Below are 111,475 nucleotides of genomic sequence, written 5' to 3' on the forward strand. Positions count from 1 at the left end.
GCAGCATCTTGACGAAGTTGGAGGCAAGAGGCGAGGCGTTCGGCTTGGTGATCGGACACGCGGTCGTCAGCAGCGTGGCCGCGCCTTCCTTCGGATAGACGAAGTCGACGGGGAAGCCGGTGTTGGCGAAGCTCTGCACGCGGCCGGTGCCCCACACCGCGATCACGGCCTGACCGGATTGGAACAGCTCGGTCATCTTGCCCGGCGACGGCTCGTAGGCGAGCACGTTCGGATTGATCTGCTCCTTGAAGATCTTGAAGCCGGAATCGACGTTGGTCTCGCCGCCGCCGTTCATCTTCGACAGCATCACCAGCGCTTCGAGACCGTAGGTGTTGTTGATCGGCGGGATCACGAGCTGCTTGGCGTATTTCGTATCCTTCAAATCGTTCCAGGAGGTCGGCGGCGCCCAGCCTTTCTCGGCGAACACCTTGGTGTTGTACATCAGGCCGGTCGCGACGATTCCGATCGCAACAGCGCGATCGTCCTTGAAGCGCGCGGTGTCGTAGAGATCAGCGGCCGGCAGGCCGTCGAGCTTGCCGCAGAAGCCGAGCTGAATCGCCTGGTACATCGGGCCGTCGTCGACGATGGCGACGTCGATCTGCTGGTTGCCCTTCTGCGCCTGGAGCTTGGCCAGCGTGTCGGTGGAGTTGCCGGCGACGTATTCGACCTTGACGCCGTTCTCCTTCTCGAAGGCCGGGATCACCTCATCACGGATGGTCTTCTCGAACGAGCCGCCGTAACCGGCGACATAGAGCGTTTTCTGCTGGGCCGAGGCGGCCGACGGGACGGCGATGAGCGCTGCGATGCTGACCGCGGTGAGAAGGCTGAGAGTCTTCATATGGACCGATCTCCAATACCGGGATGAGGTGACGTGCCGAAAAATCTCTGACTGAGGCGCCTTCCGCATTTCCTTCCGCGCCAACCCTCTCCGGACAGGGCTCCGGCCCCTGTTCGCCAGGTTTTGGCGCGATTCGGAGGTTTGAACACCTCCAATCTGCCGAAAAAGCGGGCTGTCTCCAGTCCTGATGAAAAAGATCGCAAACCCTGGCTTCCATCGTCCAATGAATAATGGCACCCTCTGCATGCCTAGATGTTATGAATGGAATTGAGGATGGCCCGGATCAATTCGCGCCAGGTGGAGGCCTTCCGCGCGACGATGCTGACCGGCAGCGTGACTGAGGCGGCAGCGCTGATGACCGTGACGCAGCCGGCCGTGAGCCGGCTGCTGCGCGACCTCCAGGCGCTGCTGAAAATGGAGCTGTTCGAGCGGCGCGGTACCGGGCTGGTGCCAACCGCCGCCGCGATGGCGCTTTATACCGAAGTGGAGCGCTCCTTCGTCGGCCTCGAACGCATCACAGCGGCCGCCGAGGAAATCCGTGGCCGCCGCACCGGCTCGCTGCGGATCGCGGCACTGCCGGCGCTGTCGAACGGTTATCTGCCACGGCTCGCCGGACATTTCCTGAAAGAACGGCCCAACCTCAACCTCGCCTTCTTCGGCGTGATCTCGCCGATCGTGGTCGATTGGGTGCTCAACAATCAATGCGACATCGGCTTTGCCGAGGTGCCGATCGCCCATTCCGGCCTGCCGAGCCAGCGGCTGCCCGCGCTGGCGCGCGTCGCGGTGCTGCCGACCGGTCATCGCCTCGCGGAGAAGCAAGTGCTGGAGCCGCGCGATTTCGAGGGCGAGACATTCGTCTCGCTGTCGGCGGGATCATCGAGCCGGCACCTCGTCGACCAGGTCTTCCATCGCCACGATGTCCGCCGCGTGCTCAGGGTCGAGACCACGCTGTCGGAGATCATGTGCGGCATGGTGTCATCCGGGCTGGGCGTCGCAATCTGCGATCCCTTCACCGCGCAGGAATTTTCCACCCGCGGCGTCGTCGTGCGCCGCTTCGTTCCGCGCATCGACTTCGAATTCTCCGCGGTCTTTCCGGCGCAGCGCAGCCCTTCGCCGGTTGCGCTCGATCTGGTCGAGACCATGCGCAAGGCGCTGGTTGAATTCGAGGACGACGCAACGCTCAGCCGTTGAACGCGGCCTGCGCCTCCGGCAGGTCCCATATCTTGCCGATCGCGGCCGCACCCGCTGCCGTGATCGCCGCTTCGTCCGCGCCGAGATAGCATCCCTCATCGACCAGCATGCGGCCGTCGACCATGACCTGATCGATGTTGGCGCGGTTGGCGAGCGCGATCAGCGCGCGGCGCGGATCGAACAGCGGCTGAAGATGCGGATGGGTGAGATCGACGACGGTGAGATCGGCCGTCGCGCCCGGCTCGATCCGGCCGAGATCAGGCCGCTTGATGACGTCGGCGGCCACGGCCGTGTTCGCCTCGATCAGCTCCGGCGAATTGGCGACATCGGCGCGCGCCGAGGTGACCTTGGAGATCAGCGACGCCGCATTGAGCTCGCCCAGCAGGTCCATGTTGTAGCCGTCGGTGCCGACCACGGTGCGGACGCCGTGCTCGGCGAAGCGGCTGAACGCCGCGGTGACGCCGGCGCGCGCGAATACGCGCGGGCAATTCAGTACGGTCATGCCGCGCGCGGCCATCAGCTTGAGATCGTCGTCGGTGCTGAACATGCAGTGCGCGGCCATCAGGTCCGGCGCCAGCAGGCCGAGCCAGTCCAGATATTGCGCCGGCGTTCGGCCGCCATAGCGCTTGCCGATGGTCTCGACCTCGGCACGGCTCTGCGCCATGTGCGTCGTGATGGGCACGCCAAGCTCGCGCGCCCACGCCGCGCAGGCTTTCAGCAGATCGGGGCCGCAGGTGTCCGTGGCGTGCGGGCTCATCGCAAGACCGATGCGCCCGTCGCCGCGATTGTTCCAGCGCTGATAGAGCGCGTCCCACGTTGCCATGTCGGCGGTGCCGTCGTCGCCGGAATAGCGCACGACGCCGTCAGGACCCGCCTTGGCGTCGGACGTCGAGAACAGATAGGGCGCGCCGTAGAAGCGGATGCCCATCTCCTCGGCCGCATCGAACATCTCCGGAATTGAATTGCGGAACGGCTCCATCACGGTGGTGGCGCCGCCCTTGAGGAGCTGGAGGATGCCGAGCCGCGCGACCGCAAGGCGCTCTTGCACCGACAGGATATCGGCGCCGCGCTTGGTCAGCGGCAAGAGCACCGTATAGACGATGCTCTGGTTGTTCTTGCGGCCGTTGCCATCCTCGGTGTGGCTGCGCGCCACCGCTTCGGAGAAGCAGTGATTGTGCAGGTTCAAGAGACCGGGCAGCACGAAGCGGCCGGGGCGGTCGTAAGTTTGATCCGCACTCGGCTTGCTGCGCGTGATTGCCGCAATCTTCTTGCCTTCGACCAGGACCCAATGGTCGCGCAGCACGTCCTGCGCGCCGTCCTTGCGTGACAGCACATAGCTGCCGAAAATTGCTGTGGTGCTCATGCGGGGCGTACGTTCCAGAAGACGGCGGTACCGTCGAGAATGCCGGTGATGGTTTTGCGATAGGCGGTCGGCTGCTTGTACAGGCCGATCGGAATATAGGGGATTTCGTCGAAGGCGACCGCCTGGATTTCGCGGCAGATGCGCTGCTGCTCGGCGAGCTCGGAGGCCGCCAGCCACTGGCTGCGCAAGGGCCCCATCTTCTCGCTCGCGTACCAGCCGGCGACCTTGCCCTCGCCGCGGATGTTGGTGTTGCCAGCCGGATTGAGCCAGTCGATGCCCTGCCAGTTGCCGACCGCCGCGCTCCAGCCGCCCTGCCCGATCGGGTCCTTCTTGAGCTGGCGCTGCAACACCACGGCGAAATCGAGCCCGGCATATTCGACGTTCATGCCGACTTTGCGCAGGCTGTCGACCGCGATCTCGCCGAGCGGTTTTTGCGCCAGCGAGTTGGTGGGGACCAGCACCACGATCTTCTCGCCGTTGTAGCCGGCGGCCTTCAGCTCGGCCTTGACCTTGGCGTAGTCGCGCGGCCCGCGGAACACATCGAGGCCGACGTCGCTCGCCATCGGCGTACCCGGGGCGAAGTATCCGATCGGCGAGACCTGGAAAGCCGGATCGGTACCGGCCACGGCCGTCATGAACGCGGATTGATCGATCGCGCCCAGCAGCGCGCGGCGCACGGCAGGATTGTCGAACGGCGGCTGCAGATGATTGAGGCGCAGCATGCAGGCGTAGCCTCTGGGGTCAAGGATGCGCGTCTCGATATCGCCGGCCGCCTTGATGATCGGCAGCAGATCGTGCGGCGTGGTCTCCTGCCAGTCCTGCTCGCCGGTCTGGAGCGCGGCGACGCCGGTGCCGGCATCGGGCGTTGTGGTCCAGACCACGCGATCGTAGTGCACGATCTTCGGTCCCGCGGTCCAATCCGGCTTGCCGTCGGTGCGCGGCTGGTAGCGCTCGAACTTGGCATAGGCGTTGCGCGCGCCCTGCACGCGCTCGTCGGCAAGGTAGCGGAACGGGCCGCTGCCGATGACTTCGGTCAGCGGCTTGAACGGGTCCTGGCTCGCCAGCCGCTCCGGCATCATGAAGCAGGGATTGATCGCGGCCTTGCCGAGCGCCTGCGGCAGCAGCGGGAACGGACGCTTGAGGCTGAAGCGGATGGTGCGGTCGTCGGCAGCCGAGAGCTCGGCGGTCGCCTCCAGCAGCTCGCCGCCAAAGCCGTCGCGCGCCGCCCAGCGGCGGATGCTGGCGACGCAGTCGCGGGCCAGCACACGTTCGCCATCGTGCCAGAACAGGCCGTCACGCAAGCTGAGGTCCCATTGCAGCAAGTCAGCGGAGATGGCGTGGCCCGACAACATCTGCGGCGAGACCTGGAGCGAGGAGCTCATGCCATAGAGCGTGTCGTAGACCATGAAGCCGTGGTTTCGCGACACCTGCGCGGTCGAATAGATGGGATCGACGAAGGCGAGGTCGATGACGGGAATGAAACGCAAGGTGCTCTGCGCTTCGGCGCGGACGATGCCCGGCAGCGACAGCGCCGGCACTGTTGCAGCAGCCTTGAGGAGCGAGCGGCGGGAGATCGGCATGACAAAAGGCTCCTGACGGATCTTACGTGTTCAACAAGACCGCGCCGATTGCAGCGGCGACCGCCTGCTGCGCCGGCTCGATCACGGGCACGCCGATCGCATCCGCGATCGCCGCGCGGTGCGAGGCCATGCCGGCGCACCCCATCACCACGACATCGGCGCGGCATTGGGTGACCAGCGCGCGGCCGGCATCGACCAAGCGGCCGCGGATATCGGCGCCTGCCGTTTCCGCCGCACTCGCGCCGACCGACCAGCTTCCGGCGTAACGGCTATCGACGCCCATCACCCGCGCCATGCGCTGCTGGCGGCGGATGCTCGACGGCGACAGCGCGATGATGCCGAAGCGTTCGCCCAGCATCAGCGCGCGAAAGATGCCGCATTCGGCGATGCCAAGCACCGGACGGCGGCCCGCCGCCTCACGCACCGCATGCAGGCCGGGATCGCTGAAGCAGGCGAGCACGAAGGCATCCGCATCATCGCGCGACACACGGTTGACCAGTGGCATGACCACGCTGTCGGCATCGCGCTGCGAGCTGATGCCCGGCGGTCCCTCGGCAAGGCCGACCACCTCGATGTCAGGCCCGCCGGCAATGCGCAGCGGCGCGACCGCCTCGTCGATCGCCGCCGTCACCGACGCCGAGGAGTTGGGGTTGATGACGAGGATGCGACGACGGGTCATGGGACTGCTCAGCGGTTACCGGCTTCGTGGCGCAGGAAGTTCTCCGCGATCTTCTCGCCGGTCGCGATCCAGACGTCCGGGCATGACTTTGCGTAGGTCAGGAACTCGCGCAGCAGGCGCAGCCGCATCGGACGGCCGCTGCACTGGGGATGCAGCACGGTCGTCACCATCGCGCCCCAATCCCTGGTTTCGTCGAGCTCGTCCTTCCAGATCGAGAGCACATGCTCCTTGGGGAAGATCGAGCGCGGGCTGAAGCGGGCGGAGAGGCCGTGCATCCAGTCGTCATAGCTGGCGGTCACCGGTAGCTCGATCGTGCCGGGCTTGCCGTCGGCGAGACGATGGCGGTAGGGCCGCACGTCGTCGCGGAACGAGGACGTGTAGACGATGCCGTGGCGTACGAGTGCTGCGCGCAGCTCCTCGGTGAACTCGCCATAGGGCGCGCGGTAGCCGGTCGGCCTGACCCCGAGCCGGCGCTTCAGCGCCTCGAAGCCGCGCTCCAGCTCCTCCTCGATCCAGGGGTCGCCGGGATCTGGCAACAGGTGGTGATAACCGTGATGCCCGATCTCGTGGCCGGCCTTGAGGATGGATTCCGCCATCACCGGATGTGCATCGACCGACCATCCCGTGACGAAGAAGGTCGCCTTGAGATCGAGCTGGTCGAGCAGCTCCAAGAGTTTGGGCGTGCCGACGCGCGCCTCATAGCCGCCATAGCTCATGGTGATGAGCCGCTGCGCGTGCACCGCGTCCTTGCTGGTCCACGCACTCTCCGCGTCCACGTCGAAGGAGAGGAACATCGCCGAAGTGTACGGCTTCGGCCAGGGATATTCCGGCGCGGGATCGGCGGTGTTGGCCGGAACGAGCGGGATGCTCTTGAGTGCCTTACTGTCCAGCATTGATGGTCGCCTTCTCTAATCCGTTGTCGTTCAGTTTCCACTTGGCAAGCAGGGTCTTGTAGGTGCCGTCGGCGATCAGCGCATCGACCGCTTCGAGAATGGCCTGCTGAAGTGCCTTTTCCTTGACCGGCAGGGCAATGCCGGTGAATTGCTGCGCGATGGGCTCGCCCACGGGCGCATAGGCGCCGGGCTCGAGGTCCATGATGTAGGGCAGCGTCTCGTTGCCCTGGGCGGCGGCATCGATGCGGCCCTGCCTGAGCTGGGTGCGCGCGTCGGCCGAGCCGTCGGTGCCGACGAACTGGATCGCATTGCCGCCGCAATTCTTCTCGCTCCACGCCGCGATCTGCGCCGGGAACATGGTGCGGCGGCTGGCGCCGACCTTCTTGCCGCAGAGCGATGCCGCGTCCTTGAACTCCGCCTTGCGCGACTTCTGCACGAAGAACTGCGGGCCACTCCTGAGATAATCGATGAAGGACGCGATGTCGTGACGGCTCGCGTAGTCCGTGAAACCGGACAGGATGGCGTCCACGCGCCCGGTCGAGATCGACGGCATGAACTCGGCAAAGCTCGTCTCCTGCCATTCGATTTTGACGCCAAGCTTACGGCCGATGGCTTCGCCGAGATCGATGTCGAATCCGGACAGCGCGTTGGTGGCGGGATCGCGGAATTCCATCGGCGGATAGTTCGGCACCAGCGCCACCTTGAGGCTGCCGCGCTTGGCGATCTCCGCCGGCAGCTCGATGGACAAGGCCGAAACGGTCATGGCGCCGAAAAGCGCCGCCGCAACCCAAAGTCTCTTCATCAACACGCCCCCATTTCAGATCACTGCCGAAAGAAATGCCTTGGTGCGCTCCTCGCGCGGCGCACCCAATACGTCCGAGGCGCGCCCCTGCTCGACGATCGCACCCTGATCCATGTAGACGACGCGGTCGGCGACCTCGCGCGCGAAGCCGAGCTCGTGCGTCACCACCATCATGGTCATGCCGCTCCGCGCCAGCTCCTTCATGACCGCGAGCACCTCGCCGACGAGTTCCGGATCGAGCGCGCTGGTCGGCTCGTCGAACAGCATCAGCATCGGCTTCATGGCGAGCGCACGCGCAATCGCCACGCGCTGCTGCTGACCGCCGGAGAGCTGCGCGGGATACCAGTCCGCCTTGGCGGACAATCCGACGCGCCGGAGCAGTTCGAGCGCCTCCGCGCGCACCTCGTCGGATTTTCGCCCCTGCACCTGAAGTGGACCTTCGGTGATATTCTCCAGCGCGGTCTTGTGCGGAAACAGGTTGAAGCGCTGGAACACCATGCCGGTCTTCAGCCGCTGCCGCCCGATCTCCCGCTCGCTGAGGCGATAGAGTCGCCCGCTTTGCTCGCGCACGCCAAGCAGCTCGCCGTCGAGCCAGATGCCGCCGGCATCGATCGCGGCAAGCTGATTGATGCAGCGGAGCAGCGTGGTCTTGCCGGAGCCGGAGGCGCCGATCAAACACATCACCTCGCCGGGCCAGACGTCGAGCGAGACGCTTCTGAGAGCCTGGAACTCGCCAAAGCTCTTGCTGACGGAGCGGATCGCGACGAGGGGTTTTGTCATCGCGCCAGCCGCAATGTGCCGCGGGCAAAACGGCGTTCGAGCAGCATCTGAAGCGGCGTCAGGATCGAGACCACGAGCAGGTACCAGAGCCCGGCGACGATCAGCAGCTCGATCACGCGGGAATTGGCGTAGTAGATGTTTTCGGCGTTGTGCAGCAGTTCCGGATACTGGATGACGCTCGCGAGCGAGGTCGCCTTCACCATGCCGATGAACTCGTTGCCGAGCGGCGGGATCACGACGCGCATCGCCTGCGGCAGGATGATCCGGCGCAGCGCGCGCAGCCGCCCCATGCCGATCGCCTGCGCCGCCTCGTATTGCCCGATGTCGACCGACAGCATGCCGGCGCGCATCACCTCGGACGTATAGGCGCCCTGGTTGATGCCGAGCCCGAGCAGCGCGGCGAGGAACGGCGTCATGACGTCGACCGCGCGCGCAGACCACAGGCCGGGAATGCCGATGGTCGGGAACACCAGCGCGAGGTTGAACCACAACAGCAGCTGCAGGATCAGCGGCGTGCCACGGAACAGCCAGGTGTAGCCGGCCGCAACCGTCTTCAGCACCGGATTGGGCGACAGCCGCATAACCGCGACGACGACGCCGAGGACAATGCCGAGCGCCATCGCCAGCACCGCCATCACCATCGTGTTGACGATGCCTTCGAGAATGACTTTTCCGGTCAGGAAGCGGCTGACATAGGACCATTCGATCTGACCGCCGGCGAAGGCGCGCACGATCGCCGCCAGCACGAGGACGATCACGGCCGCGCTGAGCCAGCGAAACCAGTGCGGCTCGCGCGCGATCCGCATCCCCGAGAAGTCAGGGAAACCCTCCGCGAGTGCCGGCACCGGCTTCATTGTGATGCCGCATTCAACATGGGCTGGGCCACCGCGTTGGCCCCCAAGCCCCATTTGTCGAGAACGGCCTTGTAGGCGCCGTCGGCGATCATCGCCGTGAGCTTCTCCGTCACCACCTCGCGCAAGGCCGCATCGTCCTTGCGGAACATGATGCCCTGATAGCCTTTGGCGAAGGGCTCGCCGACGACGCGATATTTGCCGGGTTCCTGCGTCTGCGCGTAGGGCAGCGTCTCGCTGCCCTGCACGGCGGCGTCGATACGGCCCTGCTTGAGCTGGTTGCGGACGTCGATCGAGTTTTCGCCGGGGACGTACTGAATCGCCGGCTTGCCGGCCGGCTCGCAGTTCTGCTTGCTCCACTTCTCGATCTCGACCGGGAAGCTGGTGCTGCGGGTGGTGCCGACCTTCTTGCCGCAGAGATCCGTCGCGTCCTTGGCCGCATTGTCCGCCATCACGAAGAACTGCGGGCCAGTCGCGAGGTAGTCGACGAAATCGGCGGTCTCGCGCCGCGAGGCGCGATCCGAGATGCCGGAGATGATGAAGTCCGCGCGCCTGGTCTGGAGCGACGGGATCAGCTCGGCGAACGGCGTCTCGCTCCAGACGATCTTTACGCCAAGCCGCTTCGCAAGTTCGTTTGCCAGATCGACGTCGAGCCCGACGAGTTCGTTGGTGGCCGGATCGCGGTACTCCATCGGCGCGTAGGTGGAGTTGACCGTGAGCTTCAACGTGCCCGCCTGCTTGATCTCCGCCGGAAGCTCGGCCGCCTGTGCGGACATCACGGCAGCCAACGCTGCTAGGCTGAGGAAATGCGAGAGGCGTGTCATGTCAGCTCCTTTGCCAGCGCCGTGCCAGTCAGTCCGCGTCGAGAACGGCCGGCTCGATGACGCCGGCACGTTCGGTGATCACCCTGTATTGCTCCGGCCGCCGATGGGCGGCGAAGTTGAACATCTTGTCCTTGCCCTGGCGGCAGAGATCGAGATCGATGTCGGCGACAATGACTTCGTCCGCGAGAGTCTGGGCTTGCGCGACGATGCGGCCATTGGGATCGACGATGCAGGAGCCGCCGATCAACCCGGAGCCGTCCTCCTCGCCCGCCTTCGCCACCGAGATCGCCCAGGTCGCGTTCATGTAGGCATTGGCCTGCGTCACCAGCGTCGAGTGGAAGGTGCGGAGCGCTCCGTCTTCCGTCATGCCGCCATTGGGATCGTAGGCCGCCGAATTGTAGCCAATGCAGACGAGTTCAACGCCTTGCAGGCCGAGCACGCGCCAGGATTCCGGCCAGCGGCGGTCGTTGCAGATCATCATGCCCATGATGGCGTGGGCCCAGGCCGATCCGGCGCGGAAAGCGGGAAAGCCGAGGTCGCCGTATTCGAAATAGCGCTTCTCGAGCTGCTGGTAGCGTGCGCCTTCGCGCGGCTCGACCGAGCCCGGCAGATGCACCTTGCGATAGCGGCCGAGGATCTCGCCGTCGCGGTCGACCAGGATGGCGCAATTATAGCGTCGACCGTCCGGCGTCAGCTCGGCATAGCCGACATAGAAGCCGACGCGCAGCGCGCGCGCACGGTCGAACAGCTTTGCCACCGCCGGGTTCGGCATGCCGCGCTCGAAGTAATGGTCGAGCGCGGCGCCTTCGAGCAGCCAGCGCGGGAAGAAAGTGGTGAAGGCAAGCTCGGGAAACACCACGAGGCTGGCGCCGCGGCCGGCGGCCTCCTCCAGCATGTCGAGCATTCGCGCCAGCGTATGCTCGCGCGTATCGGCTTTTTGCGTCGGCCCCATCTGTGCGGCGGCGGCGCGAAGGACACGAACCAAGATTGCCTCCAATATGTGCGCAGTGCTGCCTCAATGGGCGAATGAACCCTTTGATGCGACGTGCAAATCCGCGACCATTACGCGGAAGCGGGGCTGCAAAATCAATTCGTTCTGCTATGATGTTTTGGCCCAGAGTATAATCGGCAGTGATATGAACCTGCGTCAGCTCGAGATCCTGCGTGCCGTCATCCGCCATCGCACCACGGTGGCGGCGGCGGACGAACTGGCGCTGTCGCAGCCCGCGGTCAGCAACGCGTTGAAGACGATGGAGGCGCAGGCGGGCTTTGCGCTGTTCGAGCGCGTCAACAACCGGCTGTTTCCGACCGCGGAGGCGATGGCGCTCTACAAGGAGAGCGAAGCGATCTTTGCACTGCACGCCAAGCTCGAGAACCGCGTCCGCGATCTACGCGAGAACCGCTCCGGGCATCTCGCGCTCGTCGCGACGCCGCCGCTGGCCTATAGCATCATCCCGTCGGCGCTATCGAGCTTCCTTCGCCGTCGCCCGGAGACGCGCGTGTTCTTCGACGTGCGGCGCTATGAGGGCATCATCGAGGGGGTGCTCAGTCGCGTTGCCGAGCTCGGCTTCGCGCTGGGGCTGACGCATCACCCTGGTATCGCGCATGAGGTGGTGCATACCGGCGAGATGGTCTGCGTGCTGCCGCCGCAGCATCCTCTCGCCGACAGGCCCGTGATCTCGGCCGCGGATCTGTCCGGCATGCCCTTCATCGGGCTCGAGCGCGGCACGCGCCTCGGTGAAGCCGTGCGCGACAGCTTTGCCCGCGCCGGCGCGCCGTTCCAGCCGACCGTCGAGGTGCGCTACTGCAACACGGCCTGCGTGCTCGCCGCAGCCGGCGTCGGCGCCGCCGTGGTCGATCCGTTCTCGCCGCGACAGAACGGCGGCAGCGGCCTCGTCGTGCGGCCGTTCACGCCCACGACGCACGCCGTCGCCTATATGCTATGGTCGGAAGCCGAGCCGCTGTCGCGCCTGGCCAAGGCGTTTCTCAACGAGGTCCGGAAAGAGAGCGCACTGCTGGAGCGCCCAGCGCCACACCAGCAACATGGGGCAGAAAGCGACTGAGCTTCGCAATCTTTTGACCTGGGGGGCACATGGCACGCATCACCATCATCGAGACCGGACAAGTCCCGCAAAAATATCGCGAGCAGCACGGCTCGTTTCCCGACATGTTCGAACGCATGGTCCGCGCCGAGGACCCGACCGCCACGGTGGACGTCGTCAGCATCCCCAATGGCGACGCACTCCCCGACCCGAGCAAGCTCGAAGCCGTGCTGATCACCGGCGCTGCCGCCGGCGTCTATGACGGGCCCGACTGGATCGTGCCGCTGGAAGATTTCGTGCGCACGGCTTACGCCAACAAGACGCCGATGGTCGGTGTCTGCTTCGGCCATCAGCTGATCGCGCAGGCACTCGGCGGCACCGTGCAGAAGTCGGAGAAGGGCTGGGGCATCGGCCGCCACGTCTATCAGGTGCTGCCGGAGAACGGTGTCGTCGACGGCGAAGCGGTTGCGATCGCCGCCTCGCATCAGGACCAGGTGGTCGAGCCGCCCATCGATGCGCTGACGATCCTCTCGTCCGAATTCACCCCGCATGCCGGCCTGCTCTACGCCAACGGCACCACGCTGACCGTGCAGCCGCATCCGGAATTCGACGCGGAGTTCGCGCAAGTGTGCTGCGAGCTCCGCGACGGCAAGGCGCCGGGCGATGTCGTTGCGACGGCGCGGGAGTCGCTAGCGGAGCCGATGGACAACGCGAAGCTGGGTGGGGCGATCACGCGGTTTCTCGCTCGCAAATCTATCTCGTCATCCTGAGGAGCGCGCTCTCGCGCGCGTCTCGAAGGATAGAGGCCCGGATGCAACAACGGCGGGGCCTGCATGGTTCGAGACGCCGCTTCGCGGCTCCTCACCATGAGGGGCGAGAGTTGTTTACGCGTCTCAGAACGGATCCGTCCCCAGCCCCGGCACATCCGCCGGCCGCGGTCCCGGCGCCGGCCAGTGAAACCGGCGGTCTTTCTCCGCAATCGCGATATCGTTGATCGACGCCTCGCGGCGCCGCATCAGCCCGTGCTCGTCGAACTCCCACTGCTCGTTGCCGTAGGAGCGATACCACTGGCCGCCCGCATCGTGCCATTCGTATTGGAAGCGCACCGCGATGTGGTTGCCGTCGAAGGCCCAGAGATCCTTGATCAGGCGATACTCGTGCTCCTTCTCCCATTTGCGGGTGAGGAACGCGACGATGGCCTCCCGGCCCTGGAACACCTCCGAGCGGTTGCGCCAGCGGCTGTCCTCGGTATAGGCAAGCGAGACTTTTACCGGATCGCGCGAATTCCACGCGTCCTCGGCCATGCGGGCCTTTTGCGCGGCGGTCTCACGGGTGAAGGGTGGAAGCGGCGGGCGCGACATGGTGGCCTCATCGGTTGGTCCGGGCCGCAATTTATCGCTGCAATTGGCGGAGTCGATAGGCCATCACCTATCGGCCGATCACTTATCGGGCGATCAGGAAATCAGATCGGCCTTCATCAGGGCGCGGATCGATTTCGGGATCGGCTGGGCGCGGCCGCCGCTGATGAAGGCGACGCGCACCTCGGCTTTCACCAGCACGTCCTCAGCCCGCCGCACCTCCTGCGCCAGCATAATGGAGGCGCCCTTCACCGCAACCGGCCACGTCACGACGTCGAGGACGTCGTCCATCCGCGCGGGCTTCAGAAAGTCCAGATGCATCGAGCGCACGACGAAGGCAAAGCCCGCGCCCTCCGTTTCGACCTGGTCGAACAGCGCCTGCTGCTCGGCCCCCATCAGCCGCAGATGATTGGTGCGCCCGCGCTCCATGTAGCGGAGATAATTGGCGTGATAGACGATGCCGGAAAAGTCCGTATCCTCGTAGTAGACGCGGACCTGCATGTGATGGCGGCCGTCGCGGATCTCGCCGTCGAGATGGGCTGTCACGTCGCGAGCCTCTTCGCTTTTTGCAACCGGCCCGTTTTGCGCAAAAACAGCCGGCCGCGCAAGCGCAGGTTATGCCACGGCCGGCGTCCTTCCCAGCGTCACCTCGACGATTTCCGGCGGCACGCCGACGCGGACCGGCATGATGCTGCAACCGAGGCCGCCGGAGACGATGACGTCGCATTTCAGCCGGAAGTGACCATAGGCGAGCCGCACGCCGTGCTGAGGCGAAACAGCCGGCGACCAGCCGAACAGGCGGACCTGGCCGCCATGGGTATGGCCGGACAGTTGCAACGCGACGCGCGCGGGTACGAGCGGCGCGATATTGGGCTCATGCGCAAGCAGGATGACCGGCGCATCGTCGGTGACCTTCGCCAGCGTGCCCGCGAGATCGTCGGCGCCAAGCCGATGCACGCGGCCATAGCGCTTCGCGGGATAGTAGGCGAGCTGATCGCCGAGGCCCGCGAGCCAGAAGGAGCGTCCGTCCTTGGTGAGACGCACGACGTCGTTCTCGTAGACGGGAATGCCGGCCGCCTCCAGCGCGCGATGGGCGGCTGTCGGCCCGTGACCGGCCTGCTGCACGGCCCTGTCCACCCAATAGTCGTGATTGCCCATGACGGCATGCACGCCGAGCGGCGCCTTGAGGCCCGCGAGCACCTTGGCCCATTCGCTTGACGGAATGATGCGCGTGACCTGGTGAACACCCGCGACATAGTCGCCGAGCAGCACGATGACATCGGCGTTGAGCGCATTGGTGCGATCGACGATGCCCTCGATCCGCTCCAGCGACATCCAGGGATCGCAGGCATGAATGTCGGTGACGATGGCGATCTTGAGCGGAAAATCCGCCGGCCATTGCCGCGGGGTCGGGTGATAGCGGGTGATGCGGAGCCGCAGCGGCTCGATGCCGACGCCATAGGCCGCGGTCGAGACGCCGAGCGCGGACAGGCCGCCGATGGAACGGATGAGATGACGACGCGTGATCATGGAAGCCCGATGGTGATGCAGCTTTGTGATGCGGTCCGATTGGAGCGGAATTGGGGTCCGCTCGTGCAGACGGCCTGCATTTGCGTGCAGACTGTCTGCACAAAGGTTACCGGGAGTTCATGACAATAGCTGCGCCCGGCGCGAGATCAGTCGTCGCTCTCGTCCGAGCCGAACAGGCCGAACTGTGCCGCGGCATCGCGCGAGGGCTCGGCGATGCCGAGATGGCGGAAGGCGTGCGACGTGAGCAGGCGGCCGCGCGGAGTGCGCTGGAGATAGCCGCACTGAATGAGATAAGGCTCGATGATGTCCTCGATCGCATCGCGCGGCTCGGACAGCGCGGCAGCCATCGTCTCGACGCCGACCGGGCCGCCACCATAGTTCTGCGCGATGGTCGTGAGGTAGCGGCGGTCCATGGCATCGAGGCCGGCGGCGTCGACCTCGAGCGCGCTCAGCGCGTGGTCGGCGATCTTGCGATCGATCGAGGCGGCATCGGCGGCGGAGGCGAAATCGCGCACGCGCCGCAGCAGGCGGCCGGCGATGCGCGGCGTGCCGCGGGCGCGGCGCGCGATCTCGTTGGCGCCGTCGGCGCTCATGCCGACATTGAGCACGCGCGCGCCGCGGGTGACGATGCTTTCCAGCTCCTCGATCGTATAGAAGTTGAGCCGGACCGGAATGCCGAAGCGGTCGCGCAAGGGATTGGTGAGGAGGCCGGCGCGCGTGGTGGCGCCGACGAGCGTGAATTTCGACAGCTCGATCTTCACCGACCGCGCCGCCGGCCCCTCGCCGATGATCAAGTCGAGCTGAAAGTCCTCCATCGCGGGATAGAGCACCTCTTCTACCGCCGGGCTGAGCCGATGGATTTCATCGATGAAGAGCACGTCGCGCTCTTCGAGGTTGGTGAGGAGTGCGGCGAGATCGCCGGCCTTGGCGATCACGGGACCCGAGGTGGCGCGAAAGCCGACGCCGAGCTCCTTGGCGACGATCTGCGCCAGCGTGGTCTTGCCGAGGCCGGGGGGACCTACGAACAGCACGTGATCGAGCGCCTCGCCGCGCTTGCGTGCCGCCTCGATGAAGATCGAGAGGTTCTTGCGCGCCTGCTGCTGGCCGACGAAGTCGGACAGCGATTGCGGACGTAGCGCAGTATCGCCGACATCGTCGCTGCGGCGCTCGGGCGAGACCATGCGATTGGCCTTGGGATCGCTCACTTCGCGAGCTCCTTGAGGCCGAGGCGAATGAGCTGCGCCGTTTCGGCGCCCTCACCCGCGCTGCGCGAGGCCGAGGCGATGGCCGCGGCGGCCTGCGGCTGGCCGTAACCGAGATTGACGAGCGCCGAGATCGCATCTGCCACCGGGCGCGGCGCGCGCTGGTCGTCGACGGCGCCAGCGAGATGCACGACGGCGGGATCGACATTGGCGAAGGCCGGCGCCTTGTCCTTCAATTCGGTGACGATGCGCTCGGCGACCTTGGGGCCGACGCCGGGCGTGCGTACCACCGCGGCCTTGTCGCGCAGCGCAATCGCGTTGGCGAGGTCGGAAGGCGCCAGCGTGCCGAGCACGGCGAGCGCGACCTTGGCGCCGACGCCCTGCACGGTCTGGAGCAGGCGAAACCATTCGCGCTCCTGATCGGTGCGGAAGCCGAACAGTTTGATCTGGTCCTCACGGACGTAAGTCTCGATCGACAGCACGGCGGCCTCGCCCGGCGACGGCAGATGCTGCAACGTGCGCGTCGAGCAGTGCACCTGATAGCCGACGCCGCCGACGTCGAGGATCACGAAATCCTCACCGTAGGTATCGATCAGACCCTTGAGCTTGCCGATCATAGTCCGGCACCCACGACTTGAAGGACACGCGGCAATGTCTGTCCGTTCCCTCCCCCCTTGCGGGGGAGGGGCAGGGAGAGGGGTGCCACACGGGGACTTTCTCGAAGGCGCGAGGATGGCGTGCCGAACTTGCTGACGACGGTAACACCGTCGCCGCGGCTACCCCTCTCCCCCACCCTCCCCCGCAAGGGGGGAGGGAGCGCACCGCATGTGCGGCTCATATTTGGCTCACGCATTAGAGTCCCGCCACCTTCAGCCTGAGTGCCGTGCTCTGGCGGTAATGGGCGTGGGTGATGGCGATGGCGAGCGCGTCGGCGGCGTCCGCTGACGGCGGCTCGGCTTTCGGCAGCAAAATCTTCAGCATCATCGCGATCTGGTGCTTGTCGGCGTGGCCAGCGCCGACCACCGTCTTCTTGACCTGGTTCGGCGCGTATTCGGCGACAGTAATGCCGAACATCGCGGGCGCCAGCATGGCGACGCCGCGGGCCTGGCCGAGCTTCAGCGTCGCGACGCCGTCCTTGTTCACAAAGGTCTGCTCGACCGCGGCTTCCATCGGCTTGTGACCGGACAGGACGGCGGCAAGCCCCTCATGGATCGCGAGCAGCCGGCTCGCCAGCGGCAAATCGTCCGGCGGTTCCACCGAGCCGCAGGCGACGTAGATCAAACGATTGCCCTCGGCCTCGATCACGCCCCAGCCGGTGCGGCGCAGGCCGGGGTCGATGCCGATGATGCGAACGGGGCCACGAATCGGGAGCGCAGTCATGGGCCAGTGATAGCGGCTGGCTGCGGTGGGGGAAACAGAAACAGAACGGAAGTAACAGGGGAAGTGGGGCGTTGTGCCCCGGGCGCAGCGCATTGGGAAGCAGTGCGCTGCTGAACCGGGGCCCATGTCGCCGCCAGCGCTTGATGCACCGTGGGTCCCGGCTCTGCGCAGCAGCGTTTCACGCTGCGGCGCGTCCGGGACACGAGAGCAGCCCCTACCCGCCCATCTTCGCCATCAGTGCGTCCGACACCTCGAAATTGGCGTAGACGTGCTGGACGTCGTCGTGCTCGTTGAGCAGGTCCATCAGCTTCAAAAGCTTCTCGCCGGTCTCGTCGTCGACCGCGACCGTATTCTGCGGCTTCCAGATCAGGGCGGCCTTGCGCGGCTCGCCGAACTTGGCTTCCAGCGCCTTGGCGACGTCGCGATAGCTTTCGGTCGAGGCGTAGATCTCGTGTCCGCCTTCGCCCGAGACCACGTCATCGGCGCCGGCCTCGATCGCGGCATCCAGCACCGCGTCGTCGGAGGCGACGCTGCGGTCGTATTCGATGATGCCGGTGCGGTCGAACATGAAGGAGACCGAGCCGGTTTCGCCGAGATTGCCGCCCGACTTGGTGAAGAAGGAGCGGATGTCGGAAGCGGCGCGGTTGCGGTTGTCGGTCAGCGCCTCGACGATGACGGCGACGCCGCCGGGGCCGTAACCCTCGTAGCGGATCTCGTCATAGTTCTCGCCCTCGTTGCCGAGCGCCTTCTTGACGGCGCGCTCGATATTGTCCTTCGGCATGTTCTCCTGGCGCGCCGCGATGATGGCGGCGCGCAGGCGCGGGTTCATGTTGGGGTCGGGCGTGCCCAGCTTGGCCGCGACGGTGATTTCCCGCGCCAGCTTGCCGAACAGCTTCGACTTCTGGGCATCCTGCCGCCCCTTGCGGTGCATGATGTTCTTGAATTGGGAATGTCCGGCCATGCGTGTCTCGTCAGGAATCGTGCGCCAAAGGTGAGCGTGGGAAGCGCGGCCTTATAGGCCGCCAACCCACCGGAATGAAAGAGGCTCTACGACTTTAAGGTAATACCGTAGTGCCCCGTGCCTAGGAGTCAGGCACCGTTAACCATGATTTCATTCCGGCCTGCGAAAATAGCAACCGCCCGTTCCCCGACAAGAGTGACCTGATGGCCTTCGCATTATTTCGGAAGCGTCTGCCCGACTTGTCCGCGCCCGTGGCAGCCCCACAGGCCGCGCCGTCGCCGGTCGATCCCGCGCCAGCCCCGTCGGCCGAGGGCGATTCCGCCAGGGAAATCCTGGAGCTGCTGGAACTCGAGCTCGGCGCCATGATCCGCCAGCTCGAGCGGGCCGCCAATTCGGTGGCCGGCGGCGCGGAGGCGACCGCGGCAACGCTCGCGGATATTCGCGAGCGCACCGACGCCCTCACCGGCCGCACCAATGCAGCGCAATCGACCGCCTCCACCTTTGCCCATGCCGCCGACAAGTTCACCCAGTCCGCGCAAGGCATCGGCGCGCAGGTGCGCGAGGCCGGCAAGCTCGCCGACGAAGCCAGCGCCGCGGCGCAGGAAGCCCGCGCCAATGTCGACCGCCTGCGCGAATCCTCTGCCGCCATCGGCAATGTCGTCAATCTGATCGCGCAGATCGCCCGGCAGACGACGCTGCTCGCACTCAACTCGACCATCGAGGCCGCGCGTGCGGGTGCGGCCGGCAAGGGCTTTGCGGTCGTCGCCACCGAAGTGAAGGCGCTCGCGGTGCAGACCCAGGGTGCGACGGAGGAGATCACCAGGAAGATCGACGCGCTCCAGCGCGACGCCGCCGGCTCGGCCGACGCCGTGCATCGCATCGCGCAGGCGATCGAGGCGATCCGCCCGGTGTTCGACACCGTCAACGGCGCGGTCGCCGAACAGAATGCCACCACCAGCGAGGTCTCCGGCAACGCGGCAAGCGCGTCGCAGTTCATCATCTCGGTCGGCGAGAGCGCCGCCGAGATCGATGCCGCGACCAAGGCGGCCGAGACCCACGGCGAGAACGTCGCCAGCGCCGGCAAGGCCGTCACCACCTTCGCGCGGAAGCTGAAATCGCGCTGTGCGGTGCTGCTGCGCCAGAGCGAGCACGACGACCGTCGCAAGACCGAGCGGCTGCCCTGCCATCTCAAGTTCGAAACCGCGCGGGGCGTGTTGCAGGTCTACGAGATCGCGATGGACGGCGTGCTGATCGGCGGCGCGGAGGCGGCGAAGCTTGCCACGCAGGCCGTCGTCGATGGCACGCTCGAAGGCGTCGGCGCCTGCCGCCTGCGCGTCATCGAGCAGACCAAGGCCGGCGCCCGCGCGCAATTCGTCAGCCCCAACGCCGATCTCAGCGAGAAGATCGAAGACAGGCTCTGGTCGATCCACGAGGAGAACACCGAGTTCGTCACCCGCGCCATGGAAGCCGGCACGGCGCTGACCCGGATTTTCGAGCAGGCGGTCGCGCGCGGCGAGGTCAAGATCGACGACCTCTTCGACACCGAATATGCGGAGATCGCCGGCACCAATCCGCAGCAATACCGCACGAAATATCTGGACTGGGCCGACCGCGCGCTGCCGCCGTTCCAGGAGGCCTTTCTCGCCAAGGAACCGCGCATGGCGTTCTGCGCCATGGTCGACCGCAACGGCTTCCTGCCGGTGCACAACAAGATCTATTCGCATCCGCAGCGGCCGGGCGATGTCGCCTGGAACACGGCCAACAGCCGCAACCGGCGGATCTTCAACGATCCGGCGGGGCTGGCCGCCGCACGCAACCTGCGCTCGTACCTGGTCCAGAGCTATGCCCGCGACATGGGCAACGGCAACACCGTGATGATGCGCGAGATCGACGTTCCGATCCGCGTGCAGGGCCGGCACTGGGGCGGATTCCGCACGGCTTACAAGCTGTAGTGCACGCTCAGGCAAGACGCCGGCCGCGAATCATCCTTTAAGGCTGGAATTGGAATGGGAATGCCGCGGAGAGCCGGCGAACGGCTCTGACTGGAGGACTCTCAAAACATGTCCGTCGCACAACTTGCAGTCCTGGACACCGGCTCCAACCGGACACTTGCCGAACGCCTGATCGACCAGCTCGCCGACCGCATCGGCGGTCTCGGCGTGGAGCTCGCCGACATCGCCGGCAACGTCCAGGAAGTCGCAAACCGCGTCGCGAACCAGTCCGAACGGTTCCATCACCTCCAGGAGACGGCCGAGACGATGGTCTCGGCCAATCACGATATCGCCAATGCCTCACAAGCGGTGCAATCGACCGCATCGGCGGCGGTCGGCGAGATCGCGCAGTCGCGCGGCGCGGTCGACACCGCGGTCAGCCACATCTCCGAGCTCGTCGCAGCCGTTGAGCGGATCGAGGCCCGCTTGAGCGCCGTCGGCTCGGCGCTGGCGCAGGTGGCAAAAGTGTCCGGTTCGATCGAGGCGATCGCCAAGCAGACCAATTTGCTCGCGCTCAATGCCACCATCGAAGCGGCCCGCGCCGGCAACGCCGGCCGCGGTTTTGCCGTGGTCGCAAGCGAGGTGAAGAACCTTGCGGAGGCCACCCGTGCGGCCACGCATCAGATCTCCGACACCGTGCGCGATCTCGACGGCCAGATCGAAGGCCTGATCGGCGAGAGCAGCGACGCCTCGCAACGCGCCAAGACCGCCGGCGAAGGCGCCCAGCAGATCTCCGGCATCATCTCGCGGGTCCAGCAGGGTTTTGCCTCGGTGGAAGCGGAGATCGACAGCGTCACGCGCGCCGCGACCTCCAATCTCGGCCATTGCGACACGGTCATCAGCGAGCTCAACGAGCTCGCCAAGGGCGTCGACCTGTCCTCGCGCGATCTCAGGAACGCCGATCAGCGCGTGACAAAGCTGCTCGACACGTCCGAAGCGCTGATCGCAATGATCGCCGACAGCGGCGTGGAGACATCGGATGCGCCGCTGATCCGAATCGTCGTCGAGACCGCAAAGCGGATCTCGGACGAGTTCGAGGCCGCAATCGACCGCGGCGAGATCACGCTCGACCAGCTCATGGACGAGAATTACCGGGAAATCCCCGGCACCGATCCCAAGCAATACAAGACCAACTACGTCGACCTCACCGACCGCGTGCTGCCCGCCATCCAGGACCCGATCCAGAAGTCAGACCCCCGCATCGTGTTCTGCGTCGCCTGGGCCAAGGGCGGCTATCTGCCGACCCACAACCCGAACTACCGCCTGCCGCAGGGCAAGGACCCGGTCTGGAACAACGCCAATTGCCGCAACCGCCGCCTGTTCAGCGACCGCGCGGTGAAGAAGGTCGCGGCCAACACAAAACCGTTCCTGCTCCAGACCTATCGCCGCGACATGGGCGGCGGACAGTTCGTGCTGATGAAGGACCTATCCTCGCCGATCGTGATCCGCGGCAAGCACTGGGGCGCCTTCCGGATGGGTTTTCGGCAGAGCTGACGACCGCTCCTGCGGCCCTTGAATGAAAACCTGAAAAACAACCCCATGCACAGTAGCCGGGGCGTGGGGAATCAACGGCTTACGTCGGCAGGCCACGACGCAGTTTGACCCGTCGGGCAAAACAGGCGTATAATTCTATTATTCCGAAGTTGTGCAAGCATTCCTTCTTCCCTTGCGGGAAAGTCCATAGCGGAAATAGCGCAATACTATCAACGCGCAAGACGACCAATGTCTAGCGGGTGTAAAAAATCGAATTCCGCTGACACTGGCGGAAGATGTGCGTTTCGATCCGGTTTTCGTTACGGCATTTCAGATCGCGTTGGCGAGGACCAAGGTATTCTGTGGGTAGCGAATAGCCATCTGCTCGCGTTAATTGACACCTCCCGCCGGCTCGCGGCTTAGTGCGGTTTTTGCGGGGTTGGGGGAGTCATGCAGCTTAAGTGGTTTCATGTTCGGGATTTCCAAAGCGTTCGTGATTCAGGCCGCGTTACGGTCTCTGAGATCACTGCCTTGGTCGGCAAGAACGAAGCCGGCAAGAGCACGCTGCTGAAGGCGCTCTACAAGCTGAACCCCGTAGTTCCTGCTGATGCAAACTTCGACGTCACAACCGACTATCCGCGAATGGATGTCGAGGACTATCGGCATGCAGTCGAAGCAGGAAAGCGAAAGACGGCTGTGCCAATTCAGGCGTGCTATTCGCTCGATGCGGAGGAGATCGCTGCCATCAGCGAAATGTTCGGCGATGAATGCGTCACGAATCTCGAAATCTCGTTTTCGAAGGACTACGACAACAACAGGACCTACTCGTTCGCTGCGGACTCGGCGAAAGGCTTAGAACATCTCATTCGCGAAGCCGACCTGTCGGATCAAATCAAGGAGGCGCTAAAGGGTGCCGCGATGACGGCGGACGGATTGACGGCGATCCTACAAGCGCAAGAGCAAACCGCAGAAGTCACCAGACTGCTCAACCTGCTCGCTGAAGTGAAAAAACTCAACTTGAGCGGCTATATCTACAGTAAGATTCTCAAGCCACGCAGGCCGCAATTCCTTTACTTCGACGAATACTACCAGATGACAGGGCACGAGAACATTGAAGCCCTGATGCAGCGCGAAGCTGCCAACCCAAGCCAGCTTAAGCCCTCCGACCATCCGCTACTCGGCCTGATCAGATTGGCGCGGCTCAAACTTCCAGAACTCATCAATCCAGCGAGCACTATCGAACTGAAGAGCAAGCTGGAGGGCGCAAGCAACCATCTCACACGGCAGGTGCTGAAATATTGGTCTCAGAACAGACATCTGCGGATGACGTTTGACGTTCGGCCCGGGCGGCCGGGCGACCCTGCTAACATGCGACAGGGCACGAATATCTGGGGCGGTGTTTACGACACCCGTCATCAAGTGACCACCGAACTGGGGAGTCGGTCGCGCGGTTTCGTTTGGTTCTTCTCTTTCTTGGCTTGGTATTCGGACGTAAAGCGTGGTGACGAGCCAATGATTCTGCTCCTTGATGAGCCGGGCCTTACTCTGCACGCAAAGGCGCAGCATGATCTGCTTCGCTATTTTGAAACTGAGTTAAAGGGCGCGCATCAGCTCATCTATACGACGCACTCCCCTTTCATGATTGATCCGGAGCATTTTGACCGAGTTCGCATCGTCCAAGACAAGAGCATCGATCCAGAATTGGATGCGGACGGCATCACGGAAGGTACGCAGGTTCTTGAGGATATTTTCGCTGCAAGTGCTGATAGCCTTTTCCCACTTCAGGGTGCTCTCGGGTACGAGTTGCATCAGACGCTGTTCGTGGGTCCGTACACTCTAGTCGTCGAGGGCGCGGCTGACTTACTTTTCTTGCAAGCGATGTCCGCTATTTTACAAGAAGACAAGAGGACGGGCCTCGACTCACGATGGACCATCACGCCGGTAGGAGGGGCCGCCAAGGTCCCAACATTCGTCGCACTGCTTGGCGCTCAGAAGAGCATGACCATTGCTACGTTGATCGACAGCCAATCGACCGATCAACAAAAGATCGAAGGTCTGTACCGCGAGAAGCTGCTGAAGAAGGCGAACGTCCTGACGTTCGCAGATTTCACAAAGACGTCGGAAGCTGACATTGAGGATATGTTTGGGGCAGAGTTCTACGTCGGATTGGTCAACGCCGAATTTGGTTCTCATCTTCAGGCTGAGATTGAGGTCAAAGCTCTCAAGTCGAAGGAGCCACGTGTCCTGCAGCGATTAGAGAAACATTTTGCCGAGACGCCCATGAAGGAAGGCAGTTTTAGTCACTATCGCCCAGCTCGCTATTTCAGCGAGAACTCAAAGAAGTTGGGATCGAAGGTGCCGAAAGAGGCAAAGGATCGGTTTGAAGCAGCCTTCAGGGCGCTAAATGCTTTGATCAAATAGCAGGATGGCCGGACGAAGGGCGTCGTCGCTCACGCCTGTGTGGCGGCCACAAGCTAGCGGGCCATGACGGTGCACCAGAGCCGCGAAACGGCAGAAGCCAGCTCCGAGGGCGGTTCTGGGATGGTTGCAAACCGAAAAACGACGATTTCAGGCGCTTTGACCATGGTTGGGGCTACCAGTGGCCGCAGCGGACCGCTGATCGGAGTTTCGCTTGCCCGGTGTCCAAGGTAACTTTTGCTGCAGCTTTCGCTGCGTTGGAAGGGTATCACCATGAGCAAGATGGCTCTCGCTTTCGTCGCTACTTTGGTCGTTTCAGCAGCCTCGCCCGTTTATGCTGGTCCGCGCTATGATTACGGCCCCGGCGGCAATCCGTATCCGCGCACTTATCCCGGACCCGGCGGCTATCCGTACTGGTCGGGCTATGTCGATGCCCCGGTTGGAGAGCCGATCCCGCCCTGCAACTGGATAACCCAGCGCTTCTGGGACGGGTATGGCTGGCGCGAGCGCCGCGTGCGCGTCTGCGGTGGCACCACGGGTAGGTTTTGACATCATCGGAAGTGTTGTCAAAGTTCTCACCGTCCGCGCCTTTCCTCCTCGATCCGTTACCTCAACAGCTCGACCGCGAAGTAGCTGCACGCGATCTCGGCCGTCGCGCCGTCCGACGAGCCCTTGCCATCGGCGTCGCCCCACGTCTTACCATTGCCCTGCAGCAGCAGCGGCGCATCGGCGGGGCGGCCCTTGGCGACACGCTTCAGTTTCTCGGCCAACGCTAACGTGATCGGCACGCCGATGCGCTCGTTCACGCGAGTTGCTCTGTTTGCGCTGCGACCTTTGCCGCTGCGCGGCATTGACAGCCTCGGCATCGCACCGCCGTGCAGGTCCTCGATCAAAAGCCGTGAAACCTGACTCGGCCGGCTTCCTGTCCCCAACACATCGACGTACAGGCCGAGCGCAGCGTCGTGACCATAGCTCGCGGCGACGAACCGGCTGACCGTGCGGTCGTCAAGGATGACGTCTCTGGCGACCGTCGCGTCGAGCAACGACTCCAGTCCGGTCGTCCAAGCATCGGCGTTCTGGATACGCTTGTCGTGCTCAGCGGCGAGGTTGAGCGCCGCGCGCAGGCTCCGACTTTCCCAATCGCACGAATTTCGTCATCGCATGAATTTCCGCATTCGCACGATCATCTGCGGCGATCAACGATGCGTGCGACGAAAATGCGTTAAAACATGACGATTATCATATCACTTAGCCCAATTTCGTTGCAGCGGTCGCCGCACAAATTCGTGAACGTCATGGCCTGACGCGTCGGCAGCGCAAATATGCATCGCCGGAAATTCTGGCGCTTCATCGCTTCGCATCAGTATGATTATTGTCGCGCACGAATTCGCCGACTAGATCGCCGCAAGCGATCAAGCGAGCAAGGGGATGCTTATGGCAACAACTCTCACCATCAACGGCGAAGCCAAATCGTTCGACGCGCCGCCGGAAATGCCGCTGCTGTGGGTGCTGCGCGACATCCTCGGCATGACCGGCACCAAATTCGGCTGCGGCATCGCGCAATGCGGTGCCTGCACGGTGCATGTCGACGGCAAGGCGGTGCGGTCCTGCGTGCTGCCGGTCAGCGCGGTCGCGAACCGCGCCATCACCACCATCGAACATGTCGGCAACACTCCCGCAGGCGCGAAGGTACAGAAGGCTTGGCTCGATCTCGAGGTGATCCAGTGCGGCTATTGCCAGTCCGGCCAGATCATGGCGGCCGCCGCGTTGCTGGCAACCACCTCGCATCCGGATGATTCCGACATCGACGCCGCGATGGCCGGCAACATCTGCCGCTGCGGCACCTATGTGCGCATCCGCGAGGCCATCAAGCAGGCCGCCAACGGCCGTCAGTCCTGAGGTCCGCCATGAATGCACACAACAGCCTCTCCCGCCGCACGCTGCTGACCGGCGGTCTCGCCACCGGCTTCGTGCTCGCCTTCCACCTGCCGCTGCGCGCCGCCGCCAACGAGCCGGTGCAGCGCGATGTGACCGAGGGCAAGTTCGCACCGAACGCCTTCATCCGGATCGACGAGACCGGCCGCACGATCCTGATGATGCCGCAGGTCGAGATGGGCCAGGGCACCTACACCTCGATCTCGGCCGTGCTCGCTGAAGAGTTGGATGCCGACTGGAGCAAGGTCGAGGTTCAGCACGCCCCGCCCAACGACAAGCTCTACGGCAATCCGACCTTCGGTCTCCAGGTCACCGGCAATTCCAACTCGATCCGCGCCTGGTGGCTGCCGCTGCGCAAGGCCGGCGCCACCGCACGCGCGATGCTGGTGCAGGCCGCAGCCAGCCAGTGGGGCGTCGATCCCGCAAGCTGCACGGCGTCGAAGGGCGAGGTCGCGCATGCCGCGAGCGGCCGCAAGCTCGGCTATGGCGCGCTGGCGCTTGCAGCCCAAGGCCAGACGCCGCCGAAGGACGTTGCCATCAAGGATCCCAAGGATTTCGTTCTCATCGGCCAGCCCTTGAAGCGGCTCGACACGCCGGACAAGGTCAACGGCAAGGCGCTCTACGGCATCGACGCCATCCTGCCCGGCATGAAGATCGCCGCGATCGCCAATTGCCCGGTGTTCGGCGGCAAGGTCGGCAAGGTCGACGACAGCGCCGCGACGAAAGTCGCCGGCGTGCGCAAGGTCGTCGTGCTCGACGACGCCGTCGCCGTGATCGGCGATCACATGTGGGCGGCCAAGAAGGGTCTCGAAGCGCTCAAGATCGAGTGGAACGAGGGGCCGAACGCCAAAATCTCCACCAAGGACATCTGGGACGACCTGCGCAAGGCCAGCGAGAAGGACGGCGCGGTCGCAAAATCCGACGGCGACATCGCCAAGGCTCTCGCCAGCGGCGACAGGTTCGAGGCGGCCTACGAGCTGCCGTTCCTCGCGCACGCCTCGATGGAGCCGATCAACGCCACCGTCCATGTCAGGCCGGATGCTTGCGAGATCTGGACCGGCACACAGATCATGACCCGCGTGCAGTCGGAGGCCGCGAAAGCCGCCGGCCTTCCCGTCGACAAGGTGATCGTCAACCAGCATTTGCTCGGCGGCGGCTTCGGCCGCAAGCTCGAGCCGGACATGGTGGTCGCGGCGGTCAAGATCGCCAAGCAGGTCGATTACCCCGTGAAGGTGGTGTGGACCCGCGAGGAGGACATTCAGCACGACGTCTACCGTCCGGTCTATCGCGACCAGATCACGGCATCGCTGGTCGACGGCAAGATCGCGGGCTGGAAGTACAAGGTCGCAGGCTCCGCCGTGCTGGCGCGCTGGCTGCCGCCGGCATTCCAGAAGGGGATCGACATCGACGCGATCGACGCCGCGGTGGATGCGCCCTACGACTTCTCCAACTTCCATGTCGAATATGTCCGTGCCGAGCCGCCGGCGGTGCCGACCGGCTTCTGGCGCGGCGTCGGCCCGAACAACAACGTATTCGCGGTCGAATGCGCGATGGACGAGCTCGCGCGCAAGGCCGGCAAGGATCCGATCGAATTCCGGAAGTCCATGCTGACCAAGAACCCGCGCATGCTCGCGGTGCTCAGCCAGGTCGCCGAAAAGTCCGGCTGGGGCCAGAAGCTGCCGCCGCGCGTCGGCCGCGGCATCTGCGTGCAGCCGTCCTTCGCAAGCTTCATCGCAACCGTGGTGGAAGCCGAGATCGACGACATCGGCGAGATCACGCTGCGCCGCATCACCTCGGTGGTCGACACCGGCATTGCGGTCAACCCCGACACGGTGAAGGCGCAGATCGAGGGCGGGCTGATCTTCGGCCTGACCGCCGCGCTCTATGGCGAGATCACCATCGACAAGGGCCGCGTGCAGCAGTCGAACTTCCACGACTACCGCATGATGCGCATCAACGAGACGCCGAAGATCGAGGTCATCGTGGTCAAGAGCGGCGAGGCGCCGGGCGGCATCGGCGAAGCCGGCGTCAATGCCGGACCACCTGCGCTGCGCAACGCGATCTACGCCGCAACCGGCGTGGCGCTGCGGCGCCTGCCGATCGACCGGAAACTTCTGGCTGCGGGGAAGAAGGCATGAGCGGCAAGATGCGTATCCTCACAAGCCTGGTCGTGATCGCCATCGTGGTGGCGGCGCTCGGCGTCTGGATCATCCGCGGGCCCGGCCCGCTCGACTTCGCCGGCGGCACCAAAGTGGCGCTGGCGGATTATCGCGCAGGCAAGCCGACCGGCGTACCGGCCAAGCTGGAGAAAGCGAGTCTGGTCGAGCGCGGCGAGTATCTCGCAAAGGCGGCCGACTGCATGGTCTGCCACACCAAGCCCGGCGAGAAGGAATATTCCGGCGGGCTCGGCTTCAAGCTGCCGTTCGGCACGCTCTATTCGACCAACATCACGCCGGACAAGGACACCGGCATCGGCAATTACAGCGACCAGGATTTCCTCAACGCGGTCCAGCGCGGCACGCGTCATGACGGAGCGCGGCTGTATCCGGCCATGCCCTACACGTCCTACACCTACATGACCGACGAGGACGTGCTGGCGGTGAAGGCGTATCTGTTCAGCCTGCCGGCAGTGCGCGCGAAAGCGCCCGACAACACGCTGTCGTTCCCGTTCAACCAGCGCTGGGCGATGATCTTCTGGTCGGCCGTATTCAATCCGGACACGCGCTTCACGCCGGATACCTCGAAGAGCCCGGAGTGGAACAGAGGCGCGTATCTCGCCGAAGCGCTGGCGCATTGCGGCGAGTGCCACACGCCGCGCAATCTCGGCTTTGCGCTCGACAACCGCAAGAAGTTCGGCGGCGCAATCACGGCGGGCTGGCGCGCTTTCAACATCTCCTCCGACAAGGCCACCGGCCTCGGCAATTGGCGCGACGAGGACCTGATCTCGTATCTCTCGCTCGGCCACGCACCGGGCCACGGCTCGGCCTCGGGTCCGATGGGCGAAGCGGTCGATCACAGCTTCAGCCAGTTCGCTCCCGAAGACATCCGCGCGGTCGTCACCTATCTGCGCAGCGTGCCGCCGGTGGCCTCGCCCGACCTGCCTGCGACCACGGCGCCGGTCGCGCCCGCCTCGCACAAGGACGGCGTCACGGCAGACGCACGCGGCAAGATGGTGTTCGCCAGCGCCTGCGCCAGCTGCCACGGCTGGAGCGGCGAGAGCCCTGTCTCGCCGATGGCGACGCTGACCGGTACCTGGGCCGTAAACGACCCCGCCGCCACCAACGTCGCGCAGATCGTGCTGTCGGGCACCAAGCGGCATACGCCCGACGGCGCGCTCTCGATGCCGGCGTTCGGCGATGCGTATAGCGACGACGAGATCGCGGCGGTGGCGAACTACGTCACGGCGCGGTTCGGCACCAAGGGCTCGAAGCTGACGGCGAAGGACGTCGCGGAGCTGCGGGAGCAGACGGCGGAGTAACGCGGTCCTCTTACCCTCCCCTGGAGGGGGAGGGTCGCTGTGCATGCAGCGAAGCGGAATGCACAGCGGGGTGGGGTGATCTCTCCACACGGGCACCGCTTCAATGGAGGGACCGTCACCCCACCCCGCTCGCGCTGCGCACGATCGACCCTCCCCCTCCAGGGGAGGGTGGCAGCGTGAATGCCCTACAGGTCTGTCAAGTAATCGCAATCGGGCAGCCGTTACTTCCCGTGGCGCCCTTGATGGGCGCTGGGGTGAAGGAATAGACGAACTGATACTTCTTCTCGGCGATCAGCTCGTCGAAGATCAGGTTCTCGTGGTTGTGGATGCCATTCTTGGTCTGCAGCTCGGCATGGACCACGAAGGCGAGCGTCTTGTCGGGATTGGGCACCACCTCGACCGCCCAGGTGTCTGCGCCGGTCAGCGCAAGATCCTTTTCGACCACCCACTTCGCAGCGTCGAGGCCGATGCCCGGCTCGCCGCTGTTGAAGCGATCGTTGTTCTTCATCCACAACGAGCCCCAGCCGGTGTGGAACATGATCGCGTCGCCGGGCTTGATGTCGCTCTCGGGGATGTTCTGCTTCGCCAGCGCCGCCTTGATGTCAGCCGAAGTGATCTCCTGCCCCGCATCCATCATGCCACCCTTGAGAGCGACCATGTCGATCAGATGCGCGCGGGTGAAGATCGGCTTGAGCTTCTCGATGCCGAGCTTCTTCAGGCCGTAGGCGTCGCTGATCTCGGCGGCGGTGAAGCCGTTGTAGAATCGCATCTCGCTCTTGTCGCCCTCCTTGCCCATCTGGATGCCGATGTGGCCGAGGCCGTCGAACTGCGTGCCGGTCTGGCCGATCTCGGTGGCGAGAAACTCGTCGTGATAGACCATCTTGTTGTCACCGAACGGCCCGCCGGTCGGGCTGCCGGGAATGCGCAGTGCGAATACACGCGCACCAAACAGCGGCATGGCGGCTTCGTACACGCGGCCGATCTTGTAGATCTTGCCGTCCTTGATCCATTTCGCCGCGTCGAGGACCTTCGCCGGGGTCATGTGGTTGGATGCGCCGGACTCGTCGTCCTTGCCCCATTTCGATGGCCACCAGGGCTTGTCGGTGCCCTTGGGCATGGAGGTTGCAGTCTGCGCCTGGGCCTCGCTGATCGGTGCAAGCGAGAACTTGCCATGCATCGAGCCGGCGAGTGCGGCTCCAGCAACTCCGGCGATGCCCGCGGTGCGGAGCAAGGTCCGGCGATCCGTCGTGGCGCCGCCGCCGTCTTGATCTACGTCATTGATCTCATTAGACATTGCACCCTCCCAGGTTGTGGTCCGGATAAGTCCGGACTCTAAAATTGTTTCCGCTAACCTCCTCCTCCGCTACGCTGTTGTCCAGCGACAAAAATAAGACGGTCGACGCGAGAGCTTCCCATGGGCCTGTTCGAAAGCGATAAATCCGCGCAGCGACTTCCGGTCTCGCTGATCACCGGCTTTCTCGGCAGCGGCAAGACCACGCTGCTCAATCGCCTGCTGCGCCACGACGGCATGAAGGACAGCGCCGTCATCATCAACGAGTATGGCGAAGTCAGCCTCGACCATCTCCTGGTCGAGCGCGTCGATGGCGAAGTCGCCGTGCTTGCGAGCGGATGCATCTGCTGCACCATCCGCAGCGACCTGGAGCAGACGCTGCGAGACCTTCTGGTGAAGCGGGACCGTGGCGAGATTCCGCCGTTCCGCCGTGTCCTTGTCGAGACCACCGGGCTCGCTGATCCCGCACCGATCGTGCAGCTCCTGCTCAACAATCCTCTCGTCTCACACTTCCTGCGGCTCGACACGGTCGTGACCACGGTCGATGCGGTCAACGCGCCGCATCAGCTGGATCGGCAGTATGAGGCGGTGAAACAGGTGGCGCTGGCCGACCGGCTGTTGATCACCAAGAGCGACCTGATCGCGGACATCGCGGCGCTTGAGCTGCGCCTGCGGCGGCTCAATCCCGGCGCCAGAATCGAAAGCGTCAGTCACGGCGAGATCGATCCCGCGCAGCTATTCGGCGCCGGCCTGATCGATCCCGAGCTGAAAAGGATAGACGTTGAGCGCTGGCTCAACGAGCGGGCCTTCGCGGAACCACATGCGCACGCCGGCCATGCGCATCACGATCATCACGCGCACCATGATCATGGCCATCATGATCACGATGCGTCGATCGCGAGCTTCATGCTGGCGTTCGACGAGCCGCTCGACTGGATGGCCGTGACGCGCTGGCTTGCGCATTTACGCAACGCGCGCGGCCAGGATCTGCTGCGGGTGAAGGGGATCCTCAATCTCCGTGACGAACCGGCGCCGATCGTGATCCATGGTGTGCATCACGTCTTCCATCCGCCGGTCGCCCTTAGCCGCTGGCCCGACAGCGATCGCCGCTCGCGCATCGTCTTCATCACGCGCGGGATCGCGCGCGCGGACGTGTTGGACCTCTGGCAGGCGGTTCGCGCGACAGCGTGAGACTCGTTTGAAATGAGCGACGCTGCTCTTACCCTCCCCTGGAGGGGGAGGGTCGATCGCGCGCAGCGCGAGCGGGGTGGGGTGATCTCTCCACGCAGGCACTGTTCGTCGCGGAGGGACCGTCACCCCACCCCGCTACGCATTCCGCTTCGCTTCATGCGAAGCGACCCTCCCCCTCCAGGGGAGGGTGGCCAATACCGCGAAGACTTCAGCTCAACCAGAATTTCGGCGTCGCCGGCTCCAGCCGGCCGCCGACGCGCACCGGCGCAATCTTTAGCGCGAGTCCCGTCGCATCGTCCGTCTCGACCGCCACGCCGCTGAGCGTCGCCACGCCCGCGGCCGGCTCGAACCGGCCGGAGGGAATGCCCGACGTGAAGCGCCGCAGCGGTTCTTCCTTCTGCATGCCGATGATGGAATCGTAGTCACCGGTCATGCCGGCGTCGGTCATGTAGGCGGTGCCGCCCGACAGGATCTGGTGGTCGGCGGTCGGCACATGGGTGTGGGTGCCGACGACGAGGCTGGCGCGGCCGTCGCAAAAGAAGCCGATGCCCTGCTTCTCGCTGGTCGCCTCGCAATGGAAGTCGACGACGATGGCGTCGGCTGCAACGCCGAGCGGACAGGCACCAAGCTCGCGCTCGAGCGCGGCAAAGGGATCGTCGAACGGGGTCATGAAGACGCGGCCGAGCGCGTTGACGACGAGCGCATGCTTGCCGTTCTTGGTCTCCACCAGCGCGGCGCCGCGGCCGGGCGTGCCGCGCGGGTAGTTCGCCGGCCGTACCAGACGCTCGGCGCGCTCGATGAACACCAGGGCTTCACGCTGGTCCCAGGAGTGATTGCCGAGCGTCACCGCGTCGGCCCCGGCATCGAGAAACTCCTGATAGATCGCTTCCGTGATGCCGAAGCCGCCGGCGGAATTCTCACCGTTGACGACGACGAAATCGAGCGACCAGTCCTTGACCATGCCGGGCAGATATTCGGCGATGGCGTTGCGGCCGCTACGGCCGACGACATCACCCACGAAGAGAATGCGCAACTTCAGAACTCCGGAAATCGAACACGTCCGATTCCGTTAGCACATAATCCAGCGCGACGTCGTGCGATAGTGCCGGAACCGCCTTGATCTCCTGGGCTGCAAAAGCGAGCCCGATGCCGACGATCTGCTTGGCCTTGCGCAGATGCGCGAAGGTGTGGTCGTAGTGCCCCGCGCCATAGCCGATGCGATGGCCGAGACGGTCGAAGGCCGCGAGCGGCGTCAGCATGATGTCGGGAATGACTTCGCTTGCTGCCGGCGACGGCTCGGGAATGCCGAGCGGGCCGAGCATCAGGCGGTCGTTCGGATGGAAGATGCGGAAGATCAGCGACTGGCCGCGGGCGGTGACGCAGGGCAGCGCGAGCTTTGCGCCCGCCTCGGCGAGTGCCTTCATCAGCGGCAGCGGATCGATCTCGCTGCGGATCGCGGAATAGCCGGAGACGATGCTGCCGGGCAGGAGCGGGAACGGCAGCCCGCGCTTGGCGAGCTTTGCGGCGGCGGCGGCGCGCTTCTTCTCGCTCAGCGCATCGCGCGCCGCGAGGGCTTTGGCACGGAGTTCGGCTTTCGAATTGGGCATGCGCTTGGGTCCCCCACGTCATCACCCGCCTTGTGCGCCCTTGTGCACTGGGGCGGGTGATCCAGAATTCCAGAGGCGGTGGTGATTCACACAAAGGCCGCGGCGTACTGAATGCGCCGGACAAGCCGGAGCATGACATCTACCGAACTGGCCGCAGTCGTTTCGACAAGCACAAACCAAGCAAACAAAAGTGCGAAGCCGCGGACGCCGTTGAAGCGCTCGATCCCGGAGTTCCCTACGAAAGTAGGTGGGCACCATATGTCCGAGCCCACGGGCCCGGCCAGGGACAGTTCCCTAAAGGATCGATAAGGCCCCGGGGATATATGGCTCCTGACGCACGTCGCAGCCTCGCCTGCGCAATCTAACAACGATACTGACGAACCGCCAGCCCGCTGAGCGCGCTGCCCCCAATCAGCCGATCGCGATGCCGTTGCCCACCGTCCGGTTCAGGACCTGGGTCGACTTCTCGATGCGCTCGGCGGCGGCGTTCAGCGCATTCACCACGGCGGTCTGGGTCATCCGGGCGCGCTCGACGGCGGCATTGCGGAAATCCCTGAGCTCAGTCAGCTCCTGCTCCATGGTGCGGACGCGGTTGCCGACGTCGACCAGCTCGTCGCAGACGGTCAGCGCCGCCATCACGGTGAGCCTGGCATCACCGATCTCGCCGAATTTTCCGCGCAGCGACTGAATCCGCGCCTCCAGGCTTTCGGCGAGCTTGAGCAGCCGCACCTCCTGGCCCTCCTCGCAAGCCATGCGGTATTGCCGGCCGTTGATGGTGACGTTGATGTGGCTCATCCGTCCTCTCCGGTATCGAGCACCGAGCGTATCGTGACGATTGCGGAATCCAGCCGATCGGAGATTTCGCGATTGGTGCGCTCGAGCTTGCGCGCCTTCACCAGCGCGCCGTCGAGCTCATCGGCAAGCCGCGAGCGATCCGCGCCGAGTGCCTGGATTCGCGCCGCGAGCTCGTTCTCGTCGCGATCGGCATCACGCCGCCGCTCCACCGCGCTTTCGAGCGCGTCGAGCGCCGCCATGAGTCTGCGGGTCGCGATCTCGATCTCGACGGCCGAGGACTCCGTCATGGCAGAGCTGTTGGAAACGCGATCGTTCATGCAGTCAGCGGCGGAACCTGTGGCCTTGCCCATGGGGCTTGCCGTCCGGCAAAAGACTCGGTTCGGCAAGCGGTTAGAAGCAGAAATTTACGTGGCAAGCTAGCGGAGCGCAACGTCGCCGCGAAACTATGCACTGCTAAGCAACTTTTACGGCCAAACCGGCGTTTGATTGCCTTGGACTCCCGGAACCGAGGTGCTATCCCAGCCCAACCTTCCGTGGCCGCCAGGCTCCCCCCACGCGGCCCGCACCACCGCCAAGCGCCTCATTTCAGACGGATTTCAGACATGACGCAAGTCGACCACACCCGCATGGCCAACGCGATCCGTGGCCTCTCGATGGACGCTGTCGAGAAGGCGAAATCGGGCCATCCCGGCCTGCCGATGGGCGCCGCCGACGTCGCCACGGTGCTGTTCACGCAGTTCCTGAAATTCGACGCCACTGCCACCGACTGGCCCGACCGCGATCGCTTCGTGCTCTCGGCCGGCCACGGTTCGATGCTGCTCTATTCGCTGCTGTATCTGACCGGCAATGCCGACATGACGCTGGATCAGCTCAAGCAGTTCCGCCAGCTCGGCGGCTTGACCCCGGGGCATCCCGAGAACTTCCACACCAAGGGCATCGAGACCACCACCGGTCCGCTCGGCCAGGGCATCTCGACCGCGGTCGGCATGGCGCTCGCCGAGAAGATGCTGGCCGCCGAATTCGGCAAGAAGATCGTCGACCACCACACCTACGTGCTCGCCTCCGACGGCGACCTGATGGAAGGCGTGTCGCAGGAAGCGATCGCGATGGCCGGGCACTGGAAGCTCAACAAGCTGATCGTGCTCTACGACGACAACGGCATCTCGATCGACGGGCCGACCTCGATCTCCGATTCCGTCGACCAGGTGAAGCGCTTCAAGGCGTGCGGCTGGGCCGCCGAAAAGATCGACGGCCATGACCAGGCCGCCATCACTGCTGCGATCACCCGCGCGCAAAAATCCAACAAGCCGACGCTGATCGCCTGCCGCACCACCATCGGCTTCGGCGCGCCGCACAAGGCCGGCACCGCGAAGGCGCATGGCGAGGCGCTCGGCGCCGACGAGCTCAAGGCCGCCAAGGAAAATCTCGGCATCTCGCTCGAGCCGTTCTCGGTGCCGGATGACGTGCTGAAGGCCTGGCGCGCGGCCGGCAGCCGCGGCGCGGTGGCACGGCAGGAATGGGAAGGGCGGCTCGGTGAGCTCGGCAGCCGCAAGCGCGCCGAGTTCGAGCGCCGTTTGCGTCACGAACGTCCGGCCTCGCTCGCGAAGGCCGTGCGCGCGTACAAGAAGGAGCTGCTGGAAAAGCCGATGACCGCGGCGACCCGCAAATCCTCGGAAGCGGTGATCGAAGTCATTGCCGGCGCGATGCCGATGGAATTCCTCGCCGGCTCGGCCGATCTCACCGGCTCCAACAACAACAAGGCGAAGTCGGCCACAGCTTTCTCGGCCAAGACGCCAAAAGGCCGCTTCATCCATTACGGCATCCGCGAGCACGGCATGGCGGCTGCGATGAACGGCATCTTCCTGCATGGCGGCTTCGCGCCGAACGGTGCGACCTTCCTGGTGTTCACCGACTATGCGCGTCCCGCGATGCGCCTCGCCGCGTTGATGGGCGCCGGCGTCGTCTACGTGATGACGCACGATTCCATCGGCCTCGGCGAAGACGGCCCGACCCACCAGCCGGTCGAGCATCTCGCCGCACTTCGCGCCATTCCGAACATGCGCGTGTTCCGCCCCGCCGACTCCATCGAGGTCGCCGAGTGCTGGGAGCTTGCGCTCAATCGTATCGACGGCCCGACCGTGCTGGCGCTGACGCGGCAGAACCTGCCGCAGCTCCGCACCAATGCGCCGAACGACAATCCCTGCGCGGCCGGCGCCTACGAGCTGGTCGCCGCCCAGGGCGAAGCCAAGGCAACGCTGTTCGCTTCCGGCTCCGAGGTCGAGATCGCGGTCGCCGCCCAGAAGCAGCTCGCCGAGCGCGGCATCGCGTCACGGGTGGTCTCGGTGCCCTCGCTTGAGCTTTTGTTAGCGCAACCAGAAGCCAAGCGTGCCGAGATCATCGGCAACGCGCCGGTGAAGGTCGCGATCGAGGCCGCTGTGCGCTGGGGCTGGGATGCCGTGATCGGCCAGGATGGCGATTTTATCGGCATGCATTCGTTCGGCGCGAGCGCGCCGGCGAAGGATCTTTACAAGCATTTCGGCATTACCGCCGAGGCTGCGGTTAACGCTGTGCTGAAGCGCGTTAGCTGAGAGTTGAGCTTGCCAAAAAAAAGGACTACGTAATCTCTCATATGATCAAGCACCGCCCGGCCGAACCGGGCGTCCGCCCCTAAAAAACCTTCGCAGGCGCGTAGAGCGCGTTGTGCGGGATGATTAGGCTTATCGAACCCGTCATTGAACGGTCATAAGGAGATGAAACATGGCAGTCCGCGTTGGAATTAACGGTTTTGGCCGCATCGGCCGCAACATCCTGCGGGCTATTGCCGAGTCCGGCCGCAAGGACATCGAGGTCGTCGGCATCAACGACCTCGGCCCGGTCGAGACCAACGCGCATCTCCTCCGCTTCGACAGCGTCCATGGCCGCTTCCCCGGCACCGTGACCGTCGATGGCGACTCGATCAGCCTCGGCGGCAACAAGATCAAGGTGACCGCCGAGCGCGATCCCTCGAAGCTGCCCTGGAAGGATCTCGGCGTCGACATCGCGATGGAATGCACCGGCATCTTCACCTCGAAGGACAAGGCCTCCGCGCACCTCACCGCCGGCGCCAAGCGCGTGCTGGTCTCCGCGCCCGCCGACGGCGCCGACGCCACCATCGTCTACGGCGTCAACCACGACACCTTGACCAAGGATCATCTGGTCGTCTCCAACGGTTCCTGCACCACCAACTGCCTTGCGCCGGTCGCCAAGGTGCTGAACGACCTCGTCGGCATCGAGACCGGCTTCATGACCACGATCCACGCCTACACCGGCGACCAACCGACGCTCGACACCATGCACAAGGATCTGTACCGCGGCCGTGCGGCTGCGATGTCGATGATCCCGACCTCGACCGGCGCCGCCAAGGCGATCGGCCTCGTGCTGCCCGAACTGAAGGGCAAGCTCGACGGCGTCGCGATCCGCGTGCCGACCCCGAACGTCTCGGTCGTCGACCTCAAGATCATTGCCAAGCGCGCCACCGACGCCAAGGAAATCAACGCGGCGATGAAGCGCGCCTCCGAGCAGCAGCTCAAGGGCATCCTCGGTTACACCACCGCGCCGAACGTCTCGATCGACTTCAACCACGATCCGCACTCCTCGACCTTCCACGAGGACCAGACCAAGGTGCAGAACGGCACGCTGGTGCGCGTGATGTCCTGGTACGACAACGAGTGGGGCTTCTCGAACCGCATGGCGGACACCGCCGTCGCGTTCGCGAAGGTGATCTAACGCCGCTCTCGTGTCCCGGACGCGATGCGGCGTGAAACGCTGCGTCGCAGATCCGGGACCCATGTCCCTCCAGCGTAGGTCCCGGTTCTGCACAGCGGCACTCCGCGCCGCTATGCGCCCGGGACAAGAGAGTGTCCGATGACCAACAAATTCCGCACCCTCGACGACGTCGACGTGAAGGGCAAGCGCGTGCTGCTGCGCGTCGATCTCAACGTGCCCATGGACAACGGGCGCGTCAGCGACGCGACCCGGCTCGAGCGCGTTGCGCCGACCATCACGGAAATCTCGGACAAGGGCGGCAAGGTCATCCTGCTCGCGCATTTCGGTCGGCCGAAGGGACGCGACCCCAAGGAGTCGCTCAAGCCGGTTGCCGAAGCGCTGTCGAAGGTCGTGAACAGGCCCGTCGCCTTCGCCGACGACTGCGTCGGCGAGCCCGCGGCCACGGCCGTAGCGGCGTTGAAGGATGGCGACATCCTGTGCCTGGAAAATACCCGCTTCCACAAGGAAGAGGAAAAGAACGATCCCGCCTTCGTCGCGGAATTGGCGAAACTCGGCGACATCTGGGTCAATGACGCCTTCTCGGCCGCGCACCGCGCCCATGCCACGACCGAAGGCCTCGGCCACCAGCTGCCGGCCTATGCCGGCCGCACCATGCAGGCCGAGCTCGTCGCGCTGGAAAAGGCGCTGGGCTCGCCGACCAAGCCCGTCATCGCGATCATCGGCGGCGCCAAGGTCTCGACCAAGATCGATCTGCTCGAAAACCTCGTCACCAAGGTCGACGCGCTCGTGATCGGCGGCGGCATGGCCAACACCTTCCTGCACGCCCAGGGCGTCGCGGTCGGCAAGTCGCTGGCCGAGAAGGATCTCGCCGCGACCGCGATCCGCATCATGGAGAAGGCGGAAGCCGCCAATTGCGCGATCATCCTGCCGGTGGACGCCACCGTCGCCTATCATTTCGCGGCGAACGCGCCCTCGCATGCCTACGGGCTCGATGCGATCCCGGCCGACGGCATGATCCTCGACGTCGGCCCGCAATCGATCGCGCGCGTCCACGCCGCCATCGACGACGCCGCCACGTTGGTCTGGAACGGACCGCTCGGCGCCTTCGAGATGCAGCCGTTCGACCGCGGAACCGTGTCGGCCGCCAAGCATGCCGCCGAGCGCACCAAGGCGAAGAAGCTGATCTCGATCGCGGGCGGCGGCGACACCGTCGCGGCCCTCAACCAGGCCCATGTGGCCGGTCAATTCACCTATGTCTCGACTGCCGGTGGCGCGTTTCTTGAATGGATGGAAGGCAAGCCCCTTCCCGGCGTCGAAGTTCTGCGCACCAAGTAATCAGTCGGCCTTTTAAGTCGGCCTTGCAGGCCCAAACCGGAGAAAAAGACAGATGGCTCGGATCACGTTACGTCAATTGCTCGACCATGCAGCGGAGAACGATTACGGCGTACCGGCCTTCAACATCAACAACATGGAGCAGGCGCTGGCGATCATGGACGCGGCCAATACGGTCGACGCCCCCGTCATCATCCAGGCCTCGCGCGGTGCGCGCTCCTACGCCAACGACATCATGCTCAAGCACATGATGGACGCGGTGACCGAGATCTATCCGCACATTCCGGTCTGCGTGCATCTCGACCACGGCAACGAGGCCGCGACCTGCATGACGGCGATCCAGGCCGGCTTCACCTCGGTGATGATGGACGGCTCGCTCAAGGCCGACGGCAAGACCCCCGGCGACTGGAACTACAATGTCGGCGTCACCAAGACCGTGACCGACATGGCCCATCTCGGCGGCATCTCGGTCGAGGGTGAGCTCGGCGTGCTCGGCTCGCTCGAAACCGGCATGGGCGACAAGGAAGACGGCCACGGCGCCGAAGGCAAGCTGAGCCACGACCAGCTCCTGACCAATCCGGACGAGGCCGTGAAGTTCGTCCAGGAGACCAAGGTCGACGCGCTCGCGATCGCCATGGGCACCTCGCACGGCGCCTACAAGTTCACCCGCAAGCCGGACGGCGACATCCTCGCCATGAACGTGATCGAGGAGATCCACCGCAAGCTGCCGAACACGCATCTGGTGATGCACGGCTCCTCCTCGGTGCCGCAGGACCTCCAGGACATCATCAACGAGTTCGGCGGCAAGATGAAGCCGACCTGGGGCGTGCCGGTCGCCGAGATCCAGCGCGGCATCAAGAACGGCGTGCGCAAGATCAACATTGACACCGACAACCGCATGGCCATGACCGGACAGATCCGCAAGGTGTTCAAGGAGCACCCGGAAGAGTTCGACCCGCGCAAGTACCTGAAGCCCGCGATGGAAGCCATGACCAAGCTGTGCAAGCAGCGGCTCCAGGAGTTCAATACCGCAGGCCAGGCCGCCAAGTTCAAGAAGGTCCTGACCCCCGCCGAGATGGCCAAGCGCTACGCCAAGGGCGAGCTGGATCCGAAGGTGGCGTAAGGCCTTCAGCCACATCCCCCCGTCATTCCGGGACACGCGAAGCGTGGGCCCGGAATCCATAACCACAGCCTGGGGTTATGGATTCCGGGCCTGCGCCTTTCGGCGCATCCCGGAATGACAGAGAGCCCCCTTTTACCCTGCGACGAACGTTAACTCGGCAATTGCCCGATAACGGTCTATTTTCACAGGCAAGGGCAGAATCGTTTTGGGAGGACCTCTCGATGAATCTGACTGAGCTCAACAGGATCGCGACCGCCATGGTCGCGCCCGGCAAGGGCATCCTTGCCGCCGACGAATCCTCCGGCACCATCAAGAAGCGCTTTGACGCGATCGGGGTGGAATCGACGGAAGGCAACCGCCGTGACTATCGCGAGATGCTGTTCCGCTCCAGGGAGGCCATGAGCCAGTTCATCTCCGGCGTGATCCTCTATGACGAAACGATCTGGCAGGATGCGAAGGACGGCACGCCGCTGGTCAAGCTGATCGAGAGTAGCGGCGCCATCCCCGGCATCAAGGTCGACGAGGGCACGCAAGCCCTGCCGATGTGCCCGGGCGAGCTCGTCACCGTCGGGCTCGACAAGCTCGCCGAGCGCCTGAAGAAATATTACGAGCGCGGCGCGCGCTTCGCCAAATGGCGCGCGGTGATCGATATCGGCAGCGGCATTCCCTCGATGACCGCGATCGGCGTCAACGCCCATGCGCTGGCTCGCTACGCAGCGCTGTGCCAGGCCGCGCAGATCGTGCCGATCGTCGAGCCTGAGGTGCTGATGGACGGCGATCACGACATCGACCGCTGCTATGAAGTGACGACCCGCGTGCTCAACAAGACCTTCCAGGAATTGCGCGTGCAGCGCGTTGCGCTCGAAGGCATGGTGCTGAAGCCGAACATGGCGATCTCCGGCAAGAAATGCGCGAAGCAGGCTCCCGTCGAGGAAGTCGCCGAGAAGACGATTCGGCTGCTGAAGGCCTGCGTGCCCGCGGCCGTGCCGGGTATCGCCTTCCTCTCCGGCGGCCAGTCGGACGAAGAGGCGACGGCGCATCTCAACGCCATGCACAAGCTCGGGCCGCTGCCCTGGGGCCTGACCTTCTCCTACGGCCGCGCGCTGCAGGCCGCGCCGCAGAAGGCCTGGTCCGGCAAGGCCGAGAATGTCGCAGCCGGCCAAAATGCATTCAGCCATCGCGCCCGGATGAATGGTCTGGCGTCCAAGGGCGAATGGCAAAGCAGCCTGGAAAAGAAAGCAGCCTAGATCTTGTCGAGCAAATCGCCTCCGCCGCGCCCGGCGCCGCGCCTTTATCTTGCGACGCCTGTTGTCGACGATCCCGCGACGCTTCTCGCCGGGTTGCCGGACCTGCTCGCGTCTGCCGATGTCGCGGCCGTGCTGGTGCGGCTGAAGGAGACCGACCAGCGCACCATGATCACGCGCATCAAGGCGCTGGCGCCGCCGGTCCAGAAGGCGGGCGCTGCGCTGCTCGTCGACGGCCATGCTGAGCTCGTCGCACGCGGCGGCGCCGACGGCGCGCACCTACCCGGCATCGCCGCGCTGAAAGAGGCGCTGCCATCGCTCAAGCCGGATCGCATCGCCGGCGTCGGCGGGCTGACGACGCGGCACCATTCCATGGATGCGGGCGAGATGGGTGCCGACTACGTGCTGTTCGGCGAGCCTGACGCGAAGGGACAGCGGCCGTCGTCCCAGGCGATCGCCGAGCGCCTGGACTGGTGGGCCGAGCTGTTCGAGCCGCCCTGCGTCGGCTTTGCCATCTCGCTCGAAGAGGCGCACGACTTCGCCGCCAGCGGTGCCGATTTCGTGCTGGTCGGCGATTTCGTCTGGTCCGATCCGCGCGGTCCCAAGGCCGCGCTGATCGAGGTCGACGCTGCGATCAAGAAGGCCCATGCGGCTGCGCTTGCGGATCAGGAGCACGGCTAGCGCCCGACATGAAGCTCCCGCGCATCACCATCCTGGCCACGCTGCTGCTGACGGCGCCCGCGGCCGCGCAGCTCCAGATCACGCCGCCGGTGGCAACGCCGGGCGCGGTGCCTGAGAAACAGAAGCCCAAGCCGCCTCCGGCCGCCAAGAAGAAAGAGGCCGCGCCGGCGCCAAAACCTTCGGCCTCGCCCAAGCCGGCCGCCTCGCCCAAGCCGGCGCTGCCCGCAACCGTGATCCCCGCACCGGCCGCCGACAATCCCAATGTCGATCTGGTGTTCGGCGCCTATCAGCGCGGCCAGTACAAGACGGCGTTCGATCTTGCCACCGCCCGCGCACAAGCGGGCGATCCCAAGGCGATGACCATGCTCGGCGAGCTCTATTCCAACGCCATGGGCATCCGCCGCGACTACGCCAAGGCGCTGGAATGGTACAAGCGCGCCTCCGATGCCGGCGACCGCGAGGCGATGTTCGCGCTCGCCATGCTGCGAATTTCCGGCCGCGGCGGCTCAGTCGACAAAGGCGAGGCGGTGAAGCTGATGGCTTCCGCCGCCAAGCTCGGCGAGCCCAAGGCGGCCTATAACCTCGCTTTGCTCTATCTCGACGGCCAGACCCTGCCGCAGGACGTCAAGCGGTCCGCCGAGCTGCTGCGTCAGGCCGCCGATGCCGGCCTGCCCGAGGCACAATACGCGCTGGCGACCTTCTACAAGGAAGGCACCGGCGTGCCGAAGGACCCGGAACGCGCGGTGCGGCTGCTCCAGGCGGCTACCCTGGCGGACAATGTCGATGCCGAGGTCGAATATGCCATCGCCATGTTCAACGGCACCGGCACGCCGAAGAACCAGCCGGCCGCCGTCGCGTTGCTCCGCAAGGCCTCCCGCCAGGGCAGCGCGATCGCGCAGAACCGCCTCGCCTGGGTGCTGATCAACGGCATGGGCACGTCCGTGGACAAGGTCGAGGGCTTCAAATGGCACCTGGTGGCGAAAACCGCCGGCAAGGGCGATCCGGAGCTCGACAAGCAATTGTCCGACCTGCCGGCCGAGGACCGGGGCAAGGCCGAGGCCGCCGCCAGAAAATGGCTCGGGACCAAATGACTTGACGCAAAGGCCCTCGCAGGGCACCCCATCCTTCAAACAGGCGCGATTTCGCGCCATTTCCCCCGATCAAGACCAGAGCACATGCTGTATTCCGCCACTATCAACGTCATGGTCAAGGCCGCGCGCCGCGCCGGCCGCAGCCTCAAGCGCGATCTCGGCGAGATCGAGCATTTGCAGGTCTCGCTGAAGGGGCCGGCCAATTTCGTCTCGCTCGCCGACAAGCGCGCCGAGGAGATCCTCTATCAGGACCTCGCCAAGGCCCGCCCCGGCTACGGCTTCATCGGCGAGGAAGGCGGCACCCGCGAAGGCAGCGACAAGAGCCACACCTGGATCGTCGACCCGCTCGACGGCACCACCAACTTCCTGCACGGCATCCCGCAATTCGCGATCTCGATCGGCCTCGTGCGCGAGGGCACGATCATTGCGGGCGTGATTTACAACCCCGCCAATGACGAGCTCTACATCGCCGAGCGCGGCAAGGGCGCCTTCCTCAACGACCAGCGCCTGCGCGTCGCCGGCCGCCGCCAGCTCAACGAATGCGTGGTGGCCTGCGGCCTGCCGCATATCGGCCGCGGCGACCACGAGGAATTCCGCCGCGAGATGACCGCGATTCAGGACCGCGTCGCGGGTCTGCGCCGTTTCGGCGCCGCCTCCCTCGACCTGGCCTTCGTCGCCGCCGGGCGCCTCGACGGCTACTGGGAGCGCAACCTGCAATCCTGGGACATCGCCGCCGGCATGATCATGGTGCGCGAGGCAGGCGGCACGGTGAGCGACATCGCAACGCCGGGCGATGCGCTGGTCACGGGCGACGTCGTGTGCGGGAACGAGTTCGTGCACGGGGAGCTGGTGAAGATTTTGCGGAAGTAGGGGCAGTCTTACGACAGCTCCACCTGCAACGACTAAGAGTCGTCTTCGTCGGATTCCTCGTCCCGATATTCACCGCCAATGGTCAGGCCTTCGATGGTCGTGGCGCCTTTCGGCTTGATCACCCGGCGAAGCGGGACCGAACTCTCGCTTCGCAGTGCCTCCATCAGTTGTTCCGAATGCGTGACAATCCAGATGTCCGCGCGGCGTGATGCCTTGGCGACTAGCCGCGCCAATGGCGCCAGCAGCGACGGATGCAGGCTGGTCTCCGGTTCGTTCAGCGCGATGAAGGGCGGCAGCCGATAGCCCATGAACACCGCGAGCAGGCAGATGTATTTCAGCGTCCCATCGGACAATTCGTGGGCCTTGAACGGCCGCGGCATATCCGCCAGTTGCAGATCAAATTCACACCAACCATTTTCTTCCCACGCACGGAGCTCAGCGCCCGGGAATGCATCCTGAATCGCGTCCTGCAAGTCGGTGGCATCTTCCCGAATGGAATAGAGCGTCGCCAGGGCGGCGGCCAAATCGGTTCCATCGGCACTGAGCGAGGGCGTTGTGATCGCCAGACACGGCTTTCGTATCGGCGACGCCGGGTCGGTGCGAAAGTCATGATAGAATCGCCAGCCCAGCATCGCGCTTCTGATCAGATCGATTTCAGGACATTCCCTGCCATCGGAAAAACCCGCAAGCGCCGTCTCTGACGGCAGCACCGCATCCTTATGACTGTTCCAGGTACCGCTCTCGCCGCGGACGCTGACGAGCGAATTCGTTCGCGCCATCAGCTGAACCTTACGTTTGCCCTGTGTCGTCTCGATACTTTCAGCCTTGATCATCGGCTCGCCGGAAAATGCCGCCTCGACCGGGCCAGGAAATCCGAGCTCAATAGAATATCTGAGACTGTCGAATTTGACCGACAAACGCAGTCGCCCATCTTCGCCTCGCTTGCGAAGGCCGGACCAGCAGACGGAATTTAATCCGCCTTCCTCGGCGATCGTGCGCGTGATTCGACCTGTCGCCGCGTCGCGCAACAGCGACAAGGACTTGTAGAGATTGGATTTACCGACACCATTCTCACCTACAAACACGGACAGAGGGTGGATTGGTATGGAGAGCCGCCGAATGGAGCGATAGTTCGAGATCGCAATTTCGGTCGGACGCATCACATGCTCTCAATCGGCAGGTGTGCATTGGCGGCGCAGCGCGAATACACCTGCTTTCAATCCAGGGATGCAGTCTGGATCGACGCTTCCGCGAAAGCAAGCCGAACGCCTTCTTGACGTCGCGCGACGTGGAGGCCACTCAACAGCGGCCTCCGGTCTCGCGTCATACTAGGCGATTACCACGCCACCCATTTGCGGCCGTGCCAATAGCCGCGCCCCTCGTGCTCGCGGAACGCAAACTTTTCGCGCGGACCCCAGTGCCAATTGTCTTCGTGAACGACGACCCCCGCCTCGTGAGGAAAGTCGTAGGCCTCATGCGTGTGCCAGCAGGTGTGGCCTTTGCACACGATCGCCGCCGATGCGGTGAAGGTCGACATCATCAGCACGCCGGTGCCGACAGCGGCAGCGGAAAGGATCTTCTTCAACATTTGGACGATTTCTCCGTGGAACCCCTAACCCCGCGGGCAAACATTTTTGCGGGGACCTGGTTCCGGCGGAGAACGTGAAGCTTTCGTAAGGATCGGAGTGCGCCTTCGCCTATGGCTTCACCCGCGCCGGCGGGCCGTACGCTTCGCTTTCCTTCGCGGCCTTCGGCTCCCTGTCCCCCGCCAGCACGCGCTGCACCGAGACGAAGAACACCGGCACCATCAGTAGCGCCAGGATCACCACCGCGATCATGCCGCCCATCACGATGCTGCCGAGCGCCTGCTGGCTGGCGCCGCCGGCGCCGTGCGCAATCGCCATCGGCAGCACGCCGCAGATGAAGGCAAGGCCGGTCATCAGGATCGGGCGGAAGCGCAGGCGGCAGGCCTCGATGGTGGCGTCCACCAGCGGCTTGCCTTCTTTCCGCAGATCCTTGGCGAACTCGATGATCAGGATCGCATCCTTTGCGGCGAGGCCGATGATGGTGATCAGGCCGACGGTGAAATAGACGTCGTTGGGCAGGCCGCGCAGCATCGCTGCGGCCACCGCGCCGACGATGCCGAGCGGCACCGTGAGCAGCACCGCGAGCGGAATGGTCCAGCTCTCGTAGAGCGCGGCAAGACACAGGAACACCACGAACACCGACAGCGCCAGCAGGAACGGCGCCTGCGAGCCCGACAGTTTTTCCTGGAGCGACTGTCCGGTCCATTCATAACCGAAGCCGCGCGGCAATTTGCCGGCAAGCCGCTCCATCTCGGCGATCGCGTCGCCCGAGGTGAAGCCGGGTTTCGCCTCGCCGGAGATGCGCACTGCGGGATAATAGTTGAAGCCCGCGATCTGCGTCGGGCCGCGCGCCCATTCGACGGTGGCGAAGGAGGAGAACGGCACGAGCTGGCCACGGCTGTTCTTGACGTTGTAGTTGAGGATGTCCTCGGTCCGCATGCGATCGCGGGCATCCGCCTGCACCACGACGCGCTGCATGCGGCCGCGGTTCGGGAAGTCGTTGATGTAGTTCGAGCCGAGATTGGTCGAGATCGTGTTGTTGATGTCCTCGAAGGTGACGCCGAAGGCGCCGGCCTTCTCGCGGTCGATCACGAGATTGACCACGCCGGCCTCGGGCAGGCCCTCGATATAGACCTTCTGCAGCACCGGGCTGGCATTGGCCTCCGCGATCAGCTGGTCGGCGGCGCGCATCAATGCCGGATAGCCTTTCTGGCCGCGGTCCTGGAGGCGGAACGAGAAGCCCGAGGAATTGCCGAGATTGTCGATCGGCGGCGGCTGGAGCGCAGAGATCTTTGCATCGCGGATCGAAGACGACAGATCGCGGTTGATGTCGTTGACGATCGCGGCGGCGGAGTCCTTCGGCCCGCGCTCCGACCAGTCCTTCAGCGTGATGAAGGCCTGCGCGGTGTTCATGCCCTGGCCGGAGAAGCTGAAGCCGGTGAGGAAGGTGACATCCTTCACACCCGGCCGCTCGGCGAGATATTTCTCGACCTTCTCGATGACGGCTTCGGTGCGGGGATAGGACGAATCCGACGGCGTCTGCACGTCGGTGGTGACGAAGCCCTGGTCATCGATCGGCAGGAAGCCGCCGGGCAGGCTGACGAAGGCCCAGGAGAGACCAACCAGCAGCGCGACATAGACCAGCATCAGGCGGCCGGTCCGCTTCAGCGAGAAGCCGACGGTGCTGGAATAGCCCTCCTTGCCGCCTTCGAGCATGCGGTTGAACCAGCCGAACACGCCCCGCTTCGCGTGGCCGTGGCCGGCCGCGACGGGCTTGAGCAAGGTCGCGCACAGCGCCGGCGTCAGCGACAGCGCGAGGAAGGCGGAGAAGCCGATCGCGGCGACCATGGTCACCGAGAACTGGCGGTAGATGATGCCGACCGAGCCGGGGAAGAACGCCATCGGCACGAACACCGCCATCAGCACCAGCGTGATGCCGATGATGGCGCCCGATATCTGCGCCATCGCCTTCCGCGTCGCTTCCTTCGGCGGCAGACCTTCCTCGGACATGATGCGCTCGACGTTCTCGACCACGACGATGGCGTCGTCGACGAGGATGCCGACCGCGAGCACCATGCCGAACATCGAGAGCATGTTGATGGAATAGCCGGCGAGCAGCAGCGTGGTGCACGCGCCCAGCAGCGCCACGGGCACCACGATGGTCGGGATGATGGTGTAGCGGATGTTCTGCAGGAACAGGAACATCACCACGAACACCAGCACCACGGCTTCGACCAGCGTCGTCAGCACCTTCTTGATCGAGGCCTCGACCACGGGCGTGATGTTGTAGGGGATTTCGTAGGAGATGTTGGCCGGGAAGAAGCGCGACAGCTCCTTCATCTTCTCCTCGACCGCGCTCGCGGTCGCCAGCGCGTTGCCGGTCGGCGACATCAGCACGGAGAGGCCCGCGGTCGGCTTGCCGTTCAGGCGCGTGTTGAACTGGTAGCTGAGGCCGCCGACCTCGATGCGCGCGACGTCGCGCAACCGCACGGTCGAACCGTCGGCATTGGCGCGCAGGATGATGGAACCGAATTCGTCCGGGGACGAGAGCTGGCCCTTGACCAGCACCAGCGAGGAGGTGCGCTGGCTCGCGGTCGACGGCTCGGCGCCGATGCTGCCCGAAGCGACCTGTGCGTTCTGCGCGGCGATCGCCTTGTTGACGTCGTCCGCGGTCAGCCCATAGCCGACGAGCTTTGCCGGATCGACCCAGACGCGCAAGCTGCGTTCGGTCGAATAGAGCGTGGCGCGGCCGACGCCGGGGATGCGGCGGATCTCGCCCAGCACGTTGCGGATCATGAAGTCGCCGAGGCCGACTTCGTCGAGGCTGCCGTCGGTCGAGTTCAGCGTGATGATCTGGAGCACGGCGCTCGAGGCTTCCTCGATCAGGATGCCCTGCTGGATCACCGCGCGCGGCAGCCGTGCCTCGACGCGCTTGATGCGGTTCTGCACCTCGACGGAGGCGGCGCTGGTATCGGTGCCCGGCTGGAAATTGGCGATGATCTCGACTTGGCCGAGCGAGTCGCTGGTCGATTCGAAATTGAGGATGCCGGAGGCGCCGTTGAGCTCCTCTTCGATCAGCCGGGTGACGCTGTTGTAGAGGTTCTCGGGCGAGGCGCCGGGATAGCTGGTCGAGATCGAGATCGAGGGCGGCGCGATGATCGGATATTGCGCGATCGGCAGCAGCGGAACCGCGATCGCGCCGATCAAGCAGATGAACAGCGCGACCACCCAGGCGAAGATCGGCCTGTCGATGAAGAAACTCGCCATGGCGCGTTACCGCGTCAGCTTCTGGGCGTGCCGATTGTCCGCCGTGGCGTCCGCTTCCGACCAGGATTGCGGCTTCACCTTGTCGCCGGCGGCGAACTTCTGGAAGCCTTCGACCACGACCTTGTCGCCGGCCTTCAGGCCTTCGGTCACGAACCAGAGTCCGTCCTGCACCGACCCCGTGCGCACCGGCTGCACGGCGATGTGGTTGTCGTCCTTGACGACGAACACCTCGCTGCCGCCGCCGCCGTTACGCTGGATCGCCTGCTGCGGCACCGCGATCGCATCGCTGTCGAGACCCTGGTCGATCCGGACGCGGACATACATGCCCGGCAGCAGCTCGCGCTTGGGGTTGCGGAACTCGCCGCGCAGGGTCACCTGGCCGGTATGGGCATCGACCTTGGCGTCGGAGAACAACAGCTTGCCGTCGAGCCCATAAAGGGTGTTGTCGTCGAGCACGAGGCGCACCTTGGCGGCATCGGCCGCGATGCGCTCGAGGTCGCCGCTCTCGAAGGCGCGGCGGAGCTGGTTGAGCTCGGTCACCGACTGGGTGAAGTCGGCGTAGATCGGATCGAGCTGCTGGATGCTGGCGAGGTTGGTCTCGTTCTGCACCGCGAGCGCACCCTCGCTGACCAGCGCCGCACCGACGACGCCGTCGATCGGCGCGCGCACGGTGGCATAGTCGAGATTGAGTTTGGCGCGCGCGAGTTCCGCCTTGCGGCCTTCGACCTCGGCATGGGCCTGACGCTCGGCCGCGATCGCCTTCTCGTTCTCGGCTTCCGGGGCAGCGCGATCCTTGGTGAGGGTGGCGATGCGGTGCGCCTGCTGCCTGGCCTGCATCAACCCGGCCTCGGCCTTGGCGACGGCCGCCTCGTTGGCCATCACCTCGACCTCGAACGGACGCGGATCGATGCGATAGAGCGCATCGCCGGCCTTCACCTCGCTGCCCTGACGGAACAGGCGCTCGACCACGATGCCGGAGATGCGCGGCCGCACGTCGGAGACGCGCGTCGGCGCGATGCGGCCCGGCAGCTCGCGCACCACGGCGCGCGGCTGCGGCTTGACGATGACGATGCTGACGTCAGGGACGGCGGGCTGGGCAGCGGACACCGCAGAGACGGATTCGTCGCAGCCCGCGAGCAGCGGCGTAAGGGCCGCGAGCATCAATGCAACGCATGCCGATCGCGCGCGAAGTCCTGACATGAAGTTAAACGCCCCGATGTTGTTGAAACTGAAATCACGCTCCGCACGAGCCCGTTCTGGGCGATTCCATGCGGCTGATGCCGTCAAGATAGAAGGTACTTGCTGCGACGCAACGCATTGCGCGGGCGGCTCATTGCCACATGACCTATCATGCTGAATTCAGAGCACTTTTCTGGACTCACCGGATTGTGAGTCGGGTTCCATCGCGGCGTGCTGCGACAGAAGAACGCAATTACCCCGCCGCCTTCATCCTGTACTGGCTCACGCCCCATTCGGTCCCATCGGCGTAACCGAACAGCCCTGATGTCGCGAGAAAGAACCAGCGCCAGCGTCGCATCCACAAGGCAGTCTCCTCGCCATAGACGCTGCGCAGGGACGCTTCGATCGTGTCGCGACGCGCATCGAAATTGGCGAGCCAGTCGTTCGCCGTGCGCTGATAGTGCGTTCCGCTCCAGCACCATTCCTTCTCGATCCTGAAGACGTCGCCGAATTGCCTGACGAGGTGATGGCTCGGCATCAATCCATCCATGAAGACATGCTGCGCGATCCAGTCCTCGCGATTGGTGCGGTCGAACAGATGAGAGCCGGAGCGATGGGTGACGATGTGCATGAAGAAGCGCCCGTCAGGCGCGAGCCATGACCGCACGCGCGTCATCAGCTTGCGCCAGTTCATCATCTGCTCGAACATCTCGACCGAGACGACGCGGTTGAATTGCCCATCGGGCGCGAACACGTTCATGTCCGCGGCGACCACGCGCAGGTTCAACAGTCCGCGCAGCCGCGCCTGCTCCTCCACATAGGCGCGCTGGACCTGCGAGTTCGACACCGCCGTCACCTTCGCGTGCGGGAACCGCCGCGCCATCCACAGCGACAGCGAGCCCCAGCCGCAGCCGAGCTCGAGGATGGTCTGGCCATCGGCGAGACCGGCGTGCTCGACGGTCTGGCGCAGCGCCTCCTCCTCCGCCTCCTGCAGCGTGCTCGCATCGGACTTGTAGAAGCAGGACGAATATTTGCGGTTGGGGCCGAGCACCTCCGCAAAGAACGCCGCGGCCACGTCGTCATGCCCGGCATTGACGGCATCCGCGTCCCCGGCGATCGGCCGCAGGATCATCCGCCCGGCGAAGGCGGCATCGTCGGCCGCGCCCAGCGCGGACATGCGCGTCGCCGTGCGCGAGCACAGGCGCTGGATCGCGGCCCGGATCACGACGTCCGGCAGCGGCACGCGTTCGGCAGTCCCGAAGATCGCGGAAACGACGCTCATGCGACCACTCCGTTGATCAGGTCTCGTTGTGGCGGCGGCGAAAGGAACGGACGGGTTCGGGCGTTGCCACCCGCCCGGCGGGCTCTGAGGTCCAAACGGGTTCGACCGCGCGGCTGCTGCTGCAGCGCCACCCGGGCGAGCGCCATCCGGACCGCGAGCAAGAGCGCGATGACGGCCAGCCCCCAAGGATTCGTCATCATGCAAAAAATCCGACCTAAGCCTGCGGAATGCCGAAGTTTTGCAAATTGCGTCTCTATCAAAGCACGGTTTCAGCTTTGGGTTCCGAGAGCTGTCCACGAAATCGGCGCATCCGGCGCTTTTTTTGGGCTGCCGCTGTGCCATAGTGCGTCCGCAAGCAAGTTCCTAACGGATGATACCGGCCATGCCGCCAGGCGCCTCGCCCCGCTCCCCCATCGATATCGAATATACCAAGCTATCCTCGCCCAGCGTTTTCCTGGTGCGGATGCTGGTCTTTCTGGTGCTGTGCACCCTGGTCGGCGTGGTGCTCTACAAGCAGATCATCCTGGCCTTCTTCGCCAATCCCGGCCTCAATGCCCTGATCGGCGGCGTGCTGTTCATCGGCATCATCCTGGCCTTCCGCCAGGTGATCCGGCTCTACCCCGAAGTCTCCTGGGTCAACAATTTCCGCATCGCCGATCCCGGCCTGGCGCCGTCCCGGCACCCGAAACTGCTGGCGCCGATGGCCATGATCCTCGGCGGCGAGCGCACCGGGCGGATGTCGATCACCCAGACCACCATGCGGCACCTGCTCGATTCGATCGCGACCCGCCTGGACGAGGCCCGGGACATCTCCCGCTACATGACCGGCTTGCTGGTCTTCCTCGGCCTGCTCGGCACCTTCTGGGGCCTGATCGAGACGGTCGGCTCGGTCGGCAAGGTGATCGACGGGCTCAAGGTCGGGGGCGATTCCGGCGCCTTGTTCGACACGCTGAAGGAGGGCCTCGCCGCCCCGCTCGGCGGCATGGGCATCTCGTTCTCGAGCTCGCTGTTCGGCCTCGCCGGCTCGCTGATCCTCGGCTTCCTCGATCTGCAATCGAGCCAGGCCCAGAACCGCTTCTACACCGACCTCGAAGACTGGCTCGCCACCACCGTGCGCGAATATGGCCACGGCGAGGTCGCGGTCGCAGCCGGCGGTGGTGGCGGCGGCGGCGTTGCCAGCGGCGAGCTCCAGGCCGCCGTCGAGCGCTTACGCTCCGTGCTCGAGGAAGGCAGCGCCAGCCGCGGCACCACGGCGGCAATGGCGAGCCTTGCCGAAGCCATCCAGGCGCTGGTCTCGCACATGCGGACCGAGCAGCAGATGATCCGCGAATGGGCCGACGGCCAGGGCGAGCAGAACCGCGAGATCCGCCGCCTGCTGGAGCGCATCGCGCGCCAGCCGGAGAAGGGCTGAGGACGAAGGTCTCGTGCCCCGGACGCGACGCAGCACGAAGTGGTGCGTCGCAGAGCCGGGGCCCAGAGAAACGAAGCAATAGGTCCCGGCTCTGCGCAGCAGCGTTGCACGCTGCAGCGCGTCCGGGACACGAGAGTGGAGATCGACGACATGGCTCTAGCCCGCGGCCGCCGCAGCGAAGCCGGCTTCAACTACTGGCCCGGATTCGTCGACGCGCTGTCGACGCTGGTGCTGTCGATCGTGTTCCTGCTGTCGGTATTTTTGGTCGTGCAGTTCTTCCTGTCGCAGGAGGTCACCGGCAAGGACAAGGCGCTGGAGCAGCTCAACGCCAAGATCGCCCAGCTCAACGAGCTCTTGTCGCTGGAGAAGCTCGGCAAGCTCACGCTGGACGACCAGGTCTCGCAATTGAAAGCGGGCCTCGCCTCGGCCGAGACCGAGCGCGATCGCATCAAGGGGCTCTATGACGGCCTCGCCGCCGCCGGTAACGACGCCCAAGGCAAGACCACCGAGCTCGGCAAGGCGCTGGACTCGGAGAAGGCGGTCTCGGCGCGGGCGCTGGCGCAGATCGAGGTGCTGAACCAGCAGATCAGTGCGCTGCGGCGACAGCTGGCGGCGCTGGAAGAGGCGCTCGACGCCAGCGAGAAGCGCGACAAGGAATCGCAGAACCGCATCGCCGATCTGGGGTCTCGCCTGAATGTTGCCTTGGCGCAGCGCGTGCAGGAATTGTCGCGTTATCGCTCGGAGTTTTTCGGCCGCCTGCGCGCCATTCTCGGCAACCGCCCTGACATCCGCATCGTCGGCGACCGCTTCGTGTTCCAGTCCGAAGTGTTCTTCGACACCGGACAGGCGACCTTGCTGCCGGAAGGCCGCGCCGAGCTCGACACATTGGCGACCGCGCTGATCGATCTCGACAAGAAGATCCCGAACGAAATCCCCTGGGTGCTGCGCGTCGACGGCCACACCGATTTGCGCCCGGTCAGCGGCCCGAACTTCAAGTCGAACTGGGACCTGTCCGCGGCGCGCTCGATCTCGGTGGTGCAATATCTGATCTCGCTCGGCGTGCCGGCCCAGCGCCTGGTCGCCGCCGGCTTCGGCGAATTCCAGCCGCTCGACACCGCCAACACGGAAGAGGCCTACAAGCGCAACCGCCGCATCGAGCTGAAGCTGACGGAGCGGTAGTGAGCGCCCTCCACCTCCGCCCCTACCGCGCCGAGGACGAAGCCGCCTCGATCGACCTCTGGCATCGCACCTGGCAGCAGGCCTATCCGCAAATCGATTTCGCCGCGCGGCTGGACTGGTGGCGCGAGCGCTGGCGCAAGGATCTGGTGCCGAAAGCCTCCATCGTCGTCGCCGAGCAGGATGGCGCCCTCACCGGCTTCGTCACCATCGACGGCGAAGGCTATCTCGACCAGCTCGTGGTCGATCCCGCGCACTGGGGCTCGGATGCGGCGAGGCTGCTGGTGGATGAGGCCAAGCGGCTGTCACCGTCGGGCGTCACGCTGCTCGTCAACAAGGACAATGCCCGCGCCATCCGATTCTACGAGCGCAACGGCTTTGCCCACGCCGGCGACGATTCGAACCCGACCTCGGGACGGCCGGTGCTGAAGATGACTTGGCGGGCGTGACGAGGTTTGCTGCCGCCCCCTCCGCTGTCATGCCCCGGCTTGCCGCCTTCGCTGAAGCTTCGGCGGCCGAGCGAGCGTGTGGCCCGGCGCAGCCTTGGCGGCGCCGGGACCGGGGCATCCAGTACGCCGCGACTTTTCCGACTCTCACTGCTGTCTCTGGAATACTGGATCGCCCGCTTTCGCGGGCGATGACACCGTGAATGAGGCAGCAGGCGGGACGCCTCATGCGCCCTCGAACTGCAGCCTCGCGAGCCTCGCATAGAGCCCGTTCTTGGCGACGAGCTCCGCGTGCGTGCCCTGCTCGACGATCTTGCCTTGGTCCATCACCAGGATGCGGTCGCATGACAGCACGGTGGCGAGACGATGTGCGATCACCAGCGTGGTGCGGTGGCGCATCAGCTCTTCCAGCGCGGTCTGCACCAGCGTCTCGCTTTCGGCATCGAGCGCGGAGGTGGCTTCATCGAGCAGCAAGAGCGGCGCATCGCGCAGGATCGCGCGGGCGATGGCAATGCGCTGGCGCTGGCCGCCGGAGAGCGTGACGCCGCGCTCGCCGAGCGGGGTCTCGAAACCTTCGGGCAGGCGGCGGATGAACTCGGCGGCATGCGCGAGCTCGGCGGCACGCTCGACCTCGGCATCGGTCGCATCGGGCCGGCCGAAGCGGATGTTCTCGCGGGCGCTCGCGGCGAACACGTTGGATTCCTGCGGCACCAGCGCGATGCGCAAGCGGAAATCGCGCGGGTCCGCGGATTTGACCGGCACGCCGTCGAGGGAGATCGCGCCGCTCCGCGGATCGTAGAAGCGCAGCAGGAGATGAAAGATGGTGCTCTTGCCGGCGCCTGAGGGGCCGACGATCGCAACCTTCTCGCCGGGGCGCACGGTGAACGACACGGCATCGAGCACATTGACGTGGGGCCGCGCCGGATAAGCAAAGCTGACCTGGTCGAAGCCGACCTCGCCGCGCGCCGGCACCGGCAGCGCGCGCGGTGACGCCGGCGCGGTGATCTCGGGCTGCACATGCAGAATCTCGAACAGGCGCTCGGCGGCGCCGGAGGCGGCCGAGACCTCGCCCCAGACCTCGCTGAGCTGGCCAAGGCCGGCCGCGGCAAAGGCCGCGTAGAGCACGAACTGGCCGAGCCGGCCCGGCGAGATCGTGCCGATCAGTACGTCATGCGAGCCGATCCAGAGGATCGCGACCACGCTTGCGAACACGATGAAGATGATGATGGCGGTGAGCACGGCGCGGGCCTGCGTCGAGGTGCGCGCGGCCTCATAGGCCTGCTCGACCTCGCCGCCAAAACGCTTCTCGGCGAGCCCTTCGCTGGTATAGGCCTGCACGGTGCGGATGGCGCCGACCAGCTCGCCCGCATAGGCGGAGGCATCGGCCAGCGTGTCCTGCGCATTGCGCGACAGACGCCGCACCCAGCGCCCGAACGCGACCAGCGGCAGCACGATCAGAGGAATGGCGAGCAGCACGAAGCCGGAGAGGCGCGGGCTGGTGATCACCATCATCGCAGCCGCGCCGAAGAACATCATGAGATTGCGCAGCGCGATCGAGACGGAGGCGCCGACCGCGGACTTGATCTGGGTGGTGTCGGCCGTGAGCCGCGACACCAGCTCACCGCTGCGCGCGGAATCGAAGAAGGCCGGCGAGAGCGAGAGCAGATGGGCGAAGACGTCGCGCCGGAGGTCGGCGACGATGCGCTCGCCGATGGTCATGACGAGGTAATATCGCGAGGCGCTGGCAAGCGCGAGCACCGCGACCACCGCGATCATCACCGAGAAGTAGCTGTTGATCAGCGCGATGCCTTCCGGCGTCAGGCCGAAATCGATCATCCGCCTCACGGCGATGGGCACCAGCAGCGTCGTCAGCGCCGCGACCGTGAGCGCGACGAAGGCGAGCGCCGCGCGGCCGCGATAGCGGGCCACATAGGGCGCGAGCGCCAGCAGCGGCCGCAGCTTCGCGCGGCCCTTGGCGGGCTGCTCGATCAACTCGACCTCGATCGACGGAGCCTCAGGCGCGGCGCGCTCGTCGCGGTACTGGTCGTCAAGCCGTTCCACAGCGCTCATGAGATCGGACCCAAGGAGACAGATTAGCTCCACATAGGCCGCTGCGGGGGGAGTGGCAAATCCGGGATGCCCCTTAGGGGATGGCCCGGTTCTCCTTTGCCCACAATGGCTTGTTTTAAAGGGGCCTGTGGGGTATAGACCCCGCCAAATCCGTCATTCGATAGCCACTCAAGACAGGCGCCGGGCGCCGAGGAATTGCCATGAAAGCCGAAATTCATCCGAATTATCATACGATTAAGGTCGTGATGACCGACGGAACCGAGTACCTGACCCGCTCCACCTGGGGCAAGGAAGGCGACACGCTGAACCTCGACATCGACCCGAAGTCGCATCCGGCCTGGACCGGCGGCAACGCCCAGCTGATGGATCGCGGCGGCCGCGTCTCGCGCTTCCAGAAGAAGTTTTCGGGCTTTCTCAAAAAGGATTGATCTGGCCCTCAAGGCTGGAGACGAAAAACGCCCCCGGTGAGACCGGGGGCGTTTTTGTTTTGGGGGCCAAACCCGTCATCCTGAGGTGCGAGGCTTGCGATGCGAAGCATCGCAAGGGGAGCCTCGAAGGATGAGCGGCCACAGTCGGGCCGTCGCCCTTCGAGGGCCGCTGAAGAAGCGGCCACCTCAGGGAGACGGTTCGAAATCGATTACCGCTCGAACGCGGCCTTCAGCGCGTTGAGCTGCGGCACCAGCGGGTTGCCGATCGCCACGTATTCGACCGGCGGGGTGTGGATAGTGGTGTCGAGGCGGCGCACGCGGGTCTGAAGGCTCATCGAGCGATGGATCAGGTCCTGGAGCTGCGAGGGCAGCTTCTCGACGGTGTCGGACGGGCCGGGATCGGCGGCGGTGAGCTTGACCTTGGTCTTCTCGCGATTGGCCTGACTCAGCGTCATCTCGCCTTCCTTCACCGCGCGGTGCAGCAGCAGCCATGAGGCAAGCTGCATCAGGCGGGTGGTCAGACGCATGCTCTCGGTCGCATAGGTGAGGCTGACGGCGCGATCGAGCGCCTTGGCCTCGGTGCGGCCGGCGCCATCGAGATAGGCGGCGGTCTCTTCCACCAGGTCCATGCCCTCACGGAACAGGACGCCGAACGCCGCAGAATTGGTGAACCGCTCGCTGAGTTGAACGAGAGCACCTTCGGCTTGCAAACGTTCCATGGTTAACGCCCCTTACGCAACTGTCTGACTGTCCGGCTTTGGCGCCGGCTTATGATGAACAAATCATTGCGCGCTGGGAGCGCGGAGTCCAGCGACAAGCGCGGATATGGTTTCCGCGGGTCTTTCCTCGGAATTCAACCGGAACGAGACGCAAAAGAGGAAGCAGGCGCAAAAAAAGAGCCGCCGGAGACCGGCGGCTTTGAAAGTTGATAACAGGGAGGCGTCAAACAGAGTGGACAGGAGCCACTCGGTGTCCAAACGAGGACAGTTCCAGTCATAAACCCGAAAGCTTAATCGGAAGTAAACGAGCTAATTTTTTGAGAGTTCGTTAGCCATCTCGGTCACTGGCCGAGTGCGCGGCGGAACAAACTCTCCACTCGTCATTCCGGGGCGCGACGAAGTCGCGAGCTTGCCCGATTGCGCATCTGAGAATCCATAGCCACAGTCAGATGCGGTGGCCCGGCTCAGCCTGCCCGTTTCAACTGCCTGTGATTATGGATTCCGGGCTCGCTGCGCGCCGCCCCGGAATGACGACGCGAGATAGTTTTGCGCGAAGCATGGGTCCCGGTTCTGCGCAGCAGCGCTTATGCGCCGCAGCGCGCCCGGGACACGAGAGGAGAGTTTGGAGTCCTACTTCTTGAAAAAACTATCCGCCGCATTGCGCGAGGCGCGCTTCTTGGTGGCGGCTTCCTCCAGTCTTGCGATCTCGGTGTTGAGCAGCGCCACGCGCTCGGTCAGTTCCTCCACCGACAACAGTGAGAGATCCTGTCCGATTTCATGGCTGATCTTCTTGCGCGGGCGGTCGTCGTCTTCCGTCGCCATCGTCGTTCCTCCTGCGTTCGCGCGGGCACATGGCTGAAGCGGTTGCCAGCGTGGACCACGCTGGCTAAGCAAGGGCCTCGTTTCATCCCGCACCTTTGCTCAAGGACACATCATGGACAAGCTGCCCGCGCAAATGACCGTGGTCGCCATCTCCAAGCCCGGCGGACCGGAGGTGCTGGTGCCGGAACAACGTGCCGTTCCGCAGCCCGGTCCCGACGAGATCCTGGTCAAGGTGCAGGCCGCGGGCGTCAACCGGCCCGACGTGGCGCAGCGCTCCGGCGCCTATCCGCCGCCGCCCGGCGCCAGCGACCTGCCGGGGCTCGAGATCGCCGGCGAAGTGGTGGCGGTCGGCAGCAACGCCAAACGGCACAAGATCGGCGACAAGGTGATGTCGCTGGTCGCCGGCGGCGGCTATGCGCAGTACTGCATCGCGCAGGACGCCCAGGCGATGAGCGTGCCGCCGGCGCTGTCGATCAAGGAAGCCGGCGCGCTGCCGGAAACCCTGATGACGGTCTGGCACAACGTGTTCGAGCGCGGCGGCCTGAAGGCCGGCGAGACGCTGCTGATCCATGGCGGCTCCTCCGGCATCGGCACCATGGCGATCCAGCTTGCGAAAGCGTTCGGCGCGAAAGTGTTCGTCACCGTGGGCTCGCAGGACAAGATCGATGCCTGCCTCAAGCTCGGGGCCGACCGCGCCATCAACTACAAGACCGAGGACTTCGTCGCCGTGGTCAAGGCGGAGACCAACAATACCGGCGCCAACCTGATCCTCGACATGGTCGCCGGCGAGTATGTCGACCGCAACTATGATGCCGCGGCGGTCGACGGCCGCATCGTGCAGATCGCAACCCTCAACGGCCCCAAGGTCAGCGCCAACATCGCCAAGGTGATGGTGAAGCGCCTGACCCATACCGGCTCGACGCTGCGCCCCCGTAGTAATGCGGACAAGGCGGCCATGGTGGCCGCAATCGAGGCGAAAGTGATGCCGCTGTTGCGCGAAGGCCGCGTCAAGCCGCTGATGGACAGCAGTTTCCCGCTGGAAAAGGCATCCGACGCGCACCGGCGCATGGAGACCTCGGCACATATTGGCAAAATTGTGTTGGAGGTCTAGGCCAACGGCCCATGGGGCAAGGCGGAAACCCTTTGATTTTCCTCGCTTTCGTGGCATCTATCGCGACGCGCCGAACCATCTTGTTCCGTTCGGAAAACGCCTTGCACTGACCACCTTGCACTGAAGAGTTTGCGTCGAACGCGGAGAACCGACCTTGCGTCTGATCAGGTGCCTCGCGCCCATAGCGCTGGGCCTCATGATTCTCGTCGCCGCGTCCCCGGCGCGCGCGCTGGATGCCGTCAGCGTCCGCGGCGATGCGCCCGCGATCGACCTCACCGGCGTGCTCGAGCATCAGCGCAGCGACGCCGATCGCATCCAGGTCTCCACTGCGCCCGGTACCGACGGCATCGTCCGCCGCATCGAGGTGCGCGCCCGCGAGGGCGGCCAGAACTGGGTCGTGTTCGCGCTCGCCAACAACACCGATGACCAGCTCGACCGCCTGATCGTCGCCCCGCATTACCGCATCGTCTCTTCGGGCCTGCTGTGGCCCGACCTCGGGCTGTCGCGCATCGCGACCATCACGCCGTCGATCGGCGACCGCCCGGAGCGCCAGGAGAGCGCGACGGCCGACGTGTTCCGCATCACGCTCGATCCCGGCGCCGTCGTCACCTTTGTCGCGGAGTTGCGCACCGACAAGCTGCCGCAGCTCTATCTTTGGGAGCCCGAGTCCTACAAGGACAAGGTCAACTCCTTCACGCTCTACCAGGGCATTGTGATCGGCATCTCCGGCCTGCTCGCGCTGGTGCTCACCATCCTGTTCGTGGTGAAGGGCAGCATCATGTTCCCGGCCGCCGCGGCGCTGGCCTGGGCGGTGCTGGTCTATATCGGCGTCGATTTCGGCTTCTGGGGCAAGGTGCTCGACATGTCGAACAACGCCGAGCGCATCTGGCGCGCGGCGGGCGAAGCGATTTTGGCGGCGACGCTGCTGGTGTTCCTGTTCGCCTATCTCAACCTCAGTCGATGGCACGTGCGCTATTCGCACATCACGGTGGGCTGGCTCGCGTTCCTCGGCTCGCTGGTCGCGCTCGCCTTGTTCGACCCGGCCGTGGCGTCCGGCATCGCGCGCATCTCGCTGGTGCTGATCGCCTTCGCGGGCTTCGCGCTGATCGTCTATCTCTCGACCCACGGCTTCGACCGCGCCGTGCTGCTGATCCCGACCTGGTTCCTGCTGGTGGTCTGGGTGGTCGCGGCCGGCATGACGGTCGCGGGCTCCGTCACCAACGACATCGTCGGCCCGGCGCTGCTCGGCGGCCTCGTGCTGATCGTGATGCTGATCGGCTTCACGGTGATGCAGCACGCCTTTGCCGGCGGCGGCGCCAGCACCGGCGTCGTCTCCGACATCGAGCGACGGGCGCTGGCGCTGGCCGGTTCCGGCGACCTGATCTGGGACTGGGACGTCTCCGCCGATAAGGTCTTCACCAGCCCCGAGACCGAAGCCCTGCTCGGCCTCAAGCGCGGCACGCTGGAAGGCCCGGCGGCGTCGTGGCTCGAGGTGCTGCATCCGCTCGACCAGGACCGGTTCCGCGCCGCGCTCGACAGCGTGCTCGACCAGCGCCGCGGCCGCCTGGTGCAGGATTTCCGGCTGCGCACGCCGGACGGTCATTTCATGTGGTTCGCGCTGAAGGCGCGCCCGGTGGTCGGCTCGGACGGCGAGGTCTCGCGCGTCGTCGGCACGCTCACCGACGTCACCGAGCTGCGCAACGCCGAGGAGCGCCTGCTGCACGATTCCGTGCATGACAACCTCACCGGCCTGCCCAACCGGAAACTGTTCATGGACCGGCTGGGTGCGGTCGCGCATTTCGCCAAGACCATGCCGACGCTGCGGCCGACGCTGATGGTGATCGACCTCGACCGCTTCAAGCAGGTCAACGATTCCGTCGGCATCGCGGTCGGCGACTCGATCCTGCTGACGCTGGCCCGCCGCCTCACCCGCATCCTGAAGCCGCAGGACACGCTGGCGCGGCTTGCCGGCGACCAGTTCGGCCTGATCCTGCTCTCGGAGCAGGACCCCGCCCGCATCACCGCCTTCGCCGAGACCATCCGCAAGACCATCCGCGCACCGATCGCCTTCAACGACCGCGAGATTTTTCTCACGGCCTCGATCGGGCTCGCGCTCTCCGATCCGCAGACCCAATTGACGGACGAGATCATCAAGGACGCCGAGCTTGCGATGTATCATTCCAAGCGGATCGGCGGCGACCGCATCGACGTCTACAAGCCTGCGATGCGCGCGCGAAAGACCGACCGCCTGACGCTGGAGAGCGAGCTGCGCCGCGCCATCGAGCGGCAGGAGCTCACGATCCTGTACCAGCCGATCGTGCGGCTGGAGGATCGTTCGATCGCCGGCTTCGAGGCGCTGGTGCGCTGGGATCATCCGAAGCTCGGACGCATGGCTCCGTCGGAATTCATCAGCATCGCGGAAGAGACCGGCCTGATCGTCGACCTCGGCATGTTCGTGCTCGACCAGACCGCAAAGCAGCTTTCGGTGTGGCAGCGCGCGATGCGCTCGCGCGAGCCGATCTTCGCCTCCGTCAATGTCTCCTCGCGGCAATTGCTGCGCCACGACCTGATCCACGACATCCGCACCGTGCTGTCGCGCTCCTCGGTGGCGCGCGGCACGCTGAAGCTGGAATTGACGGAATCGCTGGTGATGGAGAACCCGGAGCACGCAGCCCAGATGCTGACGCGCATCCGCGAGCTCGGCACCGGACTGTCGCTCGACGATTTCGGCACCGGCCATTCCTCGCTGGCCTATCTCCAGCGCTTCCCGTTCGACACCATCAAGATCGACCAGTCCTTCGTTCGCACCACCAACCGCGGCACCCGTCCGGTGATCCTGAAGTCGATCATCGCGCTCGCGCATGATCTCGGCATGGACGTGGTCGCGGAAGGCGCCGAGACCGATTCCGACGCGGTCGAACTCTACCAGATGGGCTGCGAATACGCGCAGGGTTTTGCGTTCGGCGAGCCGATGGACGCGGATGCCGCGATGCGGTTGCTGACGGAAGTGCGGCTGGAAGCGGCGAGCTAGCGCTTATCTTGTCCCGCTCTCCTCCCGGAAAGGGTCTCTCGCAAAGCGAGCGGGGTGCCGCACTGGCGCGCTGATGCCGGGCTTGATCCAGATCAATGGGCCCTGCTCGACCACCATGAAAGATGGCACGCAGCATTCGATCCAGAACGGCTTCCTCATCGAGGTCACTGGGCTCGTAGCTGTTGTTCTCGGAATGACCAGACCACGCGTCTTTCTCAGGAGTCACGGATGACTCGGCACCTTTTCTACGCGATCACCCTCATCGGCACCGGAGTGTTCCTCGCCTCATCGGCCGAAGCAGTGACAGCCGCACGATGCGAGGATCGAGGCGCAAATTGCCTCGGCACATGTGCCAACTACACCGGCGGGGCCGGCGACGTTCGAGGGCGCCAGAATACATGCGTGCGCACCTGCGACTGGCAGACGACCAGCTGCCTGATACGAGCCCATGCCGCTGACGAACGCTGGCCCCGTAATCGCCAATGAAGCCCGTGGTTCTGCACTTGGGCTAAACACTTGGCTAAACACTTGGGCTAACGCCGCCTGTCTCGCGCTTGCGGCGCACCGCGTCCAGCTGACCTACCCTGGCTTGCGTCGTAGCCCCGCGACCAAACAAAGCCTCACGACCAGCGAGATCGCGGCAAGACCGCCCCAGACCATTCCCGCCTGTTCGAGATAAACATCCTGCGAGACCGGGTCGTAACAGCGGCCGAGCCCGTTGAAGCAGTCGCGCCAGCGCCAGTAGCGGGCCTCGAAGGCGAGCGCGAACAGCACGCCTGTTGCAATCAGGGCTGCGCCAAAAATCCCCCTTAGCCAGCGCAGAATCATGCAGCGTCAGCTCACCTGCGCTGCTTCTTCTTGGTGAACCGCACGCTCTGGCCATCGGGCATCCGGGTCGCCACGAAACCCGCGGCGAGGCACGCTTCGCGCTGCGGCATCTGGATATCGGGGCTGCGCAGGCTGTCCCACCATGAGGCACGGTTCGCCGCGCGCGGCAGGGCCGCGCCGATGATCTCCTCGATCTGCTCGAAGCTCAGCACGAATTCCATTTGCTTCTGCCGCGTCAGGTAATCCCGCAGCGCGTCGTAATCGTTCACAATCGTCCTCTCGTCCTAGCTCCGCTGCCCAAAAGCGATCCCTGCGGAAACCAATTCTTAACTCATTGCGGCAGCGCCGTCCCGGCTTAAACACTACGCAAGATTTCGGGCGCATCCACTAGTGTCGGGAGCAATCGATGCAGTCTGGATGGCGCGACGTCACGACCCGCCGGCCGTGGCGGATTTCGGCGAAGCTGCTGATCATATCGTCCGTCGTGACGGTGATCGGCTTTTCCGCCATTTGCGTCAACGTCATGCTGGACATGCGCCGCGGCGAGGAGGCCCTCGCGCGCCAGACGCTGGACAATCTGGCTCCATCGAAGCAGATATCAGCCGCAACATCGAGATCTACGATCTTTCCCTGAAGGCGGTGGCCAGCAACATGCTGCTGCCGGAGATCAACGCGGTCTCGAAGCCGATCCGTCACCTGATCCTGTTCGATCACGCCACCACGGCGAGGCACTTCGGCGCCATCCAGGTGTTCGATGCCGAGGGCAGGCTGACCATCGACGCCTCCACGCTCGATCCCTTGCCGGAGAACCGGAGCGAGGAGGACTACTTCAGGGTTCATCGCGACGATCCCAACGCCGGCCTCTTCATCAGCCGTCCGATGCTGTTCCGCGGCGCCTATTCCATCGTGCTGAGCCGGCGCATCAGCGATACCGACGGCGGCTTCTTGGGGGTCGTCACCGGCTCGATCCGTTTCAGCTATTTCCACGAATTGTTCGAGCGCTTGAACCTCGATCCCGATGACACCATCACCGTGCTGACGCGCGATCGCACCATCATGATGCGGCGGCCGTTCGATCTCGACGTCATCGGCAAGAATCTCGGGACGCAGCAGCGCTGGAAGGCCGACAATCTCAAGGCCGGCGGGTCCTATGCGGGCCAGGGCCCGGTGGACGCGACGCCGCGCCTCTACGTCCGCAGCACCGGCCCGGGTCCGCTCTTCGTGGTGGCAGGCAAGCCGCTCGCCGCCGTGTTCGAGCTCTGGCAGAAGGAAGCCTACCGCATCGGCGCCGTGGTCCTGGCGCTCATCCTGTTCATGCTGGCCTCGACGCTGGTGCTCGCCCGCGAGATCAGCCGGCGCGCCGAAGCCGAGCGCAAGCTCGAGGAGATGGCGACGACGGATGCGCTTACCGGCCTGAAGAACCGCCGCAAGTTCGACCAGGTCATCGACGTCGAATGGCGCCGCGCGATGCGCCAGAAGACGCCGGTCGCGCTGCTGATGATCGATGCCGATCACTTCAAGGCCTACAACGACACGTTCGGCCATCAGGCCGGCGACCAGGTGCTGGTCGGCATCGCCATCTGCATTTCCGATTCGGTGCGGCGGTCCGGCGACTGCGCCGCGCGCTATGGCGGCGAGGAATTCGCGGTGCTGCTGCCGAACACCTCGGCCGCCGAGGCCTTCAATGTCGCCGAGACGATCCGCGGCAAGGTGCAGGGCTGGTCCGACGACCAGGCGACGTCGACGGTCTCCTGCGGCATTGCGGGCTTGGTTCCTACCACCGGCATGGACTGGCCGATCCTGGTCGCCGCCGCCGACAAGGCGCTCTATGCGGCGAAAGCCGGCGGCCGCAACCAGTCCGTGGTCGCGAGCCTTCCGAAGCTGTCGCTGGTGGCTTGAGGGGGCCCCTCCGTCATTGCGAGCGAGGCGAAGCAATCCAGACTGTCTCCGCGGAGGCAGCCTGGATGGCTTCGTCGCTTCGCTCCTCGCAATGACGAGTGGAGCGCTACTGCCCCAGATACTTCTTCATCTCCGCAATCAGCCCATCACGCAGTTCCGGCCGCTTCAGGCCGTAGGCGATGTTGGCGCGGAGGAAGCCGGGCTTGGAGCCGCAATCATGGCGCTCGCCCTCGAACTCGACGCCGTAGAATTTCTGCGACTTGGCGAGGCCGATCATGGCGTCGGTGAGCTGGATCTCGCCGCCGGCGCCGCGCTCCTGGGTCTCCAGGATCTTGAAGATCTCCGGCTGGAGGATATAGCGGCCGGTGATGGAGAGGTTGGAGGGCGCGGTGCCCTTGGCCGGCTTCTCGACCATGCCGTCGACCTCGAACATCTTGCCGGTGCGCTTGCCGACGCCGCAGATGCCGTATTGATGGGTGAGATGGTCGGGCACAGCCTCGACCGCGATGACGTTGGATTTTTCGCCGAGCGTCGAAGCCGTCTCGATCATCTGCTTCAGGCAGCCGGTCGTGTTGAGCACGAGCTCATCGGGCAGCACGACCGCGAACGGCTCGTTGCCGACGATGTCGCGCGCGCACCAGACCGCGTGGCCGAGGCCGAGCGGCGCCTGCTGGCGGGTGAAGCTGACGGCGCCGGCCTCCGGCTGGTTCTGCGCCAGGATGTCCTGCTCGGCCTTCTTGCCGCGCGCGGCGAGCGTCGCGTCGAGCTCGAACATCTTGTCGAAATGATCTTCGATGACGTTTTTGTTGCGGCCGGTGACGAAGATGAAATGCTCGATGCCGGCTTCCCTCGCCTCGTCATAGACGTACTGGATCAGCGGCTTGTCGACGATGGTCAGCATTTCCTTCGGCATCGCCTTGGTGGCGGGCAGGACGCGGGTGCCGAGGCCGGCGACGGGGAATACGGCTTTGCGAATTTTCATGGGACAGATCGAATACCTGAGGACGTGAAGGGAGCAATGGTATCTTGCTAGCTTGTTTGCAGCCGCTAACAAAGGCGGATGTGGGGCCTCGCGCTCACAGAGTTGAGAAAAAGGCCGACACCAAAATTTCACCTTTGTTAAGCTATTGGCAACCGGTACCGGGCCTCCTGAAGGCGGATTTTCGGCCGGACAGGTAGGGTATGATGCAATCAGTGGCAGGGCTGGCAAAACGTGCTGGATTTGTGACCGGCGCAATGATGCTTGCGACCGCTGTGCTGCTGCCTGTCAGCGCGCACGCCCAGGCGCAGAACGGCTTGTCGAACCTGTTCGGCGGTATTTTCTCCGGCCCGAATCCGGCGCCCTCGCAAGCCGCGCCCGGCCCCGGCGGCGCCTTGCCCTGGACCGGCGAGGACGGCGCCTCCGGCCACCCGCTGATGACGGCCGCCGCGATCCGCGAAGCCGCCTCCAACTTCAACAATTGCGTGGCGGGGATGTGGCCCGATGCCGCACGGCGCAACATCACGCAGGAGAATTTCCAGCGCTTCACGGCCGGACTGTCGCCCGATCTGCGCATCATGGATCTGATGGATTCGCAGCCGGAGTTCACAAAGTCGATCTGGGATTATCTCGACATCCTCGTGAACGACAACCGCCTCGCCAAGGGCCGCGAGGTGCTCGCCAAATACAAGGCGCAGTTCGACGCCACCGAAAAGGCCACCGGCGTCGACCGCTACATCATCGCCTCGATCTGGGGCATCGAGTCCAATTACTCGACGCAGATGGGCGACCGCAGCGTGCTGCAGTCGACCGCGACACTCGCCTGCATCGGCCGCCGCCAGGCCTATTTCAAGGACGAGTTTCTCTCCGCGCTGGAGATCCTCAACCGCGGCGATCTCAGGCCTGAGCAGATGCGCGGCTCCTGGGCCGGTGCCTTCGGCCCGACCCAGTTCATGCCGACCGCGTTCAAGCGCTTTGCCGTGGATGGCGATGGCGACGGACGGCGCGACGTCGTCGACAATCCCACCGATCTGATCGCCTCGACCGCCAACAATCTGAAGAAGGACGGCTGGCAGGCCGGCCAGACCTGGGGCTACGAGGTCGTGGTGCCCCAGGGCTTCAACTACATGCTGGCCGATCGTGCCAAGGCGATGACGATCCCGCAGTGGGAGAAGCTCGGGCTCAAGCGCCCGGCCAACCAGCCCTTCCCGCATCCGGCCGAGAAAGCCTATCTGCTGGCGCCCGCCGGGGCGCAGGGCCCGGGCTTCCTGATGCTGCAGAATTACCGCGTCATCATGAAGTACAACCCGGCCGAGGCTTATGCGCTGGCGATCGGGCATTTCGCCGACCGCCTGCGCGGCGGCCAGCCCTTCGTGCAGCCCTGGCCACGGCAGGAGCGCGAGCTGTCCCGCACCGAGCGGCTGGAACTCCAGCAGCTCCTGGCCCAGCGCGGCTTCTACAAGGGCACTCCGGACGGCCAGTTCGGCGGCCAGACCCGGGAGGCCTTACGCAACTTCCAGGCCTCGATCGGGGTGCCCGCCGACGGGTTTGCCTCCTCCGACGTGCTGGACCGGCTGCGCGGGCGGTAAAATCGCCGCCGCTCAGGATGCTCAGGTGTCGACGTAGTTCACGACGTCGGAGAGTTCGAACCTGGCCCCCGGGGCCGACATGTCCTTCACCGCGGGCCGCCAGTTCGGGACCTGGACGAGATAGGACTGGCTGTCCGCGACCACGAGACCGATCAGGACCTCGGCGACGATGCGGCCGCCGACGTCGCCCAACCGGCTGCCGCCGAGCTTCGCCGTACGCTTCTTCTTGTCGTCATCCTCGAACAGGGTCTTGACCTGATCGGTCAGCTCGGCCTCGCGCAAGATGTAGTACCAGAGCGGCGCATTCTCATGCAGCTGCGCGAAATTTGCCTTGAACATCTCGCGGCGTGCCTTCACGGCGGCCTCGTCCGTCAGGTTTCCCTCGTCGATCCAGAGCTGTTCGTCGGTCAGCGGCGTCAAACCCATGCGCCGCGCCACCGCCTGCCCGCTGGGCAAGCCCAGCGCTATACCGCGCTGGAGATTCAAGCTTGGCAGAGACCTGCGATCGGGCCTTTCATTGCGCAGATCAGGCAAACTAGCCAGCGGGTCGACAAGCATCGAGTCGATCCGATAGGCCGGCTGCGGCCGGATGAAAGCTCCGAACGGGAGCTCCTTCGTTGGTTTCGGCAGATCGCTTTTCACGTCGGGCAGGAAGAAGCTCCAGTCGATGCCCCATTCCGGCGGCAACGGACGGAAGCCGTTCAGGCTCTGAACATCGTCACAGCTGAAGTCCGGCTTGAAGATCGGCAGCCGATCCAGCGAATTCGTTTTCTGATGCGGTATCGCCGCGCTCAGCGAATAGCTCGGCCGGACCATCGAGTGACCGAACCGATAGGCCGCGACCGAGAATTCGACGGGCATGAACGGATAGCGCGCGGTTTCCGGCTTGTAGAACCGGATGTCCGGCTTGCCGCCATGGTAGACGGCGTCGAACATCTTGTCCCCGACGATGCGCCGCACGAAGTCGTGCAACACGACCCACTGATAATGCCAACGCACAATGCGCTGCGCCGTGTTGAAAGCCGCAAGGCCGGTGATCCCCGGGCGCTCATTTCCCTTCGCAGTCGAGGGCTTGGCAAGATCGAGCATGATCTTGTTGTGAAATCGCTGCCATAGCGCATGGATCTGTACGACGATGTTGTTCTCGTCGTTGCGCTTGTCGCCGATGATGGCTCGGGGACAATCCTGATGCGCATCGTCGACTTCGCCGCTCTCGTCGCGCGGCGCGCGCTGCACATCGAAACGCTTCTTGCCCTTCAGGTAGGCCGGCGTCTTGTCGAAGCCCAGCTTGATGGTGAGGTCCGGATTGTAGAGATAAGGCTGATCCGCCGGTCCGCGGCCGTAAATGGAATCGAGATCGAGCCGTGCCGTACGGAAATCCTCGGTTGCGTTGGGATCATTGTCACGATCGAGATCGGAGGCGGGATCGAACGTGATGTCGTGGTCGATGAACTGGCCGAAATAGGTATAGCCTGCCTTGATCGCCGGATTCTCGTCCACCGGCTCGGCCTCGTCGATCGGAGCGCCGAGATCGCCGGTCTTGATCATGGTGGCGGCGATCGCCTTCATGACCTCCTGCTCCTGAGGCAGAGTATCGCCGAAACGGGCACGGGCGAGTTCGGGGAACATGCGGCCGAACCGACCAAAACCTTCCGGATGGTAGGCCACCGCATCCAGACCGCGCTCGGCTCGTCCATGGCCTTGCGGCCGCTTCGCTTTGGCCCGCTCCGCTTGCTTGTCGAGCAACTTCTCCGCTTGCGCACGCGACTTTGTAATGTCCTGCATGGCTGAGACTCCACCAATTGACGTTGCTGAGATGGAATATTTGCAATTACAGGAGGATTTTATATCAAAAATATCACTCAGGTTGTCGGATGGATCACAGTTGGGGTGGATCACACCGCGCCGCCCCGGGGCTTCCGGCCGGTGGCCGGTAACCGTTCCCATCGACTTCGCACGGATCGGGCCTTGACCGCCGGCCCCATCGCGCGATTTATGGCGATGGAATTTGCCCGTTTGCGGCCTGATTCCGGTATTATATGGGCCTGTTCCAGACCCCGTTGCGCTGGCGCGAGATCGCATGTCGAAGCCGAAGTCCCTGTTCAAGGCGCTGACCGAGACCGGCCCGTTGATCGCGCTGGGGACGGCGCTTGCGATCCTGGTCTCCGTCGCAGGACCCGCCTCGGCGCAGTTCTTCAACTTCCCCGGCTTCGGCGGCCCGCCGCAGCGGCAGGCCCCGCCACCGCGGAACGGTGGAGGCGGCGGCTGGTTCGGCGGCGATTTCTTTACGCCGTTCCAGCAGCAACAACCCCAGGCGCCGCGCCAGGATTTTTCGCGCGCGCCGGCACCTAGCAAGCGCGACACGACGCCCGACAAGAACGTGCTGGTGATCGGCGACGCCATGGCCGACTGGCTCGCCTACGGCCTCGAAGACGCCTACACCGAGCAGCCCGACATGGGCGTGATCCGCAAGCACAAGACCACGTCCGGGCTGATCAAGTACCAGCCGAAGGGTGAGCCCGCGGACTGGGCGGCGGCAGCGAAGGGCATCCTCGAGACCGAGAAGCCTGATGTGATCGTCGTCATGCTCGGCCTCAACGACCGCATCTCGATCCGCGAGGCCGCGCCCGACAAGGCGACGGAAAAGGACAAGAAGAACGACAAGGGCGCGCGCGCCAAGTCGCAAGGAAAGCCAGGCGACAAGTCCGGCGACGCCAAACCTGATTCCGCCGCCAAGCCGGACGACAAGCCCGCCGACGCCGACCTGCCGCAGGACGACGCCGACAACGCCGACACGCCGGCGGTCGCAGCGCCGGAGAAGACCGCGCGCAACCCGAATGGCCTCTACGAATTCCGCGACGAGCGCTGGGTCGAGCTCTACGGCAAGAAGATCGAGGAGCTGGCCAACGTCCTCAAGTCCAAGGGCGTGCCGGTGCTCTGGGTCGGCCTGCCCGCGATCCGCGGCCCCAAGGGCACGGCGGACATGCTGTTCCTGGATTCGCTCTATCGCGAAGGCGCGGCCAAGGCCGGCATCACCTATGTCGATGTCTGGGATGGCTTTGTCGACGAGGCCGGCCGCTTCCTCCAGAAGGGCCCGGACTTCGAGGGCCAGATCCGCCAGCTCCGCAGCTACGACGGCGTCTATTTCACGAAACCCGGCGCACGCAAGCTCGCCCACTATGTCGAGCGCGAGATCACGCGCCTGCTCGCCGGACGCTCCGGCCCGATTGCGCTGCCGAGCGAGCCTGCGACCCCCGACACCAGTGCCGAGCCCGGCAAGCCCGCGCCGCGGCCGCTGGCGGGACCGATCGTGCCGCTGGTAGCGGCCTCGATCTCGACCGATCAATTGCTGGGCGGACCGGGTTCGCGTCCCGCCGCCGTCGATGCGCTTGCCGCGAAGACGATGGTGAAGGGTGAGCCACTGGCCGCGCCCGCCGGCCGTGCCGATGATTATGCCTGGCCGCGCCGCGAAGTCGGCCGCGAGCAGGCCAAGGGCGATACGCCGATGGCTGCGACGACGCCGGATGGTGGTGCTGCAGCGCCCGGTACGCCAAGCGCTGCCGCCGCGATCGCGCCGCCCAGACTCGCGCCGAAGAAGCCGCCGGTGCAGCAGCCGCAGCAGCCGGCCCAGGCATCGCCGTCATTCCGCGATTTCTTCGGCTTCGGCTCTCCGCAGCCACCGCCGCGTCAATTCGCGCCGGCGCCGCGTAATCCGAATCCCGCGATCCCGCGCCCGCCTGGTAACGTCGGGCGATCGGCGGAGATGTTCCGGTAAGCGAAGGTCTCGTGTCCCGGACGCGTCGCAGCACCTCCTGGTGATGCGACGCAGAACCGGGACCTAGCCACTCACGAATTTCACAAAAGAATGGGCCCCGGCTCTGCAAAGCGGCGTTGCCGGACGACGCTACGCATCGCCCAGGCCGCATTGCGTCCGGGGCACCATGGATAGAGCGTTGCTTTAGCCGTAATAGCGCCAGCGCGGCGGCGGGCGACGCGCGGGACGCGACATCAGAAGCGCGAGCGCGAAGCCGATCCCGCCGGCGATCAGCAGCGCACCGAGCGGATTGTCCTGCACCTTCTTGGCAATCGCCTGCGAACCGTCGCGCAAGGTCTCGGCCGGCTTGTCGTAGGCATCCTTGGCGTAGCCGGCCGCAGTCTCGCCGGCGTCGCGCACGGCGTCCTTGGCCTGGCCGTAGAGATTCTGCACGGTGCCGGCGGCTTCCCGCGCCTTGCCTGACGCCTGTGTCTGTGCGTCGCCAGCGAGATCACCGACGGCGCCTTCTGCGCGCCCAGCGAATTCCTTGGCCGATCCGACGATCCGATCCTTGTCCATGTTGCTCCTCCTCGGGGGTCAGCCCAAGTAACCGATCAGGAGCAGCGCAGTTCCAAGCTTCTGCGAAAGTGTGTAGGCCGGATTACGCTCCCGCCTGCACTCTTCGAGCTACGGCGGGCCAGTCGCTCCATCCGGGCTACAGGATGAGGCCGCCATCGACGACCAGCGTCTGGCCAATGATGTAGGACGACAGCGGCGAGGCCAGGAACAGCGCCGCGCCCGCCATGTCAGCCGGCGTGCCCAATCGCCGCAGCGGAATGCGCGACAACGCGCCTTCGAGCCGCTTGGGATTGTCCGTGGTCACCTTCGTCATCTTGGTGTCGACGAGGCCGGGCGCGATGCCGTTGACGCGGATGCCATCCTCGGCCCAGGCCTCGCCCAGCGTCCGCGTCAATCCGACTGCGCCGGTCTTCGAGGCGTTGTAGGCGGGATTGCCCATGGTGGAATGATAGGCTGCGGTCGAGGACACCATGATCAGCGCGCCCTTGCTATCGCGCAGCATGGAGTGAAACCGCGTGGCGCAGGCCATCAGGCTCATCAGATTGACCTCGACGACCTTGCGGAAGCCGGCCATCTCGAACTCGCCGCGGCGATAGAGCACCGCGCCCTGCGCGAGCACGAGCACATCGAGACGATCGAAGGACGGCTTGAACGCCTCCACCGCGCCGGTGTTGCCGACGTCGAGCTGCGCATAGGAAAGACCCGTGAGATCGGAGCCTTCTTGTGCCGAATATTCCGCAGGATGAGCACGCGTGCCGCAGACTGCAACTTGCGCGCCCCTGGCGCGAAAGGCTTGCGCGATGCCGTTGCCGATGCCGCTGGAACCGCCGACCACCAGCACCTGCTTGCCTGAGAAATCCAGCTCGTTCGCCATCGCGGCCTCCCCTTTATTTTGCTTGTTTGACCTGTCTGCTGATCGATGCCAGCCTTGTCGATCTCATAACAAGAAACAAGAGACGCGAGGAAACGGCATGTCCGAATTCAAGGAGCTCAGCCGGTCGGTGAAGGGCCTGACCGTTCTCGTCACGGGTGCTGCGAGCGGCATGGGGCGCGCGACAGCGCGCGTGTTCGCCGCTGAAGGCGCAAACGTCGCCGTCACCGACTTCGACGAGCAGGGCGCGCTGTCCGTTGCCAAGGAGATTGCCGCGAACGCCGGATCCGCGCAGGCGTGGAAGCTCGATGTCGCCGATGGCGGCGAGATCAAGCGCGTGGTTGGCGATGTCGCGGCGCATTTCGGCGGGCTCGACATCATCGTCAACAATGCCGGCATCTCCGTGCGCGTCGCGATCGATGATGAGGCTTACGAAGACGCCTGGGCCAAGGGCATCGCGGTGATGCTGACGGCGCATCCGCGCATCATCCGTGCCGCGCTGCCGCACCTGCGCAGGTCGAAGAGCCCGCGCATCGTCAACATCGCCTCGACCGAGGCGCTCGGCGCCACCGCATTGCACAGCCCCTATTCGGCGGCGAAGGGCGGCGTGGCGAGCCTCACACGCTCGCTCGCCGTCGAGCTGGGGCGCGAGGGCATCACCGTCAACTGCATCTGCCCGGGCCCGATCCGCACCGCCATCACCGACCGCATCTCCGAAGAGCACAAGACCATCTACGCCAAGCGCCGCACTGCGCTCGGCCGTTACGGCGACCCCGAGGAGGTCGCGCATATGACGCTGAGCCTGTGCCTGCCGGCGGCGTCTTTCCTCACCGGCGCGGTGATCCCTGTCGACGGCGGCCTGATGGCGCGCAACGCGTGAGAGCCATAACGCTTGAGAGATATGCACGCCGAGCGTTGACAACGCCGGTCGCGGGAGTAGCTTTTTCACCGGCAGAGCGGGACCAACCGCTCGCTGTTCGCGGGAGAAACACCATGACGATCGCCATCCGGCAGCTTCAAAAACATTTTGTCGGCGAGGTTTCCGGCCTGGACCTGCGAAAGCCTCTGACCGAGGCCGAAGCGCGCGAGGTCGAGGCTGCCATGGACAAATATGCGGTGCTGGTCTTCCACGACCAGGACATCACCGACGAGCAGCAGATGGCCTTCGCGCTGAATTTCGGCCAGCGCGAGGACGCGCGCGGCGGCACCGTGACCAAGGAGAAGGACTACCGGCTCCAATCGGGCCTCAACGACGTCTCCAATCTCGGCAAGGATGGCAAGCCGCTGGCAAAGGACAGCCGCGCGCATCTGTTCAATCTCGGCAACTGCCTGTGGCATTCCGACAGCTCGTTTCGCCCGATCCCCGCAAAATTCTCGCTGCTGTCGGCGCGCGTGGTGAACCCGAAGGGCGGCAATACCGAATTCGCCGACATGCGCGCGGCCTATGACGCGCTCGATGACGACACCAAGGCGGAGATCGAGGATCTCGTCTGCGAGCACTCGCTGATGTATTCGCGCGGATCGCTCGGCTTCACCGAGTACACCGACGACGAAAAGCAGATGTTCAAGCCGGTGCTGCAACGCCTGGTGCGCACCCATCCGGTGCATCGCCGCAAGTCGCTCTATCTCTCATCGCATGCCGGCAAGATCGTCAGCATGAGCGTCCCCGAGGGCCGGCTGCTGCTGCGCGATCTGAACGAGCATGCGACGCAAGGCGAGTTCGTCTACGTCCACAAATGGACGCTGCATGATCTCGTGATGTGGGACAACCGCCAGACCATGCATCGCGTCCGCCGCTACGACCAGTCCCAGCCCCGCGACATGCGTCGCGCGACGGTGGCGGGGACAGAGCCGACGGTACAGCAGCAGGCGGCGGAATAGGCGGCACGCCCGCTGGACGTGGTCATCGCCCGGCTTGACCGGGCGATCCAGTACTCCGAGACGGTTGTGATGGAATCGATAGGCCGCGGCGTACTGGATGCCCCGGTCAAGCCGGGGCACGACAGCGGAGGGTGGCGCAGGACACCGCACACCGTCGCAAGCTGCTACACAGCTACGCGTGTCCCGCCTCGTTGGAGAGCATGCCGGGATCGATGCCGATCTTGCGCAGCGCCCGGCCGTATTTCTCGTCGACGTCGTCGCCGAAGATCAAATCCGAATCCGCATCGCAATGCAGCCAGCCATTGCTCTGGATCTCGGTCTCGAGCTGGCCCGGTGCCCAGCCGGCATAGCCGAGCGCGAGGATGGCGTGCTTCGGGCCGGAGCCGTTGGCGATCGCCCGCAGGATGTCGACGGTCGCGGTGAGGCAGACGCCGTCGTCGATCCGGAGCGTCGCGTTCTCGATGTAGAAATCGCTGGAATGCAGCACGAAGCCGCGGCCGGTATCGACCGGGCCGCCGCGCAGCACCTTCATGCTTTCGGCGTTCTCCGGCAGCTTGATGTGCTCGCCCTTCTTGATGATGCCGAGCTGCTGCAACAGCTCGGGGAAGTCGATGCTGCCGGCGGGATGATTGACGATGATGCCCATCGCGCCCTCGGCGGAATGCGCACAAAGATAAATCACCGAGCGCTCGAAGCGCTCATCACCCATCACGGGCATCGCGATCAGGAGCCGGCCGTCGAGATAACCGGCCGAGCTGGGGAGCGCGGGAGCCGCGCTGCGGGTGCTTTCGCCCGTCCTTTTGCCTGTGGGAGCCATCGGTGAAGCACTCCGGTTTCAATTCCTATCCTGATGTCGGGCCGGGCCGCTGTCAAATCAAGGCTTGCCTGGACTTGATTCAGGTGCATCCATCACAAGCAATTCAATGGTTTGCCCAGGGGCGACCCTGTAAAGACGTGCCATGCTGACAAGAGTTCCCCTGCATGCGGCGATTGGCGTCGCAACAACCCTGCTTGCGTCGTTGGTGACGCTTGCAGCCCGCGCCGACGACGCTTCGCCCTGGCAGCGCGACGGCCATTCCGCAGTGCGATTGCTGGCGGGATCGCGCAGCGGCGCCGTCCTGCTCGGCGGTATCGCCTTCCAGCTCCAGCAGGGATGGAAGACCTACTGGCGCATCCCCGGCGATTCCGGCGTTCCGCCGCGGTTCGATTTCTCGAAATCGGACAATGTCGAAGCGGTGACGGTGATGTGGCCGGCGCCGCTGAAATTCGATGACGGCGCGGGCGGGCATTCGATCGGCTATCACGGCCAGATCGTGCTGCCTCTGCGCATCGTGCCCAAGGCGCCCGACAAGCCGGTGACGCTGCGCGCCGAGATCAACTACGCCGTGTGCGAGAAGCTCTGCATTCCCGTCGAGGCCAATGTCGAGCTCGGCTTCAACAACGTCGCCTCGACCGAGGACGCCAATCTGCGTGCCGCGCTCGACACCGTGCCGAAGCCTGCCACGATCGGTGATCCCAATCCGCTGACCATCCGCGACGTGAAACGTGACGGGCCCAAGAATGTCGTGGTCGACGTGGTCGTGCCCGATAGCCGCGGTGTCAATTTGTTCGTGGAAGGGCCGACGCCCGATTGGGCGTTGCCGATCCCGGCGCCGGTCGAACGCAGCCCACCCGGCGTACAACGATTTTCCTTCGAGCTCGACGGACTGCCGCCGGGCGCCAAGCCCGACGGAGCGGCGCTGAAGTTCACGCTCGTCGCGCCTGAGAAATCGTACGAGTTCAATACGAGTCTGGACTAGCTGTGGCTCCGGCGACATTGACTGAGTTGCGCTGCTGGCGCCTAACCTTCAGTTATCGTCCCGGAAAAGCGCAGCGCAGATCCGCACCCCATAACCACAGGGAAGGGTTTGGCGAAGACTCGGAGTTACCAGCTCGCCCCGCAACTTCTCCCTGGGGTTATGAGTCCCCGCTTTCGCGGGGTCGACAGCGAGGGTGGAGCGGCAGCATGCCTCACCCAACCGAATCTTAACGAATGGTTGCTAATCCCCGAGGGCTACCGCATCAGGCCTGCCGCAGCATGCGGGGCGCCTGATACGGACGCCCTGGGGATCTCGAATTGGCCGTGATGGATGCAGAACCCGCAACGACCGGACCTGCCGGCCTCATCGCGCGGCTGCGCGCGAAGCTGACGGGCGGGTCGAACGAAGCGTCGCTGACGCGGCGGTTGGCCGGCACCATCTTCATCATCCGGGTGATCAGCGCGGGCCTCGCCTATTTCTCGCAGGTTCTGCTCGCGCGCTGGATGGGGACGTCCGACTACGGCATCTATGTCTATGTCTGGACCTGGGTGCTGCTGCTCGGCAGCATGATGGACTTCGGCATCTCGGCCTCCGCGCAAAAGATCATTCCCGAATATCGCACCAGCGGCGAACATGCGCTGCTGCGCGGCTTTCTCTCCGGCAGCCGCTGGCTGACCTTTGCCGCGTCCACGCTCGTGTCGCTGGGGCTCGCCGGTATCGTCAAGCTGCTCTCGCCCTGGATCGATCCGGCCGAGGTGCTGCCGCTCTATATCGGCTGCATGACGCTGCCCGCCTTCGTCGTCGCCAACACCCAGGACGGCATCGCGCGCTCGCATGACTGGATGCAGCTCGGCCTGATGCCGCAGTTCATCATCCGCCAGGCGCTGATCATCGGCATCACGGCCGCTGCCTTCCTGCTCGGCTATCACCTCGGCGCGGTCGCCGCGATGGTCGCGAGCGCCGGCGCGGTGTGGATCGCGATGACCGGGCAGATGGTGGTGCTGAACCGCAAGCTCGCCGATCACATCGAGCCCGGCCCCAAGACCTACGACATCAGCGGCTGGCTCGCCGTCTCGCTGCCGATCCTGCTGGTCGAGAGCTTTTACCTGCTGCTGTCCTATACCGACGTGCTGGTGCTTCAGCAGTTCCGCCCGTCGGACGAGGTCGGTGTCTATTTCGCGGTGGTGAAGACGCTCGCCCTGGTCTCGTTCATCCACTACGCGATGTCGGCGACCACGGCGCATCGCTTCGCCGAGTACAACGCGCTCGGCGACAAGGCGCGCCTGTCGGCCTATGTCGCGCATGCCATCAACTGGACGTTCTGGCCGTCGCTGGCAGCGACCATCGTGCTGCTTGCGCTTGGCAAGCCGCTGCTCTGGCTGTTCGGCCCGCAATTCACGGTCGGCTACGACATCATGTTCGTCGCCGCGATCGGCCTCGTGGTGCGCGCCGCGATTGGACCGGTCGAGCGCCTGCTCAACATGCTCGGCCAGCAGAAGATCTGCGCGCTGGCCTACGCGCTGGCCTTCGTGATGAACCTCGTGCTCTGCATCGCGCTGGTGCCACGCTTCGGCGGTCACGGCGCCGCGGCCGCGACCTCGATCTCGCTGACATTCGAGACAGTGCTGCTGTTTTGGATCGTGCGCCAGCGGCTCGGCCTGCACGTGCTGGCGTTTGGCAAATAGGCGCTGCCACCCCGGTTGCCGGCCTGGAGAATGGCTGTTTCGCGCCTTGCGCGGCGGCGAGTGAAACCCCCTACCCGTCCGCCGTCCGCAGCAAGATTTTTCTTATTCAGCCCAAGCGGTTGCGCTTCAGGGAAATTTTATTCTACGTCGTATTGCTCAACCGACGAGATAAACCTAAGATTCCCCAGACATGATTGATCCGCTCTATGTCGCCTCCGGATTTGGCGTCGGCCTGCTGGTCGGGATGACCGGCGTAGGTGGCGGCTCGCTGATGACGCCGCTGCTGATCCTGCTGTTCGGCATCCACCCCTCCACCGCCGTCGGCACCGACCTGCTCTATGCCGCTGCCACCAAGACCGGCGGCAGCGTGGTGCATGGCTGGTCGCGGAGCGTGCACTGGCCCGCCGTGCTGCGGCTCGCCTGCGGCAGCATCCCGGCGAGCGCGCTGACGTTGCTCGTGCTGTGGAAGCTCGACCTCAAGAGCGATTCCGAGCGCAGCCTGGTCAATCTGGTGCTGTGCTTTGCACTGCTGCTGACCGCGACCTCGCTGATCTTCCGCAAGGCCCTCATGGAGCGCTATCGGAAGCGCCTCGAGCAGGTCAATGAGCGCACCACCGCGATCGCGACCGTCGTCACCGGCATCGTGCTCGGCGTGCTGGTGTCGATCTCGTCGGTCGGTGCCGGCGCGGTCGGTGTCACCGTGCTGCTGCTGCTCTACCCGCGCCTGCCGATGGCGACCATCGTCGGCTCGGACATCGCGCATGCGGTGCCGCTGACGCTGGTCGCGGGCATCGGACATTGGGCGCTTGGCGATGTGGATTGGGCCCTGATGGGCGTGCTGCTGTTGGGCTCGTTGCCCGGCATCATCGTCGGCAGCCTCAGTGCGACGCGCGTCCCCGAGACGGTGCTGCGCCTGACGCTTGCCTGCGTGCTGTTCGTGGTCGCCGGCAAGATCATGTTCGCGGAGCTGAACCTGTCATCCGCGATCGTGACGGCGCTGGCCTGGACGCATTAGGCCCAAGGACCGGGTCCCACTCTCACTGTCATCGCCGGGCTTGACCGGGCGATCCAGTATTCCAGAGACAGCTGTGATTGAGCCGAGACGCCGCGGCGTACTGGATGCCCCGCTTTCGCGGGGCATGACACCAGTCGTTATTCCGCCGTCCAGCCGCCGTCGATCGACAGGTTGGTGCCGGTGATCTGCGCGGCATCGTCGCCGCACAGGAACAGCGCGAGCGCTGCGACCTGCTCGGAGGTGACGAACTCCTTGGTCGGCTGCGCGTCGAGCAGCACGTCGTTGATGACCTGCTCGCGCGTGAGGCTGCGGGCCTTCATCGTGTCGGGGATCTGCTTCTCCACCAGCGGCGTCCAGACATAACCGGGGCTGATGCAGTTGCAGGTGATCTTGTGGGTCGCGACCTCGAGCGCCACGGTCTTGGTCAGTCCGGCGATGCCGTGCTTGGCCGACACATAGGCGGACTTGAAGGGCGAGGCGACCAGCGAGTGCGCCGACGCCGTGTTGATGATACGGCCCCAGCCCTTCTTCTTCATGCCGGGCACCGCCGCGCGGATGGCATGGAAGGCCGAGGACAGGTTGATCGCGATGATCTGGTCCCACTTCTCGACCGGGAATTCCTCGATCGGCGAGACGAACTGGATGCCGGCATTGTTGACGAGGATGTCGACGGAGCCGAACGACTTCTCGCCGAGTTCGATCATCCCGGCGATCTCGGCGGGCTTGGTCATGTCGGCCGACGAATACACCGCCTTCACGCCGAAGTCGGACTCGATCTTGGCGCGCTCCTTCTCGATGTCTTCCGGCGAGCCGAAGCCGTTGATGACGACATTGGCGCCGGCGGCGGCGAAGGCGCGCGCATAGGCGAGCCCGATGCCGCTGGTCGAACCGGTCACGACGGCGTTCTTGCCTGACAGACTACCCATATTATTCGCTCCTTTTTGGCGGGGGCGCGGTGACGTCCCCGGTGAGATCGTAGGTCACCATGGTCTCGCCGGACTGCGGCCGCTCGAGCCAGTCCTTATGGCGCATCGACAGATGCACGTCGCGCACGCCGGCTTCCCAATGCTCGACCATGGCGACATGCGAGAAGTCGTAATCCTTCGACGAGGATTCGTAGTTCTTGCTGCGATAGATCAGGTGCACCACGGTGACGGTGCTTTCGCGCGACACCTTCGCGAGGAATTCGACGGACGGGTCGTTCTTCAGATAGTCCGGCAGTTTGCCGATCAGGTCGCGTACGGCCCTGCGGGCGTTGTGGATCTGCTTGTTCTTGTCGGTGTTCATCCGCGTACGGCTGGAGAAGCGGATGTCCTTCTCGCGCTCGGTCGCCTCGAGCAGCGAATTCGGCAGATCGCCGCGGGCGCTGAACAGATCGACCTGGAAAATCAGCATGTCGCGAGCGAGCTCGGCATCGAGCACGTAGTCGAGCGGCGTGTTGGAGGCGATGCCGCCGTCCCAGTAGTGCTCGCCTTCGATCACGACGGACGGAAAGCCCGGCGGCAGCGCACCGGAGGCCATGATGTGCTCGGGGCCGATGGTCTTGCCGAGCTTCTTGAACTCGTAATTGTCGAAATATTTGAAGTTGCCCGAGGTGACGCCGACGGCGCCGACCGACAGGCGCGTCTTCAGATCGTTGATGCGGTCGAAATCGACCAGGCGCTCCAGCGTCTTCTTCAGCGGCGCGGTGTCGTAATAGCTCTCGGCCTGCTTGCTGCCGGGCGGCCAGAGCGGCGCGGGCGGAATGCGCGGCGTGAAGAAACCGGGTACGCCGAAGGTCGCGATCAATGCGGCACTGGTCGAATTGAACAGCTCGCGGCTGTGATCGCTCTTGCCGATCGGCTTCCACGGCACCGGCGCCGACACCATCTCCCAGAATTCCTTGAGCCGCGTGATGCGGGTGTGTCCCTCATTGCCGGCGATGATGGCGGCGTTGACCGCGCCGATCGAGATGCCGGCGACCCATTCCGGCTCGAAGTCGAAATGGCACAGCGCCTGGTAGGCGCCGGCCTGATAGGAGCCGAGCGCGCCGCCGCCCTGGAGGACCAGGACGCGTTGCGCCTTCGCGGGGACTGTTGCGACTTCCGGGCTATGATCGGTCATCTGGGAACAATAGCAAAAGGCAAGCCACCGTGGCGACAGTCCACCGCGGCGTCAATGCATCCCGGGATCAAGTCTGGCTTATCGGGGGTCCGTCGAGGCCAGGATCATGGTCCAGAACACCTTGTATTTGGTGCCGGGAGCATAGCCCGCCGCGATGCCCAGTTTTGTGACACCGCTCTTGAGCATGTTGGCGCGGTGCGGAGGCGAGTCGCGCCAGCCGGAAAACGCTTCCGCCAGCGTATGATAGCCGGCCGAGACGTTCTCGACCGCCACCGTCGCCGGATAGCCGCCCGCGCTGAGGCGCTTGGCCAGCGGGGCGCGGACGTCATGGTCCATCTTGTTGGCCGCGGCCATGGCCTGGGACTGGGATTCGGCGAGCCGCATCAGTTCGGGGTCGACCAAGACGGTGCCGAGCCCGTTGTTCTGGCGGTATTGCGAGATCATGATCGCTGCCGCCGGCGCGTCGAGCTTGGAGCCCGGGACCGACATGTCGGTATACATGGACGGCTGCTGGACCGGTGCTTCACTGCCGGCGCAGCCGGCGAGAAGCAAAGCAATTGATATCGCGGCCGCAGCGCGCATGTTCAGGGGCCCCCAAATGACGGGCCGTTGTTGCATACCAACCGTGGCTGAAAGGTGAATATTGAGGAAGATTTGAGCTTTTGGCCAAGGCGCTTAGCCGGCAAATATCCGGTAGCGGCGCGGCTCGAGGCCGATCGTGTCGCCGGCGCGCAGTTCCCTGTCGCGGGGGGCGTCGATCTCGATGGTCTCGCCGCCGGATAGCGCCACCTCGGCCCGCTGCACCGGGCCGAAATTCCGGACGTGCTGCACGGCGCCTTCGAAGGCACCGCTTCCGGGCGGGCCGACCAGCATGTCATGTCGCCGCACGAACAGTTTTGACGCGCCAGACACCAAGCCATCTGCTGCAAGATTGAGTGGGCGGTCGCCGAGCCTGATGACGCCGCCTTCGACCTGGACCGGCAGCTCGATGGATTCGCCGATGAAGCCGTGGACGAAGGCGGTCGCCGGGCTTTCATAGACGTCGTCGGGCGAGCCGATCTGCTCGATCCTGCCCTTGTCCATCACCACGACGCGGTTGGCGACCTCGAGCGCCTCCTCCTGGTCGTGGGTGACGAAGATCGAGGTGACGTTGATCTCATGGTGCAGTGAGCGCAGCCATCGGCGCAGCTCCTTGCGGACCTTGGCATCGAGCGCGCCGAAGGGCTCGTCGAGCAGGAGGATGCGCGGCTCGATCGCGAGCGCGCGGGCGAGTGCGATGCGCTGGCGCTGGCCGCCGGAGAGCTGGCTCGGATAGCGGTCGGCGAGCCAGTCGAGCTGCACGAGATCGAGCAGCTCCTTGACGCGCGCACGAATGGTGGACTCCTCCTTTCGGCTGGCGCGCGGCTGCACGCGCAGGCCGAAGGCGACGTTCTCGAACACCGTCATGTGGCGGAACAGCGCGTAGTGCTGGAACACGAAGCCGACGTTCCGTTCGCGCGCGCCCTGCGTCAGCGCATCCTCGCCATTGAAGGAGACCTCGCCGGAATCGGGCCAGTCGAGGCCGGCGATGATGCGCAGCAGCGTGGTCTTGCCGGAGCCGGACGGACCGAGCAGCGCCAGCAGCTCGCCATTGTCGACCTTGAGATCGACGCCATCGAGGGCTTTGAAGCTGCCGAACTGCTTGACGAGATTCCTGACTTCAATGGTCACTTGCGTCGTGTCCTTCGTCGAGGTGACGTTCGAGAATGGTCTTGGCAATCAGCGTGATCAGGGCCAGCATCGCCAGCAGCGAGGCGATCGCAAACGCAGCGACGAACTGGTACTCGTTGTAGAGAATCTCGACCAGCAGCGGCATGGTGTTGGTCTCGCCGCGGATGTGTCCTGATACCACCGACACGGCGCCGAATTCGCCCATCGCGCGCGCGTTGCAGAGCAGGACGCCGTAGAGCACGCCCCATTTGATGTTGGGCAGGGTGACGCGGAAGAAAGTCTGCAGGCCCGAGGCGCCGAGCGAGATCGCGGCCTCCTCTTCCTGCGTGCCCTGCTCCTGCATCAGGGGGATCAGCGCGCGCGCCACGAACGGGAAGGTCACGAAGGTGGTGGCGAGCGCGATGCCGGGCACCGCGAACAGGATCTGGATATCGTGATCCCTAAGCCAGCTGCCGAAATAGCCCTGTGCGCCGAACAGCAGCACGAAGACGAGGCCCGAGATCACCGGGCTCACCGAGAACGGCAGGTCGATCAGCGTGATCAGGAAGGTCTTGCCGCTAAACTCGAACTTGGCGATGGCCCATGCCGCGACGAGGCCGAATACGAGATTGAGGCCGACCGAGATCGCCGCCACGATCAACGTCAGCTTGATTGCAGCCAGCGCTTCCGGCTCGGCAAGCGCAGAGAAATAGGCGAGAACGCCTCTCGAAAAGGCCTGCGCGAACACCAGAACCAGCGGCAGCACGACGAAGACGCTGAGGAAGATCACCGCCAGCGCGATGATGGCGATACGTATTGCGGGCGGCTCGGTGCGGAGGCTGTCGCGTGCCGCAGCGGCGTGCGCACGTGCGCGCGCATCTGTCGAAGGCAGCGAGACGGAATCTGCGATCTGCATCGTCATGATCTGCCCTCAGCGCGCCGGGATCCGGCTCTGCGCCCAGCGCTGGAGCCGGTTGACGGCGAAGATGATGACGAAGGAGACGACGAGCATGACCACGGCGATGGCGGTCGCGTCGGCATAGCGGAATTCGGACAGCCGGATCACGATCAGGAGCGGCGCGATTTCGGACACGTTCGGCAGATTGCCGGCGATGAAGATCACCGAGCCGTATTCGCCGACCGCGCGGGCGAAGGCGAGCGCGAGGCCGGTGAGCAGCGCCGGTCCGAGCGAGGGCAGGATCACGCGGATGATGGTCTGCCAGCGGCTGGCGCCGAGGCTGCCCGCGGCCTCCTCGATCTCGGGGTCGAGGTCCTGGAGCACCGGCTGCACGGTGCGCACCACGAATGGGATACCGATGAAGATCATGGCGACGAAGATGCCGATCGGCGTGAACGCCACCTTGATGCCGAGCGCGGCGAGCGGCGCACCCAGCCAGCCCTTCTCGGCAAACAGCGCGGTCAGCGCGACGCCGGCGACCGCCGTCGGCAGCGCGAACGGCACGTCGACGATGGCGTCGAACAACCGGCGTCCGGGGAAGCGGTAACGCACCAACGCCCAGACGATGATGCTGCCCATGACGAGATTGACGCAGGCCGCCGCAAAGGCGAGGCCGAAGGAGACGCGCAAGGCGTTGAGGGTGCGGCGGCTGGACAGGATGTTCCAGAATTGCTCGGGGCTCAGCTCCAGCGATTTCAGGAACAGCCCGGCAAGCGGAATCAGAATGATGATGGACAGCCAGGAAAGCGTCAGTCCCATCGTGAGACCGAAGCCCGGTAGTGTCCGTCGTCGTGCTGCAACTGCGCTCACCAGGCCCCCTGCTATAGCCTCCTAAGACGGCGCCCGATCAGTTCTTGTAGATCTGATCAAAGACGCCGCCGTCGGCAAAATGTTCCTTCTGCGCCTTGGTCCAGCCGCCGAAAACGTCGTCGATCGTGAACAGTTCGACCTTGGCGAAGGAGTTTGCGTACTTCTTGGCGATCTCTGCGTCGCGCGGACGATAGAAATTGCGCGCGGCGATTTCTTGGCCTTCCTTGGTATACCAATACTGGAGGTAGGCATCGGCCGCGTTGCGGGTGCCTTTTTTATCGGCAACCTTGTCGACGATCGCGACCGGCGGCTCGGCGAGGATCGATTGCGGCGGCGCCACGATCTCGAACTTCTCCGGACCGAATTCCTTCAGCGCGAGGTAGGCCTCGTTCTCCCAGGCCAGCAGCACGTCGCCGACGCCGCGCTCGACGAAGGTCACGGTGGCGCCGCGCGCACCGGTGTCGAGCACTGGCACCTGCTGGTAGAGCTTTCCGATGAAGTCCTTGGCCTTGTCGGCCGAGCCGTATTTCTTTTGGGCAAAGCCCCAGGCAGCGAGATAATTCCAGCGCGCCCCGCCGGAGGTCTTCGGGTTCGGCGTGATCACCGCGACACCGGTCTTGAGCAGATCGTCCCAGTCCTTGATGCCCTTCGGATTGCCCTTGCGCACCAGAAACACGATGGTCGAGGTATAGGGCGATGAATTCTGCGGCAGGCGCTTCTGCCAGTCGGTCGCGGTGAGGCCCTTGTTCGCGACGGCGTCGATGTCATAGGCAAGCGCGAGCGTCACCACATCGGCCTGCAATCCGTCGATCACGGCACGCGCCTGCGAGCCGCTGCCGCCATGCGACTGCTTGATCTCGACGCTCTTGCCGGTTTCCTTCTGATAGGCATTCGCGAACGCCTTGTTGAACTCGGCATAGAGCTCACGCGTCGGATCGTACGACACGTTCAAGAGATTGATGTCAGCGGCGAGAGCCGAGCTTGCCAACAATCCAGTCAAGAGCAGCCCTGCCGCGAGCGGAACGATACGGCGCATCATGTCCATCTCCATTCACCTCGACGACGTCATCGTCATCGATGGCACGCGGGCATAACTCGGGGCGAAACGCTCTCAAGTCAACGGAACCGGATTTTCTTGTTCGTAGCCGGACAGCTCGACTGTGCTACGAAGTCTTCATCGTGTGGATGCCGCATTCTGTCTTGGCTCGACCGCGCCAGCGACCGGCGCGCGCATCCTCGCCCTCGGCCGTTCTGCTGGTGCAAGGCATACACCCAACCGACAGGAAACCGGACTCCACCAGCGGATGACGCGGCAATTTGGCGCGGACGAAGATGGCTTCGAGTTCCTCGCGCGAGACATTGGCGAAGGGGTTGAACTTCAACCGCGCGCCATCGTCCTCGACCACCGGAATGTCGGTGCGCGCATTGCCTTGAAAGCGCTTGCGGCCATTGAGCCACGCATCGAACGGCTTCAGCGCACGCGCCAGCGGCTCGACCTTGCGGATGCGGCAGCAGGCGTCTGGATCGGAGAACCAGAGGTCGCGGTCGGGATCTTCGCGCGACAGCGTCTCCTCGGCAGGCCTGATCGAGCGGACGTCCTTCAAGCCGAGTTCCGCGATCAGCGTGTCGCGATAGGCCAGCGTCTCCTCGAACAGCCAGCCGGTGTCGAGGAAGATCACCGGGATCGCCGGATCGACGTCGGCCATGACCTTCAGCAGCGTCGCCGATTCTGTGCCGAAGGACGACACCAGCGCAAGCTTCTCGCGCCCAATCGCCTTCAACGCCGCGGCGATGACCTCCGCAGGCGAAGCATCGCGCAGCGCACGATCGAGCTCCGCCGCCGAGGGCAGCGCGGATGTGGACACCGAAGAAACCTGGGGCGCGATTGCGTTCACGTGCCGACACCTTCGGAGTGACGCAGCTGCATCCGCCGGTGCAGCGCGGTGATGCGGCCGTCGCCGGTCGGCTGATAGAACACCGAATAACGCTTCGCGGTCTGCATGAAGGCTTCCGCGTCGGCCTGCTTCTTGACCTCGAAGGAATCGAAGCCGGCGCGCAGCATGAACACGAACTGGTCGCGCAGGATCTGACCCGTCGCACGCAATTCGCCGCGGTAATTGTATCGCTCACGCAGCAGCCGCGCCTGGCTGTAGGCACGTCCGTCGCGGAAGGTCGGGAACACCAGCGCCACCACCGCGATCCTGCCGAGATAGGGCACCAGCTCGGCGATGTCGCGGTTGTTCGGCCAGATCACCCCGACCTTACCGGCGCGCGCGAGCAGCAATTCCGCATCGCTCAGGAAGCGCTCGGCCGGCACCAAGATGTCGCCGCCCTCGGGCAGCGGCGTGTCGACGGCCAGCTTGGCGAAGCTGTCGTCGGCGATTTTTCCGCCGTTAACGAGTGGCATAGACGCGCTCCTTGAAGGGTTCGACGCCAAGGCGCTTCACCGTGTCCATGAACAGCTCTTCCGGCCGCTCGCGCAGCGCCAGATAGGCTTCCACGATGTCCTCGACGACGTCGGCGACCTCGTCGAACTTGACGCCGGGACCGATCAGGGTCCCGAGTGCTGCGCCCTCGTCGGCGCGGCCGCCGATGGTGATCTGATAGACCTCCTCGCCGTTCTTCTCGACGCCGAGAATGCCGATATGGCCGACGTGGTGATGGCCGCAGGCGTTGATGCAGCCCGAGATGTTGATGTGCAGACGGCCGATCAGATTGGCGAGCTCGTGATTGGCGAAGCGCCGCGTCAGCTCCTGCGAGATCGGGATCGAGCGCGCGTTCGCCAGCGAGCAATAGTCGAGACCGGGGCAGGCGATGATGTCGGTGATCAAATTGACGTTCGGCGTCGCCAGCCCGAGCTTGTCGAGCGCCTTCCACAAGGCCGGCAGGTCGCGCTTGGCGACGTGCGGCAGCGCGAGGTTCTGCTCGTGGCCGACGCGGATCTCACCGAAGGAGTATCGGTCGGCGAGATCGGCGAGCGCGTCCATCTGCTCGGCGGTGGCATCGCCCGGAGGCGCGCCGATCGGCTTCAGCGAGATCGTGACGATGGAATAGCCCTGCACCTTGTGCGGGGCCACCGAGTTCTTGCGCCACGCCTCGAAATCAGGATCGGCCGCGGCCTGGCGCAGCTCGTCCGGATTGTGCGGCAGCTTCTCGTAGGACGGATAGGTGAAGCGCGAGCGGATGTCCTCGATCACCTCGTCGTCGATCTGGAGCGAGGAGTTGCGGATGTGCTGCCACTCCTCCTCGACCTCGCGCGAGAATTTTTCGATGCCGAGCTCGTGCACCAGGATCTTGATGCGCGCCTTGTAGATGTTGTCGCGGCGGCCGTACTGGTTGTAGACGCGCAGGATCGCCTCGATGTAGCTGAGGATATCGCGGCCATGGACGAAGTGCTTGATGGTCTTGCCGATGAACGGCGTGCGGCCGAGACCGCCGCCGACCAGCACCTCGAAGCCGGTCTCGCCCTTCTCGTTCTTGATCAGCTTCAGGCCGATATCGTGGATCTTGATCGCGGCGCGATCGTGGTCCGACGCGGTGATCGCGATCTTGAACTTGCGCGGCAGGAACGAGAACTCCGGATGCAGCGTGGTGTGCTGGCGGATCAGCTCCGACCAGATCCGAGGATCCTCGATCTCGCCGGGCGCAACGCCGGCCCACTGGTCCGAAGTAACGTTGCGCATGTTGTTGCCGGAAGTCTGCATCGCATGGATGCCGACCTCGGCGAGATCGGCGAGTGCATCCGGCAATTCGGCGAGCTTGATCCAGTTGAACTGGATGTTCTGCCGCGTGGTGAAGTGGCCGTAGCCGCGGTCGTATTTGCGCGCGACATGGGCGAGCGCCCGCAACTGGTTCGACGCCAGCGTCCCATAGGGAATCGCGACGCGGAACATGTAGGCGTGCAGTTGCAGGTAGACGCCGTTCTGAAGCCGCAGGATCTTGAACTCGTCCTCGGTGAGCTCGCCGGAAAGGCGCCGCTTCACCTGGTCGCGGAACTCCGAGACGCGCTCGTTGACGAGCGTGCGGTCGATTTCATCGTAAGCATACATAAGAGAGTGCCTTAAACCTGGACCGACGACCCGATAGTCACGCCGGTGCGGCGGATCTGTTCGCGCAGATTGCCGGGTTCGATCTTGCCGTCCGCGCCAACCTGCACCGGTGCGATATAGGGACCGATCGCGCCGACGTCATCGGCAACGGACTCCGCAAGCAACGCTTTGGCCTCGTCCGAGTTGCGCACGATCGCGGCTTCCGACAGGTCCGCGGACCAGCTCTTGGCGGCGGTGCGGTAAACCACGATGCCGTCCCAGGTGCGGTTGGCGGTCACGACCGACGGGCCGGCGATTTTGATCTTCTTCTGTTCAAGCGGGGAGGTCATTCGGCTGCATCCAATAGGTCAGAGATGATGTGTTGAGGTGTCTGGCGGCGAAGTGAGCCGGCATGCCGGACCACGTCGCCGATGATGAGGATGGCGGGACCGCCATGGGTCCGCCGCACGAGCTCGGGCAGGTCCCGCAGCGTGCCGATCGCGCCTTGCGCATCCGGCCGCGTGACGCGGGCGAACACGCCGACCGGCGTCTCCGGCGAACGGCCGGCCGCGAACAAGCCTTCGCGTATCGCGGGGGCCGCGGTCATGCCCATGTAGACCACGACGGTCATTTTAGTGTCGGTCAGCGTCGACCAGTCCACGTTCTCGGCATCGCGCGCCTTGTGCGCGGTGAGGAAGGTGATGCGGGTCGCTTCATGACGATAGGTGAGCGGCACCTCGAAATCGGCGGCGCCCCCGAGCCCGGCGGTGATGCCGGGAATGATCGAATAGGCGACGCCAGCCGCGCGCAGCGCTTCGACCTCTTCGCCGCCGCGGCCGAACACGAAGGGGTCGCCGCCCTTCAGCCGCACCACGCGCTGGCCGGATTGCGCGGCCTCGATCATGCGCTTGTTGATGGCGTCCTGGTCGATGCCGGGCTTGCCGACGCGGCGGCCGACCGGAACGCGCGTGGTGTCGCGGCGAATGCGGTCGAGAATTTCGCCCGAGACGAGTTCGTCATGGAAGACGATGTCGGCATCCTGGAGCGCGCGCAGCGCCTTGATGGTGAGAAGGTCGGGATCGCCGGGCCCGGCGCCGACCAGCGCGACCGAGCCTTCCGGCTTGTCGGCACGCGCGAACGCGGACGGATCGGAGATCGCCTTGATCGCGGCGTCGGCCTCGCCGTTGCGGCCCGCGAGCACGGATGCGCCGATCGGACCGTCGATGACGCGCTCCCAGAAGCGGCGGCGCAGCGGAAACGCGGCGATGCGCTCGTTGATGGATTTGCGAAAGCCGCCGATGAACTCGGCGAGCTCGCCGATGCGGGCCGGCAGCAGCGCCTCGATCTTCTCGCGCACGCGCCGCGCCACCACCGGCGAGGTGCCGCCGGTGCCGACCGCGACCACGACATCGCCGCGATCGACGATCGCCGGGAAGATGAAGCTGGAATGTTCGAGATCGTCCATGACGTTGACGGGCAGGCCGAGCGCCTTGGCGCGGACCGACATCGCCACGCCGACATCGCCCGCGCCTGCGCAAACGATTGCAACGACGCCCGAGAGATCGGCGGTGAGCGGATCGCCAGTGGCGATTTCAATCCGCGCAGCGTCGTCGGAGCTGAGGCTCAGGTCCTGATTGCCGTCGATCGCATGCACGCGGATGCGCGCACCGGCAGCGGCGAGCACGCGCAGCTTGGCGCGCAAAAGCTCACCCGCGCCGATGAGGACCACCGGACCGGCCTTGAGATCGAGGAACACCGGCAAGAACCGCATGCGATACTCGCTTCCCCCACATCCGGGGTTGACTGGAATTATTTTCTATATATGTGTCGTTTCGAGCGCGCAAAGAGAAAATTTTTTCTTCTCTTCTGCACCGCAACTATAGAAAATTCGCCTCCAAACGCAAAGTGGCAGAGATGCATCTTCTCAGGACCGATTCCGGTGCAGATGGACGGGACTCCCGGGCTCCCGTTTCCGAGCAAATTCCAGTCGGGCTGACCCCCAGCATGGACCATCTCGACCAGCTCGAGGCGCAGAGCATCTACATTTTTCGCGAGGCCTTCGGCCGCCTGAAGAAGATCGCCCTGCTGTGGTCGCTCGGCAAGGACTCAAACGTCATGATCTGGCTGGCGCGCAAGGCGTTCTTCGGCCGGCTGCCGTTCCCCGCCCTCCATGTCGATACCGGCAAGAAGTTTCCGGAGATGTATCGCTTCCGCGATCATTACGGCAAGGAATGGGATCTCGACCTGCGCGTCGAGCCCTGCCCGCCGATCGATGCCGTCGATCCAACGCTGCCGCCGGCCGCCCGTTCCGCCGCGCGCAAGACCGAAGGCCTCAAGATGGCACTCGGCAAATACGGTTTTGACGGCCTGATCGCCGGCATCCGCCGCGACGAGGAGGCAACCCGCGCCAAGGAGCGCGTGTTCTCGCCGCGCGGGCTCGAAGGCAATTGGGACGTCCGCGACCAGCCGCCGGAGTTCTGGGATCATTTCAATGCGTCGCCGCCGCAAGGCGCGCATTTGCGCATCCATCCGATCCTGCATTGGACCGAGGCCGACATCTGGGCCTACACCAAGCGCGAGAACATCCCGATCATCCCGCTCTATCTCTCGCAGAACGGCAAGCGCTATCGCTCGCTGGGCGATCAGGACATCACCAATCCGGTCGCGTCAACCGCGTCGACCATCGACGAGATCCTGGCCGAGCTCGAGCAGACCAAGGTGCCGGAGCGCGCCGGCCGTGCCCTCGACCACGAGACCGAAGATGCTTTCGAGCGTCTGCGCGTCGCCGGCTATCTCTGATTCAAGGACGCAACGCGGCTATGAACATGATCGTCACCCCCGCTTCGCCCGCCACTCCGAACGGTACCACGCGTCCGCAGGTCCGCATCGTCATCGTCGGTCATGTCGACCACGGCAAGTCGACGCTGGTCGGCCGCCTGCTGCACGAGACCGGCAGCCTGCCCGACGGCAAGCTCGAGATGTTGAAAGCCGTCAGCGCGCGGCGCGGCATGCCGTTCGAATGGTCATTCCTGCTCGACGCGCTCCAGACCGAGCGCGATCAGGGCATCACCATCGACACCACGCAGATCCGCTTCCGCACAAATTCGCGCGACATCGTGCTGATCGACGCGCCCGGCCATGCCGAATTCCTGCGCAACATGATCACCGGTGCGTCGCAGGCGGACGGCGCGGTGCTGATCATCGACGCGCTCGAAGGCGTGCGTGACCAGACCCGTCGGCACGGTTATCTCCTGCACCTGCTTGGCGTGAAGCAGGTCGCGATCGTCGTCAACAAGATGGACCGCGTCGATTTCAGCGCCGAGCGCTTCAAAGAAATCAGTGACGAGATCTCGGCGCATCTCAACGGCCTCGGCGTGACGCCGACGGCCGTGATCCCGATCTCGGCCCGCGACGGCGACGGCGTCGCGGAGCGCACCGACCGGATCGGCTGGTACAAGGGTCCGACCGTGGTCGAGGCGCTGGACCAGCTCGAGCCGGCGCGTCCGCTGGAAGCCCTCGCCCTGCGCCTGCCAGTGCAGGCGATCTACAAGTTCGACGACCGCCGCATCGTCGCCGGCCGCATCGAATCCGGCAGCCTCATTGCCGGCGACGAGATCGTGATCATGCCGGCCGGCAAGATCGCGAAGATCAAGACCGTCGAAAGCTGGCCGGTCACGCCGGTCGCGGGACGGCAGGGCGCGGGCCGCTCGGTCGGCATCACGCTCGACCGCGAATTGTTCATCGAGCGCGGCGACATCGTCGCGCATGTCGGCTCCGCACCGCGCGAGACGCGCCGTCTGCGGGCGCGGATCTTCTGGCTGCACGACAAGCCGCTGGCCAAGGGCGACCAGCTCCTGGTCCGCTGCGGCCCGAAGGAAAGCCGCGCCACCGTCGTCGCCATCGAGAAGGCGGTCGATCCCGGCGAGCTGTCGAGCGTCGAGAACAAGGCGATCGGCCGCAACCATGTCGGCGAGATCGACATTTCCCTTTCGAGCCCGATTGCCGCTGATCCCTACACCGAGAATCCGCGCACCGGCCGTCTCGTGATCGAAGTCTCGGGGCGCATCGCCGGCGGTGGTCTCGTGTTGTCGGTCGATGCCGGCCAGCGCGCCGTGCCGGTCGACATCGTGCCGGTGGAATCGGCGCTGCGGCCCGACGAACGCTCCGCGCGCTACCGCCACAACGGCGCCGTGGTCTGGCTCACCGGCCTGCCGGCGTCCGGCAAGTCGACGCTGGCGAAGGCGCTGGAACGTCGGCTGTTCACCAATGGCGGCTCGCCGATCCTGCTCGACGGCGACACGTTGCGCGCCGGGCTCAACAACGATCTCGGCTTCTCCGCCGCCGACCGCAGCGAGAACATCCGCCGCCTCGCCGAGGTCGCGACCCATCTCGCCCGCAACGGCCATATCGCGATCGTCGCCGCCGTCTCGCCGGCCCGCGAGGACCGCGCCACCGCGCGCCGCATCGCCGACACCGCGTTCCGCGAGATCCATGTCGCGACGCCGGCAGAGGTCTGCGAGGATCGCGATCCCAAGGGCCATTACAAGAAGGCCCGCGCCGGCGCGCTCGCGTCGTTCACCGGCGTCGGCAACGACTACGAAGCACCGCAGGCTGCCGAGCTCGTGATCGACACGTCGGCTCGCTCGGTTGCGGATGCCGCGGACGAGATCGAACGGATGCTGAAGACCACCGGCGTGCTGTTCGACGAGATGGTGGATCTCGCCGCGAATATTTGAGCGCGCTCTGCGCTGGTTCACTCGCTGTAACGACGCATGCAGTGCGTTCCCTCCCCCCTTGTGGGGGAGGGTTAGGGAGAGGGGTCCACACGAGGACTCTCTCGATCAGCGCGAGCACTCCGCTCCGTCGAATTCCGACACACCTTTTCCTGGGCTACCCCTCTCCCCTGCCCTCCCCCGCAAGGGGGGAGGGAGCGCAGTTGTGCGCGTGGCGCCAAGCCAGGCTCAAGCATTTGTAAAACGAGCTGCCTCCCACACCTCGTCTTGACATTTTGACAGACCTTTGGGGGTCTTCTCACGGCCTCCTTTTTGAGGCTAATAGGCCCTGAAAGCCGCCCCCTATGGGCGCATTTTGCTGCTGTCGGGTCAAAAGCAGCCAAAAACAGCCATTTCCAACAAGAAAGCCCATCATGAAACGCGTCGACGCCCACGGATTGAAGATCGCTCCCGTCCTTTTCGATTTCATCGCCAAGGAAGCGGCCCCGAAAACGGGGATCGCGCCGGACGCGTTCTGGGCCGGGGTCGCCGCCATCATCAAGGAGCTGGGGCCGAAGAACCGCGCGCTGCTGGCGGTGCGCGATACGCTGCAGGCCAAGATCGACGACTGGCACCGCGCCAACAAGGGTAAGGCGTTCGACCTCAATGCCTATACCGCGTTCCTCAAGGAGATCGGCTATCTCGTCCCCGAGCCGGCGACGCAGAAGGTCGAGACCGCCAATGTCGATGAGGAAATCGGCAAGATCTGCGGCCCGCAGCTCGTCGTGCCCCTGACCAATGCGCGCTATGCGCTGAACGCGGCGAACGCGCGCTGGGGCTCGCTCTACGACGCCTTCTACGGCACCGATGCGATCCCTCACGACGCGGCCGAGAGCGGCAAGGGTTACAACAAGGCGCGCGGCGACAAGGTGATCGCCAAGGCCAAGGCGTTCCTCGATGCCGCCGTGCCGCTCGCGACCGGCAGCCACACCGACGTCACCGCCTACAGCGTCGTGGCGGGCCAGCTCGCGGTGAAGCTGAAGAGCGGCAACGCCACCGCATTGAAGAACGCGGATCAATTCGCGGGCTTCCAGGGTGATGCGGCCGCGCCGAGCGCCGTGCTGCTCGCCAACAACGGCTTGCACGTCGAGGTCAAGATCGACCGCAGCAGCACGATCGGCAAGGACGATCCCGCTGGTGTCGCCGACATGATCATGGAGTCCGCCGTGTCGACCATCCTCGACATGGAGGATTCGGTCGCCGCGGTCGACGCCGAGGACAAGGTGCTGGTCTATCGCAACACGCTCGGCCTGATGAACGGCACGCTCTCGGCCGATTTCGAGAAGGGCGGCAAGACGCTGACGCGTTCGCTCAATGCCGACCGCAGCTACAAGACGGCTGACGGCAAGGGCGAGGTCAAGCTGCACGGCCGCAGCCTGCTGCTGATGCGCAATTGCGGTCATCACATGTTCACCGACGCAGTGCTGGACGACAAGGGCGAGGAGATTCCGGAAGGCCTGCTCGACGCGGCCGTCTCCGGCCTGCTCGCGATCCACGACATCAAGGGCAACTCGAAGGTCAAGAACAGCCGCACCGGATCTGCCTATATCGTCAAGCCGAAGATGCACGGCCCGGACGAGGTCTCGCTGACCTGCGAGATTTTTGACCGCGTCGAGAAGATGCTGGGCCTGCCCGAGAACACGCTCAAGGTCGGCATCATGGACGAGGAGCGGCGCACCACCGTCAACCTCAAGGCCTGCATCCAGCGCGCCTCCAAGCGCATCATGTTCATCAACACCGGCTTCCTCGACCGCACCGGCGACGAGATCCACACCTCGATGGAAGCGGGCCCGATGATCCGCAAGAACGAGATGAAGGCGCAAGCCTGGATCAAGGCCTATGAGGACTGGAACGTCGACATGGGCCTGATCGACGGCCTGCCCGGCCATGCCCAGATCGGCAAGGGCATGTGGGCGGCGCCCGACAAGATGGCGGACATGCTGCAACAGAAGCTGGCGCATCCGCAGGCCGGTGCCACCACCGCCTGGGTCCCCTCGCCGACCGCAGCGACGCTGCACGCCCTCCACTATCACCAGGTCAACGTCACCGCGCGCCAGCAGGAGCTGACCAAAGGCGGTCCGCGCGCAAAACTCTCCGACATCCTCACCATCCCGGTGTCGAAGTCGAACTGGGCGCCCGACGACGTCAAGCAGGAGATCGACAACAACTGCCAGGGCATCCTCGGCTATGTCGTGCGCTGGATCGACCAGGGCGTCGGCTGCTCCAAGGTGCCCGATATCCACGATGTCGGCCTGATGGAAGACCGCGCGACCTTGCGCATCTCCAGCCAGCATCTCGCCAACTGGCTGCACCAGGGCGTGATCACCGAGGCGCAGGTGATGGAATCGCTCAAGCGCATGGCCGTCGTGGTCGACAAGCAGAACGCGGGCGACGCCATCTACAAGCCGATGGCGCCCGCCTTCGACGGTGTCGCGTTCAAGGCGGCCTGCGACCTGATCTTCAAGGGCCGCGAGCAGCCGAACGGCTATACCGAGTACATCCTCACCGCGCGCCGCCGCGAGGCCAAGGCTGCGGGCTGAGGCCCGATCATTCAAGCACCAAAGCCCCGGCTCGCGCCGGGGCTTTTTTGTTTTCGGGCCGTAGCCCGGATGGAGCGAAGCGCAATCCGGGACCGGCGTTGCTTGGGGCAGGCCCCCCGGATTTCGCTACGCTCCATCCGGGCTACGCGCCCAGCCCCGCTAAAACACCGTCAGATATTTCAGCAGCGACACCACGCCGATGATGATGACGACCACGCGCGCGATCTGTTTGGCGCGACCGTCCATGGGCAGCATGTTGATGAGATAGAGCACGAGAATGACGACGAGAAAGGTGACGAGTACACCGACCAGCATCGCAAGGACCCCCCTTCAGGCAAATTGTCTGACGGTGATCTAACGCCTATCTCGCGCGCAGGTTCCATCACGGCAACCCACTGCAACTTCTAGTAAATACGTACTTCTACGATCAGCCGGCCTGCCTAAAACTTTACCCTTTTCGTTTCAGATGCAGAAACCGTTTGGGTGATGCGCCGCAAACGGCATGCGATTGCCGATCTGCACGCCCCTCCGTTTTCGATGTTGCCGGGGCGTCTCGACGAACTTTGCAATGGGAATTTAGGGGGGCTTCGATGCTGAATCGTATGACCGTGTCCGCGCTGCTGAAGGCGGTGATCGCCATCACCTCGGTCTGTGTGGTGATCGCGCTTTCACTGACCGCCTACGCGTCCTGGGACCGCCTCAAGACCGCCAACCGCATCTCGCAGATCGCCGACGCCTCCGCCGATCTGTTCAAGGCGATGCACAATCTGCGCACCGACCGCTCGACCACGTCACGGCTGCTGAACGCGACCGAGCCGATGGACTCCGAAATCGAGAAATATCTGCGAAGCCTGCGCGATGCGCAGATGCCGGCGATGGCCCGCGCGCTCGAACTGCTGCCGAGCATCGACTTCCCGCAATCGGGCACGCTGGTGCCGGAGCTCGCACGGCTCTACAAGCTGCTCGGCGAGGAGCAGAAGCAGTTCTGGGAGGATGTTGCCAAACCGAAGGACCAGCGCCGCGCCGGCCTGCCGAAGGAATACATGGAGACGACGCAGGGCCTGCTCGAGACGCTCGACAAGCTCTCGGGCGTCCTCGCCGCCACCGTCAACCACCAGGATGCCGTGATCGACCAGCTGCTGTCGATCAAGCAGAATGCCTGGCTGCTCCGCAACACCGCGGGCGAAGCCTCGCTGGTCGTCTCGACCGGCCTCGCCGCCGGCAAGATCACGCCCGAGGCCCGCTATAACTACACCCAACATGTCGGCGGCACCGCTGCGATGTGGAAGGCCTTGGAATTGGCGACCTCGGGCATGCAGTTGCCGACCGCGCTCGCATCCGCCATGACCGCGGCCAAGACCGCTTATTTCGAGCCGCAATATCTCACCCTGCGCGACCGCCTCGCGGACACTCTGGTCAAGGGCGAGAAGGCCGAGATGACCGCCAATCAGTGGAGTCCGCTCACGGTCGGCCGTCTGGCGAGCGCCGTCGCGGTGGCGGAAGCTGCTCTCGACGGCGCAAAGGTCCATACGCTGGAGCAACGCGGCGCCGCGCAGCGCGCGCTGATCGTGCAGCTGGGACTCCTGGCGCTCGCCATCGGCCTCGCCGTCGGCGCGGTCATGCTGGTCAGCCGCCGCGTCATCCATCCCCTCAACACCATCCGCGACGCCATGCTCAAGGTCGCCGGCGGCGACCTTGCGGTCGACAGCGGCTATCTCGACCGCCAGGACGAGATCGGCGCGCTTGCCGGCGCGCTGGAGACCTTCAAGCAACAGGCGACCGAGAAGCTCAAGATCGAGGCGCACGAGCGCGAGCGCAATGTCGGCGCGGCCGCGCGCCAGCGCGCGGTCGAGGCCTATGTCGGCGAGTTCGAAGGCGCGGTGCGCAAGACGCTGGGCGAGCTCAGCGAGGCCTCCGGCGAGATGCGCAAGACCTCGGGCGATCTCTCCGCCGTGTCGCGCCAGACCAACGACCGCGTTCAGATCGCCGGCAAGGCCTCCAACGACGCCTCCATGAGCGTCGACAGCGTCGCCGCCGCGGCCGAGGAGCTCTCTGCCTCGATCAACGACATCAGCCAGCAGGCGGCGCACGCCGCGGGCATTGCCAGCCGCGCCGTCAACCAAGCCCGCGAGACCGACGGCACGGTGCAAGGGCTGGCGCAGTCCGCAGGACGCATCGGCGAGGTCGTCGGCCTGATCAACACCATCGCGGCGCAGACCAATCTGCTCGCGCTTAACGCCACGATCGAGGCCGCACGTGCGGGCGAAGCCGGGCGCGGTTTCGCGGTCGTCGCCTCCGAGGTGAAATCGCTGGCCAGCCAGACCGCAAAAGCCACCGAGGAAATCTCCGGGCAGATCGCCGACATCCAGAGGGTGGCGAGCGACGCCATCAACGCGATCCAGACCATCGGCGGCATCATCGGCGAGGTGAACGAGGTCGCCACCGCGATCGCCGCCGCCGTGCAGGAGCAGGGCGCCGCGACCCAGGAGATCACCCGCAGCACGCAGTACGCGGCGCAGGGCACCAGGAACGTCTCGGACAACATTACCGGCGTGAAGGCCGACGCGGACGCTGCCGCCGGTGCGGCGGACAACGTCAAGCAAGCCTCGGAAACGCTGGAGACGCAGAGCCGCCAGCTCGGCCAGCAGGTCAGCGACTTCCTGGGGAAGATCCGCGCGGCTTAAAGCTGCTGCTGCGGATCTGCGCTCCGCTTGTCCGGGACGACAGTGGAGAACGGCGCGCCGGCGTCCCCTACTCCTTCGCGACCACCGGCACCTGGCGGAACCTGGCGCGCACCGACTCCGGCAGCGGCGAAAAATTCATCGCGACGCCGCGGCGGTCGTTGGCGTTGCGGTTGGCGACCACCAGGCCATCGCTGCCTGCGACGATGTCCCCCTTGCGCAAGGTGGGATCGTCCTCGACCTTGACCTGGGCGAGTCCGACCGGATCCTTGCCGTTGCACGTGCAGCCCGCGACGATCTCGTTGCGGAAGCGGAACGCATTGGGCAGGTCGGAATAGGATTTTCCCTTGTCCGTCGTGGCGTCGTCGATATTGCTGCCATAGACCAGCGAAGTTTCGGACGTCGGGCAGAAGCTCTTGCAGGATTGCGCCTTGCTTTCGGCGTCGTTTCCTTGCGCCGGGAAGTAGCGGCCATCGCAACCGCGCACGCAATAGGCAGTGCCGCCGCCATACGAGGCCCGCTGGCGCGGCGTGTCGTAGCGCGGCATGTCATCGGTCGGGAAGGGCATGCGGATCTCCGGCGCCGAGCGCACGCGGAAGCCGCCGAACAGCGCCGAGAAGAAGTCTTCCGCATGCGCCGACGGCGTCAACGCGAGGCCGAAGGAGGCGACGGCGAAGCACGCCGCCGCGCCGCCAGCCAGTTTGCCGATCGAGCGTCTCTTCATGTCACCTCGCTCAAAACTTTTAGTTCACGGCCGACGTCGTGATGTTCAGCGCCTGCCGTCCCGAAGGCGGCGTCGTCACCGGCGGGCGCTTGCGTACGGGGTCGCCGCCCTTGTCGTACCCCTTGGCCATCAGCGGCGCATTCTTCGGCAGCACCACGACCTTGGTGCCGACATTGACGCGGCTGAAGAGATCGCTGACGTCCTCGTTGGTCAGACGGATGCAACCGGACGACACGAACTTACCGATCGTGGTGGGATCGTTGGTGCCGTGGATGCGATATTCGCTGGATCCGAGATACATCGCGCGCGCGCCAAGCGGGTTGCCGGGACCGCCGGCGACGAAGCGCGGCAGATAGGGCTGGCGCGCAATCATCTCTGCCGGCGGATGCCAGTCCGGCCACTCGGCCTTGCGGCTGACAGTCTGCACGCCCGCCCAGGTAAAGCCTTCGCGGCCGACGCCGACGCCGTAGCGGATCGCGCGGCCATTGCCGAGCACGTAATAGAGATAGGTGTTGCCGGTATCGATCACGATGGTGCCGGCCGGTTCGTTCCGGTCGAAACTGACGATCTGCTTGCGCAGCCGGTCGGGCAGCGCGGCATCCTCGTCGGCGGCCTGCGGCGCTGCGTTGACGTAACCCCGCGAATAGCTCGGGTCCAGCGGATATCCCTGCGGCTGCATCGGCGCGTAGCCGAGCATCTGGGCCTGTGCCGCGAACGGCACGGTCAGCAATGCTGTCGCGAAGGCAATGGCGGTAACGGCGCGCGGCGAGAAGCGGCGACGGACTGAAGACGACCTTGTCATGTGCTGCCCCGTTGGATGTGCATCAGGGTGATGCGGCTTTCCAACAAACGCAGCTGGACCGACTCAAGTTCCACCGCTCGCTGCGGCGGCGACGTCACAGTCAAGCGAGCAGAACTTCACGAAACCGCGATGGAACCAGAACGTGCTCCCGGACGTTTCAATGTCAACACTGGGCGCGCGGAGGCTTCCGTGCGGGAGAGAGATTGTGCGCGTCCTTCCCACTGAACGTCTGATGTCCGGCAACAACGAGGGCGACCCGCTTCCCGACAGCCGTGTCGAGCTGCCGCCGGTGATCCGCCGCACCGAGTTCGTCGCCTTTGCGCTCGCCGGTCTATTCCTGATTGCCGTGGTCGCGGTGCTCTACGTCGCCAGGGCGTTCTTCCTCCCGGTCGTAATGGCTGTCGTCGCCGGCACCATGCTGTCGCCGGCCGCCTCCTTTCTGGAGCGACAGCGCGTGCCGCGGGCGGTCGGTGCCGTCCTGATCGTGGCCGCGGTGACCATGGTCGTCGCCTTCGTCGTCGCGCTGATTGCCGCGCCCGCGATGGAGTGGAGCTCGCGCCTGCCGGAGCTCGGCGCGCAGTTGAAGGACAAGCTGCACGTGTTCGACCGGCCGCTGGCACTGTGGAGCGAGCTGCAAACCATGGTCGGCGGCTCCGAGGGGCTGCCAAGCCTCCAGCTGCCGAAATTCGAATGGGTGCAGCCAACGCTGGAATTCCTGTCGCCGACCTTCGCCGAATTCCTGCTGTTCTTCGCCACGCTGATCCTGTTCATCGCAAGCTGGCGCGACCTGCGGCGGGCGCTGATCATGAATTTCGCCGACCGCGATGCGCGGCTGCGAACGCTGCGGATCCTCAACGAGATCGAGGTCCATCTCGGCAACTATCTTTTGACGGTGACGCTGATCAATGTCGGCGTGGGCATCGCAACCGGTCTCATCTGCGCCGTCACCGGCATGCCCAATCCGGCCGGGCTCGGCGCGCTTGCGGCGGCGCTCAACTTCATCCCGATCATCGGACCGGTCGCGATGTTCGTCATTCTGGTCGTGGTGGGGCTCGTCGCCTTCCCGACCATCGGCGGCGGACTGATGGCGGGGCTCGCCTTCGGCGGCATCACCTTCCTGGAAGGACACTTCGTCACGCCGACCATCATCGGGCGCAGGCTTTCCCTGAACGCGCTTGCCGTCTTCATCGCGCTGGCCTTCTGGACCTGGCTGTGGGGACCGATGGGCGCATTCCTGTCGTCGCCGCTCCTGATCGTCGGGCTGATCCTGAAGGAGCATCTGCTGCCGGAGAATTCGCCGCAGCTCCCGCAGGCATGACGGGTTTCCCCGAACGGAACTTACCCGGGCAAGAAACGTTTTCCGGCTATCTCAGCCGCCAACAGTTTTGGAGCTCCTGATGTCAATGACCAATGGCGAAACCGGGATGAGAGACTGGACCGACAAAGCCACCAGAGAACGCCTCGAGAAGGATGTAGCAGCCGTGAAAAGCGATATCGCCGCCCTCACCGATCAGATCACCGACGCGCTCAACACCTTTGCCAATTCCACCAGCAAGCAGGCCCGCCGCGGCTATCGTCAGGCCCGCGAGAGCGTGGATTCCGCGGTCGACGACATGTCGGACCGCGGCAGCGCCATGATGGAAGCTGCGCAAGACGCCTACGGCTCGATCGAGGAAACGCTGGAAGACGCCATCACGCAGCGGCCGCTCGCGACCGTCGGGCTCGCGCTCGGGATCGGCTTCCTGATCGGCGTCGCCTGGCGCCGGTAGCGTGGACGCAAGACCTTGACGTTACGGCGGCGCTGTCGCGCCGTCGCTGCCGGCTTGCGGGGATCTGAGGAGCAAGGCCATGTTACAGCGCATCATCGACGGCATCAGCGCATCGACGGGCACGACCGTCCGCCTGACATCGCTCGCCGCGGGCGCCGCACTCGCGCTCTTCATCACCACGGGCTTTCTCTGCGCGGCCGCCTTCATCACGGTCCTCGAGAAATATGGTCCCGTGCAGGCCTGCCTCGCGGGCGCCGGCATCTTCTTCCTGCTGACGCTCACCGCGGCGGGGAGCTATTGGGGCTACAAGCGGGAGATTCAGAAGCGCGCCCGGATCGCCGCCGAGCGCGCCGCAAAGTCGGCTGCTTCGAGCATGCTCGCCGACCCCATGCTGCTCGCGACGGGCCTCCAGATCGTTCGCGCCATCGGAATCAAGCGGCTGCTGCCGATCCTGGCGATCGGCGGCGTCGCCCTCGGAATCATGGCGAGTCGCGCCGGCGCATCCGACGAAGCCTCGGCTGAACCGGCCGAATAATAGTCAAAGCGCTAAGATAATTTCGTCGGCGGCTGAACGGGCGAGCTTGCGCGAATTCCATCCGGCGAATATGCGCAATTTTGCGCCAGATCGGGCAATTCCGGCCCCCTCACGCAAACGCTACTCGGATAGGCGGGCGGTTGCCGCTAAAAGCAGCGCCCCTGATTCCAAAAGTCATTTTCCGCGATGAAACCGTCCGTCAAGGCGAACCTCGCCGCATTCCATCACGATGCCAGATTGTATTTGACGCTCGGCATTGCCAACTGGTCGGTGTTCGTCGACCACATCCCGAACAACGTCGTCAATCTCCTGACACTGCGAAATTTCGGCTTCAGCGGCGCCGCGGACCTGTTCGTGTTCGTGGTGGGTTATGGCGTCGCCATCATTCACGGCAGGATGGCGCTGGAGCGCGGCTACGTCGTCGCGGCGACGCGCATCTTTCGCCGCGTCTGGCGGCTCTACGCCGCCTATGTCGTGCTCTTCGTGATCTATATCGACACCATCGCCTATGTCGCCTCGCAATCGATGGCGCCGGAGATCATCCACGAATACAACATCTCGGGCATTCTCGAGCATCCGCTGCGCATCCTGGTCCGCGGCCTCGTGCTCCAGGAAGAGCCGCTGAACCTCGACCTCCTGCAACTGATGATCCCGCTGATGGCGTTCTTTCCGTTTGCGCTGTGGGGTTTGTTGCGGCGGCCGAACCTGACGCTGGCGGCATCGGTCGCGCTGTACGTTGCGGCGCGCTGGTTCGACTGGAATTTCCGGGTCTATCCGGACCAGGACTGGACCTTCAATCCGCTGTGCTGGCAGATGCTGATGGTCCTCGGCGGCTGGTTCGCCGTGACAGGCGCCTCCGGACGCGCGTTGCACGGCATGTCCTGGCTGCGGATCCTCGCGGGTGCCTATCTCATCTTCGCGATGGCCGTCACCTTGATGCGGCATTCGCCCGCGCTGTCCGTCTATTTGCCGGAATTCGTCGTCAACAGCATCGCGCCGACGGACAAGGAAAACCTCGCGCCCTATCGCGTGGTCCATTTCCTCGCGCTCGCCTTCCTCGCGACCCATCTCATTCCGGCCGACCACCCCGGCCTGAAGTTGCGGCCGCTTCAGGCGGTGATCACATGCGGCGAGGAATGGCTCGCGGTGTTCTGCATTGCCGTGTTCCTGTCCTTCGCCGGCCATCTCATCCTGATCACCGGACCAAACCTCGTGGTGATGCAGATCGCGGTAAGCCTCGTTGGCTTCGCGGCGATGACGGCTGTGGCCTATTACATCTCCTGGTCGAAGCGGCAGGACCTGCCGGCCGCCCTGCGGCAGCAGGCCTAGAGCACCGTTCCGATTTAATCGGAACGGAGCTCTAGATTCCTGCTTTGACGCGTTTTCTTCACGCGAACCGGTATCCACTTCGCTCGAAAACGCTCCAGCCAAATAATCGTGCGATTCTGCTAGGCCGAGACCTGTGGCTGCGCTATGCGGGGAGCCTCTGCGTGAGGGGACCGGGCGTGGCGATGGCAAAGGGCGGGGGTGATGAGGCTGACAGCGCGCCCCGGCGCGGCCGACCGCGGTCGATCGAGACCACCAACGCCATTCTCGAAAGCGCCTATGCGCTGATGGCCGCCACCGGCCTTGCCGCCACCACCATCGACGCCGTCGCACGCCACTCCAGCGTCTCCAAGATGACGATCTACAAATGGTGGCCGTCGCGGGAAGCGCTGCTGATCGACGCCTTCCTTCATCATGCCGCGCAGATGCTGCCGCTGCCGCCTGCGAGCTCCGGCAGCCCCGCGGCGCGCGCACGCCGCCATGCCGCGGCCTATGCCGAGGCGCTCCAGGGCGAGTTCGGCAAGGTGCAGCTCGCCGTCGTCTCCGAATGCATTTCCAAGACCGGCTCGGCGGAGCTGTTCTACGGCCGCTACCTGCAATTCCGCCGCGACGCGCTGGTCGAGATGATCGCCGCGGGCCAGACGGATGGCAGCATCCTGGCGGAGGGAGCGCCCGAGGATCTCTACGACGCCATCTATGGCAGCCTGTTCTACCGTTACGTCTTCGGCATTGCACCGATCACGCCGGCCTACGCGCGCAATCTGGTCGACCTGGTGCTGCGGCCAAGGGGTTAGAGCATGATCCGGAAAACTGCGAAGCGGTTCTCCGAAAAGATCATGCTCAAACAACAATCCAAAGCGCGATCTCTATCGCGCGGGCCTGACCGGAGCCGAGATCTTGTCCGTGCGGTCGCGCTCGGACATGTCGACCACCGTCTCCATCGGCGCCGTCAATTCATAGACGTAGGAGGCGTCGGTGAAGTAGCGCTTGGCGGTGCCGCCGAGCGCTTCGGGCGCGACACGGTCGAGCAGGATCAGACCGAAATCGGAATCCGGGCGGCGCGTCGCCTCGCTGGTGTTGAACTCCTCCCAGCGGAAATGGAAGACCTCGTCGGTCCCCTCGCCCGTCACCGTCCAATTCGCGGTGATGTGCGGATGCTTTCCGACCAGCGACAGACCTTCGTCGGAGTGCGAGGCGAGCTCGAAGAACAGGAGCGACAGGCTCTGCGCGGCGCGCGCGCTGACCGCGATGTCGGGGCCGGTGACGGCGATGCGGTCGGCATGCGGGATGGCGCGCGCCTCGAACAGGCCCTTCAGCTTGACGCCCTGCCACTGGCTCTCGCTGAGCAGCGAGACCACGTTGGACATGGCGTGGATGCGGCCGATCAGCAGTTCACGCGCAACGTCGATGTCCGAGCCGTGACGCAGCGTGCGCGTCACGATCGACTGGATCACCGCCAGGATGTTCTTGACCCGGTGGTTGAGCTCGTCGATGACGGCGGTCAGCCGGCGCTCGAAGCCGATCCGCACCTGGATTTCCCGGCTGAGCCGCAGATTGTTGTAGGCGACATAGCCGAACAGGCCGCACACCATCGCGGTGATGGCAAAACCGATCGCCGCCACGATGATCGCCGTCTGCTCGGCGCGCCGCGCCGAATTGGTCTTGGCGTAGTAACCGAGATGCCAGTCGCGCCCGCCAAAGCTCACCGTGCGCGTCGCCGACGGCGCCGGCCCGTCCGCTGCCGCCATGCGTGACGAGACCACGCCCTGGTCGTTGGCAACGAGCTCACCACCTTCCCTGCGCGGATCCTTCAGCGCGACCGAGAACAACGACATGTCGTCATTGGTCAGCATCAGGGAGGCTAGCTCGTAGGAAAATGTGACGAAGCCCGCCGGCTCGGTCGCGCCCTCGGGAATGACGGGCGCGGCCACGATGATGCCGATGGGCCCGCCGCCCCGCAGCAACTGAACCGGGTCTGAGGCGACCGACCTCTTCTCGACACGCGCACGCGTCAGCATGGCGCTGCGCACCTGATCCTGCTCGTAGCTGCGGCCGGGCAGCGCCTTGGTCTCGTTGCTGCGCGGTTCGAGGTCCATCAGCACGTCGATCGGCTGGGTGACCTTCGCAAGATCGATCGGCTTGTCGTCATACGAGCGGATCTGCGGATTGGGGAAGCCGGCGCTCGCGATCGCGGCCTGCGCCGGCAGAAGCTCGTTCGGCTTCAGCCGGGCGACCCACCCGGCGACCACGAAATCGGTCTTGAAGGCGTAGATGGCCGAGCGCAGCGGCTCCAGCATGTTCGGCTTGATGACCGACGGGGCACGGAACAAGCCTGAGGCGACACGCGCGAGCAGCTCGCGCTCGGTCAGCCGGTCCTGGACCAGGCTCGCGTGGACGTCGATCGCGCGCGCCAGCGCGATCCGGTCCAGTGCCAGCTCCTGGTCGTGGACGCGATAGGCCGCGAGCCCGGAGAGCAGAGCTCCGAGCAGGGCGATGAAACCGATGATAAAACCCAGCCGGACCACTTCGACTACTCAGGCGAAAACAGCAGGTCGGCAATAAACACGGAGCATATCAACGCCGCTCGAACGGCCATGTGCCGAAACAGAGTGGACCCCAGTAACGGAGATAATGAAGGAGGAGGCATCAGTACGCAACTTCGGTCGCCTGAAAAGCTTAATTCGCCCGGCCGATGGTCTGGCCATGAAGGCTTTGCTCCGGGCACCGGAGGTAGTTAATCGCCGTGTCCGAAATTTGTTCCGCGGATGCGGCTTTTGCCCCAAACGTTAACGGCGGAAAACGCCTGCGCCACGTCGTCGCGCTGTCAGCTCGCCCGTTTCAGGCCGCCTTTGGCCTCGATGAAGCCGACGATGTGGTCGAGCCCCTCGCTCTTTTTCAGGTTGGTCATGACGAAGGGGCGCGCGCCGCGCATGCGCCTGGCGTCCGTCTCCATCTTCTCCAGGGAGGCGCCGACATGGGGCGCGAGGTCGATCTTGTTGATGACCAGGAGGTCGGAGCGGGTGATGCCGGGGCCGCCCTTGGACGGGATCTTGTCGCCGGCCGCCACGTCGATGACGTAGATGGTGAGGTCGGCTAGCTCCGGGGAAAAAGTGGCAGCGAGATTGTCACCGCCGGACTCGATCAGCACGAGGTCGAGCCCGGGAAATTTTGCGCGCATGTCCGCGACCGCGGCCACGTTCATCGAAGCGTCCTCGCGGATCGCGGTGTGCGGGCAACCGCCGGTCTCGACGCCGGCGATGCGGTCCGGCGTCAGCGAGCCCGAGCGCACCAGGAATTCCGCATCCCATTTGGTGTAGATGTCGTTGGTGATCGCCGCGATGTCATAGCGTTCGCGCATGGTCCTGCAGAGCAGGTCCATCAGCGCGGTCTTGCCCGATCCGACCGGGCCGCCTATTCCGACACGCAAGGGACCGTGAGATTTCGACATGTCACTCGCTCTCTCTTGATGGGTTAAAGGCCGCACCGCTCACGAGCGAAACAGCCGCGTATATTGCGTCTCATGCCGCAGGCTGGCGAGATCGGCGCGGAAGGTCGCGCTGCCGAGGTCGTCCAATGTCGCATTCAACGCACGATTGGCGGTCGCGGCAACGGCGGCTTCCAGCTTCACCAGCACCCGCTGGCTGTCGGTCTGGCCGAGCGGAATGAGGCGGCTCGCCGCCGAAATCCAGTTCGAGACCAGCGCATGCAGGAAGGCGTGCAGCGTCGGCGCCAGCGGCACGCCGTGCACCGCGGCAACCACGCCGACGGCGACAGGGTAGACCAGTGCCGTGCGACATGCCGCAACCATGGCATCCAGCCCGTCGGCATCCCACGCGGCGCGGGAGATGTCGATGAAGGCGCGGCCCTGCGAGCTCGTCTCGAGCTGCCGCTCGCGCGACGGCACGAAGGCGGCGGCGAGCTCCGCGATATCGCTCAAGGTGGTGTCCTCGCCCAATTCAGTGGCGCGATAGGCATGGACCAGGAACGTCGCGTCGCAAAAGCCGGAACCATCGCCCAGCGTGGCGTCGAGCCAGTCGGCCAGCGTCGCGGTGTCGGTGATGTCGCCCGCCTCGACCGCCCATTCGATCCCGCTGGAATAGGAGAAGCCGCCGACCGGAAAGGACGGCGACAGCCACGTCATCAGCCGGTACAGCGCCGCCGCCTCGCGCTCGGCGAGGTCACCGGCACTCACCGGCTCATTTGTGGTCATGAGCATGCTTGTGGCCGTGGTGGTGGTCGGGGTGGTCGCAATGCTCGTCGTGGTGATGGTCGTGGCCATGGTCATACGCGGCATGATCATGGTGGTCGTGGTGATCGTGACCATGATCATGGTGATGATGGTCGTGATCGTGATGCCCGTGATCATCGTGACCATGCGCATGGCCGCCGTCGGCGTAAGCGCCGCCTTCGGGATCGAACGGCGCCTCGATCTCGATCACGCGCGCACCGAGGCCCTTCACCATGGCCTCGATGACATGGTCGCGGCGGATGCGCAGGCTCTTGGCCATGATCTGCGTCGGCAAATGACGATTGCCGAGGTGCCAGCCAACACGAATGAGGTGGTGCGGATCGCGGCCGCGGATCTCCAGCAACGGCTCGGGCGCCGCGACCACTTCGACCAGCCGGCCGTCCTCCAGGACCAACGCATCACCGCCGCGCAGCGCGACGGCATTCTCCAGGTCGAGCAGGAATTCGAGGCCCCGCGTCCCCGTCATCGCCATGCGGCGGCGGTGCCGGTCGTCGAAATCGAGCACCACCGTATCCGCCGGCGTCTCCGTGAAGCCGTGCTGTCCCTTAACCTGCGTCGCCCGGATCATGCTTTTACCCCGTTACCGTGTCTCGACCTTCTCGGGCGTGATCACTTCAATCTTCGGCGGCGCCGTAAAGCACTTCACCGCGACGCGGCCGAACGTCTTCATGTGCTCCATGGCGCGATGCGGCACCAGCGCCTCGGCGTTCTCCCACTGCTCGACGAACACCATCTTGGCGGGATCGGTGACGCTCTCGTGCAAATCATAGGCGATATTGCCGGGCTCCTTCCGCGTCTCCTTGATGCAGGCGGTGGCGGCCGCAATGAATTCGGCGCGCGTTTCGGGCTTGATGGTCAAGGTGGCAACGACGTAAATCACGAGAAATCCTCCCGGCTTTTCTTCTGGGTTACGATACCGGGCGGGACCTTAGACCAGGCGGGGTCGAACGCAAAACCGGAAAAGCCGCCCCAGGACATGCAACAAGACATGCAATCGGGACATGCGCCGGGGACATGCGTTGAGACGCTATTTCAGTACATGAAATATCGCTGCGCCATCGGCAGCACCTCGGCGGGCGCGCAGGTCAGCAGTTCGCCGTCGGCGCGCACCTCGTAGGTCTCGGGATCGACCTCGATATTGGGCGTGGCGTCGTTGTGGATCATGCTCTTCTTCGAGATCTTTCCGCGGGTGTTCTGCACCGCATAGAGCTTCTTGTCGATGCCGAGTTTTCGCGCGAGGCCCCCGGTGACCGCCGCCTTCGAGGTGAACACCACGGACGACGCGGTGCGCGCCTTGCCGAAGGCACCGAACATCGGCTGATAGTGCACCGGCTGCGGCGTCGGGATCGAGGCATTGGGATCGCCCATGGGGGCGGCGACGATCGAGCCGCCCTTGATGATACAGTCCGGCTTGACGCCGAAGAAGGCCGGCGACCACAGCACGAGATCGGCGAGCTTGCCCTTCTCGACCGAGCCGATCAGTTTCGACACGCCGTGCGCGATGGCGGGATTGATCGTGTACTTGGCGATGTAGCGCTTGACGCGGAAATTGTCGTTGTCCTTGCCTTTGTCCTGGTCGAGCGACCCGCGCTGCTTCTTCATCTTGTCCGCGGTCTGCCATGTCCGGATGATGACTTCACCAAGGCGGCCCATGGCCTGGGAGTCCGAGGAGATCATCGAGAGCGCGCCGAGATCGTGCAGGATATCCTCGGCCGCGATGGTCTCCTTGCGGATGCGGCTCTCGGCGAAGGCGAGGTCCTCGGCGATCGAGGGATCGAGGTGATGACACACCATCAGCATGTCCAGATGCTCGTCGAGAGTGTTGCGGGTGAAGGGCCGCGTCGGATTGGTCGAGGACGGCAGCACGTTCTTCAGCCCCGCGACCTTGATGATATCAGGCGCATGCCCGCCGCCGGCGCCCTCGGTGTGGAAGGCGTGGATGGTGCGGCCCTTGAATGCCTTGATCGTGTCCTCGACGAAGCCGGATTCGTTCAGCGTGTCGGTGTGGATCATCACCTGAATGTCGTAGTCGTCAGCCACCGACAGGCAGGTATCGATCGCCGCCGGCGTCGTGCCCCAGTCCTCGTGCAGCTTCAGCGCACAGGCGCCGGCCTTGATCATCTCGACCAGCGCGGCGGGACGCGACGCGTTGCCCTTGCCGGAGATGCCGAGATTGACTGGGAACGCATCGAACGACTGGATCATCCGCCCCATGTGCCACGGCCCCGGCGTGCAGGTGGTGGCGAACGTGCCGTGCGAGGGACCGGTGCCGCCGCCGAGCATCGAGGTGACGCCAGACATCAGCGCGTGCTCGATCTGCTGCGGACAGATGAAATGGATGTGGCTGTCGAAGCCGCCGGCCGTGAGGATTTTCCCTTCGCCCGCGATCACGTCGGTGCCGGGGCCGATGATGATGGTGACGCCCGGCTGAATGTCGGGATTGCCGGCCTTGCCGATCGCGGAGATCATGCCATCCTTGATCGCGACGTCGGCCTTCACGATGCCCCAGTGATCGACGATCAG

The 111,475-nt window shown here is 64.9% G+C and carries 102 protein-coding genes, 1 other RNA gene and 1 pseudogene (2 of these 104 only partly in view); 43 read left to right on the forward strand and 61 right to left on the reverse strand.

Going from position 1 to position 111,475, the window contains the following annotated elements:
- On the reverse strand, positions 1-838 hold the 5' portion of the coding sequence (locus ACKWRH_RS40825; RefSeq protein WP_445218159.1) for an ABC transporter substrate-binding protein. 200 nt of this gene lie to the left of the window's left edge; the window shows 838 of its 1,038 coding nt (coding positions 1-838); it begins with the start codon at positions 836-838; its stop codon lies beyond the left edge, outside the window.
- A 273-nt stretch (positions 839-1,111) separates the two neighbouring features.
- Here ACKWRH_RS40825 and ACKWRH_RS40830 point away from each other — a divergent pair, with 273 nt between their 5' ends.
- Positions 1,112-2,029: a LysR substrate-binding domain-containing protein gene (locus tag ACKWRH_RS40830; RefSeq protein WP_445218160.1), complete on the forward strand. Its 918-nt coding sequence runs from the start codon at positions 1,112-1,114 to the stop codon at positions 2,027-2,029.
- Here the strand turns inward: ACKWRH_RS40830 and ACKWRH_RS40835 are convergent.
- From ACKWRH_RS40835 to ACKWRH_RS40875, 9 genes are read right to left on the reverse strand one after another with little or no spacing between them, the layout of a single operon-like run.
- A complete protein-coding gene (locus tag ACKWRH_RS40835; protein ID WP_445218161.1) occupies positions 2,019-3,392 on the reverse strand; it encodes an amidohydrolase family protein in 1,374 nt (457 codons plus the stop codon). The two genes, ACKWRH_RS40830 and ACKWRH_RS40835, sit on opposite strands and share 11 nt — an antisense overlap.
- Positions 3,389-4,972 (reverse strand): ABC transporter substrate-binding protein, encoded by a 1,584-nt coding sequence (locus ACKWRH_RS40840; RefSeq protein ID WP_445218162.1) that lies wholly within the window; start codon positions 4,970-4,972, stop codon positions 3,389-3,391. Before ACKWRH_RS40840 ends, ACKWRH_RS40835 begins: the two co-directional genes overlap by 4 nt.
- Positions 4,973-4,994: 22 nt before the next feature.
- The gene (locus ACKWRH_RS40845; protein ID WP_445218163.1) at positions 4,995-5,651 is read right to left on the reverse strand and encodes an aspartate/glutamate racemase family protein; all 657 of its coding nucleotides are present in this window, start codon (positions 5,649-5,651) and stop codon (positions 4,995-4,997) included.
- An 8-nt stretch (positions 5,652-5,659) separates the two neighbouring features.
- A complete protein-coding gene (locus ACKWRH_RS40850; RefSeq protein WP_445218164.1) occupies positions 5,660-6,544 on the reverse strand; it encodes a polysaccharide deacetylase family protein in 885 nt (294 codons plus the stop codon).
- Positions 6,531-7,346, reverse strand: a complete 816-nt coding sequence (locus ACKWRH_RS40855; protein WP_445218165.1) for an ABC transporter substrate-binding protein — start codon at positions 7,344-7,346, stop codon at positions 6,531-6,533. The genes ACKWRH_RS40850 and ACKWRH_RS40855 overlap by 14 nt, the downstream gene beginning before the upstream one ends.
- 15 nt (positions 7,347-7,361) lie before the next feature.
- Positions 7,362-8,126 (reverse strand): amino acid ABC transporter ATP-binding protein, encoded by a 765-nt coding sequence (locus ACKWRH_RS40860; RefSeq protein ID WP_445218166.1) that lies wholly within the window; start codon positions 8,124-8,126, stop codon positions 7,362-7,364.
- On the reverse strand, positions 8,123-8,980 hold the full coding sequence (locus ACKWRH_RS40865) for an amino acid ABC transporter permease (protein ID WP_445218167.1): 858 nt from the start codon (positions 8,978-8,980) through the stop codon (positions 8,123-8,125). The genes ACKWRH_RS40860 and ACKWRH_RS40865 overlap by 4 nt, the downstream gene beginning before the upstream one ends.
- On the reverse strand, positions 8,977-9,801 hold the full coding sequence (locus ACKWRH_RS40870) for an ABC transporter substrate-binding protein (protein WP_445218168.1): 825 nt from the start codon (positions 9,799-9,801) through the stop codon (positions 8,977-8,979). Before ACKWRH_RS40870 ends, ACKWRH_RS40865 begins: the two co-directional genes overlap by 4 nt.
- A gap of 28 nt (positions 9,802-9,829) precedes the next feature.
- On the reverse strand, positions 9,830-10,753 hold the full coding sequence (locus ACKWRH_RS40875) for an N-carbamoyl-D-amino-acid hydrolase (RefSeq protein ID WP_445222564.1): 924 nt from the start codon (positions 10,751-10,753) through the stop codon (positions 9,830-9,832).
- 184 nt (positions 10,754-10,937) lie between these two features.
- Between ACKWRH_RS40875 and ACKWRH_RS40880 the strand changes: the two genes are divergently transcribed.
- Together ACKWRH_RS40880 and ACKWRH_RS40885 are read left to right on the forward strand one after the other, a co-directional pair.
- Positions 10,938-11,864 carry a LysR family transcriptional regulator gene (locus tag ACKWRH_RS40880; RefSeq protein ID WP_445218169.1) on the forward strand — a complete coding sequence of 309 codons (927 nt, stop codon included), beginning with the start codon at positions 10,938-10,940 and terminating at the stop codon, positions 11,862-11,864.
- A gap of 29 nt (positions 11,865-11,893) precedes the next feature.
- A complete protein-coding gene (locus ACKWRH_RS40885) occupies positions 11,894-12,613 on the forward strand; it encodes a type 1 glutamine amidotransferase (RefSeq protein ID WP_445218170.1) in 720 nt (239 codons plus the stop codon).
- 123 nt (positions 12,614-12,736) lie between these two features.
- Here the strand turns inward: ACKWRH_RS40885 and ACKWRH_RS40890 are convergent, their stop codons facing one another.
- From ACKWRH_RS40890 to ACKWRH_RS40920, 7 genes are all read right to left on the reverse strand, one after another.
- Positions 12,737-13,204 (reverse strand): nuclear transport factor 2 family protein, encoded by a 468-nt coding sequence (locus ACKWRH_RS40890; RefSeq protein WP_445218171.1) that lies wholly within the window; start codon positions 13,202-13,204, stop codon positions 12,737-12,739.
- 93 nt (positions 13,205-13,297) lie between these two features.
- The gene (ybgC, locus tag ACKWRH_RS40895; protein WP_084794960.1) at positions 13,298-13,747 is read right to left on the reverse strand and encodes a tol-pal system-associated acyl-CoA thioesterase; all 450 of its coding nucleotides are present in this window, start codon (positions 13,745-13,747) and stop codon (positions 13,298-13,300) included.
- A 69-nt stretch (positions 13,748-13,816) separates the two neighbouring features.
- Positions 13,817-14,731, reverse strand: a complete 915-nt coding sequence (locus ACKWRH_RS40900; RefSeq protein ID WP_445218172.1) for a metallophosphoesterase — start codon at positions 14,729-14,731, stop codon at positions 13,817-13,819.
- A gap of 146 nt (positions 14,732-14,877) precedes the next feature.
- Entirely contained in the window at positions 14,878-15,912 is a 1,035-nt protein-coding gene (ruvB, locus tag ACKWRH_RS40905) for a Holliday junction branch migration DNA helicase RuvB (protein ID WP_193375700.1), read from the reverse strand.
- 20 nt (positions 15,913-15,932) lie between these two features.
- Positions 15,933-16,550 carry a Holliday junction branch migration protein RuvA gene (gene ruvA / locus ACKWRH_RS40910; RefSeq protein WP_445218173.1) on the reverse strand — a complete coding sequence of 206 codons (618 nt, stop codon included), beginning with the start codon at positions 16,548-16,550 and terminating at the stop codon, positions 15,933-15,935.
- Between the two features lie 235 nt (positions 16,551-16,785).
- Positions 16,786-17,313, reverse strand: coding sequence for a crossover junction endodeoxyribonuclease RuvC (gene ruvC, locus ACKWRH_RS40915; RefSeq protein ID WP_445218174.1), 528 nt, complete (start codon positions 17,311-17,313; stop codon positions 16,786-16,788).
- Between the two features lie 214 nt (positions 17,314-17,527).
- Positions 17,528-18,274 (reverse strand): YebC/PmpR family DNA-binding transcriptional regulator, encoded by a 747-nt coding sequence (locus ACKWRH_RS40920; RefSeq protein ID WP_445218175.1) that lies wholly within the window; start codon positions 18,272-18,274, stop codon positions 17,528-17,530.
- 203 nt (positions 18,275-18,477) lie between these two features.
- Here ACKWRH_RS40920 and ACKWRH_RS40925 point away from each other — a divergent pair, with 203 nt between their 5' ends.
- The 4 genes from ACKWRH_RS40925 to ACKWRH_RS40940 all read left to right on the forward strand — a co-directional run bounded on the left by ACKWRH_RS40925 (position 18,478) and on the right by ACKWRH_RS40940 (position 24,705).
- Entirely contained in the window at positions 18,478-20,226 is a 1,749-nt protein-coding gene (locus tag ACKWRH_RS40925) for a methyl-accepting chemotaxis protein (protein WP_445218176.1), read from the forward strand.
- Positions 20,227-20,334: 108 nt separating this feature from the next.
- Positions 20,335-21,759, forward strand: coding sequence for a methyl-accepting chemotaxis protein (locus tag ACKWRH_RS40930; protein WP_445218177.1), 1,425 nt, complete (start codon positions 20,335-20,337; stop codon positions 21,757-21,759).
- Positions 21,760-22,188: 429 nt separating this feature from the next.
- Positions 22,189-24,159: an AAA family ATPase gene (locus tag ACKWRH_RS40935; RefSeq protein WP_445218178.1), complete on the forward strand. Its 1,971-nt coding sequence runs from the start codon at positions 22,189-22,191 to the stop codon at positions 24,157-24,159.
- Positions 24,160-24,429: 270 nt separating this feature from the next.
- Positions 24,430-24,705 carry a hypothetical protein gene (locus ACKWRH_RS40940; RefSeq protein WP_445218179.1) on the forward strand — a complete coding sequence of 92 codons (276 nt, stop codon included), beginning with the start codon at positions 24,430-24,432 and terminating at the stop codon, positions 24,703-24,705.
- A gap of 56 nt (positions 24,706-24,761) precedes the next feature.
- Here ACKWRH_RS40940 and ACKWRH_RS40945 read toward each other — a convergent pair whose 3' ends face one another.
- Positions 24,762-25,199 carry a hypothetical protein gene (locus ACKWRH_RS40945; protein ID WP_445218180.1) on the reverse strand — a complete coding sequence of 146 codons (438 nt, stop codon included), beginning with the start codon at positions 25,197-25,199 and terminating at the stop codon, positions 24,762-24,764.
- Positions 25,200-25,590: 391 nt separating this feature from the next.
- Here ACKWRH_RS40945 and ACKWRH_RS40950 point away from each other — a divergent pair, with 391 nt between their 5' ends.
- The 3 genes from ACKWRH_RS40950 to ACKWRH_RS40960 are packed head-to-tail and all read left to right on the forward strand — an operon-like array spanning position 25,591 to position 29,569.
- Positions 25,591-26,055: a (2Fe-2S)-binding protein gene (locus tag ACKWRH_RS40950; RefSeq protein ID WP_445218181.1), complete on the forward strand. Its 465-nt coding sequence runs from the start codon at positions 25,591-25,593 to the stop codon at positions 26,053-26,055.
- Between the two features lie 8 nt (positions 26,056-26,063).
- A complete protein-coding gene (locus ACKWRH_RS40955) occupies positions 26,064-28,229 on the forward strand; it encodes a molybdopterin cofactor-binding domain-containing protein (protein WP_445218182.1) in 2,166 nt (721 codons plus the stop codon).
- Positions 28,226-29,569 carry a c-type cytochrome gene (locus tag ACKWRH_RS40960; protein WP_445218183.1) on the forward strand — a complete coding sequence of 448 codons (1,344 nt, stop codon included), beginning with the start codon at positions 28,226-28,228 and terminating at the stop codon, positions 29,567-29,569. The genes ACKWRH_RS40955 and ACKWRH_RS40960 overlap by 4 nt, the downstream gene beginning before the upstream one ends.
- Before the next feature lie 196 nt (positions 29,570-29,765).
- Here the strand turns inward: ACKWRH_RS40960 and ACKWRH_RS40965 are convergent, their stop codons facing one another.
- Complete coding sequence (locus ACKWRH_RS40965) at positions 29,766-30,863, reverse strand: cyclase family protein (RefSeq protein ID WP_445218184.1); 1,098 nt, start codon at positions 30,861-30,863, stop codon at positions 29,766-29,768.
- 120 nt (positions 30,864-30,983) lie between these two features.
- Between ACKWRH_RS40965 and ACKWRH_RS40970 the strand changes: the two genes are divergently transcribed.
- Positions 30,984-32,051: a CobW family GTP-binding protein gene (locus ACKWRH_RS40970; RefSeq protein WP_445218185.1), complete on the forward strand. Its 1,068-nt coding sequence runs from the start codon at positions 30,984-30,986 to the stop codon at positions 32,049-32,051.
- 208 nt (positions 32,052-32,259) lie between these two features.
- On the opposite strand, the gene ACKWRH_RS40975 is transcribed toward ACKWRH_RS40970, so the two are convergent.
- From ACKWRH_RS40975 to ACKWRH_RS40995, 5 genes are all read right to left on the reverse strand, one after another.
- Positions 32,260-33,084, reverse strand: a complete 825-nt coding sequence (locus ACKWRH_RS40975; RefSeq protein ID WP_028157455.1) for a TIGR00282 family metallophosphoesterase — start codon at positions 33,082-33,084, stop codon at positions 32,260-32,262.
- Complete coding sequence (locus tag ACKWRH_RS40980; RefSeq protein ID WP_445218186.1) at positions 33,062-33,658, reverse strand: 5-formyltetrahydrofolate cyclo-ligase; 597 nt, start codon at positions 33,656-33,658, stop codon at positions 33,062-33,064. The genes ACKWRH_RS40975 and ACKWRH_RS40980 overlap by 23 nt, the downstream gene beginning before the upstream one ends.
- A 191-nt stretch (positions 33,659-33,849) precedes the next feature.
- Positions 33,850-34,010: non-coding RNA, 6S RNA (gene ssrS / locus ACKWRH_RS40985), on the reverse strand.
- Positions 34,011-34,069: 59 nt separating this feature from the next.
- Positions 34,070-34,453: a cell division protein ZapA gene (locus tag ACKWRH_RS40990; RefSeq protein ID WP_014498141.1), complete on the reverse strand. Its 384-nt coding sequence runs from the start codon at positions 34,451-34,453 to the stop codon at positions 34,070-34,072.
- Entirely contained in the window at positions 34,450-34,770 is a 321-nt protein-coding gene (locus tag ACKWRH_RS40995) for a DUF4164 domain-containing protein (protein WP_020608063.1), read from the reverse strand. The genes ACKWRH_RS40990 and ACKWRH_RS40995 overlap by 4 nt, the downstream gene beginning before the upstream one ends.
- Here ACKWRH_RS40995 and ACKWRH_RS41000 point away from each other — a divergent pair.
- The 9 genes from ACKWRH_RS41000 to ACKWRH_RS41040 all read left to right on the forward strand — a co-directional run bounded on the left by ACKWRH_RS41000 (position 34,739) and on the right by ACKWRH_RS41040 (position 44,559).
- Positions 34,739-34,873: a hypothetical protein gene (locus ACKWRH_RS41000; protein WP_283842012.1), complete on the forward strand. Its 135-nt coding sequence runs from the start codon at positions 34,739-34,741 to the stop codon at positions 34,871-34,873. The genes ACKWRH_RS40995 and ACKWRH_RS41000 overlap by 32 nt on opposite strands.
- A gap of 182 nt (positions 34,874-35,055) precedes the next feature.
- Positions 35,056-37,041 (forward strand): transketolase, encoded by a 1,986-nt coding sequence (tkt, locus tag ACKWRH_RS41005; protein WP_445218187.1) that lies wholly within the window; start codon positions 35,056-35,058, stop codon positions 37,039-37,041.
- A gap of 169 nt (positions 37,042-37,210) precedes the next feature.
- Complete coding sequence (gap, locus tag ACKWRH_RS41010; RefSeq protein ID WP_445218188.1) at positions 37,211-38,218, forward strand: type I glyceraldehyde-3-phosphate dehydrogenase; 1,008 nt, start codon at positions 37,211-37,213, stop codon at positions 38,216-38,218.
- A gap of 138 nt (positions 38,219-38,356) precedes the next feature.
- Positions 38,357-39,553 (forward strand): phosphoglycerate kinase, encoded by a 1,197-nt coding sequence (locus tag ACKWRH_RS41015; RefSeq protein ID WP_445218189.1) that lies wholly within the window; start codon positions 38,357-38,359, stop codon positions 39,551-39,553.
- A 52-nt stretch (positions 39,554-39,605) separates the two neighbouring features.
- The gene (gene fba / locus ACKWRH_RS41020; protein WP_445218190.1) at positions 39,606-40,673 is read left to right on the forward strand and encodes a class II fructose-bisphosphate aldolase; all 1,068 of its coding nucleotides are present in this window, start codon (positions 39,606-39,608) and stop codon (positions 40,671-40,673) included.
- Positions 40,674-40,894: 221 nt separating this feature from the next.
- Positions 40,895-41,920, forward strand: coding sequence for a class I fructose-bisphosphate aldolase (locus ACKWRH_RS41025; protein WP_445218191.1), 1,026 nt, complete (start codon positions 40,895-40,897; stop codon positions 41,918-41,920).
- A 3-nt stretch (positions 41,921-41,923) separates the two neighbouring features.
- Positions 41,924-42,598, forward strand: coding sequence for a thiamine phosphate synthase (locus ACKWRH_RS41030; RefSeq protein ID WP_445218192.1), 675 nt, complete (start codon positions 41,924-41,926; stop codon positions 42,596-42,598).
- Positions 42,599-42,606: 8 nt separating this feature from the next.
- Positions 42,607-43,689 carry a tetratricopeptide repeat protein gene (locus ACKWRH_RS41035; protein ID WP_445218193.1) on the forward strand — a complete coding sequence of 361 codons (1,083 nt, stop codon included), beginning with the start codon at positions 42,607-42,609 and terminating at the stop codon, positions 43,687-43,689.
- Positions 43,690-43,773: 84 nt separating this feature from the next.
- A complete protein-coding gene (locus tag ACKWRH_RS41040) occupies positions 43,774-44,559 on the forward strand; it encodes an inositol monophosphatase family protein (protein WP_248881434.1) in 786 nt (261 codons plus the stop codon).
- A gap of 32 nt (positions 44,560-44,591) precedes the next feature.
- Here ACKWRH_RS41040 and ACKWRH_RS41045 read toward each other — a convergent pair whose 3' ends face one another.
- The 6 genes from ACKWRH_RS41045 to ACKWRH_RS41070 all read right to left on the reverse strand — a co-directional run bounded on the left by ACKWRH_RS41045 (position 44,592) and on the right by ACKWRH_RS41070 (position 52,073).
- Positions 44,592-45,719, reverse strand: a complete 1,128-nt coding sequence (locus ACKWRH_RS41045) for an AAA family ATPase (RefSeq protein ID WP_445218194.1) — start codon at positions 45,717-45,719, stop codon at positions 44,592-44,594.
- Between the two features lie 176 nt (positions 45,720-45,895).
- Complete coding sequence (locus tag ACKWRH_RS41050; protein ID WP_028157444.1) at positions 45,896-46,147, reverse strand: hypothetical protein; 252 nt, start codon at positions 46,145-46,147, stop codon at positions 45,896-45,898.
- Between the two features lie 109 nt (positions 46,148-46,256).
- On the reverse strand, positions 46,257-49,412 hold the full coding sequence (locus tag ACKWRH_RS41055; RefSeq protein ID WP_038942110.1) for a multidrug efflux RND transporter permease subunit: 3,156 nt from the start codon (positions 49,410-49,412) through the stop codon (positions 46,257-46,259).
- A gap of 6 nt (positions 49,413-49,418) precedes the next feature.
- Entirely contained in the window at positions 49,419-50,612 is a 1,194-nt protein-coding gene (locus tag ACKWRH_RS41060; protein WP_445218195.1) for an efflux RND transporter periplasmic adaptor subunit, read from the reverse strand.
- A 232-nt stretch (positions 50,613-50,844) separates the two neighbouring features.
- Positions 50,845-51,873 carry an SAM-dependent methyltransferase gene (locus ACKWRH_RS41065; protein WP_445218196.1) on the reverse strand — a complete coding sequence of 343 codons (1,029 nt, stop codon included), beginning with the start codon at positions 51,871-51,873 and terminating at the stop codon, positions 50,845-50,847.
- Positions 51,870-52,073, reverse strand: a complete 204-nt coding sequence (locus ACKWRH_RS41070) for a hypothetical protein (RefSeq protein WP_445218197.1) — start codon at positions 52,071-52,073, stop codon at positions 51,870-51,872. The genes ACKWRH_RS41065 and ACKWRH_RS41070 overlap by 4 nt, the downstream gene beginning before the upstream one ends.
- A 182-nt stretch (positions 52,074-52,255) precedes the next feature.
- Between ACKWRH_RS41070 and ACKWRH_RS41075 the strand changes: the two genes are divergently transcribed.
- The 3 genes from ACKWRH_RS41075 (at position 52,256) to ACKWRH_RS41085 (ending at position 54,909) form a co-directional block, all read left to right on the forward strand.
- Complete coding sequence (locus tag ACKWRH_RS41075; RefSeq protein WP_445218198.1) at positions 52,256-53,284, forward strand: flagellar motor protein MotA; 1,029 nt, start codon at positions 52,256-52,258, stop codon at positions 53,282-53,284.
- Positions 53,285-53,434: 150 nt separating this feature from the next.
- Complete coding sequence (locus tag ACKWRH_RS41080; RefSeq protein ID WP_445218199.1) at positions 53,435-54,463, forward strand: peptidoglycan -binding protein; 1,029 nt, start codon at positions 53,435-53,437, stop codon at positions 54,461-54,463.
- The gene (locus ACKWRH_RS41085; protein ID WP_445218200.1) at positions 54,463-54,909 is read left to right on the forward strand and encodes a GNAT family N-acetyltransferase; all 447 of its coding nucleotides are present in this window, start codon (positions 54,463-54,465) and stop codon (positions 54,907-54,909) included. Before ACKWRH_RS41080 ends, ACKWRH_RS41085 begins: the two co-directional genes overlap by 1 nt.
- Positions 54,910-55,131: 222 nt before the next feature.
- On the opposite strand, the gene ACKWRH_RS41090 is transcribed toward ACKWRH_RS41085, so the two are convergent.
- Positions 55,132-56,976 carry an ABC transporter ATP-binding protein/permease gene (locus ACKWRH_RS41090; protein WP_445218201.1) on the reverse strand — a complete coding sequence of 615 codons (1,845 nt, stop codon included), beginning with the start codon at positions 56,974-56,976 and terminating at the stop codon, positions 55,132-55,134.
- Positions 56,977-57,176: 200 nt separating this feature from the next.
- Between ACKWRH_RS41090 and rpmE the strand changes: the two genes are divergently transcribed.
- Positions 57,177-57,404, forward strand: a complete 228-nt coding sequence (gene rpmE, locus ACKWRH_RS41095; protein WP_007599895.1) for a 50S ribosomal protein L31 — start codon at positions 57,177-57,179, stop codon at positions 57,402-57,404.
- A 209-nt stretch (positions 57,405-57,613) separates the two neighbouring features.
- On the opposite strand, the gene rcdA is transcribed toward rpmE, so the two are convergent.
- The gene (gene rcdA / locus ACKWRH_RS41100) at positions 57,614-58,123 is read right to left on the reverse strand and encodes a protease adaptor protein RcdA (protein WP_445218202.1); all 510 of its coding nucleotides are present in this window, start codon (positions 58,121-58,123) and stop codon (positions 57,614-57,616) included.
- A 630-nt stretch (positions 58,124-58,753) separates the two neighbouring features.
- Positions 58,754-58,945, reverse strand: a complete 192-nt coding sequence (locus ACKWRH_RS41105; protein ID WP_282520041.1) for a DUF1192 domain-containing protein — start codon at positions 58,943-58,945, stop codon at positions 58,754-58,756.
- A 112-nt stretch (positions 58,946-59,057) separates the two neighbouring features.
- Between ACKWRH_RS41105 and ACKWRH_RS41110 the strand changes: the two genes are divergently transcribed.
- Positions 59,058-60,056 (forward strand): NAD(P)H-quinone oxidoreductase, encoded by a 999-nt coding sequence (locus ACKWRH_RS41110; RefSeq protein WP_445218203.1) that lies wholly within the window; start codon positions 59,058-59,060, stop codon positions 60,054-60,056.
- A gap of 154 nt (positions 60,057-60,210) precedes the next feature.
- Positions 60,211-63,087, forward strand: coding sequence for an EAL domain-containing protein (locus tag ACKWRH_RS41115; RefSeq protein WP_028148421.1), 2,877 nt, complete (start codon positions 60,211-60,213; stop codon positions 63,085-63,087).
- A 579-nt stretch (positions 63,088-63,666) separates the two neighbouring features.
- Here the strand turns inward: ACKWRH_RS41115 and ACKWRH_RS41120 are convergent.
- Both ACKWRH_RS41120 and ACKWRH_RS41125 read right to left on the reverse strand, forming a co-directional pair.
- Positions 63,667-63,915, reverse strand: a complete 249-nt coding sequence (locus ACKWRH_RS41120) for a hypothetical protein (RefSeq protein WP_445218204.1) — start codon at positions 63,913-63,915, stop codon at positions 63,667-63,669.
- Positions 63,916-63,926: 11 nt separating this feature from the next.
- Positions 63,927-64,184 (reverse strand): DUF7662 domain-containing protein, encoded by a 258-nt coding sequence (locus tag ACKWRH_RS41125; RefSeq protein WP_282520037.1) that lies wholly within the window; start codon positions 64,182-64,184, stop codon positions 63,927-63,929.
- A 137-nt stretch (positions 64,185-64,321) separates the two neighbouring features.
- On the opposite strand from ACKWRH_RS41125, the pseudogene ACKWRH_RS41130 reads away from it, so the two are divergent.
- Positions 64,322-65,814: pseudogene (locus ACKWRH_RS41130) on the forward strand (sensor domain-containing diguanylate cyclase).
- Positions 65,815-65,920: 106 nt separating this feature from the next.
- Here ACKWRH_RS41130 and galU read toward each other — a convergent pair.
- On the reverse strand, positions 65,921-66,796 hold the full coding sequence (galU, locus tag ACKWRH_RS41135) for a UTP--glucose-1-phosphate uridylyltransferase GalU (RefSeq protein WP_014498169.1): 876 nt from the start codon (positions 66,794-66,796) through the stop codon (positions 65,921-65,923).
- Between the two features lie 254 nt (positions 66,797-67,050).
- Here galU and ACKWRH_RS41140 point away from each other — a divergent pair, with 254 nt between their 5' ends.
- Complete coding sequence (locus ACKWRH_RS41140; RefSeq protein ID WP_445218205.1) at positions 67,051-68,382, forward strand: lytic murein transglycosylase; 1,332 nt, start codon at positions 67,051-67,053, stop codon at positions 68,380-68,382.
- 21 nt (positions 68,383-68,403) lie between these two features.
- Here the strand turns inward: ACKWRH_RS41140 and ACKWRH_RS41145 are convergent, their stop codons facing one another.
- Positions 68,404-70,167, reverse strand: coding sequence for a peroxidase family protein (locus ACKWRH_RS41145; protein WP_445218206.1), 1,764 nt, complete (start codon positions 70,165-70,167; stop codon positions 68,404-68,406).
- Positions 70,168-70,462: 295 nt separating this feature from the next.
- Between ACKWRH_RS41145 and ACKWRH_RS41150 the strand changes: the two genes are divergently transcribed.
- The gene (locus ACKWRH_RS41150) at positions 70,463-72,157 is read left to right on the forward strand and encodes a DUF459 domain-containing protein (protein WP_445218207.1); all 1,695 of its coding nucleotides are present in this window, start codon (positions 70,463-70,465) and stop codon (positions 72,155-72,157) included.
- Positions 72,158-72,340: 183 nt separating this feature from the next.
- Here the strand turns inward: ACKWRH_RS41150 and ACKWRH_RS41155 are convergent, their stop codons facing one another.
- Together ACKWRH_RS41155 and ACKWRH_RS41160 are read right to left on the reverse strand one after the other, a co-directional pair.
- On the reverse strand, positions 72,341-72,715 hold the full coding sequence (locus ACKWRH_RS41155) for a CsbD family protein (protein WP_063981006.1): 375 nt from the start codon (positions 72,713-72,715) through the stop codon (positions 72,341-72,343).
- Positions 72,716-72,851: 136 nt separating this feature from the next.
- Positions 72,852-73,589, reverse strand: coding sequence for an SDR family NAD(P)-dependent oxidoreductase (locus ACKWRH_RS41160; RefSeq protein ID WP_441497685.1), 738 nt, complete (start codon positions 73,587-73,589; stop codon positions 72,852-72,854).
- Between the two features lie 97 nt (positions 73,590-73,686).
- Here ACKWRH_RS41160 and ACKWRH_RS41165 point away from each other — a divergent pair, with 97 nt between their 5' ends.
- Together ACKWRH_RS41165 and ACKWRH_RS41170 are read left to right on the forward strand one after the other, a co-directional pair.
- The gene (locus ACKWRH_RS41165) at positions 73,687-74,466 is read left to right on the forward strand and encodes an SDR family NAD(P)-dependent oxidoreductase (RefSeq protein WP_445218208.1); all 780 of its coding nucleotides are present in this window, start codon (positions 73,687-73,689) and stop codon (positions 74,464-74,466) included.
- Between the two features lie 113 nt (positions 74,467-74,579).
- Positions 74,580-75,467: a TauD/TfdA dioxygenase family protein gene (locus ACKWRH_RS41170; RefSeq protein ID WP_445218209.1), complete on the forward strand. Its 888-nt coding sequence runs from the start codon at positions 74,580-74,582 to the stop codon at positions 75,465-75,467.
- Positions 75,468-75,639: 172 nt separating this feature from the next.
- Here ACKWRH_RS41170 and ACKWRH_RS41175 read toward each other — a convergent pair whose 3' ends face one another.
- On the reverse strand, positions 75,640-76,284 hold the full coding sequence (locus ACKWRH_RS41175) for a YqgE/AlgH family protein (protein ID WP_014498176.1): 645 nt from the start codon (positions 76,282-76,284) through the stop codon (positions 75,640-75,642).
- A 142-nt stretch (positions 76,285-76,426) separates the two neighbouring features.
- On the opposite strand from ACKWRH_RS41175, the gene ACKWRH_RS41180 reads away from it, so the two are divergent.
- The 3 genes from ACKWRH_RS41180 to ACKWRH_RS41190 all read left to right on the forward strand — a co-directional run bounded on the left by ACKWRH_RS41180 (position 76,427) and on the right by ACKWRH_RS41190 (position 79,966).
- The gene (locus tag ACKWRH_RS41180; RefSeq protein WP_445218210.1) at positions 76,427-77,266 is read left to right on the forward strand and encodes a protein-disulfide reductase DsbD domain-containing protein; all 840 of its coding nucleotides are present in this window, start codon (positions 76,427-76,429) and stop codon (positions 77,264-77,266) included.
- Positions 77,267-77,583: 317 nt separating this feature from the next.
- Positions 77,584-78,951: a flippase gene (locus tag ACKWRH_RS41185; protein WP_445218211.1), complete on the forward strand. Its 1,368-nt coding sequence runs from the start codon at positions 77,584-77,586 to the stop codon at positions 78,949-78,951.
- Positions 78,952-79,141: 190 nt separating this feature from the next.
- Entirely contained in the window at positions 79,142-79,966 is an 825-nt protein-coding gene (locus ACKWRH_RS41190) for a sulfite exporter TauE/SafE family protein (RefSeq protein WP_445218212.1), read from the forward strand.
- A 137-nt stretch (positions 79,967-80,103) separates the two neighbouring features.
- Here ACKWRH_RS41190 and ACKWRH_RS41195 read toward each other — a convergent pair whose 3' ends face one another.
- From ACKWRH_RS41195 to cysG, 12 genes are all read right to left on the reverse strand, one after another.
- Positions 80,104-80,892 (reverse strand): 3-hydroxybutyrate dehydrogenase, encoded by a 789-nt coding sequence (locus ACKWRH_RS41195; protein ID WP_445218213.1) that lies wholly within the window; start codon positions 80,890-80,892, stop codon positions 80,104-80,106.
- A gap of 1 nt (position 80,893) precedes the next feature.
- Complete coding sequence (locus ACKWRH_RS41200) at positions 80,894-82,069, reverse strand: DUF3734 domain-containing protein (RefSeq protein ID WP_445218214.1); 1,176 nt, start codon at positions 82,067-82,069, stop codon at positions 80,894-80,896.
- 78 nt (positions 82,070-82,147) lie between these two features.
- On the reverse strand, positions 82,148-82,651 hold the full coding sequence (locus ACKWRH_RS41205) for a CAP domain-containing protein (protein ID WP_445218215.1): 504 nt from the start codon (positions 82,649-82,651) through the stop codon (positions 82,148-82,150).
- A 93-nt stretch (positions 82,652-82,744) separates the two neighbouring features.
- A complete protein-coding gene (locus ACKWRH_RS41210) occupies positions 82,745-83,779 on the reverse strand; it encodes a sulfate/molybdate ABC transporter ATP-binding protein (RefSeq protein ID WP_445218216.1) in 1,035 nt (344 codons plus the stop codon).
- Positions 83,769-84,680: a sulfate ABC transporter permease subunit CysW gene (gene cysW / locus ACKWRH_RS41215; RefSeq protein WP_445218217.1), complete on the reverse strand. Its 912-nt coding sequence runs from the start codon at positions 84,678-84,680 to the stop codon at positions 83,769-83,771. The genes ACKWRH_RS41210 and cysW overlap by 11 nt, the downstream gene beginning before the upstream one ends.
- 9 nt (positions 84,681-84,689) lie before the next feature.
- A complete protein-coding gene (cysT, locus tag ACKWRH_RS41220; protein WP_038958851.1) occupies positions 84,690-85,475 on the reverse strand; it encodes a sulfate ABC transporter permease subunit CysT in 786 nt (261 codons plus the stop codon).
- 88 nt (positions 85,476-85,563) lie between these two features.
- Positions 85,564-86,577, reverse strand: a complete 1,014-nt coding sequence (locus ACKWRH_RS41225; RefSeq protein ID WP_445218218.1) for a sulfate ABC transporter substrate-binding protein — start codon at positions 86,575-86,577, stop codon at positions 85,564-85,566.
- 112 nt (positions 86,578-86,689) lie between these two features.
- Positions 86,690-87,421: a phosphoadenylyl-sulfate reductase gene (locus tag ACKWRH_RS41230; protein ID WP_445218219.1), complete on the reverse strand. Its 732-nt coding sequence runs from the start codon at positions 87,419-87,421 to the stop codon at positions 86,690-86,692.
- Entirely contained in the window at positions 87,418-87,933 is a 516-nt protein-coding gene (locus tag ACKWRH_RS41235) for a DUF934 domain-containing protein (protein WP_445218220.1), read from the reverse strand. Before ACKWRH_RS41235 ends, ACKWRH_RS41230 begins: the two co-directional genes overlap by 4 nt.
- Positions 87,920-89,575 carry a nitrite/sulfite reductase gene (locus tag ACKWRH_RS41240; protein ID WP_445218221.1) on the reverse strand — a complete coding sequence of 552 codons (1,656 nt, stop codon included), beginning with the start codon at positions 89,573-89,575 and terminating at the stop codon, positions 87,920-87,922. Before ACKWRH_RS41240 ends, ACKWRH_RS41235 begins: the two co-directional genes overlap by 14 nt.
- An 11-nt stretch (positions 89,576-89,586) precedes the next feature.
- Positions 89,587-89,904, reverse strand: a complete 318-nt coding sequence (locus ACKWRH_RS41245) for a DUF2849 domain-containing protein (RefSeq protein ID WP_028148398.1) — start codon at positions 89,902-89,904, stop codon at positions 89,587-89,589.
- A complete protein-coding gene (gene cysG, locus ACKWRH_RS41250) occupies positions 89,901-91,325 on the reverse strand; it encodes a siroheme synthase CysG (RefSeq protein ID WP_445218222.1) in 1,425 nt (474 codons plus the stop codon). Before cysG ends, ACKWRH_RS41245 begins: the two co-directional genes overlap by 4 nt.
- A gap of 233 nt (positions 91,326-91,558) precedes the next feature.
- Between cysG and cysD the strand changes: the two genes are divergently transcribed.
- From cysD to ACKWRH_RS41265, 3 genes are all read left to right on the forward strand, one after another.
- Positions 91,559-92,353, forward strand: coding sequence for a sulfate adenylyltransferase subunit CysD (gene cysD, locus ACKWRH_RS41255; protein ID WP_028148396.1), 795 nt, complete (start codon positions 91,559-91,561; stop codon positions 92,351-92,353).
- Positions 92,354-92,373: 20 nt separating this feature from the next.
- The gene (cysC, locus tag ACKWRH_RS41260) at positions 92,374-94,290 is read left to right on the forward strand and encodes an adenylyl-sulfate kinase (protein WP_445218223.1); all 1,917 of its coding nucleotides are present in this window, start codon (positions 92,374-92,376) and stop codon (positions 94,288-94,290) included.
- A gap of 410 nt (positions 94,291-94,700) precedes the next feature.
- A complete protein-coding gene (locus ACKWRH_RS41265) occupies positions 94,701-96,866 on the forward strand; it encodes a malate synthase G (protein ID WP_445218224.1) in 2,166 nt (721 codons plus the stop codon).
- A gap of 159 nt (positions 96,867-97,025) precedes the next feature.
- Here the strand turns inward: ACKWRH_RS41265 and ACKWRH_RS41270 are convergent, their stop codons facing one another.
- Positions 97,026-97,181 (reverse strand): Thivi_2564 family membrane protein, encoded by a 156-nt coding sequence (locus ACKWRH_RS41270; RefSeq protein WP_011084288.1) that lies wholly within the window; start codon positions 97,179-97,181, stop codon positions 97,026-97,028.
- A 275-nt stretch (positions 97,182-97,456) separates the two neighbouring features.
- Between ACKWRH_RS41270 and ACKWRH_RS41275 the strand changes: the two genes are divergently transcribed.
- Positions 97,457-99,550, forward strand: coding sequence for a methyl-accepting chemotaxis protein (locus ACKWRH_RS41275; RefSeq protein ID WP_445218225.1), 2,094 nt, complete (start codon positions 97,457-97,459; stop codon positions 99,548-99,550).
- Between the two features lie 67 nt (positions 99,551-99,617).
- On the opposite strand, the gene ACKWRH_RS41280 is transcribed toward ACKWRH_RS41275, so the two are convergent.
- Entirely contained in the window at positions 99,618-100,271 is a 654-nt protein-coding gene (locus ACKWRH_RS41280) for a DUF2865 domain-containing protein (RefSeq protein ID WP_445218226.1), read from the reverse strand.
- Positions 100,272-100,290: 19 nt separating this feature from the next.
- Positions 100,291-101,073, reverse strand: a complete 783-nt coding sequence (locus ACKWRH_RS41285; RefSeq protein WP_445218227.1) for a L,D-transpeptidase — start codon at positions 101,071-101,073, stop codon at positions 100,291-100,293.
- Positions 101,074-101,278: 205 nt separating this feature from the next.
- On the opposite strand from ACKWRH_RS41285, the gene ACKWRH_RS41290 reads away from it, so the two are divergent.
- The 5 genes from ACKWRH_RS41290 to ACKWRH_RS41310 all read left to right on the forward strand — a co-directional run bounded on the left by ACKWRH_RS41290 (position 101,279) and on the right by ACKWRH_RS41310 (position 105,497).
- Positions 101,279-102,391: an AI-2E family transporter gene (locus tag ACKWRH_RS41290; RefSeq protein WP_445218228.1), complete on the forward strand. Its 1,113-nt coding sequence runs from the start codon at positions 101,279-101,281 to the stop codon at positions 102,389-102,391.
- A gap of 79 nt (positions 102,392-102,470) precedes the next feature.
- Positions 102,471-102,842 carry a DUF883 family protein gene (locus ACKWRH_RS41295; RefSeq protein ID WP_028170317.1) on the forward strand — a complete coding sequence of 124 codons (372 nt, stop codon included), beginning with the start codon at positions 102,471-102,473 and terminating at the stop codon, positions 102,840-102,842.
- Between the two features lie 79 nt (positions 102,843-102,921).
- Positions 102,922-103,377, forward strand: a complete 456-nt coding sequence (locus tag ACKWRH_RS41300) for a hypothetical protein (protein WP_445218229.1) — start codon at positions 102,922-102,924, stop codon at positions 103,375-103,377.
- 186 nt (positions 103,378-103,563) lie between these two features.
- Entirely contained in the window at positions 103,564-104,706 is a 1,143-nt protein-coding gene (locus tag ACKWRH_RS41305) for an OpgC domain-containing protein (RefSeq protein WP_445218230.1), read from the forward strand.
- 182 nt (positions 104,707-104,888) lie between these two features.
- Positions 104,889-105,497 carry a TetR/AcrR family transcriptional regulator gene (locus ACKWRH_RS41310; protein ID WP_445222565.1) on the forward strand — a complete coding sequence of 203 codons (609 nt, stop codon included), beginning with the start codon at positions 104,889-104,891 and terminating at the stop codon, positions 105,495-105,497.
- Positions 105,498-105,569: 72 nt separating this feature from the next.
- Here the strand turns inward: ACKWRH_RS41310 and ACKWRH_RS41315 are convergent, their stop codons facing one another.
- From ACKWRH_RS41315 to ureC, 6 genes are all read right to left on the reverse strand, one after another.
- Positions 105,570-107,228: a CHASE domain-containing protein gene (locus ACKWRH_RS41315; protein WP_445218231.1), complete on the reverse strand. Its 1,659-nt coding sequence runs from the start codon at positions 107,226-107,228 to the stop codon at positions 105,570-105,572.
- Between the two features lie 299 nt (positions 107,229-107,527).
- Complete coding sequence (gene ureG / locus ACKWRH_RS41320) at positions 107,528-108,151, reverse strand: urease accessory protein UreG (RefSeq protein ID WP_445218232.1); 624 nt, start codon at positions 108,149-108,151, stop codon at positions 107,528-107,530.
- 39 nt (positions 108,152-108,190) lie between these two features.
- Positions 108,191-108,919 carry an urease accessory protein UreF gene (locus ACKWRH_RS41325; RefSeq protein WP_445222566.1) on the reverse strand — a complete coding sequence of 243 codons (729 nt, stop codon included), beginning with the start codon at positions 108,917-108,919 and terminating at the stop codon, positions 108,191-108,193.
- Positions 108,900-109,520 (reverse strand): urease accessory protein UreE, encoded by a 621-nt coding sequence (ureE, locus tag ACKWRH_RS41330; protein ID WP_445218233.1) that lies wholly within the window; start codon positions 109,518-109,520, stop codon positions 108,900-108,902. Before ureE ends, ACKWRH_RS41325 begins: the two co-directional genes overlap by 20 nt.
- Before the next feature lie 12 nt (positions 109,521-109,532).
- Positions 109,533-109,832, reverse strand: coding sequence for a putative quinol monooxygenase (locus tag ACKWRH_RS41335; protein WP_007599815.1), 300 nt, complete (start codon positions 109,830-109,832; stop codon positions 109,533-109,535).
- Between the two features lie 152 nt (positions 109,833-109,984).
- Positions 109,985-111,475, reverse strand: the 3' portion of a protein-coding gene (gene ureC / locus ACKWRH_RS41340) for an urease subunit alpha (protein ID WP_445218234.1). Its footprint extends 225 nt past the window's final position; 1,491 of the gene's 1,716 nt are visible here — the last part of the coding sequence; its start codon lies beyond the right edge, outside the window; the stop codon is at positions 109,985-109,987.

It is taken from the genome of Bradyrhizobium sp. Pa8, assembly GCF_052588265.1.

What these genes read in the sequence shown, in the direction of transcription:
- ACKWRH_RS41305 (WP_445218230.1), top strand. Translation starts at nt 103,564, where the DNA reads ATGAAACCGTCCGTCAAGGCGAACCTCGCCGCATTCCATCACGATGCC.
- ACKWRH_RS40870 (WP_445218168.1), bottom strand. Translation starts at nt 9,801, where the DNA reads ATGACACGCCTCTCGCATTTCCTCAGCCTAGCAGCGTTGGCTGCCGTG.
- ACKWRH_RS40995 (WP_020608063.1), bottom strand. Translation starts at nt 34,770, where the DNA reads ATGAACGATCGCGTTTCCAACAGCTCTGCCATGACGGAGTCCTCGGCC.
- ACKWRH_RS41205 (WP_445218215.1), bottom strand. Translation starts at nt 82,651, where the DNA reads ATGCGCGCTGCGGCCGCGATATCAATTGCTTTGCTTCTCGCCGGCTGC.
- ACKWRH_RS40900 (WP_445218172.1), bottom strand. Translation starts at nt 14,731, where the DNA reads ATGATCACGCGTCGTCATCTCATCCGTTCCATCGGCGGCCTGTCCGCG.
- ACKWRH_RS41190 (WP_445218212.1), top strand. Translation starts at nt 79,142, where the DNA reads ATGATTGATCCGCTCTATGTCGCCTCCGGATTTGGCGTCGGCCTGCTG.
- ACKWRH_RS40950 (WP_445218181.1), top strand. Translation starts at nt 25,591, where the DNA reads ATGGCAACAACTCTCACCATCAACGGCGAAGCCAAATCGTTCGACGCG.
- ACKWRH_RS41045 (WP_445218194.1), bottom strand. Translation starts at nt 45,719, where the DNA reads ATGCGTCCGACCGAAATTGCGATCTCGAACTATCGCTCCATTCGGCGG.
- ACKWRH_RS41065 (WP_445218196.1), bottom strand. Translation starts at nt 51,873, where the DNA reads ATGAGCGTCGTTTCCGCGATCTTCGGGACTGCCGAACGCGTGCCGCTG.
- ACKWRH_RS41090 (WP_445218201.1), bottom strand. Translation starts at nt 56,976, where the DNA reads ATGAGCGCTGTGGAACGGCTTGACGACCAGTACCGCGACGAGCGCGCC.
- ACKWRH_RS41055 (WP_038942110.1), bottom strand. Translation starts at nt 49,412, where the DNA reads ATGGCGAGTTTCTTCATCGACAGGCCGATCTTCGCCTGGGTGGTCGCG.
- ACKWRH_RS41070 (WP_445218197.1), bottom strand. Translation starts at nt 52,073, where the DNA reads ATGATGACGAATCCTTGGGGGCTGGCCGTCATCGCGCTCTTGCTCGCG.
- ACKWRH_RS40850 (WP_445218164.1), bottom strand. Translation starts at nt 6,544, where the DNA reads ATGCTGGACAGTAAGGCACTCAAGAGCATCCCGCTCGTTCCGGCCAAC.
- ACKWRH_RS41075 (WP_445218198.1), top strand. Translation starts at nt 52,256, where the DNA reads ATGCCGCCAGGCGCCTCGCCCCGCTCCCCCATCGATATCGAATATACC.
- ACKWRH_RS40930 (WP_445218177.1), top strand. Translation starts at nt 20,335, where the DNA reads ATGTCCGTCGCACAACTTGCAGTCCTGGACACCGGCTCCAACCGGACA.
- ACKWRH_RS41110 (WP_445218203.1), top strand. Translation starts at nt 59,058, where the DNA reads ATGGACAAGCTGCCCGCGCAAATGACCGTGGTCGCCATCTCCAAGCCC.
- ACKWRH_RS41195 (WP_445218213.1), bottom strand. Translation starts at nt 80,892, where the DNA reads ATGGGTAGTCTGTCAGGCAAGAACGCCGTCGTGACCGGTTCGACCAGC.
- ACKWRH_RS41325 (WP_445222566.1), bottom strand. Translation starts at nt 108,919, where the DNA reads ATGCTCATGACCACAAATGAGCCGGTGAGTGCCGGTGACCTCGCCGAG.
- ACKWRH_RS41275 (WP_445218225.1), top strand. Translation starts at nt 97,457, where the DNA reads ATGCTGAATCGTATGACCGTGTCCGCGCTGCTGAAGGCGGTGATCGCC.
- ACKWRH_RS41180 (WP_445218210.1), top strand. Translation starts at nt 76,427, where the DNA reads ATGCTGACAAGAGTTCCCCTGCATGCGGCGATTGGCGTCGCAACAACC.
- ACKWRH_RS41310 (WP_445222565.1), top strand. Translation starts at nt 104,889, where the DNA reads ATGGCAAAGGGCGGGGGTGATGAGGCTGACAGCGCGCCCCGGCGCGGC.
- ACKWRH_RS41170 (WP_445218209.1), top strand. Translation starts at nt 74,580, where the DNA reads ATGACGATCGCCATCCGGCAGCTTCAAAAACATTTTGTCGGCGAGGTT.
- ACKWRH_RS41200 (WP_445218214.1), bottom strand. Translation starts at nt 82,069, where the DNA reads ATGACCGATCATAGCCCGGAAGTCGCAACAGTCCCCGCGAAGGCGCAA.
- rcdA (WP_445218202.1), bottom strand. Translation starts at nt 58,123, where the DNA reads ATGGAACGTTTGCAAGCCGAAGGTGCTCTCGTTCAACTCAGCGAGCGG.
- ruvA (WP_445218173.1), bottom strand. Translation starts at nt 16,550, where the DNA reads ATGATCGGCAAGCTCAAGGGTCTGATCGATACCTACGGTGAGGATTTC.
- galU (WP_014498169.1), bottom strand. Translation starts at nt 66,796, where the DNA reads ATGAAAATTCGCAAAGCCGTATTCCCCGTCGCCGGCCTCGGCACCCGC.
- ACKWRH_RS40845 (WP_445218163.1), bottom strand. Translation starts at nt 5,651, where the DNA reads ATGACCCGTCGTCGCATCCTCGTCATCAACCCCAACTCCTCGGCGTCG.
- ACKWRH_RS40970 (WP_445218185.1), top strand. Translation starts at nt 30,984, where the DNA reads ATGGGCCTGTTCGAAAGCGATAAATCCGCGCAGCGACTTCCGGTCTCG.
- ACKWRH_RS41285 (WP_445218227.1), bottom strand. Translation starts at nt 101,073, where the DNA reads ATGACAAGGTCGTCTTCAGTCCGTCGCCGCTTCTCGCCGCGCGCCGTT.
- ACKWRH_RS40940 (WP_445218179.1), top strand. Translation starts at nt 24,430, where the DNA reads ATGAGCAAGATGGCTCTCGCTTTCGTCGCTACTTTGGTCGTTTCAGCA.
- ACKWRH_RS41060 (WP_445218195.1), bottom strand. Translation starts at nt 50,612, where the DNA reads ATGTCAGGACTTCGCGCGCGATCGGCATGCGTTGCATTGATGCTCGCG.
- cysC (WP_445218223.1), top strand. Translation starts at nt 92,374, where the DNA reads ATGAACATGATCGTCACCCCCGCTTCGCCCGCCACTCCGAACGGTACC.
- ACKWRH_RS41165 (WP_445218208.1), top strand. Translation starts at nt 73,687, where the DNA reads ATGTCCGAATTCAAGGAGCTCAGCCGGTCGGTGAAGGGCCTGACCGTT.
- ACKWRH_RS41245 (WP_028148398.1), bottom strand. Translation starts at nt 89,904, where the DNA reads ATGACCTCCCCGCTTGAACAGAAGAAGATCAAAATCGCCGGCCCGTCG.
- ACKWRH_RS40955 (WP_445218182.1), top strand. Translation starts at nt 26,064, where the DNA reads ATGAATGCACACAACAGCCTCTCCCGCCGCACGCTGCTGACCGGCGGT.
- ACKWRH_RS40920 (WP_445218175.1), bottom strand. Translation starts at nt 18,274, where the DNA reads ATGGCCGGACATTCCCAATTCAAGAACATCATGCACCGCAAGGGGCGG.
- gap (WP_445218188.1), top strand. Translation starts at nt 37,211, where the DNA reads ATGGCAGTCCGCGTTGGAATTAACGGTTTTGGCCGCATCGGCCGCAAC.
- ACKWRH_RS41015 (WP_445218189.1), top strand. Translation starts at nt 38,357, where the DNA reads ATGACCAACAAATTCCGCACCCTCGACGACGTCGACGTGAAGGGCAAG.
- ACKWRH_RS41300 (WP_445218229.1), top strand. Translation starts at nt 102,922, where the DNA reads ATGTTACAGCGCATCATCGACGGCATCAGCGCATCGACGGGCACGACC.
- ACKWRH_RS40830 (WP_445218160.1), top strand. Translation starts at nt 1,112, where the DNA reads ATGGCCCGGATCAATTCGCGCCAGGTGGAGGCCTTCCGCGCGACGATG.
- ACKWRH_RS40865 (WP_445218167.1), bottom strand. Translation starts at nt 8,980, where the DNA reads ATGAAGCCGGTGCCGGCACTCGCGGAGGGTTTCCCTGACTTCTCGGGG.
- cysT (WP_038958851.1), bottom strand. Translation starts at nt 85,475, where the DNA reads ATGGGACTGACGCTTTCCTGGCTGTCCATCATCATTCTGATTCCGCTT.
- ACKWRH_RS40890 (WP_445218171.1), bottom strand. Translation starts at nt 13,204, where the DNA reads ATGTCGCGCCCGCCGCTTCCACCCTTCACCCGTGAGACCGCCGCGCAA.
- ACKWRH_RS41295 (WP_028170317.1), top strand. Translation starts at nt 102,471, where the DNA reads ATGTCAATGACCAATGGCGAAACCGGGATGAGAGACTGGACCGACAAA.
- ACKWRH_RS41280 (WP_445218226.1), bottom strand. Translation starts at nt 100,271, where the DNA reads ATGAAGAGACGCTCGATCGGCAAACTGGCTGGCGGCGCGGCGGCGTGC.
- ACKWRH_RS40980 (WP_445218186.1), bottom strand. Translation starts at nt 33,658, where the DNA reads ATGCCCAATTCGAAAGCCGAACTCCGTGCCAAAGCCCTCGCGGCGCGC.
- fba (WP_445218190.1), top strand. Translation starts at nt 39,606, where the DNA reads ATGGCTCGGATCACGTTACGTCAATTGCTCGACCATGCAGCGGAGAAC.
- ACKWRH_RS40965 (WP_445218184.1), bottom strand. Translation starts at nt 30,863, where the DNA reads ATGTCTAATGAGATCAATGACGTAGATCAAGACGGCGGCGGCGCCACG.
- rpmE (WP_007599895.1), top strand. Translation starts at nt 57,177, where the DNA reads ATGAAAGCCGAAATTCATCCGAATTATCATACGATTAAGGTCGTGATG.
- ACKWRH_RS41035 (WP_445218193.1), top strand. Translation starts at nt 42,607, where the DNA reads ATGAAGCTCCCGCGCATCACCATCCTGGCCACGCTGCTGCTGACGGCG.
- ACKWRH_RS41150 (WP_445218207.1), top strand. Translation starts at nt 70,463, where the DNA reads ATGTCGAAGCCGAAGTCCCTGTTCAAGGCGCTGACCGAGACCGGCCCG.
- ACKWRH_RS40875 (WP_445222564.1), bottom strand. Translation starts at nt 10,753, where the DNA reads ATGGGGCCGACGCAAAAAGCCGATACGCGCGAGCATACGCTGGCGCGA.
- ACKWRH_RS41240 (WP_445218221.1), bottom strand. Translation starts at nt 89,575, where the DNA reads ATGTATGCTTACGATGAAATCGACCGCACGCTCGTCAACGAGCGCGTC.
- ACKWRH_RS40855 (WP_445218165.1), bottom strand. Translation starts at nt 7,346, where the DNA reads ATGAAGAGACTTTGGGTTGCGGCGGCGCTTTTCGGCGCCATGACCGTT.
- ACKWRH_RS41105 (WP_282520041.1), bottom strand. Translation starts at nt 58,945, where the DNA reads ATGGCGACGGAAGACGACGACCGCCCGCGCAAGAAGATCAGCCATGAA.
- ACKWRH_RS40860 (WP_445218166.1), bottom strand. Translation starts at nt 8,126, where the DNA reads ATGACAAAACCCCTCGTCGCGATCCGCTCCGTCAGCAAGAGCTTTGGC.
- cysW (WP_445218217.1), bottom strand. Translation starts at nt 84,680, where the DNA reads ATGACGATGCAGATCGCAGATTCCGTCTCGCTGCCTTCGACAGATGCG.
- ACKWRH_RS41040 (WP_248881434.1), top strand. Translation starts at nt 43,774, where the DNA reads ATGCTGTATTCCGCCACTATCAACGTCATGGTCAAGGCCGCGCGCCGC.
- ACKWRH_RS41140 (WP_445218205.1), top strand. Translation starts at nt 67,051, where the DNA reads ATGATGCTTGCGACCGCTGTGCTGCTGCCTGTCAGCGCGCACGCCCAG.
- ACKWRH_RS41120 (WP_445218204.1), bottom strand. Translation starts at nt 63,915, where the DNA reads ATGATTCTGCGCTGGCTAAGGGGGATTTTTGGCGCAGCCCTGATTGCA.
- ACKWRH_RS41025 (WP_445218191.1), top strand. Translation starts at nt 40,895, where the DNA reads ATGAATCTGACTGAGCTCAACAGGATCGCGACCGCCATGGTCGCGCCC.
- ACKWRH_RS40885 (WP_445218170.1), top strand. Translation starts at nt 11,894, where the DNA reads ATGGCACGCATCACCATCATCGAGACCGGACAAGTCCCGCAAAAATAT.
- ACKWRH_RS41160 (WP_441497685.1), bottom strand. Translation starts at nt 73,589, where the DNA reads ATGGCGAACGAGCTGGATTTCTCAGGCAAGCAGGTGCTGGTGGTCGGC.
- ureG (WP_445218232.1), bottom strand. Translation starts at nt 108,151, where the DNA reads ATGTCGAAATCTCACGGTCCCTTGCGTGTCGGAATAGGCGGCCCGGTC.
- cysD (WP_028148396.1), top strand. Translation starts at nt 91,559, where the DNA reads ATGGACCATCTCGACCAGCTCGAGGCGCAGAGCATCTACATTTTTCGC.
- ACKWRH_RS40840 (WP_445218162.1), bottom strand. Translation starts at nt 4,972, where the DNA reads ATGCCGATCTCCCGCCGCTCGCTCCTCAAGGCTGCTGCAACAGTGCCG.
- ureE (WP_445218233.1), bottom strand. Translation starts at nt 109,520, where the DNA reads ATGATCCGGGCGACGCAGGTTAAGGGACAGCACGGCTTCACGGAGACG.
- ACKWRH_RS41155 (WP_063981006.1), bottom strand. Translation starts at nt 72,715, where the DNA reads ATGGACAAGGATCGGATCGTCGGATCGGCCAAGGAATTCGCTGGGCGC.
- ACKWRH_RS40925 (WP_445218176.1), top strand. Translation starts at nt 18,478, where the DNA reads ATGGCCTTCGCATTATTTCGGAAGCGTCTGCCCGACTTGTCCGCGCCC.
- ACKWRH_RS41145 (WP_445218206.1), bottom strand. Translation starts at nt 70,167, where the DNA reads ATGCAGGACATTACAAAGTCGCGTGCGCAAGCGGAGAAGTTGCTCGAC.
- ACKWRH_RS40990 (WP_014498141.1), bottom strand. Translation starts at nt 34,453, where the DNA reads ATGAGCCACATCAACGTCACCATCAACGGCCGGCAATACCGCATGGCT.
- ruvC (WP_445218174.1), bottom strand. Translation starts at nt 17,313, where the DNA reads ATGACTGCGCTCCCGATTCGTGGCCCCGTTCGCATCATCGGCATCGAC.
- ACKWRH_RS41225 (WP_445218218.1), bottom strand. Translation starts at nt 86,577, where the DNA reads ATGGAGATGGACATGATGCGCCGTATCGTTCCGCTCGCGGCAGGGCTG.
- ACKWRH_RS40835 (WP_445218161.1), bottom strand. Translation starts at nt 3,392, where the DNA reads ATGAGCACCACAGCAATTTTCGGCAGCTATGTGCTGTCACGCAAGGAC.
- tkt (WP_445218187.1), top strand. Translation starts at nt 35,056, where the DNA reads ATGACGCAAGTCGACCACACCCGCATGGCCAACGCGATCCGTGGCCTC.
- ACKWRH_RS41270 (WP_011084288.1), bottom strand. Translation starts at nt 97,181, where the DNA reads ATGCTGGTCGGTGTACTCGTCACCTTTCTCGTCGTCATTCTCGTGCTC.
- ACKWRH_RS40935 (WP_445218178.1), top strand. Translation starts at nt 22,189, where the DNA reads ATGCAGCTTAAGTGGTTTCATGTTCGGGATTTCCAAAGCGTTCGTGAT.
- ACKWRH_RS41080 (WP_445218199.1), top strand. Translation starts at nt 53,435, where the DNA reads ATGGCTCTAGCCCGCGGCCGCCGCAGCGAAGCCGGCTTCAACTACTGG.
- ACKWRH_RS41235 (WP_445218220.1), bottom strand. Translation starts at nt 87,933, where the DNA reads ATGCCACTCGTTAACGGCGGAAAAATCGCCGACGACAGCTTCGCCAAG.
- cysG (WP_445218222.1), bottom strand. Translation starts at nt 91,325, where the DNA reads ATGCGGTTCTTGCCGGTGTTCCTCGATCTCAAGGCCGGTCCGGTGGTC.
- ACKWRH_RS41265 (WP_445218224.1), top strand. Translation starts at nt 94,701, where the DNA reads ATGAAACGCGTCGACGCCCACGGATTGAAGATCGCTCCCGTCCTTTTC.
- ACKWRH_RS40880 (WP_445218169.1), top strand. Translation starts at nt 10,938, where the DNA reads ATGAACCTGCGTCAGCTCGAGATCCTGCGTGCCGTCATCCGCCATCGC.
- ACKWRH_RS41175 (WP_014498176.1), bottom strand. Translation starts at nt 76,284, where the DNA reads ATGGCTCCCACAGGCAAAAGGACGGGCGAAAGCACCCGCAGCGCGGCT.
- ruvB (WP_193375700.1), bottom strand. Translation starts at nt 15,912, where the DNA reads ATGGTCTCGCCCGAGCGCCGCAGCGACGATGTCGGCGATACTGCGCTA.
- ACKWRH_RS41000 (WP_283842012.1), top strand. Translation starts at nt 34,739, where the DNA reads ATGGCAGAGCTGTTGGAAACGCGATCGTTCATGCAGTCAGCGGCGGAA.
- ACKWRH_RS40960 (WP_445218183.1), top strand. Translation starts at nt 28,226, where the DNA reads ATGAGCGGCAAGATGCGTATCCTCACAAGCCTGGTCGTGATCGCCATC.
- ACKWRH_RS41050 (WP_028157444.1), bottom strand. Translation starts at nt 46,147, where the DNA reads ATGTTGAAGAAGATCCTTTCCGCTGCCGCTGTCGGCACCGGCGTGCTG.